Source organism: Micromonospora sp. NPDC047521, from assembly GCF_055587305.1.
On the sequence record NZ_JBVJGN010000006.1, the window covers coordinates 212,244 to 327,586 of the forward strand.

General features: G+C 72.1%; 95 protein-coding genes, 1 pseudogene and 2 riboswitches (1 of these 98 only partly in view). Of the genes and pseudogenes, 53 read left to right on the forward strand and 43 right to left on the reverse strand.

From position 1 onward, the window contains the following. The first annotated feature begins 497 nt into the window (after window positions 1-497). Both ACZ6N8_RS16075 and ACZ6N8_RS16080 read left to right on the forward strand, forming a co-directional pair. On the forward strand, window positions 498-1,073 hold the full coding sequence (locus ACZ6N8_RS16075; RefSeq protein WP_466010639.1) for a tetratricopeptide repeat protein: 576 nt from the start codon (window positions 498-500) through the stop codon (window positions 1,071-1,073). A 4-nt stretch (window positions 1,074-1,077) separates the two neighbouring features. Continuing rightward, complete coding sequence (locus ACZ6N8_RS16080) at window positions 1,078-2,343, forward strand: glycosyltransferase (RefSeq protein WP_466010641.1); 1,266 nt, start codon at window positions 1,078-1,080, stop codon at window positions 2,341-2,343. 37 nt (window positions 2,344-2,380) lie between these two features. Here ACZ6N8_RS16080 and ACZ6N8_RS16085 read toward each other — a convergent pair whose 3' ends face one another. Beyond that, window positions 2,381-2,914 carry a hypothetical protein gene (locus tag ACZ6N8_RS16085; RefSeq protein ID WP_466010642.1) on the reverse strand — a complete coding sequence of 178 codons (534 nt, stop codon included), beginning with the start codon at window positions 2,912-2,914 and terminating at the stop codon, window positions 2,381-2,383. 166 nt (window positions 2,915-3,080) lie between these two features. Between ACZ6N8_RS16085 and ACZ6N8_RS16090 the strand changes: the two genes are divergently transcribed. From ACZ6N8_RS16090 to ACZ6N8_RS16100, 3 genes are all read left to right on the forward strand, one after another. Continuing rightward, window positions 3,081-5,468, forward strand: a complete 2,388-nt coding sequence (locus ACZ6N8_RS16090) for a M4 family metallopeptidase (protein WP_466010643.1) — start codon at window positions 3,081-3,083, stop codon at window positions 5,466-5,468. Window positions 5,469-5,601: 133 nt separating this feature from the next. Continuing rightward, window positions 5,602-6,369 (forward strand): enoyl-CoA hydratase/isomerase family protein, encoded by a 768-nt coding sequence (locus ACZ6N8_RS16095; RefSeq protein ID WP_466010645.1) that lies wholly within the window; start codon window positions 5,602-5,604, stop codon window positions 6,367-6,369. A gap of 106 nt (window positions 6,370-6,475) precedes the next feature. After that, window positions 6,476-8,035 carry a serine/threonine-protein kinase gene (locus ACZ6N8_RS16100; RefSeq protein ID WP_466010647.1) on the forward strand — a complete coding sequence of 520 codons (1,560 nt, stop codon included), beginning with the start codon at window positions 6,476-6,478 and terminating at the stop codon, window positions 8,033-8,035. 72 nt (window positions 8,036-8,107) lie between these two features. Here the strand turns inward: ACZ6N8_RS16100 and ACZ6N8_RS16105 are convergent, their stop codons facing one another. The 4 genes from ACZ6N8_RS16105 to ACZ6N8_RS16120 all read right to left on the reverse strand — a co-directional run bounded on the left by ACZ6N8_RS16105 (window position 8,108) and on the right by ACZ6N8_RS16120 (window position 12,111). Continuing rightward, window positions 8,108-8,551, reverse strand: a complete 444-nt coding sequence (locus ACZ6N8_RS16105; RefSeq protein ID WP_466010649.1) for an HNH endonuclease — start codon at window positions 8,549-8,551, stop codon at window positions 8,108-8,110. A 212-nt stretch (window positions 8,552-8,763) separates the two neighbouring features. Then, on the reverse strand, window positions 8,764-9,978 hold the full coding sequence (locus tag ACZ6N8_RS16110; protein ID WP_466010650.1) for a hypothetical protein: 1,215 nt from the start codon (window positions 9,976-9,978) through the stop codon (window positions 8,764-8,766). Window positions 9,979-10,044: 66 nt separating this feature from the next. After that, on the reverse strand, window positions 10,045-11,598 hold the full coding sequence (locus ACZ6N8_RS16115) for an FAD-dependent oxidoreductase (RefSeq protein ID WP_466010652.1): 1,554 nt from the start codon (window positions 11,596-11,598) through the stop codon (window positions 10,045-10,047). 30 nt (window positions 11,599-11,628) lie between these two features. After that, window positions 11,629-12,111 (reverse strand): MSMEG_6728 family protein, encoded by a 483-nt coding sequence (locus ACZ6N8_RS16120; protein ID WP_357983017.1) that lies wholly within the window; start codon window positions 12,109-12,111, stop codon window positions 11,629-11,631. Between the two features lie 94 nt (window positions 12,112-12,205). Between ACZ6N8_RS16120 and ACZ6N8_RS16125 the strand changes: the two genes are divergently transcribed. From ACZ6N8_RS16125 to ACZ6N8_RS16160, 8 genes are all read left to right on the forward strand, one after another. After that, window positions 12,206-14,176, forward strand: a complete 1,971-nt coding sequence (locus ACZ6N8_RS16125) for a potassium channel family protein (protein ID WP_466010654.1) — start codon at window positions 12,206-12,208, stop codon at window positions 14,174-14,176. Between the two features lie 140 nt (window positions 14,177-14,316). Then, window positions 14,317-14,817: a hypothetical protein gene (locus ACZ6N8_RS16130; RefSeq protein ID WP_466010656.1), complete on the forward strand. Its 501-nt coding sequence runs from the start codon at window positions 14,317-14,319 to the stop codon at window positions 14,815-14,817. 151 nt (window positions 14,818-14,968) lie between these two features. Continuing rightward, window positions 14,969-26,527, forward strand: a complete 11,559-nt coding sequence (locus ACZ6N8_RS16135; RefSeq protein WP_466010657.1) for a LamG-like jellyroll fold domain-containing protein — start codon at window positions 14,969-14,971, stop codon at window positions 26,525-26,527. After that, window positions 26,496-26,750 (forward strand): hypothetical protein, encoded by a 255-nt coding sequence (locus ACZ6N8_RS16140; protein ID WP_466010658.1) that lies wholly within the window; start codon window positions 26,496-26,498, stop codon window positions 26,748-26,750. The genes ACZ6N8_RS16135 and ACZ6N8_RS16140 overlap by 32 nt, the downstream gene beginning before the upstream one ends. 60 nt (window positions 26,751-26,810) lie before the next feature. Beyond that, window positions 26,811-27,479, forward strand: coding sequence for a DUF416 family protein (locus tag ACZ6N8_RS16145; RefSeq protein WP_466010660.1), 669 nt, complete (start codon window positions 26,811-26,813; stop codon window positions 27,477-27,479). Window positions 27,480-27,498: 19 nt separating this feature from the next. Next, entirely contained in the window at window positions 27,499-30,348 is a 2,850-nt protein-coding gene (locus tag ACZ6N8_RS16150) for an AfsR/SARP family transcriptional regulator (RefSeq protein ID WP_466010662.1), read from the forward strand. Between the two features lie 30 nt (window positions 30,349-30,378). After that, a complete protein-coding gene (locus ACZ6N8_RS16155; protein WP_466010663.1) occupies window positions 30,379-31,368 on the forward strand; it encodes an ATP-binding cassette domain-containing protein in 990 nt (329 codons plus the stop codon). Then, window positions 31,365-32,150 carry an ABC transporter permease gene (locus ACZ6N8_RS16160; protein WP_466010664.1) on the forward strand — a complete coding sequence of 262 codons (786 nt, stop codon included), beginning with the start codon at window positions 31,365-31,367 and terminating at the stop codon, window positions 32,148-32,150. The genes ACZ6N8_RS16155 and ACZ6N8_RS16160 overlap by 4 nt, the downstream gene beginning before the upstream one ends. Here the strand turns inward: ACZ6N8_RS16160 and ACZ6N8_RS16165 are convergent. Beyond that, on the reverse strand, window positions 32,129-33,379 hold the full coding sequence (locus ACZ6N8_RS16165) for an APC family permease (protein ID WP_466010666.1): 1,251 nt from the start codon (window positions 33,377-33,379) through the stop codon (window positions 32,129-32,131). The two genes, ACZ6N8_RS16160 and ACZ6N8_RS16165, sit on opposite strands and share 22 nt — an antisense overlap. Before the next feature lie 9 nt (window positions 33,380-33,388). Then, window positions 33,389-34,126, reverse strand: coding sequence for a phosphatase PAP2 family protein (locus ACZ6N8_RS16170; RefSeq protein ID WP_466010908.1), 738 nt, complete (start codon window positions 34,124-34,126; stop codon window positions 33,389-33,391). Window positions 34,127-34,256: 130 nt separating this feature from the next. Between ACZ6N8_RS16170 and ACZ6N8_RS16175 the strand changes: the two are divergent. Beyond that, window positions 34,257-35,467 (forward strand): annotated as a pseudogene (locus ACZ6N8_RS16175) (DUF4032 domain-containing protein). Between the two features lie 410 nt (window positions 35,468-35,877). On the opposite strand, the gene nagA reads toward ACZ6N8_RS16175, so the two are convergent. Genes nagA through ACZ6N8_RS16190 form a run of 3 tightly spaced genes read right to left on the reverse strand, consistent with a single transcriptional unit; the run spans window position 35,878 to window position 38,940 of the window. After that, on the reverse strand, window positions 35,878-36,987 hold the full coding sequence (gene nagA, locus ACZ6N8_RS16180) for an N-acetylglucosamine-6-phosphate deacetylase (protein WP_466010667.1): 1,110 nt from the start codon (window positions 36,985-36,987) through the stop codon (window positions 35,878-35,880). Further along, on the reverse strand, window positions 36,984-37,955 hold the full coding sequence (locus ACZ6N8_RS16185) for an ROK family protein (RefSeq protein WP_466010669.1): 972 nt from the start codon (window positions 37,953-37,955) through the stop codon (window positions 36,984-36,986). The genes nagA and ACZ6N8_RS16185 overlap by 4 nt, the downstream gene beginning before the upstream one ends. Window positions 37,956-38,010: 55 nt before the next feature. Further along, a complete protein-coding gene (locus ACZ6N8_RS16190; protein WP_466010670.1) occupies window positions 38,011-38,940 on the reverse strand; it encodes an SIS domain-containing protein in 930 nt (309 codons plus the stop codon). A gap of 199 nt (window positions 38,941-39,139) precedes the next feature. On the opposite strand from ACZ6N8_RS16190, the gene ACZ6N8_RS16195 reads away from it, so the two are divergent. From ACZ6N8_RS16195 to ACZ6N8_RS16235, 9 genes are all read left to right on the forward strand, one after another. Next, entirely contained in the window at window positions 39,140-39,925 is a 786-nt protein-coding gene (locus ACZ6N8_RS16195) for a DeoR/GlpR family DNA-binding transcription regulator (protein WP_139587465.1), read from the forward strand. Window positions 39,926-40,045: 120 nt separating this feature from the next. Next, the gene (locus ACZ6N8_RS16200; RefSeq protein ID WP_466010673.1) at window positions 40,046-41,056 is read left to right on the forward strand and encodes an ABC transporter ATP-binding protein; all 1,011 of its coding nucleotides are present in this window, start codon (window positions 40,046-40,048) and stop codon (window positions 41,054-41,056) included. Then, window positions 41,053-42,069, forward strand: coding sequence for an ABC transporter permease subunit (locus ACZ6N8_RS16205; protein WP_466010674.1), 1,017 nt, complete (start codon window positions 41,053-41,055; stop codon window positions 42,067-42,069). Before ACZ6N8_RS16200 ends, ACZ6N8_RS16205 begins: the two co-directional genes overlap by 4 nt. A 107-nt stretch (window positions 42,070-42,176) precedes the next feature. Continuing rightward, window positions 42,177-42,587 carry a DUF3263 domain-containing protein gene (locus tag ACZ6N8_RS16210; RefSeq protein WP_466010676.1) on the forward strand — a complete coding sequence of 137 codons (411 nt, stop codon included), beginning with the start codon at window positions 42,177-42,179 and terminating at the stop codon, window positions 42,585-42,587. A gap of 141 nt (window positions 42,588-42,728) precedes the next feature. Beyond that, the gene (locus ACZ6N8_RS16215; RefSeq protein WP_466010677.1) at window positions 42,729-43,367 is read left to right on the forward strand and encodes a hypothetical protein; all 639 of its coding nucleotides are present in this window, start codon (window positions 42,729-42,731) and stop codon (window positions 43,365-43,367) included. Then, window positions 43,364-43,759 carry a phage holin family protein gene (locus tag ACZ6N8_RS16220; RefSeq protein WP_466010679.1) on the forward strand — a complete coding sequence of 132 codons (396 nt, stop codon included), beginning with the start codon at window positions 43,364-43,366 and terminating at the stop codon, window positions 43,757-43,759. Before ACZ6N8_RS16215 ends, ACZ6N8_RS16220 begins: the two co-directional genes overlap by 4 nt. 22 nt (window positions 43,760-43,781) lie before the next feature. Beyond that, the gene (locus tag ACZ6N8_RS16225; protein WP_466010681.1) at window positions 43,782-44,435 is read left to right on the forward strand and encodes a DUF3618 domain-containing protein; all 654 of its coding nucleotides are present in this window, start codon (window positions 43,782-43,784) and stop codon (window positions 44,433-44,435) included. Further along, window positions 44,404-45,288, forward strand: a complete 885-nt coding sequence (locus ACZ6N8_RS16230; RefSeq protein ID WP_466010682.1) for a hypothetical protein — start codon at window positions 44,404-44,406, stop codon at window positions 45,286-45,288. The genes ACZ6N8_RS16225 and ACZ6N8_RS16230 overlap by 32 nt, the downstream gene beginning before the upstream one ends. A gap of 141 nt (window positions 45,289-45,429) precedes the next feature. Then, complete coding sequence (locus ACZ6N8_RS16235) at window positions 45,430-45,939, forward strand: GNAT family N-acetyltransferase (protein WP_466010684.1); 510 nt, start codon at window positions 45,430-45,432, stop codon at window positions 45,937-45,939. Between the two features lie 10 nt (window positions 45,940-45,949). On the opposite strand, the gene ACZ6N8_RS16240 is transcribed toward ACZ6N8_RS16235, so the two are convergent. From ACZ6N8_RS16240 to ACZ6N8_RS16270, 7 genes are read right to left on the reverse strand one after another with little or no spacing between them, the layout of a single operon-like run. Further along, complete coding sequence (locus ACZ6N8_RS16240; RefSeq protein ID WP_466010686.1) at window positions 45,950-48,166, reverse strand: AAA family ATPase; 2,217 nt, start codon at window positions 48,164-48,166, stop codon at window positions 45,950-45,952. 40 nt (window positions 48,167-48,206) lie between these two features. Further along, window positions 48,207-48,722, reverse strand: coding sequence for a hypothetical protein (locus tag ACZ6N8_RS16245; RefSeq protein WP_364372764.1), 516 nt, complete (start codon window positions 48,720-48,722; stop codon window positions 48,207-48,209). 38 nt (window positions 48,723-48,760) lie between these two features. Beyond that, window positions 48,761-49,519, reverse strand: a complete 759-nt coding sequence (locus ACZ6N8_RS16250; protein WP_466010688.1) for a GTP-binding protein — start codon at window positions 49,517-49,519, stop codon at window positions 48,761-48,763. Then, window positions 49,497-49,973 carry a DUF742 domain-containing protein gene (locus ACZ6N8_RS16255; RefSeq protein ID WP_364372770.1) on the reverse strand — a complete coding sequence of 159 codons (477 nt, stop codon included), beginning with the start codon at window positions 49,971-49,973 and terminating at the stop codon, window positions 49,497-49,499. Before ACZ6N8_RS16255 ends, ACZ6N8_RS16250 begins: the two co-directional genes overlap by 23 nt. Beyond that, window positions 49,970-50,446, reverse strand: a complete 477-nt coding sequence (locus tag ACZ6N8_RS16260; RefSeq protein WP_357982942.1) for a roadblock/LC7 domain-containing protein — start codon at window positions 50,444-50,446, stop codon at window positions 49,970-49,972. Before ACZ6N8_RS16260 ends, ACZ6N8_RS16255 begins: the two co-directional genes overlap by 4 nt. Then, window positions 50,443-52,905 carry a sensor histidine kinase gene (locus ACZ6N8_RS16265; protein WP_466010691.1) on the reverse strand — a complete coding sequence of 821 codons (2,463 nt, stop codon included), beginning with the start codon at window positions 52,903-52,905 and terminating at the stop codon, window positions 50,443-50,445. Before ACZ6N8_RS16265 ends, ACZ6N8_RS16260 begins: the two co-directional genes overlap by 4 nt. Then, complete coding sequence (locus ACZ6N8_RS16270; RefSeq protein WP_466010692.1) at window positions 52,892-54,079, reverse strand: hypothetical protein; 1,188 nt, start codon at window positions 54,077-54,079, stop codon at window positions 52,892-52,894. The genes ACZ6N8_RS16265 and ACZ6N8_RS16270 overlap by 14 nt, the downstream gene beginning before the upstream one ends. A 372-nt stretch (window positions 54,080-54,451) precedes the next feature. Between ACZ6N8_RS16270 and ACZ6N8_RS16275 the strand changes: the two genes are divergently transcribed. Both ACZ6N8_RS16275 and ACZ6N8_RS16280 read left to right on the forward strand, forming a co-directional pair. Further along, window positions 54,452-57,316: an alpha/beta fold hydrolase gene (locus ACZ6N8_RS16275; protein ID WP_466010694.1), complete on the forward strand. Its 2,865-nt coding sequence runs from the start codon at window positions 54,452-54,454 to the stop codon at window positions 57,314-57,316. Further along, window positions 57,316-58,182: an ABC transporter permease gene (locus tag ACZ6N8_RS16280; RefSeq protein WP_364372786.1), complete on the forward strand. Its 867-nt coding sequence runs from the start codon at window positions 57,316-57,318 to the stop codon at window positions 58,180-58,182. Before ACZ6N8_RS16275 ends, ACZ6N8_RS16280 begins: the two co-directional genes overlap by 1 nt. On the opposite strand, the gene ACZ6N8_RS16285 is transcribed toward ACZ6N8_RS16280, so the two are convergent. Further along, a complete protein-coding gene (locus ACZ6N8_RS16285) occupies window positions 58,177-58,770 on the reverse strand; it encodes a DUF4232 domain-containing protein (RefSeq protein WP_466010696.1) in 594 nt (197 codons plus the stop codon). The genes ACZ6N8_RS16280 and ACZ6N8_RS16285 overlap by 6 nt on opposite strands. Window positions 58,771-59,429: 659 nt before the next feature. Here ACZ6N8_RS16285 and ACZ6N8_RS16290 point away from each other — a divergent pair. Continuing rightward, window positions 59,430-59,879, forward strand: coding sequence for a DoxX family protein (locus ACZ6N8_RS16290; protein WP_466010698.1), 450 nt, complete (start codon window positions 59,430-59,432; stop codon window positions 59,877-59,879). Between the two features lie 120 nt (window positions 59,880-59,999). Here the strand turns inward: ACZ6N8_RS16290 and ACZ6N8_RS16295 are convergent, their stop codons facing one another. Beyond that, window positions 60,000-60,305, reverse strand: coding sequence for an ArsR/SmtB family transcription factor (locus ACZ6N8_RS16295; RefSeq protein WP_387114988.1), 306 nt, complete (start codon window positions 60,303-60,305; stop codon window positions 60,000-60,002). Window positions 60,306-60,396: 91 nt separating this feature from the next. Here ACZ6N8_RS16295 and ACZ6N8_RS16300 point away from each other — a divergent pair, with 91 nt between their 5' ends. From ACZ6N8_RS16300 to paaN, 4 genes are all read left to right on the forward strand, one after another. Then, the gene (locus ACZ6N8_RS16300; protein WP_466010700.1) at window positions 60,397-61,365 is read left to right on the forward strand and encodes a DMT family transporter; all 969 of its coding nucleotides are present in this window, start codon (window positions 60,397-60,399) and stop codon (window positions 61,363-61,365) included. Window positions 61,366-61,432: 67 nt separating this feature from the next. Continuing rightward, a riboswitch (SAM riboswitch) is annotated at window positions 61,433-61,568 on the forward strand. Between the two features lie 10 nt (window positions 61,569-61,578). Next, a complete protein-coding gene (gene thrC, locus ACZ6N8_RS16305; protein WP_466010702.1) occupies window positions 61,579-62,865 on the forward strand; it encodes a threonine synthase in 1,287 nt (428 codons plus the stop codon). A 252-nt stretch (window positions 62,866-63,117) separates the two neighbouring features. Then, window positions 63,118-64,137 (forward strand): GNAT family N-acetyltransferase, encoded by a 1,020-nt coding sequence (locus ACZ6N8_RS16310; RefSeq protein WP_466010703.1) that lies wholly within the window; start codon window positions 63,118-63,120, stop codon window positions 64,135-64,137. Window positions 64,138-64,237: 100 nt separating this feature from the next. Continuing rightward, on the forward strand, window positions 64,238-65,911 hold the full coding sequence (gene paaN / locus ACZ6N8_RS16315; RefSeq protein WP_466010705.1) for a phenylacetic acid degradation protein PaaN: 1,674 nt from the start codon (window positions 64,238-64,240) through the stop codon (window positions 65,909-65,911). 154 nt (window positions 65,912-66,065) lie between these two features. Here paaN and ACZ6N8_RS16320 read toward each other — a convergent pair whose 3' ends face one another. Beyond that, on the reverse strand, window positions 66,066-66,596 hold the full coding sequence (locus ACZ6N8_RS16320; protein ID WP_466010707.1) for a GNAT family N-acetyltransferase: 531 nt from the start codon (window positions 66,594-66,596) through the stop codon (window positions 66,066-66,068). Between the two features lie 271 nt (window positions 66,597-66,867). On the opposite strand from ACZ6N8_RS16320, the gene ACZ6N8_RS16325 reads away from it, so the two are divergent. From ACZ6N8_RS16325 to groL, 3 genes are all read left to right on the forward strand, one after another. Beyond that, on the forward strand, window positions 66,868-67,068 hold the full coding sequence (locus ACZ6N8_RS16325; protein WP_091666677.1) for a cold-shock protein: 201 nt from the start codon (window positions 66,868-66,870) through the stop codon (window positions 67,066-67,068). An 81-nt stretch (window positions 67,069-67,149) separates the two neighbouring features. Next, window positions 67,150-68,247, forward strand: coding sequence for a YciC family protein (locus ACZ6N8_RS16330; RefSeq protein ID WP_466010709.1), 1,098 nt, complete (start codon window positions 67,150-67,152; stop codon window positions 68,245-68,247). A 272-nt stretch (window positions 68,248-68,519) separates the two neighbouring features. Beyond that, entirely contained in the window at window positions 68,520-70,142 is a 1,623-nt protein-coding gene (gene groL, locus ACZ6N8_RS16335; RefSeq protein WP_139584511.1) for a chaperonin GroEL, read from the forward strand. Between the two features lie 58 nt (window positions 70,143-70,200). On the opposite strand, the gene ACZ6N8_RS16340 is transcribed toward groL, so the two are convergent. The 3 genes from ACZ6N8_RS16340 to ACZ6N8_RS16350 form a co-directional block, all read right to left on the reverse strand. Continuing rightward, window positions 70,201-70,446 carry a hypothetical protein gene (locus ACZ6N8_RS16340; protein WP_466010711.1) on the reverse strand — a complete coding sequence of 82 codons (246 nt, stop codon included), beginning with the start codon at window positions 70,444-70,446 and terminating at the stop codon, window positions 70,201-70,203. A 78-nt stretch (window positions 70,447-70,524) separates the two neighbouring features. After that, window positions 70,525-71,460, reverse strand: coding sequence for a GNAT family N-acetyltransferase (locus ACZ6N8_RS16345; RefSeq protein WP_466010713.1), 936 nt, complete (start codon window positions 71,458-71,460; stop codon window positions 70,525-70,527). Between the two features lie 15 nt (window positions 71,461-71,475). Beyond that, on the reverse strand, window positions 71,476-74,037 hold the full coding sequence (locus ACZ6N8_RS16350) for a S8 family serine peptidase (RefSeq protein ID WP_466010715.1): 2,562 nt from the start codon (window positions 74,035-74,037) through the stop codon (window positions 71,476-71,478). Between the two features lie 80 nt (window positions 74,038-74,117). Between ACZ6N8_RS16350 and ACZ6N8_RS16355 the strand changes: the two genes are divergently transcribed. Next, window positions 74,118-75,935, forward strand: a complete 1,818-nt coding sequence (locus tag ACZ6N8_RS16355; RefSeq protein WP_466010910.1) for a glycerol-3-phosphate dehydrogenase/oxidase — start codon at window positions 74,118-74,120, stop codon at window positions 75,933-75,935. Window positions 75,936-76,024: 89 nt separating this feature from the next. Continuing rightward, a complete protein-coding gene (locus tag ACZ6N8_RS16360; RefSeq protein ID WP_387115022.1) occupies window positions 76,025-76,561 on the forward strand; it encodes a hypothetical protein in 537 nt (178 codons plus the stop codon). A gap of 10 nt (window positions 76,562-76,571) precedes the next feature. Here ACZ6N8_RS16360 and ACZ6N8_RS16365 read toward each other — a convergent pair whose 3' ends face one another. Continuing rightward, window positions 76,572-77,972, reverse strand: a complete 1,401-nt coding sequence (locus tag ACZ6N8_RS16365; protein WP_466010717.1) for an FAD-binding oxidoreductase — start codon at window positions 77,970-77,972, stop codon at window positions 76,572-76,574. A 68-nt stretch (window positions 77,973-78,040) separates the two neighbouring features. Between ACZ6N8_RS16365 and ACZ6N8_RS16370 the strand changes: the two genes are divergently transcribed. After that, the gene (locus ACZ6N8_RS16370) at window positions 78,041-78,325 is read left to right on the forward strand and encodes a DUF4031 domain-containing protein (RefSeq protein ID WP_354820127.1); all 285 of its coding nucleotides are present in this window, start codon (window positions 78,041-78,043) and stop codon (window positions 78,323-78,325) included. On the opposite strand, the gene ACZ6N8_RS16375 is transcribed toward ACZ6N8_RS16370, so the two are convergent. Further along, window positions 78,297-78,953, reverse strand: coding sequence for an HD domain-containing protein (locus ACZ6N8_RS16375; protein ID WP_466010719.1), 657 nt, complete (start codon window positions 78,951-78,953; stop codon window positions 78,297-78,299). The two genes, ACZ6N8_RS16370 and ACZ6N8_RS16375, sit on opposite strands and share 29 nt — an antisense overlap. A gap of 106 nt (window positions 78,954-79,059) precedes the next feature. Between ACZ6N8_RS16375 and ACZ6N8_RS16380 the strand changes: the two genes are divergently transcribed. Beyond that, window positions 79,060-80,295 carry an FUSC family protein gene (locus tag ACZ6N8_RS16380; protein ID WP_466010912.1) on the forward strand — a complete coding sequence of 412 codons (1,236 nt, stop codon included), beginning with the start codon at window positions 79,060-79,062 and terminating at the stop codon, window positions 80,293-80,295. Between the two features lie 15 nt (window positions 80,296-80,310). Here ACZ6N8_RS16380 and ACZ6N8_RS16385 read toward each other — a convergent pair whose 3' ends face one another. Further along, entirely contained in the window at window positions 80,311-81,570 is a 1,260-nt protein-coding gene (locus ACZ6N8_RS16385) for an aminotransferase class V-fold PLP-dependent enzyme (RefSeq protein ID WP_466010720.1), read from the reverse strand. Between the two features lie 46 nt (window positions 81,571-81,616). Then, window positions 81,617-81,737, reverse strand: a riboswitch (SAM riboswitch). Between the two features lie 23 nt (window positions 81,738-81,760). Here ACZ6N8_RS16385 and ACZ6N8_RS16390 point away from each other — a divergent pair. Then, window positions 81,761-83,248: a PrsW family intramembrane metalloprotease gene (locus ACZ6N8_RS16390; RefSeq protein ID WP_466010722.1), complete on the forward strand. Its 1,488-nt coding sequence runs from the start codon at window positions 81,761-81,763 to the stop codon at window positions 83,246-83,248. An 11-nt stretch (window positions 83,249-83,259) separates the two neighbouring features. On the opposite strand, the gene ACZ6N8_RS16395 is transcribed toward ACZ6N8_RS16390, so the two are convergent. Together ACZ6N8_RS16395 and ACZ6N8_RS16400 are read right to left on the reverse strand one after the other, a co-directional pair. Continuing rightward, window positions 83,260-83,427 (reverse strand): hypothetical protein, encoded by a 168-nt coding sequence (locus ACZ6N8_RS16395; protein ID WP_354820115.1) that lies wholly within the window; start codon window positions 83,425-83,427, stop codon window positions 83,260-83,262. Window positions 83,428-83,508: 81 nt separating this feature from the next. Then, window positions 83,509-83,847 carry a GroES family chaperonin gene (locus ACZ6N8_RS16400; protein WP_354820112.1) on the reverse strand — a complete coding sequence of 113 codons (339 nt, stop codon included), beginning with the start codon at window positions 83,845-83,847 and terminating at the stop codon, window positions 83,509-83,511. A 158-nt stretch (window positions 83,848-84,005) separates the two neighbouring features. Here ACZ6N8_RS16400 and ACZ6N8_RS16405 point away from each other — a divergent pair, with 158 nt between their 5' ends. Beyond that, a complete protein-coding gene (locus ACZ6N8_RS16405; protein WP_364372855.1) occupies window positions 84,006-85,292 on the forward strand; it encodes an AI-2E family transporter in 1,287 nt (428 codons plus the stop codon). Window positions 85,293-85,431: 139 nt separating this feature from the next. On the opposite strand, the gene ACZ6N8_RS16410 is transcribed toward ACZ6N8_RS16405, so the two are convergent. Beyond that, the gene (locus ACZ6N8_RS16410) at window positions 85,432-87,621 is read right to left on the reverse strand and encodes an ATP-dependent DNA helicase (protein ID WP_466010725.1); all 2,190 of its coding nucleotides are present in this window, start codon (window positions 87,619-87,621) and stop codon (window positions 85,432-85,434) included. Window positions 87,622-87,721: 100 nt separating this feature from the next. On the opposite strand from ACZ6N8_RS16410, the gene ACZ6N8_RS16415 reads away from it, so the two are divergent. Continuing rightward, window positions 87,722-88,228: a DUF402 domain-containing protein gene (locus tag ACZ6N8_RS16415; RefSeq protein ID WP_466010726.1), complete on the forward strand. Its 507-nt coding sequence runs from the start codon at window positions 87,722-87,724 to the stop codon at window positions 88,226-88,228. A gap of 13 nt (window positions 88,229-88,241) precedes the next feature. Here the strand turns inward: ACZ6N8_RS16415 and sigJ are convergent, their stop codons facing one another. Next, complete coding sequence (gene sigJ / locus ACZ6N8_RS16420) at window positions 88,242-89,207, reverse strand: RNA polymerase sigma factor SigJ (protein ID WP_466010728.1); 966 nt, start codon at window positions 89,205-89,207, stop codon at window positions 88,242-88,244. Window positions 89,208-89,340: 133 nt separating this feature from the next. Between sigJ and ACZ6N8_RS16425 the strand changes: the two genes are divergently transcribed. The 3 genes from ACZ6N8_RS16425 to ACZ6N8_RS16435 all read left to right on the forward strand — a co-directional run bounded on the left by ACZ6N8_RS16425 (window position 89,341) and on the right by ACZ6N8_RS16435 (window position 92,049). After that, on the forward strand, window positions 89,341-90,282 hold the full coding sequence (locus ACZ6N8_RS16425; RefSeq protein ID WP_466010730.1) for a PPK2 family polyphosphate kinase: 942 nt from the start codon (window positions 89,341-89,343) through the stop codon (window positions 90,280-90,282). Window positions 90,283-90,410: 128 nt separating this feature from the next. Further along, window positions 90,411-91,037 (forward strand): DUF47 domain-containing protein, encoded by a 627-nt coding sequence (locus ACZ6N8_RS16430; protein ID WP_145778717.1) that lies wholly within the window; start codon window positions 90,411-90,413, stop codon window positions 91,035-91,037. A 4-nt stretch (window positions 91,038-91,041) separates the two neighbouring features. Beyond that, the gene (locus ACZ6N8_RS16435) at window positions 91,042-92,049 is read left to right on the forward strand and encodes an inorganic phosphate transporter (protein WP_139587550.1); all 1,008 of its coding nucleotides are present in this window, start codon (window positions 91,042-91,044) and stop codon (window positions 92,047-92,049) included. Window positions 92,050-92,098: 49 nt separating this feature from the next. Here the strand turns inward: ACZ6N8_RS16435 and ACZ6N8_RS16440 are convergent, their stop codons facing one another. Beyond that, a complete protein-coding gene (locus tag ACZ6N8_RS16440) occupies window positions 92,099-93,067 on the reverse strand; it encodes a Gfo/Idh/MocA family protein (protein WP_466010732.1) in 969 nt (322 codons plus the stop codon). A gap of 262 nt (window positions 93,068-93,329) precedes the next feature. On the opposite strand from ACZ6N8_RS16440, the gene ACZ6N8_RS16445 reads away from it, so the two are divergent. Next, window positions 93,330-94,163 (forward strand): NUDIX hydrolase, encoded by an 834-nt coding sequence (locus ACZ6N8_RS16445; RefSeq protein ID WP_466010734.1) that lies wholly within the window; start codon window positions 93,330-93,332, stop codon window positions 94,161-94,163. A gap of 75 nt (window positions 94,164-94,238) precedes the next feature. Here the strand turns inward: ACZ6N8_RS16445 and pstB are convergent, their stop codons facing one another. The 7 genes from pstB to ACZ6N8_RS16480 all read right to left on the reverse strand — a co-directional run bounded on the left by pstB (window position 94,239) and on the right by ACZ6N8_RS16480 (window position 101,347). After that, window positions 94,239-95,015, reverse strand: coding sequence for a phosphate ABC transporter ATP-binding protein PstB (gene pstB / locus ACZ6N8_RS16450; protein WP_151488544.1), 777 nt, complete (start codon window positions 95,013-95,015; stop codon window positions 94,239-94,241). 20 nt (window positions 95,016-95,035) lie between these two features. Beyond that, a complete protein-coding gene (pstA, locus tag ACZ6N8_RS16455; RefSeq protein ID WP_466010736.1) occupies window positions 95,036-96,124 on the reverse strand; it encodes a phosphate ABC transporter permease PstA in 1,089 nt (362 codons plus the stop codon). Next, window positions 96,121-97,212, reverse strand: a complete 1,092-nt coding sequence (gene pstC / locus ACZ6N8_RS16460; protein ID WP_364372884.1) for a phosphate ABC transporter permease subunit PstC — start codon at window positions 97,210-97,212, stop codon at window positions 96,121-96,123. The genes pstA and pstC overlap by 4 nt, the downstream gene beginning before the upstream one ends. Window positions 97,213-97,251: 39 nt before the next feature. After that, complete coding sequence (pstS, locus tag ACZ6N8_RS16465; RefSeq protein ID WP_466010738.1) at window positions 97,252-98,358, reverse strand: phosphate ABC transporter substrate-binding protein PstS; 1,107 nt, start codon at window positions 98,356-98,358, stop codon at window positions 97,252-97,254. Window positions 98,359-98,571: 213 nt separating this feature from the next. Then, window positions 98,572-99,498 carry a mycothiol synthase gene (gene mshD / locus ACZ6N8_RS16470; protein WP_466010740.1) on the reverse strand — a complete coding sequence of 309 codons (927 nt, stop codon included), beginning with the start codon at window positions 99,496-99,498 and terminating at the stop codon, window positions 98,572-98,574. Window positions 99,499-99,591: 93 nt separating this feature from the next. After that, window positions 99,592-100,464, reverse strand: coding sequence for a polysaccharide deacetylase family protein (locus ACZ6N8_RS16475; protein WP_466010742.1), 873 nt, complete (start codon window positions 100,462-100,464; stop codon window positions 99,592-99,594). A gap of 163 nt (window positions 100,465-100,627) precedes the next feature. Beyond that, window positions 100,628-101,347: a winged helix-turn-helix transcriptional regulator gene (locus tag ACZ6N8_RS16480; RefSeq protein WP_208761169.1), complete on the reverse strand. Its 720-nt coding sequence runs from the start codon at window positions 101,345-101,347 to the stop codon at window positions 100,628-100,630. Between the two features lie 241 nt (window positions 101,348-101,588). Here ACZ6N8_RS16480 and ACZ6N8_RS16485 point away from each other — a divergent pair, with 241 nt between their 5' ends. The 5 genes from ACZ6N8_RS16485 (at window position 101,589) to ACZ6N8_RS16505 (ending at window position 105,093) form a co-directional block, all read left to right on the forward strand. After that, window positions 101,589-102,644: a hypothetical protein gene (locus ACZ6N8_RS16485; protein ID WP_466010744.1), complete on the forward strand. Its 1,056-nt coding sequence runs from the start codon at window positions 101,589-101,591 to the stop codon at window positions 102,642-102,644. A 104-nt stretch (window positions 102,645-102,748) separates the two neighbouring features. Further along, a complete protein-coding gene (locus tag ACZ6N8_RS16490; RefSeq protein ID WP_466010745.1) occupies window positions 102,749-103,537 on the forward strand; it encodes an LmeA family phospholipid-binding protein in 789 nt (262 codons plus the stop codon). 94 nt (window positions 103,538-103,631) lie between these two features. Next, window positions 103,632-103,709, forward strand: a complete 78-nt coding sequence (locus tag ACZ6N8_RS16495; RefSeq protein ID WP_310503780.1) for an Ms5788A family Cys-rich leader peptide — start codon at window positions 103,632-103,634, stop codon at window positions 103,707-103,709. A 209-nt stretch (window positions 103,710-103,918) separates the two neighbouring features. After that, entirely contained in the window at window positions 103,919-104,767 is an 849-nt protein-coding gene (locus tag ACZ6N8_RS16500; protein ID WP_364372900.1) for a sulfurtransferase, read from the forward strand. Between the two features lie 5 nt (window positions 104,768-104,772). Next, complete coding sequence (locus ACZ6N8_RS16505) at window positions 104,773-105,093, forward strand: DUF1416 domain-containing protein (RefSeq protein ID WP_139587946.1); 321 nt, start codon at window positions 104,773-104,775, stop codon at window positions 105,091-105,093. Between the two features lie 68 nt (window positions 105,094-105,161). Here ACZ6N8_RS16505 and ACZ6N8_RS16510 read toward each other — a convergent pair whose 3' ends face one another. After that, window positions 105,162-109,526, reverse strand: coding sequence for a S8 family serine peptidase (locus ACZ6N8_RS16510; protein ID WP_466010747.1), 4,365 nt, complete (start codon window positions 109,524-109,526; stop codon window positions 105,162-105,164). Between the two features lie 149 nt (window positions 109,527-109,675). On the opposite strand from ACZ6N8_RS16510, the gene ACZ6N8_RS16515 reads away from it, so the two are divergent. Continuing rightward, window positions 109,676-110,200, forward strand: a complete 525-nt coding sequence (locus tag ACZ6N8_RS16515) for a winged helix-turn-helix domain-containing protein (RefSeq protein ID WP_466010748.1) — start codon at window positions 109,676-109,678, stop codon at window positions 110,198-110,200. Between the two features lie 67 nt (window positions 110,201-110,267). After that, window positions 110,268-111,122, forward strand: a complete 855-nt coding sequence (locus tag ACZ6N8_RS16520) for a hypothetical protein (protein ID WP_466010749.1) — start codon at window positions 110,268-110,270, stop codon at window positions 111,120-111,122. 18 nt (window positions 111,123-111,140) lie between these two features. On the opposite strand, the gene ACZ6N8_RS16525 is transcribed toward ACZ6N8_RS16520, so the two are convergent. From ACZ6N8_RS16525 to ACZ6N8_RS16535, 3 genes are all read right to left on the reverse strand, one after another. Next, a complete protein-coding gene (locus tag ACZ6N8_RS16525) occupies window positions 111,141-113,192 on the reverse strand; it encodes an amylo-alpha-1,6-glucosidase (RefSeq protein ID WP_466010751.1) in 2,052 nt (683 codons plus the stop codon). Then, the gene (locus tag ACZ6N8_RS16530; protein ID WP_466010753.1) at window positions 113,189-113,569 is read right to left on the reverse strand and encodes an SCP2 sterol-binding domain-containing protein; all 381 of its coding nucleotides are present in this window, start codon (window positions 113,567-113,569) and stop codon (window positions 113,189-113,191) included. The genes ACZ6N8_RS16525 and ACZ6N8_RS16530 overlap by 4 nt, the downstream gene beginning before the upstream one ends. 81 nt (window positions 113,570-113,650) lie before the next feature. Next, entirely contained in the window at window positions 113,651-114,025 is a 375-nt protein-coding gene (locus ACZ6N8_RS16535; RefSeq protein ID WP_357982805.1) for a DsrE family protein, read from the reverse strand. 12 nt (window positions 114,026-114,037) lie between these two features. Between ACZ6N8_RS16535 and mtfM the strand changes: the two genes are divergently transcribed. Next, window positions 114,038-114,142, forward strand: a complete 105-nt coding sequence (mtfM, locus tag ACZ6N8_RS16540; RefSeq protein ID WP_030327764.1) for a small membrane protein MtfM — start codon at window positions 114,038-114,040, stop codon at window positions 114,140-114,142. 5 nt (window positions 114,143-114,147) lie between these two features. After that, window positions 114,148-114,738, forward strand: a complete 591-nt coding sequence (locus ACZ6N8_RS16545) for a heme-binding beta-barrel domain-containing protein (RefSeq protein WP_466010755.1) — start codon at window positions 114,148-114,150, stop codon at window positions 114,736-114,738. A gap of 3 nt (window positions 114,739-114,741) precedes the next feature. Here ACZ6N8_RS16545 and ACZ6N8_RS16550 read toward each other — a convergent pair whose 3' ends face one another. Continuing rightward, window positions 114,742-115,343: the 3' portion of an aminotransferase class IV gene (locus ACZ6N8_RS16550; protein WP_466010756.1), read on the reverse strand. 280 nt of this gene lie beyond the right edge of the window; the window shows 602 of its 882 coding nt (coding positions 281-882); its start codon lies beyond the right edge, outside the window — the gene reads right to left on this strand; it ends in the stop codon at window positions 114,742-114,744.

A 115,343-nucleotide genomic window follows, 5' to 3' on the forward strand; every position in this document is an offset into this window, starting at 1 on the left:
GCGCCCGGGGCTCAGGGTGCGACGGGTGCTCAGGGCGATGTCGGCGCGCAGGGCGCGGCCGGGGCTCAGGGGCCGCAGGGTTTCCAGGGCGCGACCGGTGCTCAGGGCGATGCCGGCGCTCAAGGTGCGCAGGGTTTCCAGGGTGAGCAGGGTCCGCAGGGTGTGACCGGCGCGCCGGGTCCGAGCGGCCCGCAGGGTCCACAGGGCGCCCAGGGTGTCCTATCGGGCGTTCATGCCGAAACCTCTGAGCCGGGTTCCGGCCGCGTGACCGTCCTCTGCCCCACCGGCGAAGTGGCGTTGGGCGGCGGCTACACCAGCAACGGGATCGTGAACGTCGATAGCCCGATTGTAGAAGGAGAGACTCCCGTCGGATGGCAGGCCAACATCCTAGGGGGCGAAATCGGCCAGGTCTACGTCGTCTGCGCGCCCGGAACGTCGTGATCAGCGAAGCACACCTTCAATGATCCAGAAAGAGGACGATAGTGAGAATGCGACAGGTGTTCGGCACACTTGCCTGCGGCTCCGTGCTATTGGCTGGAGCGGGTGCGTGCAGTGACGACAAGACGCCCATGGCGAAGGAATCCGGCGGGACCGTCGCTCCAGGGGCCGGGCAAGGGGACCCGGGGGTCCTGCTCCAGCAGGGTATCGAGCAAGGGCAGGCGGGTAAGACCGACGAGGCGAAGGCAACCTTTGAAAAGGTGGTCGCGCTTCAGGGGGACAACAAGTTCGCCTGGTTCAACCTCGGCTATCTCGCCCAGTCCCGTGGTCTGCCGTCCGAGGCGGTCGCCAGCTACGACAAGGTCCTGGAGATCGACGACTCGTACCGGCCGGCCATGTTCAACAAGGCCATTCTGCTGGAGGGGGAGAAGCCGGACGAGGCGCTCGCGCTGTACCGGAAGATCGTCGACCTCGACAAGGCTGCCTCCACGGCTTACCTGCGGCTCGGTCTGATGCTCGACAAGCGGAAGGACCAGCAAGGCGCCCAGACGGCGTTCACATCGGCGGTCGCCGCCGACGGGAGCCTGGCACCGGCGGTGCCGGCGAAATACCGGCCGCGCAAGCCGGCGAGGTGACCCGTTGGTTAAAGGGCCGCATGTAACTGTTTTCACGGGTAGCTACCGGACCCGTTTCCTGGACGAATGCCTGCGGTCGTTGCTGGCGCAGACCTACACGGACTGGGAATGGGTGGTCCTTCTCAATCAGGGCAACCGGTGGCGCCCCGAGGTCGACGATCCACGGATCCGTCTCGTGGTGCGCGACGGAGTGACAGGCGTCGGTGCCGTGAAGCGGCATGCCTGCGCCGAGGCGTACGGGGACATTCTCGTCGAGTTCGACGACGACGATGTGCTCAGCAGCGACTGCCTGGCGGAGATCGTCGCGGCCTTCGAGGCGTACCCGGAAGTGGGTTTCGTCTACAGCGACACCGCCCAGATCGGTGAGGACGGCGGCCGGGACGACTCGCGCTTCGCCGCCTCGCACGGCTGGCGCTACCGGGACGAGCGGGTCGACGGCCGCGAGGTGCAGGTGTGCCACGCGCTGGCGCCGACCCCGCACAACGTCAGCTACATCTGGTACGCGCCGAACCACGTCCGGGCGTTCCGCCGGGACGTGTACGAGAAGGTCGGCGGGTACGACGAGTCACTCGACGTGGCCGATGACCTCGACCTGATGTGCCGGCTGTACCAGGTGGCGGATTTCCACCACATCCCGAAGTGTCTCTACCTGCAACGGATGCACTCTCGGAACACGCAGCGCGATCCGGAGGTCAACGCGCGCATCCAACGCCGGTCGGTTGAGATCTACGACCGGAACATCCAGTTCAACGCGCTGGCCTGGGCCAAGCGGCGGGGCCTGCTGGCCCTGGACATGGGTGCGGCGCACAACAAGTCGGAGGGTTTCCTCGGGTTGGACCGCCGTGCCGGCGACGGTGTGGACATCGTCTGCGACGTCACCAAGGGGATCGACCTGCCGGACGACAGCGTCGGTGTGATCCGGGCTGTCGACTTCCTGGAGCACGTCCCGGACAAGATCGCCGTCTTCAACGAGTTGTACCGGGTCCTCGCCCCGAACGGCATGCTGCTCTCCCTGACGCCGAGCACCGACGGTCGGGGCGCGTTCCAGGATCCGACGCACGTCGCGTTCTACAACGAGAACTCCTTCTGGTACTTCACGGATCAGCAGTACGCGCGCTTCGTCCCGGAGATCGAGTGCCGTTTCCAGGTGTCCCGCCTCGGCACGTACTTCCCGACCGAATTGCACAGGACGCACAACATTCCGTACGTGGTGGCGAACCTGATCGCGATCAAGAACGACACCCGCAACGGGGGACTGTTGACGATCTGAGCCGAGGCGGAGGACGCGGAAGAACCTGACCTCGGCGTCAGTCGGTGGCGCGCAGGATCAGCTCGACCAGGGCGCGGGTGGCCGGTGGTGGGGTGGCCTCGCCGGGGCAGTCGACGTACCCGGTCTCGATGGCGCCGACGGTCAACCGGTAGCTGAACGCGTCCGCGCATCCGCTCGGGCTGGCCGTCAGGCGTGCCTCGGCGGCGAGGCGGGGGTCGGCGGCGAGCCCACCCAGCCGACCGAGGTCTGCGGTGTCGAGTTGGCCGGTACGCCGACTGCCGGCCCGGTCGACGGCCGTCCACCGGCCGTCCGGTTCGACGGTGACGGCGTCGCCGCGCCCGGCGAAACCGCCGGAGCGCCGCAGCGTCACCTGGGGGGCCGCGCCGCGGGCCGTGGGGGCGCCGCTGGGGGCGACGGTCGGTGGGGAGTCGGTGGCCGCGACGGTCGGGGACGGGCCGGTGGTGGCGGGCGGCTGGTCCGGGGGGTTGCCGCCCTGATCGGTGCTGGTGCAGCCGGCCAGGAGGGCGACCAGGAGCGCGACGGTGGCGCCGGTTGTCGAGGCGGATCTCATGTCCGTCGGACGCGTGGCGCCGATCCCCGGTTCCCTGTCACAACCCTCATCCGTTCGGCCATTGTCGATGTCTGGGAGCGGTCCAGGCCTTCTCTTTTCCTCAACACATAGCTATATCTACATGCGTGACTACCCCCGTCACACTCTTCTCCTTCCAGGAGGGCACGTGAAACGACCCCTTGCCGCCGTCAGTGCAGTGCTGCTAACCGGCGGCATGCTGACCTGTGTCGCCACCGCGGCACACGCGGCTCCGCCCACCGTTCCCGCGCCGGACGCCTCCGCCGCGGCCCGAGCGGCAACCGTCCTACGGACGAACCCCGGCGCTGTCCAGGGTTCGAGCGCCGAGTCCTACCAGGTGCACAGCACCAAGCTGGATGCCACAGGTGCCGCGCACACCCGCTACACCCGGACCTACCAGGGCCTGCGGGTGTACGGCGGTGACTTCGTCATCCACACCGCCCCGAACGGCACGTACGCCGGCAGTTCGGTCGGGTTGGCCGCGCCGCTGACCCTCGCCACCTCGGCCAGGATCCCGGCGGCCGCGGCGCAGAAGGCCGCCCGCGCCGGATTCGTCGGCAAGGCGGAGGCCGTCGGCACCCCTGAGCTGTTCGTCGACGCCACTTCCGGCACCGGTCGACTGGCCTGGGAGACGGTGGTGAGTGGCTGGCAGCCCGACGGGCAGACCCCGTCCCGGCTGCACGTGATCAGCGATGCCGTCACCGGCGCGGCCGTCGGGTCGTACGACGAGATCGAGTCGGTGGTCGGCAGCGGCCAGGGCATCTACACGGGCGCGGTCAGCATCGACACGACGCTCTCCGGCAGCACGTACCAGATGATCGATCCATCGCACGGCAACGGCCGTACCTGCGACATGAACAACGGCACGTCGACCTGCACCACCTTCACCGACGCGGACAACGCGTGGGGCACCGGGGCCAACTCCAACCGGCAGTCCGCCGGCGTGGACGCTCACTTCGGCGCGGCGAAGACGTTCGACTACTTCAAGAACACGCACGGCCGTAACGGCATCTTCGGCAACGGCACCGGCGTGCCGAGCCGGGTGCACTACGGCAACAACTACGTCAACGCCTTCTGGGACGGCGCCCAGATGACCTACGGTGACGGCTCCGGCAACTCCCGCCCCCTCGTCTCGTTGGACGTGGCCGGGCACGAGATGAGCCACGGTGTCACCGAAGCGCTTGCCGGCCTGGTTTACTCCGGCGAATCCGGCGGCCTCAACGAGGCCACCAGTGACATCTTCGGCAACATGGTGGAGTTCTACTCCGCCGCGCCGAGCGACCCGGGCGACTACCAGGTCGGTGAGAAGATCAACATCAATGGCAACGGTACGCCGCTGCGCTACATGTACAACCCGTCACTGGACGGCTCGTCCGACAGCTGCTGGTCCACCAGCACCAAGAGCAAGGACGTGCACTACTCCTCGGGCGTGGCCAACCACTTCTTCTTCAACCTCGCCGAGGGCACCGGCGCCACCTCGTACGGCACCTCCCCGGTCTGCGGTTCCGCCCCGGCGGTGACAGGCATCGGCCGGGCCAAGGCCGAGAAGATCTGGTACCGGGCGCTTGACGTCTACTTCACCTCCAACACGTCGTACGTCAACACCAGCAACCCGGCGAACACCGCGCGGGCGTACAGCCTGCGGGCGGCCACCGACCTGTACGGCAGCTGCTCCACCGAGTACAAGGCCGTGCAGGCCGCCTGGACCGCGGTGAACGTGGCCGGCAACGACACGCCCTGCTCGACCGGCAACGACTTCTCGGTGTCGCTGTCGCCGACCGCCGGCTCGGTCAACCCGGGCGGCTCGGCCTCCACCACGGTGGCCACCGCCACCACGAGTGGCTCGGCGCAGACCGTGACGCTCTCCGCGTCCGGCCTGCCCAGCGGGGCGAGCGCCTCGTTCAGCCCCGCCTCGGTGACCTCGGGCGGCTCGTCCACCCTCACCATCAGTACCTCGGCGGCCACCCCACCCGGCACGTACTCGGTGACTGTCAACGGCGCCGGCTCGGTCACCCGCAGCGCGACCTACCGGCTCACCGTGAACGGCACCGGGGGCGGCTGCACCGCGACCGGGCAGAAGCTGGCCAACCCGGGCTTCGAGTCCGGTGCGACCGGCTGGACGGCCAGCTCCGGCGTCATCACCAACTCCAGCGGCCAGGCCGCCCGCACCGGGTCGTACAAGGCCTGGCTCAACGGGTACGGCAGCACCCGCACCGAGACGCTCGCCCAGTCGGTGACCCTGCCGTCGGGCTGCTCGTCGTACGCGCTCAGCTTCTGGCTGCACATCGACTCGGCCGAGACCACCACGAGCGTCGCGTACGACAAGCTCAACGTGCAGGTGCTGAACTCGAGCGGAACCGTTCTGGCCACCCTGGCGACCTACTCGAACCTGAACAAGGCCACCGGCTACAGCCAGAAGTCCTTCTCCCTGGCGGCGTACGCCGGCCAGACCGTCAGCCTGAAGTTCACCGGCACCGAGGACGCCTCGCTCCAGACGTCCTTCGTGATCGACGACACGGCGCTCAACGTCTCCTGACCTGACCGTCGTACGGGCCCGGCGACCACCCCTCATCGGTGGTCGTCGGGTCCGCGCCGTTATGGTCGCCGCACCGCCGCACGTCGGCGGCTCGCGAGCGGCGTCGGACGGCTGACGCGGAGAGGGGGCGGACGTGTCGGACGCGGAGTTGACCGTCGAGGTGACCGGACCGGTGGCGACCGTGGTGATCCACAACCCGGTCCGCCGCAACGCGATGACGGCCGCCATGTGGCGGCAGCTCCCCGAACTGCTGGACCGGCTTGAGCCCGACCCCGGCGTACGGGCGGTGGTGCTGACCGGCGCGGGGGACGCCTTCTGCGCGGGCGCCGACCTGGGCGATCTGGCCGAGCTGCTGGACGCCGGTGACGCCAGCATCGCGGTGGCCGCCGAGGAGCGGCTCGCCAGCTTCGCCAAGCCCACGGTGGCCGCGATCCGGGGCGCCTGCGTCGGGGGTGGCGCCCAACTCGCGGTCGCCTGCGACCTGCGCGTGGCCGCCGACGACTCCCGCTTCGGCGTACCCCCGGCCCGCCTCGGGTTGGTCTATCCAGCGCCCACCACCCGCCGGCTGTCCCGGCTGGTCGGACCGTCCGCGGCCAAGCACCTGCTGTTCACCGCCGAACTGATCGACGCCGAGCGGGCCCTGCGGATCGGCCTGGTCGACGAGGTGCTGCCCGGCGACCGGCTCGCCGCGCGGGTGGACGAGCTGACCGCCACGATCGCCCAACGCTCACCGCTGAGTGTCGCCGCCGCCAAGGAGATCATCGACGACCGGGCCGGACCGGCGCGGATCGCCTGGTGGCACCGGAAGGTGACAACCACAGGCGAGGCCCGGGAAGGGGTGGCGGCGATCGTCGAGCGTCGACAGCCGCGCTTCGCCTGGCGCGCGCCGACCGACGGCTGATCACCGCCCGCCGGGTGGCCCGTCCGCGGGGACCTGACGCCTGTCCCATTGTGAAACCTCGATCCCGGGTGGTGTCGGGGCGGGTCGGTACGGCAGGCTGTCGGTCGTGCAGCGTGATGAGTTGCTTGCAGGCCGCTACCGTCTCCTGGAGCGTCTCGGCGGCGGCGGCATGTCCGCGGTGCACCGGGCGTACGACGAGGTGCTCGAACGGGACGTCGCGGTGAAGGTGCTCGTCGGCTCCGACGCCAACGCCCGGCAGCGCATCCGCGCCGAGGCCCTGGCGGCGGCCCGACTGTCGCATCCGCACGTCACAAGCGTCTACGACTACGGTGAGTCGCTTCTCGACGGTGTACGGGTCCCGTTCGTGGTGCTGGAACTTCTCAGTGGCACCACCCTCGAACAGCGGCTGGCCGCCGGACCGCTGCCGCCCCGCGCCGGGCTGCGGATGTGCGCGGAGGTCGCGTCGGCGCTCGCGGTCGCCCATGCCCAGGGGTTGGTGCACCGCGACATCAAACCGGGCAACGTGATGCTGACGCCCACCGGCGCCAAGGTGCTCGACTTCGGCATCGCGGCCGTCGCCGGCGAACCGGAGATCGACTTCGAGGGGCGGCTGCTCGGCACGCCGGCCTACCTCGCGCCGGAGCGGCTGGCGGGCGGCGAGGTGTTACCCGCCTGCGACGTGTACGCCCTCGGCCTGCTCCTGCACCGGGCGCTCACCGGCCGGCTGCCCCGGGGAGCCGAGGGGCGGAGCGGGACGGCGCACGCCCAGGTCCACGTCGAGCCGGACCCGCTGCCCGAGATGGACGGGGTGCCGGCCGAGGTTCACCGGCTCTACCGCTGGTGCCTGGCCCGGGATCCAAACGACCGGCCGCCGGCCGCCGCGGCGGCCCGCATCCTGCGCGTCGCCGCGGGCGAATCCGCCGCCCTGGGCGGGCCGGTCGCACTCGCGGCGGACATCGACACGACGCCGGCCCAGGTCGTGGCGGGCGTGGAGTCGGCGGCGGAGGCCGGGTCAGGTGCGATGCCGGAGTCTGCGCCGGGCGCGGTGGGGCCGTCGAGCGGCCCGGCTGCGCGGCCGCCGGGTAGGCCTCGGCGGCGGTCGTGGCGTCGGCGGCGGGCGGTGCTGGCGGTCGGCGGCGCGGTGGTCGCCGCGGTGGCGGTGGCCGGCGCGCTCGGTGACTCCAGCACGCACGACGCGGGCACCCCGCGAACCGCCATCGGGTCGGGTGGCACCACCACCGTGGGGCTACCGCGGACAGTGGTGCCGCCCGACCCGGCCGACACCCGGCCACCCGCCACGCCGCCGCCCGGGCGCACCTCGGCCGCCAACCGGACCGGCCCCCCGACCGGTCCGGGCGGTGCACCCCCTGTACGCCCACCCGCAGGCACCCCGGGACCAACCCCGTCCGGGGCCGCTCCCACGCCCACCGTGCCCCCGGGCGTTCCGGTGGGCGCGCGGGGCGGGACAGTCACCGTCCGCTGCCTCCACGGGTCGGTCGAGGTGCTCGGGGTGACGCCCGCGCCCGGCTTTCAGGCCGAGGCGTACGACCCGGGCCCGGCGAAGCGGGTCCAGATCGAGTTGACCTCGGCCGAGCACGACAGCGAGATCCGGGTGCACTGCGCCAACGGCCGCCCGAAGCCGATGGTCAGGGAGAACTCCGACTGACCGGGGGCCGGCGGGTGCCGCGCCCGGGGCGTACCCCCGGACGCGGCCCCCCGTTCCCGCCGGCCCGTTCCGTCACCGCCCGGCCAGCGCCGCCCAGCCCGGGTTCACCGGCTCCCGGCGCAGCGGCATGCCCGCCTCCGCCGGTGTCTGGTCGCCCTTGCGCTGGTTGCAGCCGTAGCAGGCGGCGGTGGTGTTACGCCAGGTGTTCCGGCCGCCCCGCGAGCGGGGCAGGATGTGGTCGATCGTCGACGCCGGGCCGCCGCAGTACGCGCAACACCGCTCGTCGCGGCGCAGCACCCCGGCGCGGGACCAGGCCGGTCCGGCGCTGAACCGCCACCTGGTGACGACGTAGCGGACCAGCCGCACCACCCGGGGCATCGGGAAGACTCCGATCACCCGGTCCGGCTCCGCCTCGTGGATCTCGGCCACCCGTCGGCAGAGCATCCGGACGGCGTGTTGGACGGTGACCCGGTGCAGCGGGCCGAGGTCGGCGTTGATGACGAGGACGGCGTCCACCGGGACTCCTTTCGACAGATGCGACGGACAGCGAAGAGCCGCCCGGTCCGGCTGGTGGACGGGGCGGCTCGCGCGTACGGGTACGCGTCAGTCGGGCCGGCCCGCCCGGGGACCTTCCGCTCGGCAACCGTCGGCAGGGAGCGTCGACGGCACGGCGTTGACGTGCGACATCGTCATGAGCTGCTCCCGCTGCGGTGGTTGACCTTGCGCGATCACGGTAGGTCCGGGCGGGACAGGGGGGCAACGTATTTCGATCGGCTCTCGGGCTCCTCGGGGCGGCGCTGGCGGCGGGCGGTGGTCCCCGCCGTACGCCGGATGGTGGTCAGGGGGCGATCCAGTCGCAGCGCCATCCGTGCGGTGAGTTCGCTGTCCAGCAGCGGCCGGTTGACCTCACCGGCGACCGACATCGCCGGTCCGGAGACGGATCGCCAGATGGCGGCGAGCCCGGCGCCGAGGCCGAGCAGGGCGACTGTGGCCCTGGCTGTCGGTGAGCCGGCCGCGGCGGCGGCGCTCGCCGCGACCACTGCGAAGAGCACCACAAGCAGCGGCACCAGCACCGGCCAGAAGATCCCCCGGGCGGCCTGCGCCACCAGCCGCCGGTCCCGGATGATCAGGTTCCTGGCGACAACCGCGTAGTCCTCCTCGTCGAGCAGGTCGCGCGGGTGCAGACCGCCGGTGAGCACGCCGCGCCACAGGTCACCCTGGTTGCGCAGCTCGCGGCTCAGTTCGGCGGGCTCGGGTTCGGTCGGGTCGCCCCGGCCGGCGCGTTCCACGGCGACTGCCCACTCGGCGAGCGAGCGGCGGACGACCGCAGCCGAGTACGGCGGCAGCACGGTGGCCAGTTCGTCCAGCCAGCGGCTGATCTGGACCTGCCGGCCGTTGAAGCGCCTGAGCAGTTCGGTGGCGTCGCCGGGCCGGACCGTGTCGGCGAGTGACCGCCCCAGCCGGTAGGCCAGCCCGACGCGCAGGTTGGTGGCCATCGTCCACCGGAGCACCTCCACGTTGAGGTCGTCGAGGGCCAGCAGCAGTGGTTCGGTGTCGGCGGTGTCGGGCGGTCGCAGGTCGGGCAGCCGGTCCAGGTCGGGCAGCCGGGCGCGGGCGCCTGCCGTGTCGGGGCGGGGTCCGGTGTGCCGGGTGAGCGCGGCGATCTGCGCCAACGCGACATCGACCCCGTCGAGGTACATCCGCATCCGCCGGGGCGGGGACATCTCGGTCAGGTTGGAGAGCTTCGCCGGTGGGCGGGGTGCGACGGCCGCAGCGGGCTGGGTGTTGCGAGCGTGGTGGTACGCGTCCGCCATCCACCAGCCCAGCCGCAGGGCGGTGACGACGCAGGCGCGCTCGTCACGGATCAGCGGGTACGCGTCGTCGCGGCCGGCCTCCTCGGTGAGCGGCCCGCTGTCCGCACCGGCACGGTGCAGTGGTGACATCTCCGCTGCCCTCCCGCCCGGTCGATCGAGAGATGATCAACCGAGCGTACGGCAGCGTACCGTCGCTTATAGAGCGTTTTGTCGGTTTCGCTTGTCCCGCCCGGCGAGCAGCCCCCGCGGCCGGATCGAGCGCACCGGCTCGGCCGCACCGCCCTCGGCGCGCAGGATGTGGTTCGCGGCCAGGATCCCCGTCGCCGCGGACCGCTCCATCAACGCGCTCGGGAAGTCCGTGCCGATGCCGTCCCCGGCGAGGTAGAGGCCTGGTGCGTCGGTGCGTACCCCCGGTCGCCAGGCGTGACTGCCAGGCGTGAACGCCGGCGCCTGCGCCTCCACCCGGGCCCGCAGCTCACGGACCCGCAGGTCGGCGACCTCCGGCCAGAGAGCGATCAGCTCGCGGCGCATCCGCTCGGCCAGCTCCTCGGCCGGCACGTCCGGCTCGCAGGCGTACGCGTGCAGCTCGATGACCGACCCACCGCTCTGCCGCGCCCAGCGCCGCGACTCGTTCTCCAACCGGTGGTAGAGCGTCACCGAGTCCAGGGTGGGCTGCCGGGACACCCCGTTGAAGACCGCGCGACCGGCGGCGACATCCCCGTCGCACCAGTACCGCGCCACCGCGTACGGCGGGCCGGGCGTGCCGAACGCGGGCATCCTCGCCACCAGTTCCGGCGCGTGCGTGGCCAGATCGGGGGAGGCCGCGACGAGCGCGGCGAGGGCGGGCGGGTCGACGGCCAGCACGACGTGGCCGGCCGGATGGTCACCGCCGTCGGTTGTCGTCACCCGCCAGCCGTCGGCGTCGCGGTGCACCCCGGTCGCGGCGGCGCCGGTGAGGACCCGACCACCGTGCTTCTCCACGTGCCGGGTCAGCGGCTCCCAGATCGCTGTCGCGTAATCCTCGTCGGGGCAGTCGAACGCCAGCCCCTCCGGGTTGCCGAGCAGGTAGAAGTGGAACTGCGCGACCATCTCGGCGGCCGACATCTCCGCCTCGTGGTTGAAGAACGAGTGCGAGAAGACCTCGAACAGCATGGCCCGTGCCCGGTCCGGCAGCCGCAGCGACGACAGCAGTTCGTCAGCCGTCCGGTTGTCCAGGTCGGCGTACGTGCGCACCGGGTCGTAGGTGAGCAGCGGCAGCGCGGCGTCCCGGTCCATCTGTCGCAGGTCGGCCAGGCGCAGGCTGGGACTGCGCAGCAGCAGGGCGAGCAGGTTCGCCGGCGGCGCGGGCGGCAACTTGCCGAACTCCTCCGTCGGCCACTGCTCACTGAGGATCGGATAACCGGGGATCGGCTTGAGGAACCCCAGGTCGGGGTCGATCCGGCGAAGGATGGACCGCCAGTTGTAGTACTGCCGGAAGAACGCGTGGAAGCCGTGCTCGTTCTGCTGGCTGCCGTCGGCCAGCGCCTCCGGCCAGGCGCCCAGCCGGCCACCGAGGGTGGGCGCGGCCTCCAGCACCGTCACCGCCACACCCCGTTCGGCGAGCACCACAGCCGCCGACATGCCGGCGATGCCGCCGCCCACCACCACCGCCGTGACCGGTCGCGGCACGCGGTCCGCGCCGCCACCGCCGGGGTCCACCTCATGCTGGCGTACGCCGATGAGCCGACCCACCACCTGCGACACCGCCACGAGCACCTCCGTCGTCGGGCCCAGTCTCCCCTACGGAAGGCAGCGGCGCGCGCGGTCGGAGCCGGGCCAGACGTACTCCAGGTCCTCCGGCACGTCGTCGCCGAAGATCGGCCGGTAGTGCGTGGGGTCCTTGCGGACCAGCGACGAGCGGTGGCTCAGGTGCAGGTCCTCGCGGCCCAGCCAGGGCGGCAGCTCGCCGGCCGAGGCCAGCTCCTGCTGGGTACGCACCACGCCGGGCCCGCACGCGGCGGCCAGGTCGACGGTCATCGTGGTGGCGCAGGTGTCGGCGCGCCCCGGTTCGGTCCAGACGGCACACATGTCCAGGCCGTACCGGGTGAGCGCCTCCTCGTACCCGGCCCACATCTTCACGGCCGGGTGGTTGCGCCAGCCGTACCCGGGTCGGGTGAGCCCGCGCAGCACCTGGATGGCCTCCACCCGCTGCTTGCCCAGCCGCCGCTGGTCCAGCGCACGGGCGCTGGCCAGGAAGTCCGGGTACGGCAGGAAGGTCTGCATGGCGCTGCTCTACCCGTCGTCGGGGCCGACATGCGTTCGCGGGGATGATCCGGACGGGGCCGCCCACCGTGATCGTGCTGACTACGATCCGGGCATGGCGGAGCCGTGGCGGGACCGGGCGCGTCGGGCGGTCGAGTGGAACTGGCGGCTGCGGCCCGTCGGTGATCCGCGACCGCACTACGTGATCTGCGGCAGGGACGCGCTCGCCTACTACGTGGCCCGGGCGTTGCTCGAATCCGAGCTGCCGGCCGGCGGCGCCCGGGTGACGGTCGTGGTGCCGGAGCGCTACCCGCGCAACGGGCCGGACGTGGCGGGGCTGCGTGGGGTGCGGGTGGTCCGTTCCGAGCGGCTGGACGTGGCCACGTTCGAGGCCGCCGGGCTGGCCGGGGCGACCGGGCTGGCCCTGCTGCACCAGGACGACGTGGGCAACCTGCACGCCGCCCTCTGCGCCCAGGCCGTGGACCAGCGGGTCCGCCAGGTGCTGCGGATGTTCAACGGCACCCTGGCCGACGGCGTCCGCAAGCTGCTCAAGGCGCCTGTCGAGGTGCTCTCCGACGCGGAGATGGCGGCGCCGGCGTTCGTGGCCGCCGCGCTCGGTGAGGTCGACCCGAGTTCGTTCCAACATCGGGACAAGACGTTCCGGGTTGCCCGCCGGGCCGACGTCCGTCCACAGGACGTGGTCTGCGCGTTGGCCCACGGCGGCGACGAGCAGGGAGTCGACCTGCTGCCCGCCGAGCAGGCGGGCGCCGACCTGGTGCTGGCCGAGGCGACCGGGCAGCCGCCGGGGACGGAGGTGGCGGCCCGCCGGCTGGTCCGGGCCCGGCGGCGACGCCGTCCGGTCACGATGGTGCTGGGGGCGGTACGCGGCTTCGCCACCCGCAAGATCGGCATCGCGGTGATGCTGGTGCTCGCGGTGATCGCGGTGCTCGGCGCGCTGATCTCCCGGGCCGAGGGTGTCTCCCCGGCCGAGGCGCTCTACCTGACGCTTGTCACGACCCTCAGCGGCGCCGACCCGGACACCGGGAAGACCGCAAGCGCGCAGGTCATGCAGGTGGTCCTCAATCTGGCCGGGCTGGCGCTGATCCCGCTGATCACCGCCGTCGTGGTGGACGGCATCGTCAACGCGCGGCTGGCCCTGCACACCGGGCGGTTGCAGCCCGCGCGGGTGGGCCACGTCGTGGTGATCGGCCTGGGCAACGTCGGCACCCGGGTGATGGCGCAACTGCGCGAGTACGACGTCGAGGTGGTGGCGATCGACAAGAATCCGGAGCCGCGTGGCGGCGCGCTGGCCCGGCAGTTGGAGGTGCCGCTCATCGTCGGTGACGCGGCGCTGCCGGAGACCCTGGCCGCCGCCTCGGTGGCCGACTGTCAGGCGCTGGTGGTGGCGTCCACCGACGACGTCGCCAACCTGGAAGCGGCGCTGGCCGCCCGAGATCTCCGCGACGACCTGCGGGTGGTGCTGCGGCTCTTCGACGGCGACTTCGCCGAGCGGGTCGAGGAGACCTTCGCCCTCGGCGTGTCCCGATCCGTCTCCTACCTGGCCGCTCCGGCGTTCACAGGCGCGCTCACGGAACGCGCGGTGATCACCACAATCCCGGTCGACAGGCACGCGCTGCCGGTCGCCGAGGTGCCGGTCGCCGCGGGCTCCGATCTCGACGGCCGGCCACTGGGCACGGTCAACCAGGACGGGCAGGTCCGGTTGATCGCCCGTACTCCGGCCGGCGGGGCGAGGACGATCTGGTGGAAGGACCTCGACTCCCGACAGGTGATCTTTGCGGGTGACCGGCTCACCGTGGTCGTCCGCCGCCGCGGCCTGGACTGGTTGACCAGGCACTGCGCGCCGCCCGCCGGTTCCGGCCCGGTTCCCCGGCCCGGCGGGGAGCCGCATCCGACACCCCGGTCGGTGCCGGGGTCGGCGGAGTGGCACGTCGCCGCCTCTCCGACCGGTCCGGCGCATCAGGTGCCGGTGCCACCCACGGCCGGCGCGGCACCTGTGACGAACGGCGGCTCGCCGGACGAGGTCGAGGTGATCCGCCAACCAGACGGGCCCGGCGAGGTGGGGTGAGCGGCCCGGCACGATGCCGACCGGTGGGGTCCTCATCGTCGGCGGCGGCCGAGTAGGGTGCGCCAGTGCTTGGTGGTGGGGTGGGCCGAGGAGCCCGGGACGCGCAACGGCGACGGCGCGCAGCAGCGGCCGTCAGCTGGATGCGGACCCGGCCGCTGTGGTGGCCGGTAGCCGCGTTCGGCCTGGTCGTGGCGGTGGTCGTGGGTTGGGCTCTGTGGCCCGAGGACGAGCCGGAGCCGCGCCAACGTGACTACCGGGCGGAGACCGCCTGTCTGCTCACCGGCTCGGGAGGAGTCGCCGCCCCCGAGGCCCGTCCCGTGTGGACAGGCATGCAGGAGGCGTCCCTCGCGACGCTCGTGAAGGTGCAGTTCCTCGAAGTGGACGGTCCGCAGACGGGCGAGAACGCCGAGACGTTCCTCGCGAGTCTGGTGCAGAGCCGCTGCGGCGTGATCCTGGCCGTCGGCGACGCGCCCGTGCGGGCGGTCCGTCCGACCGCCGCGCGGTTCCCCTCGGCGAGATTCGTCGCCTTCGGCGCCGCGACGCCCGGCCCCAATGTGCTCGTTGAGCAGGCCACCGACCCGGAATCCGTGCAGCGCAAGGCCGTTGAGGTGGTCTCGGCGCTGGCGTCCGGCAGGGACTGACGCTCCAAGGTTTCTCTCAGGATTGGCCGTTCGGCCATCTTGTGCCCATGATCGGCGAGCCCTCACACTCCGCGTTGGTAATTTCACTTCACGGGGGAGGGGACCGGCCATGCGCCGATCCGTTACCAGTGGCACACGCCGTGCCGCATTCATGGTGGCTGTTGTCTTCGGTCTGACCGTCGCCGTTCCGGCCGACGTGGTCCGGCCGGGCGGGGAGTTCCCGCTGACGTGGCTCACCTGGTTCGCGCAGCGTCCCGCCTGGTCGGCGACGGCGGCGTTCGTGGGGCTCCCCGTGCAGCAGAGGGGGAAGCCGGTCACTGTCGACCCGCACGTGCCGGCGTCGGCGACCGACGCCGGGCGAGGAGCCGGCCGGGCACCGGAGCCCGCTCCGGGGACCCTCGAGGCGTACCAGCCGCATCAGATCCCCACCACTCCCGAGGTGACGGGAGTGGCCGAGCAGGGCTTCGACGCCCGCACCAGCACGCGGGACGCCCGCAAGTCCAGTGCCCGCTCGGACATCTTCGCGAACGCCGACGGATCCTTCACCAAGCGCACGTACAACCGCCCGGTCAACTACCGCGCGGCGGACGGCAGCTGGCAGAAGATCAACTCGAACCTCGCCCGCCGCTCCGACGGTCGGTTGCACGTCACCGCGAACCGGCTCGGCGTGTCGGTCGCCGGCGGTGCCCCGGCCGCCCGCGCCGCGAACGCGAACGCGGCGGCCGACGCGACCACTGTGGACGCCGATCTCGCCAAACTCACCCTGCCCGGCGGTGAGAGCGTCGGTTACCGGCTCGAGGGCGGCACCATCACCGCCCCCGAGGTGACCGGGCCGACCGCCCGCTACCGGGACGTGCTCCCGCACACCGACCTGGAGCTGACCACCTTCGACGCCGGCGTCAAGGAGACCCTTGTGCTGCGCTCGCCGGAGGCGGCGTCGACCTGGGTGTTCCCGCTCCGCCTCACCGGCCTGACCCCCCGGCTCACCGCCGAGGGTTCGGTGGAGCTGCTCAACGCGGACGGCAAGGCCGTGGCCTGGTTCCCGCACGGCTCGATGCAGGACTCGAAGGTCGACCGGCGCTCGGGCGCCCCGGCCGAGTCCGACGCCGTCACGTTCGAGATCGTCACAGTCGACGGCGCTCCCGCGCTGCGGGTCGTGGCCGACCCGGCCTGGCTGCGGGACCCGGCCCGCCAGTACCCGGTGCGGGTGGACCCGACCGCCACCACGGGCACCACAGGCGACGTGTACGTCGACAACGACACCGAGACGACCAACCACAACGGCGACAACCTGCCCGTCGGCACGTACGACAGCGGCGGGACCAAGGCGCGCTCGTTCATCCACTTCGACGAGTTCGCGAGCGACGGGCTCGCCGGCAAGCGGTTCAGCGCCGCGAAGCTGCGCCTCTTCCACACCTGGTCGTTCGACTGCACCTCGCACAAGGCGTTCAACGTGCACCGGGTGACCCAGGCGTGGACGGTCGCCGGCCTGACCACCGGCGCGCACCCGGGGCCGGCCATCTCCTCCTCGATCGGCTCGCTGACCATCGCCGACAACTACCCGGCCTGCACCAACGACCCGCCCAACCGGAGCACCGGCAAGTGGGTGACCGTCCCGCTGGCCGTCGACACGTTCAACGACTGGTCGACAGGTGGCCTGAACGAGGGTCTGGCGCTTACCGCCTCGGAGACGGACTCGACGGCGTGGAAGCGGTTCACCGCCGCCAACTACTCCGACGGCAGCTACAAGCCGTACCTGGAGCTGACGTACACCAACAACGTCGCCCCGCAGGTGAACGTCCGCTACCCGACGAACAACGCGGTGGTGCAGACCCTCACGCCCGAGTTGCACTCGCGGGCCGTCGACCCGGACAACTGGCCGGCGAAGGGTTTCACCTACAACTACGTGGTCGCCGACGCCGGGACCGGCGCGGTGGTGGCCAACTCGGGTTGGGTGGCCACGGCGAGCTGGACCGTCCCGGCCGGCAAGCTCACCTGGAACAAGCGCTACCTCTACACGGTCCAGGTCAACGACAAGGCCGGCTCCAGCGCGGTCTACCCGGCGTACGCGTTCAGCACGGCGGTGCCGCAGCCGCTGCTGACCGGGAGTCTGACGCAGAACTCCGGCAAGGGGTACGACCCGGGCATCGGCAACTACACCACCTCGGCCACCGACGCGAGCGTCGCCACTGTCGGCCCGTCCCTGTCGATCACCCGCAGCTACAACAGCCTGGACACCCGCCGTGGCAACGCCTTCGGGGCCGGCTGGGCGAGCATGCTCGACACCCGGGCCACCCAGGTCCGCGACATCGCGGGGCAGGTCCAGTCGGTTCTCATCACCTATCCGACCGGTCAGGACGTGGCGCTGGGGCGCAACGCCGACGGAACGTTCACCCCGGCGTCCGGCCGGTTCTCCGTCCTGAAGGAGAACAAGGACGTCGGTGGCGCGGTCACCGGCTACACGCTCACCGACAAGGACGCCTCCCTCTACGTCTTCGCGCAGGCCGCCGGCAGCGACGTCTTCAAGATCACGAGCATCACCGACGCCAACGGTCGGGCGATGACGTTCACCTACGACGGCAGCTCGAACGCCACAAAGATCACCTCCGCCTCCGGCCGGTCCCTGTACGTCACCTGGTCCACCCCGGCCGGCTCGGCGTACGCCCACCCGGCGACGGTGTCCACCGACCCGGCGGTCCCCGGTGACGCGAACACCGCGACGACCTGGCAGTACAGCTACGGCACCAGCGACCAGCTCGCCAAGGTCTGCCCGCCGACCAGCTCCACGGCGTGCACCACCTACCAGCACGACAGCACCTCGCAGTACGCCAACGCGACCCTGAACGCCGGGCCGTACTCGTACTGGCGGTTGACCGAGGCGTCCGGCGCCACCACGGCGGCGAGTTCGGTGCTCGGCAACGCGGGCGTGGACAACGCGAGCTACACCAACGTCGCGCTGGGTCAGCCGGCGGCGCTGCCCGGGTCCACGGCGACGACGGCCGGCTTCAACGGCACCAGCTCGTTCGTGCAACTGCCGGGCAACCTGGTCAGCGACGGCCAGTACCAGTCGGTGAGCATGTGGTTCAAGACGACCACGCCGAACGGTGTGCTGTTCAGCTACCAGGCCGATGCGATCACGAAGGGCACCACGCCGGGCAACTACACCCCGTCGCTCTACATCGGCACGGACGGCAAGCTGCGCGGCTCGTTCTGGAACGGCAGCCCGTCCCCGATCAACACGAACGTGACCGTGACCGACGGCGCCTGGCACCACGTGGTGCTGGCCGGTGCGGGCGACACCCAGAAGCTCTACCTCGACGGCGTCGACAGGGGCACCCTCGCCGGCACCGTCGCCCAGATCGCCGGCGGTTCGGCGAACGTGCTCGTCGGTGCCGGTTTCGTGGGCGGCGGCTGGCCGAGCCACGTGAACAGTGGTGTCACTCCGGCGCGAGCCACCTACTTCACCGGCTCGATCGGTGAGGTGTCGTTCTTCAACCAGGCGCTGACCGGCACCACGGTGTCCGCCTTGCACGGCGCCGGCCGCACGGCCCACCCGGTGCTCAGCACGGTGGTCCGCCCCTCGGGCGGGATCACCGCCCAGGTCGGGTACGACAAGAAGACCGGTCGGGTGTCGACCGTCACCGACGAGAACGGCGGTGTCTGGACGATGGGCACTCCCACCGTCTCGGGCAGCAGTGACGTCTACGCCGCCTCGGTGCTGGGCGCCAAGCCGGCCGACTACTGGCGACTCGGTGACGTCGAGGCGACGGACGCCGCCAACGAGGTGCAGGGCGGTGTCGCCACCTACAGCTCCGCCACCCTCGGTGTCGCCGGGCCGTTCAGCGACAGCAAGGCCGCGTCGTTCAACGGAACGACCTCCTACCTGCAACTTCCGTCCGAGGATGCCCCGGTCACCGGGCCCAACTCGGTCGAGATGTGGTTCAAGATGCCGGCGGGCAACACCGCAGGTGGTGTTCTCTACGGCTACCAGGCCAGCCCGTTGTCGGACCCGACAGTGGTCGGTAACTGGACTCCGGCCCTGTACGTCGGGACGGACGGCAAACTGCGGGGTGGTTTCTGGACCGCCGACGCCACCCGGATGATCACCAGCACGGCCCTGGTCAACGACAACAAGTGGCACCATGTCGTGCTCTCCGCCGCCAGCAACACGCAGTCGCTCTACCTGGACGGCGTCGCGGTCGGCAAGATCGACGCCGCGCTCGTCGCCGCCGCCAGGGACAACGTCTACGTCGGCGCGGGCAAGTGGGCCGGCGCCTGGCCGATGCACGGCACCCGCGACCTGGGCTACTTCAACGGGTCGATCGCCGAGGTCGCCTTCTACCGGTCGCAGCTCTCCGCCGAACAGGTCGCCGGGCACTTCCAGGCGTCGAAGCAGACCGCGCCGGTCGCCGTCACCATGGTCAACGGCGCCGCCAGCGCGATCGCGATGCCGGTCTCCACAGTTTCGGTCACCGGGCCGACCGGTGAGAAGATCAGCTACAGCTACGACCTGGTCAACGGCAGCCGGATGGTCGCCCAGACCGACGGCCTGGGCAACACCACCAAGTTCGGGTACGACGTGGGCGGCTACGGCAACCTGACGTACGACCCGAGGGGCGTGTGGACTCAGGAACTCCAGGACGCCCGGGGCAACACGAAGCAGGTCATCACCTGTCAGGACCAGTCGGCCAACAAGTGCTCGTCGGTCTACTACACCTACTACGCCAACTCGGCCGACCCCCTGAACTGGGGGACCGCCTCGCTGCCGATGATGTTCGAGGACTTCAACGGCGACGGCGCACCTGACGTGGTCTACCGCGAGGCCGACAACACGATCCAGATGGTGCAGGGCAACGGCACGGGCGGCTGGCTCACCAGCCTGCCGGTGCAGATCGGCACCAGCATGGCCTCGGCCAACCTGGCGGTCGCCGCCAAGGACTTCACAGGCGACGGCAACCCGGACCTGATCTGGCGCAGCGCCTCCGACAGCAACCTCTACGTCCTGGCCGGCAACGGCAGGGGCGGCTGGTTGAGCAGCACCTCGACGAAGATCGGCCCGAGCGTCGGCGCCGCGGACCTGATGACCTTCTCGAAGGACTTCAGCGGCGACGGCAAGCCGGACGTCATCTTCCGCAGTTCGGTGGACAAGAACCTCTACCTGCTCAAGGGCAACGGCTCGGGCGGCTGGCTGAGCACCACCGCCACCCTGATCGGCCCGAACGTCAGCGCCGCGAACCTGCTCGTGTCTCCGGGCGACTTCGACGGCGACGGCAAGGCCGACGTGATCTACCGCAGCGGCGCGGACAACAACCTCTACATGCTGCGGGGCAACGGGTCGGGCGGCTGGTTGAGCACCACCGCCACCAAGGTCGGCACCGGTTGGGGCAGCGCCAAGGCGCTGCTGTCCGCAGGTGACTTCGACGGTGACAAGAAGCCCGACATCGTCTACCTCAAGTCGACCGACAACGAGATGTACCTGGTGTCGGGCAACGGCACCGGTGGCTGGGCGACCGGCAGTTCCGTCAAGATCGGTGGCACTCCGGACCCGCGTAACGACGTCATCCTCACCATGCGCGACGGCCGGTCGTCGTCGGCCACCGACAGCAGGTACCTGACCAGCTACGGCTACGACGGCAAGGGCAACCAGACCGCCATCACCGACCCGCTGGGCCGCGTCACCCGTACCACCTTCACCGACGGGACGACCGTGGCGGCGAAGGACGGCGGCTTCGCCCCGGCCGGCCTGCCGGCGGCCGTCACCACCTCCGGTGGGCAGACCCAGACGATCACCTACTACGCCAGTGGTGACGTCGCCGAGATGGTCGAGCCGAGTGGCAAGATCACCCGCTACACGTACGACGGGCTGGGCCGGCTGCTCACCGAGACCGAGGTGACCGACAGTTTCCCGGCGGGGCTCACCACCAGCCGTACGTACGACCGGTTGAGTCGTGAGATCACCGAGACCGAGCCGGGCGTCACGAACCGGGTCACCGGCGCGGTCCACACCGCCCGCACCTCCACCGTGTACGACGACGACGGCAACATCACCGAGGTGACGGTCAGCGACCTGACCGGCGGTGACGCGTCGCGCACCGAGCGGCACGCCTACAACTCCTACGGGCAGGAGTCGTCGACCACCAACGGCGTCAACCAGACCAGCAGCTTCGAGTACGACAGGTACGGCCACGTGGTCAAGGAGACCGAGGCCGACGGTGGGGTGACCACCAGCACCTACGACGTCGAGGGCAACCTGCTCACCTCGACGGTGAAGAACTTCACGGGCGACCCGAACAACCCGTCGGCCCCCCGCGACCTGGTGACGACCACGCGGGCGTACGACCCGGCGGGCCGGCTCGCCAGCGAGACCGACGCGATGGGCTGGACCACCAGCTGGACGTACACCGACAACGGTCTGGAAGCGAAGATCAGCCGGACCGACGGCACCCGGACGTTCGTCGTGGAGGAGAACGTCTACGACGCCGCCGGAAACGTGGTCAGCGAGATCAGCAACAACGGCCACACCGTCACCGCCACCGAGTACGACGCGGCGGGCCGGACGACCGCCTCGGTCGTCGACCCGAACGGGTTGAAGCGCCGGACCGCGCTCACCTACGACGCCGACGACAATGTCATCTCCACTGTGTCCTCTGGGCCGGACGGCACCGTCACCAGCGTCTCCGACGCGCTCTACGACAACGCCGGCCGGGCCATCGCCGAGACCGAGTACCCGTCGACGGCGTTGACCCCGGTCGCGCGCTGGAAGCTCAACGAGACCACCGGCACGAAGGCCGCCGACTCCACGGGCAACAGCCCGGCCACCGCCATCGGAAACGTCGCCTGGTCCACCGACCGGGGCGGTTCGGCAGTCCTCGACGGCACCAGCGGATACCTGAAGACCGGCCCGGTGGTGGACACCAAGCGGGCGTTCACTGTGTCGGCCTGGGCGAAGCTCGCCTCGAAGAATCCCGCCCTGGGCAACACCGAGCAGCTCGTCTTCAATGCTCCGGGCGCCATCGGGGCCTCTGCCCTGAAGGTCTTCTACGCACCAGGTGACGACAGGTGGTACGCCGGTGCGGCCGTTCGCAAGGCGGACGGGACCAACTCGTTCGTCCAGGGCGGCGGGGCTGCCGGTTCCGCGTCGCCGGTGGGTACCTGGACTCACCTGGCGCTCACCGTGGATCCGGTCAGCAAGACGATGAAGCTCTACGCCAACGGCGCGGTGCAGGCCACGGTGACCACGACGGAGACCTTCAACAACTCGGCCACGGCCTTCACCGTCGGCGGCGCGGACGGCTGGGGCTTCTTCCCCGGTGCGGTCAGCGACGTGCAGATCTACCAGAAGGCGCTGTCCGACGTGGAGGTCTCGCAGGTCAGGGCCGGTACCGTGCCGGCAGCCGACGGGTACGTCATCCGTACCTCGCAGGTCCTCGACTCCGACGACCTGCCCACCTCGGTCACCGACCCGAACGGCAACACCACCTACTACGGGTACGACGAGGAAGGTCGGGCGGTGAAGACCACCGCCCCGGCGGCCACCGTCGAGCAGCCCGGTCAGGTGCCCGCCCTCGCCAACGCGGTGAGCTGGGTCGGGTTCAACACCTTCGACGAGCCCACCGACACCCGCGACGCGAACGGCAACTGGTCGGTGGTGGAGTACGACGCGGTCGGCCGCGTCGTGTCGGAGAAGGCACCCGCGTACACCCCGCCGGGGTCGTCGACGCCGATCGTGCCGGAGACGCGCTACAGCTTCGACACGGCAGGTCAACTGAAGGCGGTCACCGACCCGCTCGGCAAGATCACCCGCTACGAGTACGACCAGCTGGGCCGCACGTCGAAGGAGATCGCGCCGAACGACGGCGCCACCACCTACACGTACGACGACGCGGGCAACGTGCTGTCGACGACCGACCCGACCGGCGCGGTGAGCACCGCGACCTACGACTACCTGGGTCGGACCGTCACCTCGACCGAGGTGGTGCGGCAGGAGGGTAAGAACCACACCACCAACTACACGTACAACGCGCAGGGGTGGCCGTCGCAGGTCACCTCGGCCGCCGGCGTGAACAACTCGACGACGTACAACGCCGTCGGCGATCCGTTGACGTCCACCGACGGCGCCAACAACGTGAGCCGGTTCGAGTACGACTCCGAGGGCCGGACCACGAAGACCATCCGCCCGGACGGCTCGTACGCCTCGGTCACCTACGACATGGCGGACCGGCCCACCCGCACCGCCGAGTACAGCCCGACCGGGACGCTGCTGTCCGAGCAGTCGGCCCGCTACGACCGGGCCGGCAACATGGTGGCCAGCACCGACGCGCGCAAGACGACTGTCACCTACGAGTACGACGCGACGGGTGTGGTCACCAAGGAGACCCAGCCGATCTCGGCGTCGGACTCCATCGTCACCACGTTCGGCTACGACCTGGAGGGCAACCGGACCCGGTTCACCGACGGTCGCGGCAACGCCTTCCTCACCAGGTACAACTCGTGGGGGTTGCCGGACGCGATGATCGAGCCGGCCACCGCGGCCCACCCGGACGTGGCGGACCGCACCTTCACCGTGGAGTACGACAGGTCCGGCCGGCCGGTGAAGCAGTCCATGCCCGGTGGGGTGACTGTCACCAACGAGTACGACGACCTGGGTCAGCTGGTGCGCCAGTCGGGCGCGGGCGCCGAGGTCGCCACCGAGGACCGGGCCTTCGGCTACGACGTGGCCGGCCGGATGACCTCGCTGTCCGGCTCGGGCGGCACCAACACCATCGCGTACGACGACCGGGGTCTGCCCCGGTCGGTGACCGGCCCGTCGGGCAACTCGACGTTCGGCTACGACCCGGACGGCCGGCTCGCCTCCCGGCAGGACGCGGCAGGCACGACCTCATACGGGTACGACGGCGCGGGTCGCCTGTCGTCGCTGGCGAACCCGTCGGCCGGCGTGCAGATGGCCTACACCTACAACACCCTCTCCCAGGTCTCGAAGATCACGTACGGGTCGAACGGCAACACCCGCAACTTCACGTTCGACCCGCTGCGGCGGCTCACCGGCGACGAGTTGAAGTCGTCCGCCGGGGCGTCCCTCGCGAAGATCACGTACGGGTGGGACGAGAACAGCAACATCACCTCGAAGTCGACGACCGGGTTCGCCGGTTCGGCCTCGAACACCTACACCTACGACCTGGCCGATCGGCTGACGTCGTGGAACAACGGCGCCGCCACCACTGTGTACGCGTACGACAAGTCCGGTAACCGGGTGCAGAACGGTTCCAAGCTGTTCAGCTACGACCAGCGGAACCGCCTGCTCACCGCCGACGGGGCGAGCTACACGTACACCGCCCGGGGCACCCTGGCCGACGCCGGCGGCAACATCACCCGCACCGACGCGTTCGGGCAGGTGGTGTCGCAGCAGTCGGCCGGCGGCACACAGACCTACACGTACGACGGACTGGGTCGGGCGATCCGGCCCGGCCACGCGTACACAGGTCTGGGTAACGACCTCGCGGCGGACTCCGGCGCGACCTACGTGCGGGGGCCGTCCGGCGAGGTGGTCGGGACCACCGGCGGCGGCAACCAGCGGATGGTCTGGACGGACCTGCACACCGACGTGGTCGGGCAGTTCACCCCGACCGGGACGGCGCTGGCCGGCTCGGTGACCTACGACCCGCTGGGCAAGGCGCTCACCACCAGTGGTCTGGTCGGCCAGCTCGGCTACCAGTCGGAGTGGACCGACGCGCTGACCAGCCGGGTCAACATGCACGCCCGCTGGTACAACACGGACACCGGACAGTTCGACACCCGGGACACGGCGAGCAACAGCCCGCTGCCGGACTCGATCAACGCCAACCGCTACCAGTACGGCGACGCGAACCCGCTCACCGTGACCGACCCGACCGGGCACTGGGGTCTGGGCAGCCTGAAGAAGTCCTTCAACCGCGCAGTCAGCTCGGTCACCTCGACCGTCCGCTCGTACGCGTCGTCCGCCTACTCGTACGCCTCGTCGTACGCGTCGTCGGCCTACTCGTACGCCTCGTCCGCCTACAGCGCCGCCAAGTCCACTGTGAAGAAGACCGCCTCACGGGCCAAGGCGGCGGTGAAGAAGAAGTACCACCAGGCCAAGAGGAAGTACCACCAGGTCAAGAAGCAGATCAAGAAGAAGTACAACCAGGCGAAACGCGCGGTCAAGAAGAAGTACAACCAGGTCAAGAAGCGCGTCGCCAAGAAGGTCGCGGCGGTCAAGAAACGCGCCAAGCAGGCGGCGGCGAAACTCAAGCAGGCAGGTAAGAAGGTCGCCGCCAAGGCGCAGCGGGTCGTCAAGAAGGCCACCACCGCCGTACGTGACGCCGCGAGCGCCACGACCAAGTGGGTCAAGGAACACAAGGACGTCCTGCTGGAGGTCGCCGCGATCGGCGGCGCGATCCTCGCCGGTATCGCCTGCACGGCGGTGACCGCCGGCGCGGGCGCTATCGCCTGCATGGTCGGTGCCGGGGCACTGATCAACCTGGCCAAGGACGCCGCGCAGGGCGACATCCACAGCATCGGTGACGCGTTGGGCTCCCTGGGCACGGGCGCGGTCACCGGGCTGATCGGCGGTGCCGGCGGTGCCATCGCCGCGCGCGTCGGTGCGGCGGTGGCTAAGAAGGTCGGCACCGGTCTCGTGGGCCGCCTGGCCACCGAGGCCGCCGAGAACGGCGTCGAGGACGCGGTCAGCCAGCTGGCCACGTCGGGCACCTACAACCCGCGGGCAGCCGCGGAGAACATGGTGCCGGGGCTCGGGGCGCTGAGCCGCAAGGGCGGCGGAGGCGCACGTTCCGGCGGTGGGGGTGGGTTCAACCCGCTCGGCCTCGCAGTCGGTGGCGGTGGTGGCGGTTGCAAGACCGGTCGTCGGCACAGCTTCGACCCGAAGACCCGGGTCCTGATGGCGGACGGCACCAGCCGGCCGATCGAGGACGTCAACGTCGGCGACAAGGTCATGGCGACCGACCCGGTGGCCGGAAAGTCGGAGCCGAAGCAGGTCACCCAACTGCACCGGAACACCGACAAGGACCTGACCGACCTCACCGTCCGTGACCAGGACGGCAAGGTGACGAAGGTCGAGACGACCTGGCACCACCCGTTCTGGAACGCCTCGAAGCGCAAGTGGGACGACGCCAAGGACCTGAAGCCGGGCACCAAGCTGCTGGTCAAGGGCAAGGGTGCGGTCACCGTCGTCGCGGTGCTCAACAAGCTCGGCGTCGAAGAGATGCGCGACCTCACCGTCGCCGACATCCACACGTACTATGTGATCCCCGGTGACGCGCCGGTACTCGTGCACAACTGCGATGGCGAGGTCAGCTACGTTTCGGAGAATGCGCATAAGACCGCGGCGGCCGGGGACTACGAAGCGGGTGCACAGGGGGCCCAGCCGGGACGGGCGCCCGCGCTGGACTACGTCAACGGCAACCTCGATATCGCGGAGGTCAGGTTCGACGGATTCGATGCTGCGGCTGGCGTTCTTATCGACCGGAAGCATGGCGTCGCGACCACCAAGAAGACAGTGAACGCGGCCGTTCGTCAGTCGATGGCGCTTGAACAGAACGGCTACACGGGACGTTGGGAAGTCCCGAACGAGAAGGCGAAGCGGAGGGCTGAGAAGGTCTTCGCGGACGCGGGCGTCACAAATATCGTCGCACAGGTGGTGAATCATGCAAGACCAAATTGTCGGTGCAATAGTTGACCTGCTTGTTTCAATTGAGCTCGCCACGGAAGAGGAAATCGACAGTGATTTCGCGTCATCCCTTCAAGGGGAGGTCGCGACACTGTTCGACTCGCTGGAGGAGAGCGAACGTCAAGACATTGTTCGAGTGGTCGAACAGAAGGCGCGAAGCGAAGAGGTGGATGCGCGCCGTGAGGTTCTGATCGAACTGCCTGACGCGTATGGGCTGCGAGAAGAGGACTGACGAGGGGACTCAGTCGGCGGATTTACACCCGGCTGAGTCCCCACGCCAAAGATGGCAGGGATGATGGGCTTCGAGTCCTCAAGATGCGCGGTGCATACCGGCGATGCCGCCGGCGAGCATGCCGACGCCCGCGGGGACGCTGCTCAGCGGCTTCGCGAGGTCCTTGCCGCACTCGCGCCGTGGCAACGCATTGCGTTCGCGGCCAGTTGCGTCGAGGTTCTGGTTCCGTCGTACATCAGGTTCAGTGAGCTTGAGCAGGTCGGCGACGCCGCCCTCGTGCGGGCCACCGTCGACGCTGTCTGGTCGGCGCTGGAGCGACATGAGCCGGTGGTGAACTCCTCTGAGCTGCCTTCGCCGGACAACATGAAGGAGCTGCTGCCCTCCGAGGACGATTGGAATGAGTGGGCTCCTCAGGCGGAGGACGCAGTCGCGTCGCTCGTCTACCTGCTCGAGTTGGTAGGTGGCGACGACGTCACCTATGCCGTCTACACCGCAGAGCGGGCGTACGCGGCCGTCGACGAATTCTCGGCCCGGGAGCAGGACCTCGGTGTGCTCGACGCCGATGAGCGTGCGGCTCTGCTCGGGTCGGTGCCTATCCGGGCTGAGCTGCGACGTCAGGCGGAGGCACTCAGGATTCTGGGTGACTCGGCGGCCCGCTTGTCAGTCGTCGCTGAGCTGCGCGCCGCTGCACGACGCACTCCGGTCGGTGGGAGCGCTGTAACCGACTGAGCTGAGCGACAATCCTGGCATGCGTTTCCGCATCCTGGGGCCGACCCAGGTCGTGCTGGCCGACGGGCGAGAGGTCCCCGTCGGCGGTCCGCGGTTGCGCGCGCTGTTGGCGCTCCTCCTGCTCGACGTGGGTCGGGTGGTGCCCGCCGAGCGGCTGATCGACGGCCTGTACGGCGAGCATCCACCTCGGGGCGCGGCCAACGCGCTCCAGTCCCAGGTGTCGCGGCTGCGTCAGGCTCTGCCCGCCGCGTACGACCCGGTCGAGTTCCACCCGGCCGGTTATCGCCTCACCGTGGATCCCGATGACGTCGACGCGTACCGGTTCGAGCGCCTTGCGGAATTGGGGCGCCGCGCGCTCGCCGACGGTGACCGGCCCCGCGCGGCCGCCGTGCTGCGCGAGGCGCTGGCGCTGTGGCGTGGTCCGGCCCTCGCCGATGTAGCCGGAGTGGCCGGCGTGGCCGCTCCCGCGGCCCGGTTGGACGAGCTGCGGCTGTCCGCCATCGAGGATCGGGTCGAGGCGGATCTGGCGTTGGGCGCACACGGCCCGCTGATCGCGGAGCTACGGGAGCTGGTCATCGCGCATCCGCTGCGGGAGCGGTCGCGGGGCCAGCTCATGCGCGCCCTGGCCGCGCTGGGTCGGCCGGCGGAGGCGCTGGCCGAGTTCGAGGACGCTCGGCAAACGTTGGCCGAGCAGCTCGGCGCCGACCCGTCGGCGGAGTTGGCCGCGATTCACCTGGCGGTGCTCCGTGGTGAGGAACGCGCGGCGTCCGAACCGGCGCTGCCGGGCCAGCTCACCACGTTCGTCGGGCGGGAGGATGAGCTCGAACGCGTCGGCGAGCTGCTCGGGGAGCGCAGGCTGGTCACCCTCACCGGCCCCGGGGGCGCGGGCAAGACGCGCCTGGCGATCGAGGCCGCGGGTCGTCTCGACGGTGAGGTCCGCTTCGTCGAGTTGGCCGGGCTGGCCGACGGGTCGGACGTTCCGCAGGCGGTGCTGAGCGCGCTCGGCCTGCGCGACGCGGGCCTGCGCGCCACGGCCGAGCCCGGCCGGCAGCAGGCCACCGACCGGCTGGTCGAAGCGCTCGCCGACAGGCGGCTGCTGCTCATGCTCGACAACTGCGAGCACGTCATCGCCGACGCGGCCCGGCTGGCCGCACGTTTGCTCGGCGCATGCCCCGCGCTGCGCGTCCTGGCCACGAGTCGCGAGCCGCTCGGCCTGGTCGGTGAGGCGTTGTGCCCGCTGTCCGGGCTCACCCTGCCACCGCCCGGCGTGTCGGCGCTGGACGCCGACGACTATCCGGCGGTCGGCCTGTTCGCCCAGCGGGCCGCCGACGTCGTACCCGACTTCACCGTCACGCCGGCCAACGTCGAGCTGGTGCTCCGGATCTGCCGCACCCTCGACGGCCTGCCGTTGGCGATCGAATTGGCCGCCGCGCGGCTGCGGGCGTTGCCCGTCGCCGAGGTGGCCGCCCAACTGGACGATCGGATGCTCTCCATGAGCAGTCGGGCCGCGGTGCCCCGACACCGCACCCTCCGGGCGGTTGTCGAATGGAGCTGGGACCTGCTCGACGACGCCGAACGGAGACTGGCCCGCCGGCTCACCGTCTTCGCCGGCGGGGCCACGCTGGATGCGGCTGGGCAGGTCTGCGGCCTGCCCAGAGTCGAGTTCGTCGACGCGCTCGCTGGCCTCGTCGACAAGTCCTTCGTGGAGATGACCGGCGGCCGTTACCGGATGCTCGAAACGGTGCGGGCCTTCTGCGCCGAACGTCTCGCCGAGGCCGGCGAGGCCGACCAGCTCCGTCACGCGCACACCGCGTACTTCCTGGAGTTTGCCTGGACGGGCAGTGACCACCTCCGGCGAGCCGAACAGCTGCACTGGCTGCGTCGCCTGGACGCCGAGCGGGACAACCTGCACGCGGCGCTGCGCCGTGCCACCGCCGCCGGTCACGGGCCCGAGGCGGCAGGCCTGGTCGCGGCCCTGTCGTTCTACTGGTGGCTGCGCGGCATGCGCGGAGAAGGAGCCCGGCTGGCCGCGAACGTCCTCGAACTGCTCGGCGCCGAAGCACCACCGGGGCTGAGCGAGGAGTTCGTCCTCTGCGTCTACAACGCCTCGCTCGCCGGTTCCGGTCACCTGCCTTCCCTCGGGACGCAGTCGTCCGTGATCCGCAGCCTCGACCGGGCGCCTCGACAGCCGTTCCTGCTGTACCTGTCCGGGATCTCGACCGGACCACCGTCCGGCGGCGCCGAGCATGTCGACGAGCTGATGGGGGAGCTGCGACGGCTGGTCGGCCCGGACGCCTGGATCAACGCGCTCGGCGCGATGGGCAGCGGCTCGGCGCTGATGTGGAGCGGCCAGTGGGACGGGGCCAGGGCGGCGCTGGCCACCGCGCTCGACGGCTTCCGGAGCACCGGGGACCGGTGGGGCACCATGATCACGCTCGGTGCGCTCGGTGAACTGGCCGCCTGGCAGGGAGATCCGGAGACGGCGGGCGCCCACATGGATCAGGCCATGGGGTTGGCCGAGGAGCTCGGCTCGATCGTCGACCAGGCCGACATGCTGCGTACCCAGGGCGAAATCAGGCTGCGCGCCGGTGACCTCACGGCCGCGTCTGACGACTTCGGCGGTGCCCTGCTCCTCGCGCAGCGCAGCGGCGCACCGGAGTTCGTCTCCGCCGCCCGGCTCGGCCTCGCCCAGGTGGCGCGCCTGCGCGGAGATTTCGGCGAGGCGAGGCGGCTCTGCGACGAGGCGTTGACCGGCGGGCTCACCGGCTGGTACGTCGGCGAGGCCACACGTTCCGAGATCATCCTCGTCCTCGATCAGATCACCGAGGCGGAGATGGCCGGTGCGCCGCCGTCAGCGGACGGTGCGTGATCCGTCAGCGCCCGACCGCATCGTGGGGGCATGACGACATTCGAGGTGGTCGCCGAGGGTCTGGGCAAGCGGTACGGCCCGGCCTGCGCGCTCGACACATTCGACCTGACCGTGCCGGCCGGCACGGTCCACGGACTGCTGGGACCGAACGGCGCGGGCAAGACGACGGCCGTGCGCATCCTCACCACGCTGCTGCGCTTCGACACGGGAAGGGCCACCGTCGCCGGGTACGACGTGCTGCGCCAGCCGGACGAGGTGCGCGCCCGGATCGGGCTGACCGGGCAGTACGCCGCGGTCGACGAGATCCTCAGCGGCCGGCAGAACCTGGAGCTGTTCGGCCGGCTGTTCCGGCTCGGCCGCCGGGAGGCCCGCCGACGCGCCGACGACCTGCTGGAGCGGTTCGGGCTCGCCGAGGCGGCGGGCAGGTCCGCCGGTGAGTATTCCGGTGGGATGCGCCGCCGGCTGGACCTCGCCGCCAGCCTGATCCGCACGCCGCGCGTGCTCTTCCTCGACGAGCCGACGACCGGCCTGGACCCGCGCAGCCGCAACCAGGTGTGGGACCTGGTCCGTGGTCTCGTCGCCGACGGGACCACTGTGCTGCTCACCACCCAGTACCTGGAGGAGGCCGATCAGCTCGCCAACCGGATCTCCGTGATCGACGCCGGTCGGGTGGTGGCCGAGGGCTCGCCGGCGGAGCTGAAGTCGATGACAGGCGGCGACCGGATCGAGGTGGTGGTCCGCGACGCGACCGACCTCGACGAGGCCGCCCGCATCGTTGCGCTGGTCTGCGGTGCGGAGCCCGACGTCGATCCGGAGGTCCGGCGGCTCAGCGTGCCGGTGGTCGACCGGGTCGCCGGCCTCGTCGACGTGGCACGTGCGCTGGACGACGCCGGGATCGCCGTCGAGGACATCGGCCTGCGGCGCGCGACGCTGGACGAGGCGTTTCTGCACCTGACCGGGCAACGTCCGGACGAGGCCCGCGAGCCCGTCGCCGCCGGACGACAGGCGGACGTGGCATGACCACTTCGATCGCCGACGGCTGGACGATGACCAGGCGGAACATGACCCACGTGATCCGCGCACCGGAGGAGCTGATCCTCTACTTCTCGCTGCCGATCATGTTCGTCCTGGTCTTCGGGTACGTGTTCGGCAGCGGCATGCAGGTGGCGGGCGGTGGCGACTACCGCGAGTTCCTGCTGCCGGGGGTCTTCGTGATGACGATGCTGTACGGGCTCGGGGCCACCGCGACAGGCGTGGCACTGGACCTCAGCCGGGGCGTCGTCGACCGGTTCCGGTCGATGCCGATGGCACGGTCCGCCCTGATGACCGGTCGCAGCGCCGCCGACCTACTGCGCGCCTTGCTGGAGATGTCCACCCTGCTGGCGTGTGGGCTGCTCGTCGGGTGGCAGTGGCGACAGGGCGTCGGCAAGGCGTTGCTCGCCGTCGGGCTCCTCCTGCTGCTGCGGGTCGCGATCACCTGGATGGGGATCTACCTGGCGCTTCTGGTCCGTAACCCGGACACGGTCGGCGTCATCGTCTTCCCGGCGGCGTTTCCGCTCACCGCGATCTCGAACGTCTTCGTGTCGCCCGAGCTGATGCCGTCGGTCATCGGAACGATCTCGGAGTGGAATCCGTTGTCGGCCACCGTCGCGGCGATCCGGGACCTGTTCGGCAACCCGGGCCTGGGTGGCGATTCCTGGCCGGCGGAGCACGCCATGCTGTTGGCGGTGCTGTGGCCGGTGCTGCTTATCGCGACGTTCGCCCCGCTGGCCGTGCGCCGCTACCGGCGGCTGAGCAGGTGACGTGACCGGATCGCGTACCAGGCGGCGCCGAGCGCGAGCACGCCGAAGCCGGCCAGGACGCTGCCCAGCGGCAGGTTGACCGCGAGCAGCAGGCACCCGACCAGACCGAGCACGGCGAGCACCCGGACCGGCAACCGCCGGTCCGGGTCGCGGCCCAGGGTCAGCGCCGCCGCGTTGGTGATCGCGTAGTAGACGAGCACAGTGCAGCTGGAGAAGCCGATCGCGTCGCGTACGTCGCCGAGCAGCACCACCACGATCACCACGGCGGCCACGGCCAGTTCGGCGCGGTGCGGCACCTGCCGCACTGGGTGCACGGCGGCCAGCGCGCCGGGCAGGTCGCGGCGGCGGGCCATCGCCAGGGTGGTCCGGCCGACCCCGGCGACGAGGGACAGCAGCACCCCGACGACCGCGATGGTGGCCCCGGCGCGGACCACCCACGCCAGGCCGGGCAGTCCGGCGGCGGTCACCACGTCGACCAGGGGGGCGGCGGAGTCGGCCAGCCGGTCGGCACCGAGCACGCCGAGCGTGACCACGGCCAGCACCAGGTAGATCGCGAGCACCGTACCGAGCGCCAGCGGCACCGCGCGGGGGATGGTGCGCTGCGGGTCGCGCACCTCCTCGCCGAGTGTGGCGATCCGCGCGTACCCGGCGAACGCGAAGAACAGCAGCCCGGCGGCGGTGAGCACTCCCCGCGCCGAGCCGCCGGCGTCGGTCAGTCGATCCAGGTGCACCGGCCCGCCCGCCACGCCGACGACCGCGACCAGGGCCAGCACCGCGAGCACCAACGCGACAAGCACCTTCGTGGCGGTGGCCGTCTTACCGATGCCGCGCAGGTTCACGGCTGTCACCGCGAGCACCGCGACGACGGCGACGAGTCGGGCCTGTCCCGGCCACAGGTACGCCCCGATCGTCAACGCCATCGCCGCGCAGCTCGCCGTCTTGCCGATCACGAACCCCCAGCCGGCCAGGAACCCGGCGAACGGTCCGAGGCGCTCCCGACCGTAGACGTAGGTGCCGCCGGACTCCGGGTAGCGCGCCGCCAGCCGCGCCGAGCTTGTCGCGTTGCAGAAGGCGATGAACCCGGCGAGCACCAGCGCCGGCAGCAGGCCGGCGCCGCCGGCCGCCGCCGCGGCGGGCCCGAAGACCACGAAGACGCCCGCACCGAGCATCGACCCCAACCCGATGACAACCGCGTCGGGTACGCCGAGCCGCCGCGCCAGTTGATCCACGAGTCGACCCTAGGGGTACGAGGTGAACGGCCGGTCCCAGTGGTGTAGCCGGCCGGGGAGCGGTAGATCGTCCCAGGGCACCCGGTGCAGCAGTCGGTCCAGGAGCAGGCCCAGCAGCAGCCCGGCCACCGAGTCGGTGAGCCAGTGCCAGCCCAGGTAGGTGGTGGTGGTGAGGACGACGAGCGGCGGCACGACCCGGATCACTGTGACCAGCCGGGCCGGGAGTTGCCGGCCGAAGCTGCGTGCGAGCGGGGCGAGCAGCAGCGCGATGACGCCGTACCAGACGATGGCGTTCGCGACGTGCCCCGACGGGTAGGACTGGGCGAATCGGACCGGCAGGTCGTCGTGGAACAGCGGCAGCGTCTGCTCGGGCGGCAGGAAGGGCTCCTTGACGCTTGCGCTCGGCGCTGTGCGGGCGGTCCACACCTTGAGCGGGCCGATCGTGAAGGTGGTCAGCACGAATCCGACCACCGGCAGCAGGATGGGCCGCACCGACCGGAGCCGAACGGCCAGCAGAACGCCCAGTCCGACGCCGATCAGGGTCAGCGGGGTGCCCTGGCCGAGGAAGTTCAGCACCCGGGCCACCCAGTACGCGGCGGTCGGCCGGTGCTCGTCGGCCCAGTCGGCTACCGCCCGGTCCAACCCGAAGAGCTGGTCGGCGGCGAGGGCGACGGTCAGCCCGACCAATCCGGCCAGCAGCAGCGCGTCGAACCACCAGCCGGCCGGTCGGACGGGACGCAACCGCAGCTCACGACGTACCCCAGTGGTTTTGAGCACGCGACCACGCTACCGGCCCCTGCGAGGCCGGGATGTTCGGCGCTGTGGGCCGAGCCACGATGTGAGGCGGAGGCGGGGGCGAGGCGTCATGCTTGTGCCCGTGCGGATCACGTCTGCTCTCGTGGACCCGGCGCTGCTCGACCTGCCCTGGTCGACACCGCTGGAGGAGTGGCCTGCCCAGCATCTGGTCGCGCTGCCGCAGGGCATCTCCCGGCACATCGTCCGGTTCGTCCGGTTGGGCGACTACGTGTACGCCTTCAAGGAGACCCGCGAGCGGATCGCCGAGCGGGAGTACGACCTGCTGCGGGCGCTGGAGCGGATCGACTTCCCGTCGGTGGAGGCGGTGGCGGTCGTCGCCGACCGGCAGACCGAGGACGGCGAACCCCTCGAATCGGTGCTGATCACCCGGCACCTCCAGTTCTCGCTGCCGTACCGGGCGCTCTTCTCGCACACCCTGCGTCCGGAGACGATGAGCCGGCTGCTCGACGCGCTCGCCGCCCTGATCGTGCGGATGCACCTCACCGGTTTCTTCTGGGGCGACTGTTCGCTGTCGAACACGCTGTTCCGCCGGGACGCGGGCGCCTTCGCCGCCTACCTGGTGGACGCGGAGACGGGTGCCCTGCACAACTCGCTCTCCAACGGGCAGCGCGGTGAGGACCTGGAGATCGCCCGGGTGAACATCTTCGGTGAGGCGTTGGACCTCCAGGCCGCCGGCCTGCTGCACGAGTCCATCGATCCGGAGGTGGTCTGCGAGGAGGTCGTGCAGCGCTACGAGCGGCTGTGGCACGAGATCACCTACGAGCAGGCGGTCGAGCGCGAGGCCCGGCACGACATCGAAGGCCGGATCCGTCGCCTCAACGAGCTGGGCTTCGACGTGGCCGAGGTGGCCATGTCGACGATCGAGGGCGGGCGCTACCTGGTCCGGCCGAAGGTCGTCGACGCCGGCTACCACACCAGGCGGCTCCTGCGGCTGACCGGCCTGGACGCCGAGGAGAACCAGGCCCGCAAGCTGCTCAACGACCTGGACGCCTACCGGGCGGAGAGTGACCTGACCGACGAGCAGCAGGCCGCGCACCGCTGGCTCACCGAGGTCTTCGAGCCGGTGGTCCGGGCGGTGCCCGCTCACCTGCGCCGCAAGCTGGAGCCGCAGGAGCTGTTCGCGCAGATCATCGAGCACAAGTGGCTGCTCTCCGAGCGCGCCGGCCGGGACGTGGGCATGCGCCACGCCGTCCAGTCTACCTGACCGACGTTCTCGTGCACCGTCCCGACGAGCAGGCCATCCTCGGCGTCGAGGTCCCCAGCCTGAGCTAAGCCCTGGCCTGGTTGCCCGGGCCTGGTTATTTGACGCTCGTTTGGTCATGTCGGTTGGCGGAGCACGCCGGTGACGAGACTGATGTCGTAATCGATTCAGCTCCAAAGGCTCTCTGGGCGCACTGTTGAGCTGCCCCACAGGTGGGGCAGGGATGCGCGGCCATGCACCCACACGGAGCGTGTGAAGTTGCGCCCGCCTCGCCCACCTGTCGGCTGCCCGTTCCTGCCCGCCGGCATGCGCCGCTGCCCGCTTGGTCCACTTTCGCCCGCCGGCATGCGCCGCTGCTCGCCCGTCTGTCTGCCCCGAATCTGGGGCAGCTCGACAGGCAGGGCAACAGGGCGCGGCGATGTTGACGGCAGCCGGCAGGTCGGCCACCTCACCGCCCCGGCACTCGTCGAAAGCTCTGGCGTCACTCCACCCAGGAGCCTCCGCGCAGCACGCGCACCACGTTCAGGTCGTCGTCCAGCACCACCAGGTCGGCGCGCAGGCCCACCTGGAGCGCCCCGACCCGGTCACCCAGGCCGATTGCCCGGGCCGGAGTGGTGGCCACCATCCGGGCGGCGTCGGAGATCGGGATCCCGGCGTCCACGGCGTGGCGCAGCGCGGCGTCCATGGTGAGGGTGCTGCCGGCGATCGCGCCGTCGCGGGCCAGCCGCGCCACCCCGTCGGCGACGGTGACGGCCTGGCCACCCAGTTCGTACTCGCCGTCGGCCATTCCGGCGGCGGCCATCGCGTCGGTGATCAGCGCGGCCCGGTCCGGGCCGGCGGTCGCGGTCACGAACGTCAACATCCCGTCGTGCAGGTGCACCCCGTCGGCGACGAGTTCGCAGATCACGGTGGGCGCGTCGAGCAGCGCCACCACCGGTCCCGGTTCGCGGTGGTGCACCGGCCGCATGCCGTTGAACAGGTGGGTGGCGACGCTGGCGCCCGCGGCGACGGCGGCCCGGGTCTGCTCGTACGTTGCGTCGGTGTGCCCGACGGCGGCCACCACCTGCTGGGCGGTGAGCAGCTTGATCGCCTCCAGCGCACCGTCGCGCTCGGGGGCGAGGGTGACCATCCGGACGGCGCCCCGGCCCAGCTCGATCAGCTCGGCCAACTCGTCGGTGGACGGGTCGCGCAGAAACTCCGGGTTCTGTGCCCCGCAGCGGGCGGCCGACAGGTACGGCCCCTCGAAGTGGACTCCCGCCAGCACACCCTCGTCGACAAGTGGGGCGAACGCCTCGGTGGCCGCGCGCATCAGCGAGAAGGGCGCACTCACCAGGCTGGCCAGCAGCGTGGTGGTGCCGTGCGCCAGGTGGAAGTCGGCAGCCGCCCGGGCCTCGTCGGCGTCCCCCGTGGTGAAGGTGTGCCCGCCGCCGCCGTGCGTGTGCATGTCGACGAAGCCGGGCACGATCCAGTGCCCGTCCCGCACCGACGGGTACTCGGCCACAGCGGTGATCCGGTCACCGTCCCACTCGACGCAGCCCTGCCTGATGACACCCGTCGGGGTCACCACTCGGCCGTTCACCCGTACGGTCATCGTCTCTCCTGATGGTCACGGACACCCATGGCGTCCAGGGCGAGCAGGGCGGCACCGAGGCAACCGGCCTCGTCGCCGAGGGCCGCCGCGACCAGGCGCGGCTCCCGGTGGAAGGTCATCCGTTCGTGCAGCGCCGTCCGCAGGGGGTCGAGCAGACCGTCCCCGGCCTGGGCCAGGCCACCGCCGAGCACGATCGTCGCCACGTCGAACAACGCCTGCCCGGTGGCCAGGCCGTCGGCGAGCGCCTCGACGGCCTCCTGCCAGACCCGACCGGCGAGCGGTTCGCCGGCCGCGGCACGCTCGGCAACCTGGGCCGCGGTCACCGCCCCGCCGGTGGACCCACCGGCCAGTTCGGCGTAGCGGCGGCCCACGGCGGAGGCCGAGGCCACCGCCTCCAGGCAGCCCGGCCGGCCGCAGCCGCACCGTGGGCCGTCCGGTCGGACCATGATGTGGCCGATCTCCCCGGCCGCGCCGTGCGCACCCACGGCGGCGACACCGTCGACAACGTGCGCGGCGGCGATGCCGGTGCCGATGGCCACGAACAGCACATGTCCGGTGCCGCGCCCGGCGCCGAGCCGCGCTTCGGCGAGACCACCGACGCGCACGTCGTGGCCGAGCGCCGTGGGCAGGCCGAGCCGCGCCGCCGCCAGGTCCCGCAGCGGTACGTCCCGGAAGCCCACGTTCGCCGACCAGACCGCGACCCCGCGCGCCTCGTCCACCACCCCGGGTACGGCGATGCCCACCGCGACCGGGGTCAACCCGCCGGCGCGGGCCTTGTCGGCCAGCCCCTCCGCGACATCCAGCATGGTCCCGATCACGGCGGCCGGGCCGCGCGCCGCGTCGGTGGGATGCCGTTCGGTGTGTATCGCCACGCCGTCCGGGCGGACCAGGGCGCACTTCATCCCCGTGCCGCCGACGTCCAGCGCGACGACCACCCGGTCGACGCCCGTGGCGTCGCCGTCGCTCACGGCGCGATCCCGGTGCGCGACTGCGGGGCCCGCAAACCCGGCTCGGTCCTCACGCTCACGCCAGCACCACCGAGCGGGACAGGTGCCGGGGCGCGTCCGGGTCGAGGCCCCGGCTGGTCGCGAGCGCGACCGCGAAGCGCTGGGCGAGGATCAGGTCTGCCATCGGGTCGACAGGAGTCCGACCGGCGGACCAGCTGCCCAGCACCGTGCGCCAGCCGTGCGTACGGCTGTGCACGAAGGCCGCGCCGGTGGCGGCAACGTCTTCGGGCAGCCCGTCGGGCAGTTCGCCGAACGCCCAGACGAGCCGGCCGGGCGCGCCGATCGAGATGGGGCCGTGCCGGTAGTCCATCGCCGGGTATGCCTCGGCCCAGAACGTGGCCGCCTCGCGGCACTTGAGAGCGGCCTCCTGCGCCAGGCCGATCGTCCACCCCCGACCGAGGAAGGTCGCCTGCCCGATGGTGGCCGGGTCGATCGGCAGCGGCGAGCGCACGGCCACCTCGGCGTCGGCGGCGAGCGCCGTCACCGGGTCGCCGAGGTGTGCCCGCAGCAGCGCCAACGCGGTGGTGGCGAAGCGGGTCTGCACCACCGACCGCTCGTCGGCGAAGGGCATGGTCACCGCTGCGGCGGCCAGGTCGACGGCAGGGGACGCCGGGTCGCCGACGATGACGGTGGTGGGCGTACGCCCGCGCAGCGCTGCCAGCAGCTCCAGCACCTCGGTGGTGGTGCCCGAGCGGGTGATGGCGATCAGTCGGTCGTAGTGGCGGCCGGCCGGGAACTCGGACGCCTGGAACGCGTCGGTCTCACCCTGGCCGGCCTGTTCGCGGCGGGCCGCGTACGCCATCGCCATGAACCACGAGGTGCCGCAACCGACGACGGCGACCCGCTCGCCGGGGCGCGGCAGGTCACCGCGCACCACGCCGGCCAGTTCGGCGGCCTCCCGCCAGCAGTCGGGTTGGCTCGCGATCTCCGCGTCCACGTACGCCATGGGAAACTCCTCGCAGGGCCGATCGATGCGCAATACGGCTCGTAACACCCGCATTTCGCGCGTTATTCTGCGCGAAAGCGGGTGGCCGTGGCAACCGACCAGCCGATCGCGCAGACCGGTCTTTTGCGCCAGCCCAGTTTCGCGCACTAGTGTGCACGCAATCAATCACCGTCCGTGCAGTCTCTGGAGGGCCCCCGCGGTGGACCGGTACGCCAGATGGAACGCCCTGCTCGAGATGCTCACCGACAACGGCCGGGTCAGCGTCGAGGCGGCAGCCGAGCGGCTGGACGTCTCCCAGGCCACCATCCGGCGCGACTTCGACCAGCTCGCCCAGCAGCAGATGATCACGCGGACCCGGGGCGGCGCGGTCGCGAACGGCGTCTCCTACGACCTGCCGCTGCGCTACAAGACAGCCAAGCACTCGGCCGAGAAGCAGCGGATCGGTGCCGCCGCCGCCTCGCTCGTCACGCCGGGCACGGTGGTCGGCCTGAACGGCGGCACCACGAGCACGGAGGTGGCCCGCGCGCTGGCCGTCCGCCCGGACCTCAACACCAGCGCCGAAGGTGCCCAGCTCACCGTGGTGACCAACGCGCTGAACATCGCCAACGAGCTGCTGGTCCGTTCGCGGATGAAGGTGGTGGTGGCCGGCGGGGTGGTGCGCCCGAAGTCGTTCGAGCTGGTCGGCCCGCTGGGCGGGGCACTGCTGCGCGAGGTCACCCTGGACATCGCGCTGCTCGGCGTGGACGCGATCGACCCGCAGCTCGGCGCCGCAGCCCACCACGAGGGGGAGGCGGCGATGAACAACCTGATGGTGGCCCGCGCCAAACGGGTCGTGATCATCGCGGACTCGTCGAAGCTGGGGGGTCACGCCTTCGCCCGGATCTGCCCGGTCGAGCGGGTGGAGACGCTGGTGACCGACAACGGTGCCGCGCCCGAGGTGGTGGAGGCGTTCCGGGCCGCCGGCGTGCAGGTCATCTGCGCCTGAACGATCACTCTCCGTCTATCTGACAACCCGTACGGCGCGTCGATGCATACCCGGTATTGCGCGCGCCTGCATACCGCGTATGGTGTCGGCTGTCACGCCCACCATCGGGGGAGGTGCAGCTTGCCAGCTGTCCTGGAGATCGAAGGTCTACGTAAGACGTACAAGAGTCGTCGACGCGGCACCCGCAACGCGCTCGACGGCTTCGACATGCGGGTCGACGCAGGGCAGGTGCACGGCTTCCTGGGCCCCAACGGGTCCGGTAAGACCACCACGCTGCGTACGCTGCTCGGCCTCATCCGGCCCGACGGCGGCCGGATGACGCTGCTCGGCCACGAGGTGCCCAGCGCGCTACCCACTGTCGCCGGGCAGGTCGGCGCGATCGTGGAGAGCCCGCAGTTCTTCCCGCACTTCTCGGCACGGGACACGCTGTCCCTGCTGGCCGGCGCGGGCGAGGTGCCCGCCACCCGGGTCGACGAGGTGCTGGAACTCGTCGGGCTGCGCGACCGGGCCGGCGAGCGGGTCAAGACGTACTCGCTGGGCATGAAGCAGCGGCTCGCCGTCGCCTCCGCCCTGCTGAAGAACCCGAAGCTGCTCATCCTCGACGAGCCGGCCAACGGCCTCGACCCGGGCGGCATCCGGGAGATGCGCACGCTGATGCGGACCCTCGCCGAATCGGGGATGACAGTGGTGCTGTCCAGCCACATCCTCGGCGAGATCCAGCTGATCTGCGACTCGGTCACCATCATCTCGCTGGGCCGCCGGGTCGCCTTCGGCCCGGTCGACGAGGTGCTCGCCCAGCACTCCTCCGGCGCGGTACGCGTCCGGCTGGAGGCCGTCAGCGACCTGCCGGCGGCCACCGAGGCGCTCACCCGGGCGGGGATCCGGGTCACCGGTCACCCCGACCACCTGATGCTGGCCGGCGTCGACAAGCCGGCCTCGGTGACGCGACTGCTCGCCGAGCAGAACCTCTACGTCAGCGAGCTCGCTCCGATCGCCGTCGACCTGGAGAGCGTCTTCCTCGAGCTGACCGCCACCGCACCGGTACCCGGCCAGCACCGGCAGGTCGACGAGTCCACGAAGGTCGGTGGGACGGGTCAGCCCGGTGCCACCGCGGGAGGGTGGGGCGCGTGAGCCTCTTTCGTACCGAGCTGCGCCGGCTCACCAAGCGGCGCTTCACCCGCTACATGACGCTGCTCGGCCTGCTGGTGCTTGCCGCGGTGGTGGTCGGGGTCTTCTTCACCAACCAGAAGATCGGCGCCGACCAGCTCGCCAAGGCCGAACGTCAGGCCGAGCAGCAGTACCAGGAGCAGGTGCGCTGGAGCGAGCAGGAACGCTCGGCGTGCGAGCAGGCCAAGAAGGCCGGCACGGCGAGCGACGGCCGCTACCCCGACGACTGCTCGGTGATCACGGCACCGCCGCGGGAGCAGATTGAGGCGGAGTGGTTCCTGCCGTCGACGTTCGATTTCCGGAAGACGTTCGACGAGACGCTTGTCCCGTTCGCCGCGATCCTCGCGCTTGTCGGGTTCGTGGTCGGCGCGTCCTTCGTGGGCGCCGAGTGGAGCACCGGCGGCATGATGAACCTGCTGCTCTGGCGGCCCAAGCGGCTCACCGTGCTGCTCACCAAGCTGGCCGCGCTGCTCACCGGCATCCTGGCGGTGACGCTGCCCGCCGCGGTGCTCTGGTTCGCGGGGTTCTGGGGGGTCGCCACCTTCCGGGGCAGCACCGAGAAGATGACCTCGGGCGCCTGGCAGTCGTTCGTCCTGACCGGGCTGCGCGGCGTGGCACTCGTGCTCGTGCTCACCACCATCGGGTTCGCGCTTGCCTCACTGGGCCGGCACACCGCGATGGCCCTGGGTGGTGTCGTGGCCCTGATGGTGGTCGGCCAGTTCGGTCTGGGCATCCTGCTGTCGATGGCGAGCGTGAAGTTCGCCGAGGCGTGGCTGCTGCCCACGTACGCGCTGGCCTGGATGACGAAGACGGTCACCCTCCAGAACTGGGACTCCTGCAACGCGACGTACTACGGCGAGTGCAAACCGGAGACGATGGACATCACCTGGCAGCAGTCGTCAGTGCTGTTCTCGATAGGTGTGGTGGTGATCCTCGGCGCCGCCCTCTGGGCGATGCGTCGGCGCGACATCTCCTGACCGATCGGCTACGAAGGCCCCCGGCTCCCCCCGGGGGCCTTCGTCGTGCGTCAGTGGACGCCGCGCCGGCTGCTGCGACCCGGGTCCTCCCTGGCTAGGCTGAGCGAATGTCCGCCGACGCCACCGCCCCCGAGCCGTCCACCGACGCTCGTCCGGCAGACGTCGTCGGCACCGGGCCGACCGTTCCGACACCCCGACCGGCGCCGCCCATCGAGACCTCCGACGAGCAGGCGCGGCCGGTCGACGCCACCGACGAGCCGGCCCCCGCCGAGCCCGTCGAGCCGGCACCGGGGCTGACCGAGCGGGAACTGGCGATCCTCGCCTTCGAGCAGCAGTGGTGGCGGCACGCCGGCGCGAAGGAGCAGGCCGTGCGGGACACCTTCGGGGTCTCCTCGACCCGCTACTACCAGCTGCTCAACGGACTGCTCGACAACCCGGCGGCGCTCGCCGCCGACCCCGTGCTGATCGGCCGGCTCCGCCGGCTGCGCTCGTCGCGCGCCCGCAACCGCCGCCGCTGACGCCCGTTCCGCCGTTCGTCCCGTTACGACTCCCGTGCCGGTCTTCGCCGCCGGTCCGGCCGCATGACGACCAGCCAGGCGGGTAGGCGGGAGGCGTTCCGGGGTCGCCAGGCGACCGAGCACCCAGGAGGGGAGCGGAGCATGACGACAACCAATCAGAGCGGACGCGCGCAGCAGGCCCGACAGGAGGCCTCCCGAGTCGGCCACCAGGCCACGCAGGCCGGCGGTCAGGTCGCCCAGACCGCCGCCGCGCAGGGCGGAGAAGTGGCCGCCGAGGCGCGGCGACAGGCCCGGCAGCTGACCGGTCAGGCCACCGGACAACTGCGGGAACAGGCACAGACACAGCAGAAACGGGCCGCCGAAGGCCTGCGGGGTATCGGCCGTGAGCTGGGGTCGATGGCAGACCGGGACGGCGATTCCGGGCTTGCCGGCCACGCGGTACGCCGGGTCGGCGACGCCGCCCAGCAGGCCGCCGGCTGGCTGGACGAACGCGAACCCGGCGAGGTTCTCGACGAGGTACGCACGTACGCGCGCCGCCATCCGGGGACGTTCCTGGTGGGTGCGGCCGTTGCCGGACTGCTGGTCGGGCGGCTCACCCGTGGTCTGACCGGGTCGACCTCCGGCAACGGTGCGAGCGCGAGCGCGGGCGGTGCTCCGCCGGCACCGCATGGCGCTCCGGTAGACACCGGTCAGCAGCCGTACGTCGGGACGGCGCGGGCGCAGAACGTCTCGCCCGCCGGCCGGCCCCAGTCGGATCTGCCCGGCGGGGTGGCGCCGTGAGTGCCCCGGAGAAGGAACGGACCCAGGCCTCGGTAGGCGAACTGCTGGGCGACGTGACCCGGGACATGTCCACTCTGGTGCGCAAGGAGGTCGAGCTGGCCAAGGCCGAGCTCCGTGAGGAGGTCAGCCAGGCCGGCAAGGCCGGCGGTATGTTCGGCGGTGCGGGGCTGGCTGGTTTCCTGGCCGTGCTCTTCGTGTCGTACGCCGTGTGGTGGGGGCTGTCCAACACGATGGACCAGGGGTGGGCGGCGCTGATCGTCGCGATCATCTGGGCCGTCGTCGCCGGAGGGCTCTTCGTCAACGCCCGTACCCAGCTCAAGCGGGCACGTGCCGTTCTGCCCCGGACGAAACAGAGCGCCCGGGAGCTGCCGGACGCCCTGCGGGGACGCTGAACGAGTCGGGAGGGAACAGGTCATGTCCAGTGATCCGGATCGGATCCGGCGGGAGATCGAAACCACCCGCAACGAGTTGAGCAGTGACGTCGACGCGCTGGCCGACAAGGTCAACCCGCGTCGGATCGCCGGTGACAGCGTCGGGCAGGCTCGTGGCGCGTTCACCCGAGCGAAGGAGAAGGTGATGGGCAGCTCGAGTCACATGGGGCACGAGGCCAGCCAGCGGATGTCGCACACCGCCGGCTCGGTTCGCGACGAGACCCGATCGCTCGGGCACCAGTCTCGGGAGGCGATGGGCTCGGTGCGGCATGAGGCGCGCTCGCTCGGGCATCAGTCCCTCGAGCAGGCCCAGGGCAACCCGCTCGCCGCAGGACTTGTCGCCTTCGGCGTCGGCCTGCTGGCCGCCTCGCTGATTCCGCCGAGCGGGCGGGAGCGGCAGCTCGCCGGCCGGGCCCGCACCATGGTCAGTGAGCACTCCGACGAGCTTCGCCACCAGGCGAGCCAGGTCGGCCACCAGGTCCAGGACAATCTGCGGGAGCCGGCGCAGCAGGCGGCCCAGTCGGTGCGGTCCACCGCCCAGCAGGGGGTGTCCGCGGTACGCGACCAGGGCCGCTCGGCCGCCGGCCAGGTGCAGGGGGAGGCACATGCGGCCGCCGACGAACTCCGGCAGCGCTGACCCGAGCGGCGCGACGGGGCCGGCGACGGTGATGCGGGTACGCTCCGCGTCCGCGCCGGCCCCGGGCCGGGCGGTCAATGAGGACCTGGTCTTCCGGTTCGGGCCGCTTGTGGGTGTGCTTGACGGCGCGACGGTGCCGGACAGGTTCGACACCGGATGCGTGCACGGGCCCGAGTGGTACGTCCGGCAGCTGGCCGCCCGGATCGGTGTGGCCGAGGCGGCCCGGCCGGCCGCCCGGCTGACCAGCAATCTGGCCGCGGCCATCCTCGCCGTGCGGGCCGACCACGGCGGCCAGTGCGACCTTGATCATCCCGGCACTCCGTCGAGCACCGTGTGCCTGCTTCGGGACTGCGGCGACCAGGTCGACTACCTGGTGCTCTGCGACAGTCCGCTGGTGCTGGACGCCGGCGGGCGGGTGAGCGTGGTGACCGACGACCGGCTGGAGACGGCGATGGCGGAGCTGCGCCGTACGGTCGCGACGGTGCCGGCCGGCCCCGTCGACCCGGTCACCCGGTTCCGGCACGCGGTGGGGGTCCAGCGGGAACGGATGAACCGTACGCACGGCTACTGGGTGGCGGCGGCCGACCCCGACGCGGCGTTCCACGCGGTGACCGGCTCGGTGCCCCGGCACGGTCCGGGGGCGGTGCGCCGGGCGGCGCTGCTCAGCGACGGCGCGTCGAGCGCCGTCGAGCAGTTCGGCCTGACCGACTGGACGGGTCTGCTCGACCTGCTGAGCGCCGACGGTCCGGGCGCGCTGCTCGACCGGGTCCGCGCCGCGGAACGCGACCACCCCGACCGGCTGCGGCGGCACAAGGCCACCGACGACGCCTCGGTGGTGTTCTGCGAGTTCTGAGCAGGCCGTCACTCCGACGGGTGACAGCGGAGCGTGAGGAGAAACACCCACGCCGCCCGACCGGCCGGTACCGCTGACCGGACCGCCAGTGGATGTCCAATGGGGTGGACTTCGGCCGATGAGGCCGGCAGACTGCGGCACGTGGCGGGTGCGGTCCGGCTGGAGCCGGTGGACGAGCGGAACCTGGAGCCGTTGCTCTCCGTAGCGGCTGCCGAGGCCGAGCCGGATGACGTGATGCCTCCGGTGGAGGCTCCCGCCGGTTGGTCGCTGGCCCGTCGGGAGGCGTTCCGGGAGTTCCACAGGGCGAGTTTCGGTGGACTGGACGGCCCGACCGGCTCCCAGATGTACGCGATCCTCGTCGGTGGTGAGGTCGTCGGCATGATCCGGATGACGCGCTGTGACGAGCCGGGCACTGTGGAGGCCGGGATGTGGCTCGGACGCTCGGCTCGGGGTCAGGGGATCGGTCCCGCCGCCCTGCGCGAGTTGTTGAACGCCGCCGCCGGGGCCGGGATGCGGGCCGTGGTGGCCGAGACGACCCCGGACAACGTCGGCGCGGTCTCCGTACTCGAAAAATGCGGTGCGAAACTGCGCCAGGCCGACGGCAGGGTCCACGCCGAAATCTGCCTCGATTCGACCCCACCCGCCTTCTGAGCCGGTCCGGTCAACCGCGGTCGGCGGCGTACGCGGCCAGCCAGGCGACCTGGGCCGGGTCCAGCGACGGGCGTACCCGTTGCCGGGCCGTCGCCACGTGCGCGGCGGTGACGGTCGCGGCGGTCAACGACTCCCGCATCGCGGCCAGCGCCGCCTCCCGGACCAGCGCCGCGCAGTCCGCCGCCGAGAAGCCGACCAGTTCGTCGCCGAGGGCCGCCAGGTCGACGTCCGGTGCCAGCGGCACGTGCCGGGAGGCGGCCCGCAGGATGTCCGCCCGCGCGCCCGGATCCGGTGGCGGCACGTAGACCAGCCGTTCCATGCGCCCCGGCCGCAGCAGCGCCGGGTCGATCAGGTCCGGCCGGTTCGTCGCCCCGACCACCACGACGTTGCGCAGGGTCTCCACCCCGTCCAGCTCGGTGAGCAGCGCGGCGACGACCCGGTCCGTGGTGCCGCCATCGGTGGACTGGCCGCGTACCGGCGCGAGCGCGTCCATCTCGTCCAGGAAGATCAACGTCGGGGCCGCCTCCCTGGCCCGACGGAACAGCTCGCGGACGGCGCGTTCGCTCTCGCCCACCCACTTGGAGAGCAGTTCGGCCCCCTTCACCGAGAGGACGTTCGCCCGTCCCGACCCGGCGAGCGCGGTCACCAGGTACGTCTTTCCGCAGCCCGGCGGCCCGTACAGCAGCACGCCGCGCGGCGGTTGCACACCGAGCCGGGCGAACGTGTCCGGGTAGGTGAGCGGCCACAGCACGGATTCGGTGAGCGTCTGCTTGACCTCGCCCAGACCGCCGACGTCGTCAAGGGTCACCGAGGCCACCTCCAGGGTGGACGCGGCCATCGTGGTCGGCCTGACCACCTCCAGGGCGGCGGCGAAGTCACCCATCGACACAGTCGGCGTCTCGGCCGCCTTCTGCCGCAGCGCGGCCCGTACCCCGGCCTCGCGGACCAGCGCGGCCAGGTCCGCCGCGACGAACCCTGGGGTACGCGCGGCCACCTCGTCCAGCCGTACGTCGTCGGCGAGCGGCACCTGGCGGGTCAGCACGGTGAGTTGTTCGCGCCGCAGCGCCGGGTCGGGTAGCGGGATGCTGATCCGCAGCGACAGCAGGTCCGGTGCGCGCAGGGCCGGGTCGACAGCCTCCGGTCGGCTGGTGGTGCACACCACCGCGGCACCGGCCCCTATGGTCTCCGTGAGCACCTGCCGGAACACGGCCGCCACCGGGCCGGGCTCGTCGGCCGGGGCGAGCGCCTCCACGTCGGTGATCAGCAGCACCGCCGGTCCGCCGGCGCGTACCGCCGTCGCCGCGGCCCGCAGCCGGTCCGCCGCGGCCTGGTTGGTCAGCGCGGCCACCTCGGGCGCCCACAGCGGGTGTACGCGGGCACCGACGCGGGCCGCCACCGCCCGGACCAGCGCCGACTTGCCGGAGCCGGCCGGCCCGCCGAGCAGCACGCCGAGCGAGATGGTGGTGCCCAGCCGTCCCAGCACCTCCCGATGGTGGAAGCCGAGGTCGAGCAGTTCGGTCAGCTCCTCGGCCTGGGGTCGCAGGCCGGGCAGCTCGTCGACGTCCGGGGCGTCGTCGACCGGGGCGGCCGGCGGGGCCGCGCCTGTCGCCCGGAGCGGCGCGGCGGCGGCCGGGCCGGGCGTGTCGTACGTGGCCGGCCCGTGCTCCCACCCCACAAGCGTGTCCATGGTGACGAGCGCGCCGGCGGCCGGTTCCACAGCGACCACTGTGAGAAGCGTGCTCGTCCAGGCCAAGCCGACCGTGTTGGCGAGGCTGCGACGGGCCGCCTCGACCAGGCTGCGTACCGAGGCGTCCGGCAGCACGTCCTGCGGCAACAGCGACACGTCGTCGCCGACGGTGACCACCTTGCCGAGCAGGGCGAGCCGCAGCATCTCCGGGCTGACCGCCGCCACCAACCCCACCGGGCCACGCAGGACGACCCGACCCGCCGCCGTCAGCGGCATCGGGCTCACCCGTACCTGACCACCGTCGCGCAGGCCGAGGTTGCCAAGCGTCAGGTCGTCGGCGTACAGCATCGCGGCGCTCGCGCCCGGGTCGGCGGCCGCGACGATCCCGGCCGTCTCCCGGCGACCGCTCAGCCGCACCGGATCGCCGGGACGCAGGCCCAGCGCGGTGAGCGCCTCCGGGTGCAGCCGCACGACGCCACGTCGAGCGTCGAGGGCTGCCGGCCGTAGGCTCGCCAGCAGGGTCAGGTCGGGTTGCGCCACCGCCCGACCGTAGCCGGCCGCGGCGAATCCCGCGTCGGGGTCAGCGCCGCGGGTCCAACTCGTCGAGCAGCGACGGGTCCCGCCGGATCAACTCGGCCAGGCGGGCCGCCGGGTCCGGGGACAACCCGTCCGGGCCGGGGGCCCACGCCGGCACCGTCCGCCCCGACAACGGCCAGGCCGGCGGGGGTTCCACGGGCGCCGCCGGCAGCTCCGGGCCGACCGTGACGTCCGGGCCGTCCCAGGACACGCGCAGCGGGTACGTCCGCCCGGCGTGCTCCACCCGGACGGTCACCGCCAGACCGGGGTTGGCGCCGACGATCTGGCGGACCGCCTCGGCAACCTCCTCGACCGGACCCCAGCCGGCCGGCTCGTCGGGGACGTCCCGTCCGTGCCGGCCCGGCCCGGAGTCGCGGGGGTTGGCGGGGCCGCTCGGGTGGTTGACCGGGCCGCCGACCGGCCCCGGTGGTGGTGTGTTGTCGCGGTCGTTGGCCCGCCGGCGCAGCGCCTCCTCGCGCCGAGCCAGTCGGGCCAGCGTCTCGTCCAGGTCGCCCCTCACCAGATCACCCCTTCCCGCCACGGCCGGAGCCGGTCGGCTCAGGCCCTCCTGTCCCGGGTGGCCCGGTCCAGCGCACGGTCCAGGACGACCAGCAGGGCGTCCCGCACCGAGAGCCGGTCCCGGGCGTCGAACTGCACCAGAGGTACATGATCACCGATGGCGAGCGCCCACCGGATCTCGTCGAGTTGCAGGGCCAGCCGCCCGTCGAAGGCGTTGACCCCGACCACGAACGGCAGCCCGGCCTGTTCGAAGAAGTCGACAGCCGGGAAGCAGTCGTCCAACCGGGCGCTGTCCACGACCACCAGCGCGCCGAGCGCGCCACGGGCCAGGTCGTCCCACATGAAGCCGAACCTGGTCTGCCCGGGCGTGCCGAACAGGTACAGCTTCAGGCTGCGGTCGATGGTCACGCAACCGAAGTCCATCGCCACAGTGGTGGTGGTCTTGGTCGACCGGGTGCCCGGGTCGTCGACGCCGATCCCGGCGGTGGTCATCTCGGCCTCGGTGGTGAGCGGCGCGATCTCGGAGATCGCCCCGACCGTTGTGGTCTTGCCGACCCCGAACCCACCGGCGACCAGGATCTTGACCGGGACCGGCGGTGCGGCCGGCCGGTCGGCGGGCTGCGGGGTGGCCCCGCTGACGGCCGGCGGCCGGTACGGCGGCGGTGCGGCAGCCGGCGGGCCGGTGCGTCCGAGCAGGGGGCCGGTGCCCGGCTGCATGCCGTAGCGGGCGGTGGCGCTGTTGCCGGCGGGACCCCCCAGCGGGGCGACCGGCCATTCAGGAGATCGCACGGAGTCCATCAATCACTCGCAGGATGAGATCGGGGTCGTACGCTTCGTCGGAGTCGCTGACGTGCACGTCCAGGTGCCCGGCGGCGCGCAGGTCGCCGACCAGGACCCGGGTCACACCGAAGTGCAGCCGGGTCCGGGCCGACAACTCCGCCACCGAGATCGGCTCGGCGCAGAGCGCGATGATCGCGTGGTGTTCCGGTGCCAACAGCGTGTCCTGCGCGCCGGTCCACCAGCCGCTCTCGGAGCGCACTGTCACCTGCGTCTCGAGGCCGATCGCCGGATCGGCGCCGGTGACCCGCCCCGAGGTGAGCACGAACGGCCGGGGAGCCGCCGGCCGAGCACCGCCCGGCTCGGACTGCGTCGCCGCCGGCGCGGCGTCCCCGCCCGGGGGCGTACGCAGGTAGGGGCGGATCCGTACCCCGGGTTCCGGGTCCGGTTCCTCGGCAGCGACGTCGGGGGTCATTGCTGGACGGCGTTCTTCAGTTCGACGATCAGCCGTGGGGTGAGGGCGTTCCCGGCCCGCCCGGCGAAGAGGGTCATCTCGTACGCGACGGTGCCCAGGTTGGCCGACCGGTCGGCGACCACACCGAGCACGGAGCCGCTGCTGATCGCGCTGATCAGCAGATAGCCGTCGGCCATGTCGACGATGACCCGGTTCAGGCCGCCGAGGGCGTACCAGCTGGCCGCGCCGCCGGCGAGGCTGGTCATGCCGGAGACCACGGCGGCCAGTCGCTCCGCGTTGGACCGGTCCTTGATCGCCGACATGGCCATCAGCAGCCCGTCCGAGGAGACCGCGATCGCCTCCAGCACACCGGCCGTGCTGGAGGTGAAGGAGTCCAGCAGCCAGTTGAAGGTACGCGCCTCCGGGCTGAGGTCACCGGCGGCGCCGGTCGGGTTCTGGTGGTCGACGTTGTCGTGCACAAAGGGGCTGGTCACCGTGATGATCCTTCTTCGTTCCGGCGGTCTGGGCTGACTTCGCGGAGAGCACGGGCGACGCCCGCCTCGAACTCGGTGATGAGCTGGCGCACTTCGGCGGGGTCGCCGAGGTGCGTGCTGGCCGGCGGGCAGGGCGGGGTGACCGTCAGGTTCGCCCCGGGGACCCGTCGACTCAGCAGGGGCCGGTCGGGAGCCGCCGGCCCGCTCCGCTCGGCCCGACGTACGCCGGACTGGAAGGCCTCGACGAGCGCGCGGGCCGCCGCCGGGTCGGCGGTTGTGGCGTCCACCGGCTTCGACGGGGCGGTGGTGGCGGTCAGGCTGGCCCCGGGGACCCGCTGTCGGATCCGGGGGTTGGCCGGCGCACCCGAGGGCTCCGGACGCGGCGACGCGGGCGTCTCCGGTTCCGACTGGTCGGCGCCGGCGCCGAAGGCGTCCCAGGACGGGCCGGACTCCAGGCTGCGGGTCGCCCGGCTGAGCAGGTCCGCGTCGACGTGGACGGTGGCGGTGGCGGTGGCCGCCGCCGCGAGAGCCGGCGCACCGCGATCCGGATCGACCGTCCGATCGGGCACCGCGACCCGGGCCACGACGGCGCCGACCGGGTCCGCGCGGCGTAGCACAAGCGACTGCGACGGGATGTCGACCTGGGCGGTCACCCCGCCGCCGGGGGTGGCGGCGAGGCTCACGTCCCAGCCGTGACGGCGGGCCAGCCGGCCCACCACGAAGAGGCCGAGCACCTCGGTCGGCGCCAGGTCGAGCCGTTCCCGGCGGGTGAGCCGGGCGTTCTCCTCGGCCAGCCGCTGCTCGGACATGCCGATGCCGTGGTCCACGACAGTGATCCGGGCGCCGAGCCCGGACGTCTCGCCTGTCACCAGCACCCGGGTGTGCGGCGGGGAGAAGACAGTGGCGTTCTCCATCAGCTCGGCCAGTGCCAGGACGAGGTCGCCGACCACCGCCGGCGCGGCCGACATGCCCGCCGGGACCCGCACCTCCACCCGGGTGTAGTCCTCGATCTCGCCAAGCGCCAACCGGACGACGTCGGCCAGCGGCACCGGCGCGGTGTGCGCGTCCGCCCCGGCCGACCCGGAGAGCACCACGAGGCTGCCGGCGTTTCGCCGCAGCCGGCTGGAGATGTGGTCGAGCCGGTACAGGTGTTCCAGCCGGCCCGGGTCTGCCTCCTGCTGCTCCAGCCGGTCGATCAGCGCGATCTGCCGGCCCACCAGGTTCTGGGTACGCCGCCCGACGTGGCCGAACATCTGCGCCACGTTGCGCCTGCCGACGACCTGCCGTTCGACGAGCTGGGCGGCGGTGCTCTGCACCCGGTCGAAGGCCCGGGCCAGGTCGCCGATCTCGTCGTTGGCCCTGATGTCCACCGGCTCCAACCGGACCGACTGGGAACTCTCGGTCTCGTCGTCGATGACCCGCACCAGCTCCGCCTCGGCGACCCGGGCGACCCGGTCGGCGGAGCGGGTGAGCTGGGTCAACGGCCGCGCCACCGTACGCGCGACCGCCGCGCTGAGCAGGACCACGAGCGCCAGGATCAGCGCCGCCGCGGAACCGACCAGGTACGCGGCGGTGAGCGCCCGTCGCTGCTCGGCCGTGACCTCGGCGAGTACGTCGGCGACGAGCTTCTTCTCGACGAACTGGCCGAGCCGGATCATCGTGCGGACGGCCGGGAAGAGCGCGTCCATCGGCACGTCGCGGACGGCACGGGCCGGGTCCCGGGCGCTGGTGACCAGGAAGTCGGGGCTGGTACGCGCGGCCACCGCCGCGTCGTTGAGCTGGGACACCTTGAGCTGCTCGGGGGTGATCAGGCCGCGGAAGCGCTGGTTGTCGACCTGGAGGGCGGCGATGCACGCCACGTAGGCGGCGGTGGTGTCAGGCGTGCCGATCGCCTTGACCAACAGGCTCAGGGTGGCGCAGGCGGCCAAGCCCTCGTCGGCGCGCAGCAGCCCGTCGAGGGCGAGCACCTGGCGGCCGGGCAACGTGTCGGTGTCCACGCCCACCACCAGCCGCAGCGACGCGATCATCCCCATGTTGACCGGGCCGAACGCGTCCATCACCTGGCCGGGGTTGACGGCCCGGGCCAGCACTGCCGTACGCAGGTCGACGAGGCTGGACACCCGGCCCAGGGCAGTGTCGACCTGATCGGTCAACGCGTCACCGCCCGCGGCCCGCAGGTCGGCCACCCGGTCGTCCACGTCGGCGGACTTGCGGATCACCTCGGCGCGTTCGACGCGGCCGAGCAGGAAGCCGACGGAGAGGATGCGTTCCTGCTGGAGGTCCTGGACCAGGCTGCCGACGCGGCTGGAGAGGCGTACCCGGTCGGTCATGTCGTCGGCGCGCTGGGCCGCGGCGACCCGTTCGAGCACCACGGGCACGGCGAGGCCGACCATGCTGAGCAGTGGGATCACCACGAGCAGCGCGAGCTTGCCGCGGATCCGGAGCCTAGCGAGCAGCATCGAACGGCCCCCACGGGGTGACTTCCGCCTCGCGGGCCGCGCCTACCGGTTGCAGTGCCCGCTTGTCGCTCGGCCGTCCCGTGCCGATCGGTGGCTGCCAGGCGTCCGCCGCCGCTGGTTCGTCGGGGGCGTCCGTCTCGGGCATGCCGGCGCGGTGGCGGGCCCGGCGCTCGGCGGCGATCAGCAGCGCGGCCAGCCAGCCGGCCAGCAGCACGAAGACCACCACAGCGCCCGCGATGATCCAGCGGTCCCGGTCCAGGTCGTCGACCCGGTCGGCAAGCAGGGCGTCCAGCTCGGCGAGGATGACCGGCTGGAGCTGCCGGGCCGCCGTGTGCGTGTTGATCCCGGCGGCGCCGAGCCGGCCCGCGTCCACCTCTGTGGTTCCGCCGGCCGGCAGTGAGTACGCGGCCAGCGCCTCCACCGAACGCTGGTAGTTGTCAAGCGGGGTCAGCACGTTGGCGCCCAGGTCGGTGCTCTCCGACCCGTCCACCGCGGACCTGAGGTTGTCGACCAGGTCGTTGGCGGGGGCCAGGGCGGACACCCGCAGCGCGGTCAGTTCCAGCAGGCCGCGGGACTGCTCGGCGGCCGGTCGGCTGGCGAGGAGGGTGCCGAGGTCGGCGAGCCGGCCGGCGCCGACCACCGCCTCGGGCAGTTCCTGGCCGGCGCTGTCCTGCAGGAAGAACGAGTCGGCGGCGGGGTCGCGGACCAGCCCGGAACTCTCCCGGACCTTGCGGTGCAGGGCCAGCAGCAGGTCGGTCGCCTCGCCGTACGCGGTGAAGGCGGCGGCCGGGTCGGCGGGGCCCCGGGCACGCAGTGCCTCCAGTTTGGCCCGCAGCCCTGCCCAGCGTTCCTGGCTGCGCAGTTCGACGCCGATCCGGGCGTCCACCGTGGCGGCCTTCTCGACCGCCCGGGCCAGTGCCTCACCGGAGGCGGGGCGGCCGCTGACCGCGGCGGACTGGGCCTCCACCAGCGCGTCGGTGACCGGGGCGAGGGCGCGCAGGTACTGCACGCCGAGCCGTTCCCGGGCGGCCAGGTCCCGGTCGTCGCCTGTGTGCTGCCAGGTCTGCGCGAGGAGCAGGCCCATCGGTGCCAGCAGCGCCACGACGAGCAGCAGCGGAAGCAGCCGGCCCAGTGTGGAGTGCCGTCGACGGGCCCGTGGTGCGGGGACTGCCATGGTGTGTCTCCTCCGGCGTCGGGCTGGGGGCGGCACGGTGGGCTTCGCCGATGGGGTCCCGTGCACCGGACCGGAAAACTAATCGAACCTCGGTGGTCCGGACCGTTGTCGACGAGTCGGCTTTGCGTCAGTACGGGCGACGTCACGGTTCGTCCTGGTGGACAGCACGCTGCGTTCTGTCGATGGGTGTGACATGGAAGCATCGAGGGGGATATCTGAGGAAGATCGGAATTCACGGGATCCGAACTCAACTCGCTGGGCCGCGTCCGACGATGCGCGGTCGCACCGGTCCGGATCACCGATCGGGGCAACCGGACAGACGTACGGCGGATCTCAGCCAACGCTCAGGCTGCGGGCCGTACCGTGTGCCGCATGAGATCGCCGTCGCCGGCCGCGTGGATCCGGCGTGCACTGCCCACCCGCCGCCGCGCGATCGCCGCAACAGTCGTCGTCGTCCTGCTGGCGGCCGCCGTGACCTGGGCGGTGTGGCCGCAGGGGTCGGGCGTACGCACCGAGAGCGCGATGCTCACCGTCCGCTCCGGACCGGCCGGCGACCAGCCGGTGGACCTGGACACCACCTTCTACCTGCCGGCCGACGCGTCGCCGGGGCGGAAGGTGCCGGCGGTCCTGCTGGCGCACGGGTTCGGCGGCACCAAGGAGTCGGTGCGCTCGGACGCGGAGGAGTTCGCCGGGCGCGGTTACGCCGTACTGACCTGGACCGCGCGGGGCTTCGGCCGCAGCGGCGGCGAGATCCACCTGGACAACCCGGACTACGAGGTGCGCGACGCCGAGCGGCTGCTGGACTGGCTTGCTGCCCGCCCGGAGGTGCGTACCGACGCGGCCGGTGATCCGAAGGTCGGCGTGGTCGGCGGCTCGTACGGCGGCGGGTTGGCGTTGCTGCTGGCCGCCCAGGACCGTCGGGTCGACGCGATCGTCCCCATGATCACCTGGAACGACCTGTCCCGGGCGTTCCTGCCGGAGAGCACCGGCGGGGCGCCTACCGAGGGCGTGTTCAAGAAGGGCTGGGCCGGTCTCTTCTTCGGCGGGGGCGGCAACGTGGGCAGCGGCCCGGCCGGACTGTCAGGTGCGACGGCCGCCCAGCCGGAGGGCGCGCCGGCGTCGGCCGGACCGCCCAGCCCCGGCCCCGGTGCCGGCCCGGGCACCGGCCCCGGTGGCGCTCCCACCGGTGCCGCCGACCCGTCCTGCGGACGGTTCGCCGCCGACGTGTGCGCCGCGTACCTGCGGATCGCCACCACCGGCCAGGCCGACCAGGCCGCCGTGGACCTGCTGCGCCGCTCCAGCCCGGCGGGCGTACTGGACAAGATCAAGGCGCCGACCCTGCTGGTTCAGGGCGAGGCGGACACGCTCTTCCCCCTCGGCGAGGCGGACGCGAACGCGAAGGGCATCGCCGCCGCCGGCACTCCGGTGCGGGTCGCCTGGTTCACCGGCGGGCACGACGGCGGCGCCGGCCCCCGCTCGGACTCGGACCGGGTGAAGTTCCTGACCGTCCAGTGGCTCGACCACTACGTCAAGGGCGAGGGCGACGCGCCGGGCGACGACTTCACCTGGTCGCGGATCGCCGGCTTCGACGCGCTCGACCGGGGGCTTGTCGCCACCGGTTTCCGCCGCGCCGACTATCCGGGCCTCGCCGGCACCGCCCGCCGGGAGGTGGCGGTCGCCGGTCCGGCGCAGCCGATCGCGAACCCCCCGAACGGCAACCCGGCAGCCATCTCCTCGATCCCGTTCGCGGGCGGGCTCGCCTCGCTGCTGGACGGGGTGGCCGGTGACGTCCCCGGCCAGCACGCCCGCTTCGAGTCGACGCCGCTGACCGAGGCGGTGGACGTGGCCGGCTCGCCCACCGTCACCCTGCGGGCCGCGTCGCCGACCGGCGAAGCGGTGCTGTTCGTCAAGCTCTACGACGTCGACAAGGACGGCGCGGCCACCCTGCCGAACGGGCTGGTCGCCCCGATCCGGCTCACCGGCCTGCCGCAGCGGGTGCAGGACGCCCGCCCGGTCACCGTGACGCTGCCCGGGATCGTCCGCCGGGTGGAGGCCGGGCACCGGCTGCGGCTGGTCGTGGCCAGCTCCGACCAGGCGTACACCACGCCTGCCGCGCCCACCGTCTACACGGTGGCGGCGGACGGCGCCGTCAGCCTGCCCACTGTCGACGGCGAGCCCATCCCCACCACGGCGACGGTCTGGCGCTGGGTGCTCGCCGGCCTGCTGGCGGCGATCGCGGTCGGGCTCGTCGTGGTCGTGGCAGTGGTCCGCCGCCGGCACCGCCGCCAGGACCGTTCGGTGCATCCGCAGTACGCGGACACCCCGCTGGCCGTGCGCGCACTGCGCAAGGAGTACGCGGACGGCTTCGTGGCGGTGTCGAACGTGGACTTCGAGGTGCATCCGGGTCAGGTGGTGGGTCTGCTCGGGCCGAACGGAGCCGGCAAGACCACCACTTTGCGGGTGCTGATGGGGCTGACCCAGCCGACCGCCGGGGAGATCTACGTCTTCGGCCGGCGGCTGGTGCCCGGTTCACCGGTGCTGTCCCGGATCGGCGCGCTGGTGGAGGGGCCAGGCTTCCTGCCGCACCTGTCGGGGCTGGACAACCTGAGGGCGTACTGGAAGGCCACCGGGCGGCCGTGGGAGGACGCGCACTTCGACGAGGCGCTGGAGATCGCCGGGCTGGGCGACTCCGTGCACCGGAAGATCAAGAACTACAGCCACGGGATGCGCCAGCGACTGGCCATCGCCCAGGCCATGCTGGGCCTTCCCGAGCTGCTGGTGTTGGACGAGCCGACCGACGGGCTCGACCCGCCGCAGATCGCCGAGATGCGCCGGGTGCTCCAGCGGTACGCCACCGACGGCCGGGCGGTGCTGGTCTCCAGCCACCTGCTGGCCGAGGTGGAGCAGACCTGCACGCACGCGGTGGTGGTGAACAAGGGCCGCATCGTGGCGTCCGGGCCGGTGGAGGAGATCGTGGGTGAGTCGCCGAGTGTGCTGTTCGACGTCACCGACCCGGTGGCGGCGCGGGCGGTGCTGGACCGGCTGCACGGGGTGACGGTGCTGCCGGAGAGCGACGGTCAGCTGGTTGTCGACACCAACGGCACGGCCCGCAGCGAGGTGGTGGCCGAGCTGGTACGCGCCGGCATCGGGGTGGACCGGGTGGTGCCGCGGCGGCGCCTGGAGGACGCGTTCCTCGCCCTGGTGGGCGAGAACTCTCGGGGAAGCGGTGACCGCTGATGGTTGTCTCTGGCGCGGGTGAGGCACGCGGCTACCGGCCGTCGGCCACCATGCCGTTCGCGGCGGAGTTCCGCAGGCAGGCGTCGCGGCGGCGGACCCAGCTGGCGCTCGGTTTCATGGTGCTGCTGCCGCTGATCATCCTGATCGCGTTCCAGTTCAACTCCGGTGGCGACGACGACAACGGCAACAACGAGTTCGCCAGCCTGGTCGACCTGGCCACCTCGGGCGGCCTCAACTTCACCCTGTTCTCGATCTTCGTGTCGGCGTCGTTCCTGCTGGTGGTGGTAGTCGCGCTGTTCTGCGGCGACACGGTGGCGAGCGAGGCGAGCTGGGGGAGCCTGCGGTACCTGCTTGCGATCCCGGTGCCCCGGGCCCGGCTGTTGACGGTGAAGCTGGTGGTCGCGCTCGCGTACTCGGGTCTGGCCCTGCTGCTGCTTGCCGGCACGGCACTTGTCGCCGGCACCCTGCGCTACGGCTGGTCGCCGCTGCGCAGCACTGTCGCGGCCGAGCTGGAGCCGACCGAGGGGCTGCTCCGGTTGCTGGCCGTGCTGGGCTACCTGGCGGTCGTACTCCTGGTGGTGGCCGGGTTGGCCTTCCTGCTGTCGGTGACGACGGACGCCGCGCTCGGCGCCGTCGGTGGTGCCGTGCTGCTGTGGATCCTGTCGAGCATCCTCGACCAGATCACCGCCCTGGGCGCGCTGCGGGACTTCCTGCCCACCCACTTCAGCACCGCCTGGCTGGGGCTGCTCTCGACGCCCGTGCAGACCGACGACGTGGTACGCGGCTGCATCTCCGCGATCAGCTACGCGACGCTGTTCTGGGGGTTGGCGTTCTGGCGTTTCACCCGCAAGGACATCACCTCATAGCGGGGCCGTTCGCCAGGCGCTGACGCCGATCCGGCCCGTGTTGCCCACGTCGATCGGCCCGTCCGGGTCGACGTCCTGGGCCGGCTGCCCGGCGGAGGGCGCGACCCGCAGGTACGCCCCTGCGGTGGCCCGCACGGTCGCGTCGGTGACCAGGTTGCGCCACAGCACCACGGCGGTGGCTCGCTCACCGGCTGTCAGCGTGATCTGCTGCGGCGGCTGGTCGAAGCCCGACGTGATCTCCTTCGCGCCGTTGACGACCCGCAGAATGATCGGCTTGCTCCGCTCGTTGAGGACCCACACCACCGGGTACCCGTTGAGCTGGTAGGGGCGGTCACCGCAGTTGACCAGCTCCAGGCCGAGGGCGCGCAACCCCATCGCCGCGTCCCCTCCGGTGGACCGGATCCGAACGCCGGACTCCGGGCACTCGGCCACCGCCTCGGCGCTGGCCGACGGGGTGGGGCTCGGCGGGTTCGGCGGCCGGCCCGTGGGGTCCCCGCCCGCGTCCCGATGTTCGTCGGTGGTGCAGGCGGCGAGCAGGAGAGCCGCCGCGGCCGCTGCGCTGGCCCGTCGCAGTGCTGCCGTGATCATTTGCCGATCTTCGCCCACGGAGGCGTTCCACCGCTGCCCGGCCCCTCGCAGGTCGCCCGGGTGCCGACCCGCTGTCCGCTGTGCGGGCCCTGTAGAGCTGCCCCAGATCCGGGGCGGCGCTGCCCCCGGCCGGCGGGCGGGACTCCTGGTGCGCCTGTGGAGCTGAATCGTTTGCGACATCGCTCGCCCTTGTTCACGTGTCGCGGTCGGATGATCCTCCGCCGGGTCGGTCAAGACGTTCGTCGCCCACTGCCGGAACTGCACTGCGGGGCGAGGTTGTAGACCTTGACCTCACGCCGCACCTGCCGACCGTCTTCCGCGCGAACTACTGATTCAGAATTAGTAGTTGCCTCGGTCACCTCCTCGTCGGCCAGCACTCGGCGCATGATCTGCAGCCGCGGCATCTCTTTCGCGGCTCGACCAGCTGCCCCACCTCCGGGGCAGCTCGACAGGCTGTACGGGCCGCGTGACAGGCTGTACCGTCACTCCGGGAGCGCTCCCATGGCCCGCGTGGCGCGCCACCGAGGCCGCTCGTCGCCCAGGGGTCTGACCCTGGCATGTTTCGACCGGGGATTTTCCCACCAGCAAAGAAGTTGTGACCGCTGCCGACTCCATGCCCCATCATAGGTAAACATCGATGTTCATCTATGGAGGTCTCCATGAACGTCTCTCGGCTCGGCGGGCCGACCCTGTCCCTGTTCCGCATCGTGATCGGGCTGCTGTTCGCGTTGCACGGCGTGTCCTCGGTCTTCGGGTTGTTCGGCGGCAACCCGATGACCGGCAAGGCGGTACCGCTCGGCACCTGGCCGGGCTGGTGGGCCGCCCTCATCCAGCTCGTCTGCGGCGCGCTGGTGCTGGTCGGGCTCTTCACCCGACCCGCCGCGCTTCTCGCCTCCGGCTCGATGGCGTACGCCTACTTCGTCGTGCACCAGCCCGACGGCCTGCTGCCGCTGCGCAACGGCGGTGAACAGGCAGCGCTCTTCTGCTGGTCGTTCCTGCTGGTCGCCGCACTCGGCTCGGGCCCGTGGGCGCTCGACGCGCTGCTCTTCCGTCGTCGCGGCGAAGCGCCGTCGCCGTCGGTGGCCGAACCCAGCCCCGTGTCCGTCTGACCGCACCCGTGTCCGCGCGGCGTCGGAGCCTCGACGAGGCGGCTCCGACGCCGCGCCCGGGCGGTGGCACCGTCGACGTGCGGCCGTCGACGACCCAGCCCCGGAGCCGAGGATGCGACGTCAGGCCGGCGGGCGTGGGGTGAGGACAGCGTCCAGCAGGCCTGGGTAGAGCTGGTCCAGCTCGTCGCGGCGCAGCCGCACGTAGCGGCTGGTGCCGGCGGCGCGCGTGCGGGTCAGGCCCGCCTCGCGCAGCACCTTGAGGTGGTGGCTGCGGGTCGCCTTGGAGACGCCGAAGTCGAGGGTGCCGCAGGCTGCCTCGCCGTCCTCGGCGAGTGCCCGCACCATCTGCAACCGCACGTCGTCCGCGAGGGCGGCGAGGACGGCGGTGACCGGTACGTCGGTCAGGTCGGGTTCGTGCGGCTCCATGTGACCAGTGTAACCGTTGTTCGACAATTGTCGAACAAGCTCCTACTGTCAGTTCCGTTGGTTCGACGATACTCGAACATTGGAGCTGACGATGCGATCCCGCGCCGCCGCCTACCCGCTGCTCGCCGTGGTCGGCTGGGGAGTGATGTTCCCCGTCCTGGCCAGCGCGCTGACCCGGGTCGACCCGCTCAACCTCACCACCGCCCGATACCTGCTGGCCGCCGCCGTCCTGGTCGGCCTCCTGCTGCTCCGCGAGGGTGCCGGCGCGCTGCGCCACGGCGGCCGGGCGGTCGAGGTGGTGGTGCTCGGAGTCGTCGGGTTCGCCGGGTTCAACCTGCTCACCAACCTGGCCCTCGAGCACGCCGCCCCACAGCAGATCTCCCTCTTCGTGGCCACCACCCCGGTGATCACCCAGCTCGTCCGGTGGGTCCGCGACGGCGTACGCCCCAAGCCCCTCCTGCTGGCCCTCTCCCTGGTGGCGCTTCTCGGCGTCGGCCTGGTGATCACCCGCGGCAGCCTGGCCGGTCTCGGTCAGTTCGGCCTCGGCGGCCTGATGATGATCGGCGCGGTGCTCGGCTGGGGCGTCTACACCCACGGCGCCAGCCGGTTCGGTGACTGGTCCCCGCTGCGCTTCACGACGCTTACCGCGCTCTCCGGCACCGCCGCCATGCTCGCCGCGAGCATCGGCGCCGACGCCGTCGGCTGGCAGCACGCGCCGGCCGCCGCCGACGTCGTGGCGGTCGCCCCGCAGTTGGCGTACGCAGTGGTAGTGGGCGCCGTGATCGCCGTCCTGGCCTGGAACACAGGTGTGCAGCGGCTCGGCGCCGCGAACGCCGCGCTGTTCATGAATCTGGTCCCGGTCACCACGTTCGCGGTGCAGATCGCCCGTGGCTACCGGCCCGACCCGGTCGAGCTGGTCGGCGCCGCGATCACCATCGCCGCCCTGGTCGCCGCGAACCTGGCCAACAGGGCACGGACCCGGACGTCGTCCCTGCCGCAGCCGACCGCCGTCACGGACCCGACAGCTGTGGTCGACCCGGTCGCGGTGGCCGCCCGCTGACCCACTCCCTGGGATGCCCGGTGGAGGCCACGGGCAACGTTGCCTAGACTCGACCGCACAACTGCATACCTCATCCAGAGGGGCTGAGGGATACGGCCCGACGACGCCCCGGCAACCACCCCGCGCGCTCACCGCTGAGCGACAGGCGGGGCAGGTGCCAATTCCGTCCCCGCCGCACCGTGCGATGCGGGGAAAGATGAGAGGACTCTCGACATGACGTCGACGATCGTCGCCCCAGGTATCGACACCTCCGCCAGCCCCGCCCGCGCCCTGGTCTGCCGCGCCTGTTCGGCCCGCTACCCGCTCGCCGCCCAGCACGCCTGCTACGAGTGTTTCGGCCCGCTGGAGGTCGACTACGACACCGCCGCCCTGGCCACTGTCACCCGCGAGCAGATCGAGGCCGGCCCGGACAACATCTGGCGGTACGCCGCGCTGCTGCCCGCCGGTCAGGACCCGGCCACCCGGGTCACCCTCAACCCGGGCCTGACCCCGCTGGTGGCGGCCCCGAACCTCGCCGCCGAGCTGGGGATCACCGCGCCGCTCTGGGTCAAGGACGACAGCGCCAACCCGACCCACTCGTTCAAGGACCGGGTCGTCTCGGTGGCGCTCACCGCCGCGAAGGCGCTCGGCTTCACCAGGTTCGCCTGCGCGTCGACGGGCAACCTGGCCAACTCGGTGGCCGCGCACGGCGCCCGCGCCGGGGTGCCGTCGGTGGTCTTCATCCCCAGTGACCTGGAGCAGGGCAAGGTCATCACCACCGCCGTCTACGGCGGCGAGCTGGTCGCCATCGACGGCTCGTACGACGACGTCAACAGGCTCTGCGGTGAGCTGGTGGAGACCGACGAGTTCGAGGACACGGCGTTCGTCAACGTCAACGTCCGTCCGTACTACGCGGAGGGCTCCAAGACCCTCGGCTACGAGGTGGCCGAGCAGCTCGGCTGGCGGATCCCGGCGCAGGTGGTCATCCCGATGGCCAGCGGCGAACTGCTCACCAAGATTGACAAGGCGTTCTCCGAGCTTGTCGAGATCGGCCTGGTCGAGGCGCCTGCCGGCGGCTGGAAGGTCTTCGGCGCCCAGTCGGCCGGCTGCAACCCCATCGCCACCGCCCTGCACGCCGGCACCGACACGATCACCCCGGTCAAGCCGACAGGCATCGCCAAGTCGCTGAACATCGGCGACCCGGCCGCCGGCCTCTACGCCCTGGAGGCGGTCCGCCGCACCGGCGGATGGATGGAGTACGTGGACGACGACGAGATCCGTGCCGGCATCCGTGACCTGGCCCGCACCACTGGTGTCTTCGCCGAGACCGCCGGTGGGGTCACCGTGGCGGTGCTGCGCAAGCTCGTCGAGTCCGGCCGGCTGGACCCGGCGGCGGAGACCGTCGTCTTCAACACGGGCGAGGGCCTCAAGACCATCGACGCGGTGGCCGGGCAGGTCGGGCCGACCCACCACATCAAGCCCTCCCTGCGCGCCGCCCGGGACGCCGGCCTGCTCGGCTGACCGCCCCGCCTGGGCGATCCGCCGGGTAACTGGGTTTTCGCTGTGAGTGTGGAAAACCCGTCGCTCTGGACTTGACGGCAGGAACCGGACGGCGCAAGATGCTCCGTGCGGGAGGGCATTTCGCCGGAGACTTTTGAAGTTCTTGCGACCCAACGCCGGAGGCGTTGTGCGAGTGTCCCTCCCGACCACGTCCGATCGGGCCAGCGGGTAAATCGCTGGCCCGATCGCTTTTCCGGTGCCAGTCTCGCCCGCATGAGCATCACGATCGCGTCCTTCGACGGCACCGACCGGGCCGCGGTCGACGAGGCGTACCGGATCGGCGCGGCGGCAAACGACGTGGACCTGCCGGACTTTCCGCCGTTCTGCCGGCGTCGCTTCGACGCGATGTTCCACACGCCGATGCCCGGCACCGAGTCGCTCTGGGCGCTGGCCCGCCTGGACGGCGTACCGGCCGGCTACCTCCAGCTGGACCTGCCCTACCTCGACAACACCGAGAACGCCACAGCCGATCTGACGGTGCATCCGGAGCTGCGGCGCCGGGGCGTCGGCCGGGCCCTGCACGAGTACGGGGTACGCCTGCTGCGCGAGCGCGGACGTAAGCGGGTCGTCGCGATGGCCGTCTCCGCGCTGCCCGACGGGCCGGCCCGAAGCGTCGCGGGCGACGCGTTCGCCGCCACCACGGGTGCCCGGCCCGCGCTTGCCGAGGTGCGTCGGCGTCTCGCGGTCGCCGACATCGACCGGATCGCGTTGCGGGCGGCGCTCGCCGAGGCCACGCCGCGGGCCGAGGGCTACCGGTCGGTCTGCTGGCGGGGCTCCACCCCGCAGGAGTACGTCGCGGACATCGCCTACCTCGACGGCCGGTTGCTGACTGACGCGCCAATGGGCGACGTGCAGTGGGAGCCGGAGCAGGTGGACGCCGAACGCATCAGGGGAAACGAACGGTCGCTTGACGCCCGTGGCCGGCGGCGCTACCACCTCGGGATGCGGCACGAGGAGTCCGGGCGGCTTGTCGCGTGGACCCTGCTCGACGTCGGTGCCAACGCCGACTGGCACGCCTACCAGCAGATCACCATCGTCGACCCCGCCCACCGCGGGCATCGGCTCGGCCTCATCGCCAAGGCGGAGAACCTGCACCACCTGCTCACCCACGAGCCGGCGGTACGCGTCATCGACACCTTCAACGCCGCGAGCAACAGTTACATGGTGGCGATCAACGAGCAGCTCGGCTTCCGCCCGGTGGACGCCTGGACCGACTGGCAGCTGACCCTCTGACGGAGATCGGTGCTACTGCTCGCGGACCTGACTCAGGCATGCGCCGCTGTCGGGCATTCGCGCTACTGCTCGCGGACCTGACTCAGGCATGATGGCGAGCATGACGGAGACCCCGCATCCCCTGTACGACAGGCACGCCGACACCCTCAACCGTGCGCTGACCGCGATCACGGAGCGGGGCTACTGGTCCGCCTATCCCGAATCCCCAAGCCCCCGGGTGTACGGCGAGAACGCCGCCGCCGACGGCAGGGCCGCCTTCGAGGCGTACCTCGGTGGTGACTTTCCCCTCGACCAGCCGGGCACCGGCGCGCGGGTCGCCACCGAGGCCAGCCCGTTCGGGGTGGAGCTGGCGGTGCGCTACCCGCACGCCGGCGTCGACGAGCTGATCCGCGCCGCCTCCGCCGCGCTGCCCGCGTGGCGTGACGCCGGCCCGCAGGCCCGGGTGGGTGTCTGCCTGGAGATCCTCGACCGGCTGCACAAGCACATCTTCGAGCTGGCCAACGCGGTGCAGTTCACCAGCGGGCAGGCGTTCGTGATGGCCTTCCAGGCCGGCGGCGCGCACGCCCTGGACCGGGCGTTGGAGTCGCTGGCGTACGCGTACGCCGAGATGACCAGGCACCCGGGGACGGCCGGCTGGGAGAAGGCCGCCGGCAAGGGCGACCCGCTGCGGATGACCAAGACGTTCCACGTGGTGCCGCGCGGGGTGGCGCTGGTGATCGGCTGCAACACCTTCCCGACCTGGAACTCGTACCCCGGGCTGTTCGCTTCGCTGGTCACCGGCAACCCGGTGATCGTCAAGCCGCACCCGCGCGCGGTGCTGCCGCTTGCCATCACGGTGAAGTACGCCCGGGAGGTGCTCGCCGAGGCCGGGTTCGACCCGAACCTGATCCTGCTGGCGGCCGAGGCGCCAGGTGAGAAGCTCGCCAGCGACCTCGCCCTGCACCGGTCCGTCAAGATCGTCGACTTCACGGGCTCCACCGAGTACGGCGACTGGCTGGAGACGCACGCCCGGCAGGCGTCTGTCTACACCGAGAAGGCCGGCCTGAACACCGTCGTCATCGACTCCACCGACGACTTCGCCGGCATGTGCCGCAACCTCGGCTTCACCCTGACCCTCTACAGCGGTCAGATGTGCACCACCTCGCAGAACATTCTCATCCCCGCCGGCGGCATCGAGACGGACCAGGGGCACAAGAGCTTCGACGAGGTGGCCGGCGGGATCGCCGCTGCGGTAGGCAAGCTGACCGCTGACCCCGCCCGGGGCGTCGAGCTGACCGGCGCCATCGTCAACGACGGGGTGCTGGAACGGCTCTCCGACGTGACCAAGGTGGGCGAGCCGGTGCTGGAGTCGCGCGCCGTGGCCCACCCGTCGTACGCCGACGCGGTGGTGCGTACCCCGACGATCGTGAAGTTGACCGCCGACGACGCGGAGACGTACGGCCGGGAGTGGTTCGGGCCGATCTCCTTCGCCATCGCCACCGACTCCACAGCCCACAGCCTGGAGCTGCTGCGCCGGACCGTCGGCGAGAAGGGTGCGCTCACCGCTGGTGTCTACTCCACCGACGAGTCGGTGCTGGACGCGACCGAGGCGATCGCCGTCGAGGTCGGGGTGCACCTGTCCTGCAACCTGACCGGCGGGGTGTTCGTGAACCAGTCGGCGGCGTTCTCCGACTTCCACGGCAGTGGCGCCAACGCGGCAGCCAACTCGGCGCTGACCGACGGGGCTTACGTGGCCAACCGGTTCCGGATCGTGCAGTCTCGGCGGCACGTTTAGTCGCGGTTCGGGGTTTCCGGGGCAGCCCGACCCGCTCCGGGCGGTCAGGCTTGATCCCTGCGCGGGTCGGGCTGCCCCGGAAACCCTTTGTCGGCACGGTGGTCGCGACGGTGCCGGCCTTTGTGGGGGCATCACCGGGGTTCTGCCCTGGGAATTAGGCGGGGCGGCGCATCTGTAGTTCGGTCAGGGCGGGGATCGTGGGGTGGGGGACCCGTACGCCGGTGTCCTCGAAGCCCAGCCGCTGGTAGGCGCGGTAGGCGCGGTTGTTGCCGACCACCACCTCCAGCAGCAGCTCTGGTCGACCGCACGCCCTCGACCAGGCGGCCACCTCGTCGATCAGCTCACCGAGCAGGCCGCTGCCGCGCCACGGCGGCGTGACGTAGACCGCGTAGATGACTGTCAGCCCGGCCTCGCGGGGCGCCGCCGTTCCTCCGGCGTGCCCGACGAACCGGCCACCCGGATCCGCCACGAACTGTGCCGTCTCCGCGCCCCGCGAGGTGTACGCGACCCGCGCCGCGTACTCGGCGTGCGAGCGGGCGGCCGCGTCGGCGATCGTCTCCAGGAAGGCCAGCGGCGCGTCGGCGAGCATCTCCAGGCGCAGCGCCCGCATCCGGGCGGCGTCCTGCGGCCGGACCCGGCGGATCTGCGCCTGCCGCAGGGCGGGCGAGCCCGTGTCGGTGGTCATGCCGCATGCCTATCACAGGGCCGGAAGCGGTTTTCGGCGACAACCACGGACATGGATGCTCTGCCCCGGAAAACCGGGGCTCGGCGACGCCGTCGGCGCGCCCTGGACCATGCCCGATTTGTGGTCGTGCGCGGCCGTCACTCCTCGTGTAGCGTGCGATTTCGGTCACCCGTTTCAGCGGCCGTCATCGATCGCCGAGCGGTGGTCCACAGGCGCCCGGTCACGCCGCGCGCCGGGGCAGGTAACGCCGCGCAGAGTGAGGAAGTGCACCGTGGCACAGGGCACCGTGAAATGGTTCAACGCCGAGAAGGGCTACGGCTTCATCGCCGTCGACGGCGGTCAGGACGTGTTCGTCCACTTCTCCGCGATCGAGATGGACGGCTACAAGGCGTTGGACGACGGTCAGCGGGTGGAGTTCGAGATCGCACAGGGCCAGAAGGGCCCACAGGCCGAGCACGTACGCGTCGTCTGATTTCCCGCGCGTCGCGGGCTGCGGTGCGGGCACGTACCCGGGAAGATCGTGAACCGTTCCAGCCGATGCTGAGGAGGGTTCATGACCGACCAGCCGCCCCCGACCACCCCGCCTCCCGGGCCGGGGGAGCCGGGCCCGTCCGACCCGGGCGCAACCGGCGGCCAGGCCGGCCCGCCGCCGGGCTGGGACCCCGCGCAGGGCGGCTGGGGTACGCCCGCAGCGCCCGCCCAGTGGGTGTTCCCGCCCACCGGCGGCTTCCCGCCGGGCGCCGGCCCCTACCCGGGGCAGTCCTGGTATCCCGGGTCGCCCGTCGGGTGGTACCCGCCGGGTCACGGGTTCGACCCGAACGACGCCCTGGTCACCCCGCCCGGCGCCGGTCTCGGCGGCTGGTCCGCCAGGTGCGGGGCGGCGCTGCGTCGGGGGTGGCGGCTGCTGGTGCCCATCATGCTGCTCACCCAGGTGGCGCCTGCCGCCGTACTCTCGGTGCTCTCCCTCGGTGTGGACCCGTCGGCGCGCTGGGAGGCACAGGCTGAGTCACCGTCCAGCCTGCCGGAGACGTTCGTCACGGACCTGGTGACCCTCCTGGCCGTGCTGATCGGCGGCAGCCTGCTGATCGGGCTGGTGCAGGCCATCGGGTGGGCCGCCGGGACCTGGGTGATCACCCGCCAGGCGGCGGGGGAGTCCGCCGAGTTGGGGCCGGCGCTGCGGTACGGCGCACGGCGGGCGCTCGGGCTCTGGGGCTGGACGCTGTTGATCAGTCTGCTGATCGGGGTGGGGTTCTGCTTCTGCGTGCTGCCGGGCATCTACCTGGCGTTCGCGTTGAGCATGGCCGGCCCGATCTACCTGTTCGAGCGGCAGAACCCGATCGGCAGGTCGTTCCGGATGTTCCACGACCGGCTCGGTCTGCTGCTCGGTCGGGTGGCGCTCGTCGTCGCGGTGGTGATCGTGGCCACGGTGGTCCCGTCGGTGCTGGAGTCGATCCTGTCCGTCCCGCTGGGTACGGACCCGCTCTCGTCGCCCGGCACCGCTGTCGGCATCGTCGTGGTCCTCGCCGTCTCGGCCGTGCTGGCCCTGCCGGCGCACCTCGCCCAGTTGATCGGTCTGCTCGTCACGTACGCCGAGCAGCGGGCGCATGAGGCGCCGGTGAACAGCACCGGACTGGCCGCGGAACTCGGCTGAGCCGCACCATCGTGCTTGCACTCGGCAGGGGAGAGTGCTAAACAAGTCATTGGCACTCGCATACCGTGAGTGCCAATGGTCGGGACGGTGGGGCCAGGTTGCACCGGCGTGGAGACGCCGGGGCGGCACATGGCCGGTCGTCGCGGGCTATCCGGCCCGGCCGAAGGACGTCGTCGTCGCCAGGTGGCGACGTCCCAAGGTGCGTACACCAGGCGGCCCATCCGGGGCACACATCTCGGGTGGCCCGTGAGTGTCCAGGAGGACAACGCCGTATGGCCAAGATGATCGCGTTCGACGAAGAGGCGCGCCGCGGCCTCGAGCGGGGCATGAACCAGCTCGCTGACGCCGTAAAGGTGACCCTCGGCCCCAAGGGCCGCAACGTCGTGCTCGAGAAGAAGTGGGGTGCCCCCACCATCACCAACGATGGTGTGAGCATCGCCAAGGAGATCGAGCTCGAGGACCCGTACGAGAAGATCGGCGCCGAGCTGGTCAAGGAGGTCGCGAAGAAGACCGACGACGTTGCCGGTGACGGCACGACGACGGCGACCGTCCTGGCCCAGGCCCTGGTTCGCGAGGGCCTGCGCAACGTGGCTGCCGGCGCCAACCCGATGGCCCTGAAGCGGGGCATCGAGGCCGCGGTCGCGAGCGTCTCGGAGGAGCTGTCCAAGCTCGCCAAGGACGTCGAGACCAAGGAGCAGATCGCCTCCACCGCCTCCATCTCCGCTGGCGACAGCACCGTCGGCGAGATCATCGCCGAGGCGATGGACAAGGTCGGCAAGGAAGGCGTCATCACCGTCGAGGAGAGCAACACCTTCGGGCTGGAGCTGGAGCTCACCGAGGGTATGCGCTTCGACAAGGGCTACATCTCGGCCTACTTCATGACCGACCCGGAGCGCATGGAGGCCGTCTTCGACGACCCCTACCTCCTGATCGTCAACAGCAAGATCTCGTCGGTCAAGGACCTGCTCCCGATCCTGGAGAAGGTCATGCAGTCGGGCAAGCCGCTGCTGATCATCGCCGAGGACATCGAGGGCGAGGCCCTGGCCACCCTGGTTGTCAACAAGGTCCGGGGCACCTTCAAGTCGGTCGCCGTCAAGGCGCCGGGCTTCGGTGACCGCCGCAAGGCCATGCTCGCCGACATCGCCATCCTCACCGGTGGCCAGGTCATCAGCGAGGAGGTCGGCCTCAAGCTGGACGCCGTCGGCCTCGACATGCTGGGCCGCGCCCGCAAGGTCGTGGTGACCAAGGACGAGACCACCATCGTCGACGGTGCCGGCGACGCCGACCAGATCCAGGGCCGGGTCAACCAGATCCGGGCCGAGATCGACAAGAGCGACTCCGACTACGACCGCGAGAAGCTGCAGGAGCGGCTGGCCAAGCTGGCCGGCGGCGTTGCGGTCATCAAGGTCGGCGCGGCCACCGAGGTCGAGCTCAAGGAGCGCAAGCACCGCATCGAGGACGCCGTTCGCAACGCGAAGGCCGCCGTCGAGGAGGGCATCGTCCCGGGTGGTGGCGTCGCGCTGGTGCAGGCCGGCAAGACCGCCTTCGACAAGCTCGACCTGGTCGGCGACGAGGCCACCGGTGCCAACATCGTCAAGGTCGCGCTCGACGCCCCGCTGCGGCAGATCGCCGTCAACGCCGGCCTCGAGGGCGGCGTCGTGGTGGAGAAGGTCCGTAACCTCGAAGCGGGTCACGGCCTCAACGCCGCCAACGGCGAGTACGTCGACCTGCTGGCCGCGGGCATCATCGACCCGGCCAAGGTGACCCGGTCGGCGCTGCAGAACGCCGCTTCCATCGCGGCGCTCTTCCTCACCACCGAGGCCGTCGTCGCGGACAAGCCGGAGAAGACCCCGGCTGCCCCGGCTGGCCCGGGTGGCGGGGACATGGACTTCTGAGTCCAGTTCCGACACACCGAACGGGGCGGGCCGCTGACGCGGTCCGCCCCGTTCGTCGTCAGGTGGGCAGTGGGCGCTGGTTACGCCTCTTCTGCGCCCGGTCGTACGGCGGAAGAAGTTGGATCGGGGCGTCCACCATCTCCTGCGGCTCCTCGATTGCCGGCTCGGCGTCGGTGGTCATCTCGGCCAGTTGTTCGGCGTCGCCGTAGTCGAGCCTGTCGAACGACAGTTGGCCTGGCAGTTCGCCTACCGGTTTCCAGGTGATCGGCGGGCCGTCCTCGGTCTGGTCGTCATCCGTGGTCATGGCTGCCTCCTCTACCGAAACGGTAGGGGGCGGTCGATGGGCGATGCGGGCGAATGAATCTATGTCCCATTTGCCCGCTTATGCCGCTGGTAGGGTCCGCCGGTACAGAAAGAAGACCCGCTCGATCCGCGCGCCCGCGCTGCCCGAGTAGAACGGCACCGGCCCCACCCAGCCGATCTGCGCACGGTCCAGCCCTTGCGCCCGCTGGTCGCGCAGGCAGCGACGCAGCAGCACCCCGCCGATCCCGGAACCCTCGGCGGCCGGAGCGGTGCCCATCGGCCCGAACCAGCTCGGCCGCGACGACCCGTACGCGGCGAAACCCAGCAGCTCGCCGTCCTTCTCCGCCAGGTGACACCCGGCCCCCGCACGGCCCACCGAACCGGCCACCTCGCCGTCCCACGCCCCACCGAAGGTGGACCGGGCGAATGCGGTCAACGCCGGCAGGTCCGCCGGCTCCGCCCGCCGTACCGTGATGCCCCGCTCGGCCAACCGCCGCTCCGCCGCCTCCGTGGACCGCAGTGCCGGCGACGCGTCGTACGACAGGTCGGCGGTCATGTTCCAGGCCGTCCGGTCCTGCCGGTAGCCCGACGCCAGGGCGGCGCAGACCGCGGGCGTGTACCGCACGTCGATACCCGGCCACGCGTAGTACGGCGGGTTCCCGGCGAGCAGCACCTCGGTCACCCCGCGCTCGGCGAGCACCGCTTCGGCCCGCGCCAGCAGCGCCCGCCCGACTCCCCGGCGCCGCTGGTCCGGCAACACCGCGACCAGGTCCACGTGCCCGACTCCCGGGTCGGTGGCCGACACCGAGCAGAGCAGCACACCGACCAGATCGGCCCCCCGCTGGACGCCCAGTGCGACCACCTGTCGGTCGGCGCCGGCGCGGGGCCAGAGCACGTCGACGATGGAGGCCGCCTCGGTGGCGTCCTCGGGCAGGTCGAGAGCCCGCTCGCAGAGCCGCACCACGGCGGGGGTCAGGTCGGGGGTCAGCTCGGTGATGGTGATCTCGGCGTCCATGGTCGCGACCCTAGATCACCCCTGGGCGGCGCGGACGGCGGCGAGAGCGTCGACCTCCCCGGCGCCCGTGACGTTCGCCGGGCCGCCGCAGGCGTCCGCCTGGTTACGCGAGCGGTACGTCGGCACGGCCGGCGTCGCGGTGTCCCGCAGGATCTGCCGCGTACGCGCCAGGTCGCCGACGAGCGCCGGATTCGCCGACCACATCAGCGCCACCACGCCGGCCACCTGGGGAGACGCCATCGACGTTCCGTCCAGGACGCCGTACCCGCCGCCCGGCATCGCCGACACCACCTCCACGCCCGGCGCCAGCACGTCCGGCTTGACCACACCACCGGCCACCGGCCCACGCGAGGAGAACTCCGCCACCCGCCGCTGCGCGTCCACAGCGCCGACGGTCAGCACGTCCGGGTACTGCGCGGGCGGGTCCTCGATCGACCCGCACCACGGACCGGTGTTGCCGGCGGCGGCGACCACGAAGATCCCTGCGGCGTCCAGTGCGGCGGTGGCCGGTCGCAGGACCCTCTGGTCACAGCCCTCGATCGGCGGGCAGCCCCACGAGTTCGTCAGCACCTCGGGAGCGCGGTCCGGTCGGCCGTCGGTGAAGGGGTCAGCGCCGGGCGGGAAGGGCGCCAGCATGAACTGGAGACAGTCCAGGTAGTGCCCGGGGCTGCCCAGGTTGCGGTCCAGGTTGACGCAACCCACCCACTGCGCGTCCGGCGCCACACCGATGCCGTCCCGCCCGACCGCGCTGCCCACCGTGTGGGTGCCGTGGCCACCCTTGTCGGTCGGGGACCGGGTGCCGTTCCACGGGTCGTACCAGGAGTCGTCGCCGCCGCGGAACCCGGCCCGCAGCGCCGGGTGGGCGCCGTCCACGCCGGAGTCCGAGCTGCCCACGACGACGCCCCTGCCGGTCACCCCGAGCTGCGACCACACCCGGTCGGCGCCGAGCTGGCGGATGTTCCACTCCGGACCGGTGGGCGCGGGTGCGGTGCCCCGGGTCTGCCCGGCCGGCGCGGGCAGGGGCCGCAGACGCTGGCTGACCAGCACCCGGTCCACCTCCGGCCGTCGCGCGAGCCACGCCCGCGCCAATGGACCGCCGTCCACCTCCACCGCGTTGACCAGGTAGTACGACACCGGATCGAGCCCCAGCCGGCGCAGGTCGCGGCGCAGGTTGCTCTGGCTGCGTTCGGCCGTGTCCACCAGCCGCCGGTAGACCTCGGTGGCCCTGGCGTCCCGGCCCGCCCGGCCCGGTACGCCGGCCGGCAGACCGGTCAGGTCGGCCTGTTCGCGCAGCACCACAAGCAGCCGCTCGCCGTGCAGGCCGGGCTGCCCCGGCCCGACGTCCACCAGGGCGAACGTCACAAGCAGCACCAGCGCGCTGATCGCGGCCACCCGCCGGCTCGGGGTACGCGCCGACTGCCGTGCCAGCCACACCGCGTACCCGATGGCGACGACTGCCGCGGCGGCGAGCCCGGCCCCGGCGGCGGCCGCCACCCAGAACGGCACGTCCCGGGTGCCCACCAGCAGCAGGCTGATCTCCTCCGGGTCGGTGAACGCCAGCGGTCCGAGTACGCCGAGCCCCACCAGCCAGCCGGTCGCCGTCCGCCCGGCCCGCGCCGCGCCCGCCGGGCCGGCGGCGGATCGCCAGGCAGCGGCCCAGAGGGCGGCCAGTGTGAAACCCGCGGGCGGCAGGGTCAGCAGCGCGGGTAGCTGGGCGCCGGACTGGCCGGTGCCGGCCGCGAGCAGCAGCAGCGCCACCCCGGCGACCAGGCCGCCGACCAGCACCAGGCGGGCCGGCCGGGGTGGCCTGCCTACCGCGAAGCGGGACCAGAAAGTCGCGTCGAGCAGCGTCGCGGCGAGTCTGCCGATCGCGGCGGCGGCCAGCAGCGCCAGCACAGTCTCCAGCAGGCCGCCGAGCGCGCCCAGCCAGGCCCAGGGCAGCAGCAGCGCCAGGCCGGCGGCGACGGCGAGCAGCGGCACCGCACCGGGCCGGCGGAACCGTCCTCCGGCCGGCGCGGGTCCGCCGTCGGCGTCCGCCGCGCCGGCGTGCGGTGCGGGGCCGTCCGGTGCGGGGCCGTCCAGCGCGGGGCCGTCGGGTGCGGGGCCGTCGGGCGCGGCGGCGTCGCCGGTGACGGCCGGGCGGCCCGCCCACCGGGTCGCGGCGAGCGCGCCGAGCGCCGCCACGGCGGCCAGCGCGGCGAGGTACGCCTCGTGGTGCACAAGCGGCACGATCCGCAGCAGGGTGAACACCCCGAGCGCGAGAACGGCGGCCAGCCACACCCGTCCGGTGGCCCGCACCGGGGCCGACCGGGGCAGCACGGCCAGCAGCAGCGCGGGTGTGCCCACCAGGACCACTGCGGCGAGGCCCAGCACCGGCCAGAGCCAGCCGGCCCGGTCCCGTCCGAAGCCCAGCAGCACCTGGTCGGTGACCCAGCCACCGGTCTGGGTGCCAACGGTGACCACGACGGTCCAGCCGCCCACCAGCGCTGCCGCGACCACCGGCCACGGGCTGGCCGGGCGCGGAGGCGGCCGGTACGGCAGCGGTTGACCAGCGGGTGACGGAGGGCCGGCCTGCATGACTCGCACAGTACGGGGCGGACGGCGCATGTCGGCACGCTGCCCACGGCGGATACGGTGGACAGGTGCGAGATCCCAACATCTCCCGATCCGTCGCCGGGCAGCTCTCGCCGGTGCGCCGTGCCGCCGACCTGCGCCGACTGCGCGCCGAGCGCTTCGACGTGCTGGTCATCGGGGGCGGGGTGACCGGTGCCGGCGCCGCAGTGGACGCGGCGTCCCGAGGGCTGAAGGTGGCGCTGGTGGAGGCGCGTGACCTGGCAGCCGGCACGTCGAGCCGTTCCAGCAAGCTCATCCACGGCGGCCTGCGCTACCTGGAGCAGTTGGAGTTCCACCTGGTCCACGAGGCGCTCACCGAACGCGGCCTGCTGGCCACCCGGCTCGCGCCGCACCTGGTCCGCCCGGTGCCGTTCCTGGTGCCGCTGCCCGCCGGTCGGGGCGTGCGGGATCTGCCCGCCCGGCTCTTGCGCCGCTCCTACTACGGCGCCGGTGTGGCCGCCTACGACGCCTTCGCCGGGGTCCTCGGCGGGGGCCGGGGAATGCCACTGCACCGGCACCTGACCCGTGAGGGTGCCCGGCGGATCTTCCCGAGCCTGCGGGCCGACGCGCTTGCCGGCGCGATCCGCTACTACGACGGTCAGGTCGACGACGCCCGGCTGGTGGTCACCCTGGCCCGTACGGCGGCCAGCCTCGGCGCCACCGTGGTGAGCAGTGCCCGGGCCGTCGGGTTGATCCGGCAGGCGCGGGAGGTGACGGGCGTCCGGGTCCGCGACCTGGAGGCGCCGGCCGGCTCACCGGACGCCGAGTTCGAGGTGCAGGCCCGTACCGTCATCGCCGCCACGGGTGTGTGGAGCGACGACATGTCGCGGATGCTCAACGACGTGGGCCTGCGGCCGGGCGTCCGGGTACGCGCGTCCAAGGGCGTGCACCTGGTGGTTCCCCGCTCGGCGATCACCGGCGAGACCGGGCTGATCCTGCGTACGGCCAGTTCGGTGCTCTTCGTCATTCCCTGGGGCGGGCACTGGATCATCGGTACGACTGACACCGACTGGCGGCTTGACCGGTCCCACCCGTCCGCCTCGGCCCGCGACATCGACTACCTGTTGCAGCAGGTCAACACGGTGCTGGAGCGGCCGTTGACCACCGCCGACATCGAGGGCGTCTACGCCGGCCTGCGGCCGCTGCTGGCCGGCGAGGCGGACTCCACCTCGAAGCTGTCGCGCGAGCACGCCGTCTTCGAGCCGATGCTCGGGTTGCTGCTGGTCGCCGGCGGCAAGTACACGACGTACCGGGTGATGGCCTCGGACGTGGTCGACCGGGCCGCCCGGCGGCTGGGTGGCGCCCGGCCGTCGCGTACCGCCGACCTGCCGTTGCTGGGTGCCGACGGGTACCCGGCCATGTGGCGGGACCGGGCCGATCTGGCGCGTCGGCACGGCGTGCCGGTGGGTGTGGTGGAGCACCTGCTGGAGCGGTACGGCACCTTGACGCTGGACCTGCTGGCGCTGGTCGACGCGGATCCGCTGCTCGCCTCCCCGCTGGCCGGTGCGCCTGAGTACCTGGCGGCGGAGGTCGCGTACGCGGCGCGGGCCGAGGGCGCGTTGCATCTGGAGGACGTGCTGACCCGGCGTACCCGGATCTCCTTCGAGACCTCCCACCGGGGCCTGGAGTCGGCGGAGCACGCCGCCGAGCTGATGGGTGCGGTGCTCGGCTGGGACGCGGGCACCCGGGTCCGCGAGGTGGAGCACTACCGCGCCCGGGTGGAGGCCGAGCGGCAGTCCCAGTTGATGCCTGACGACGCGACGGCGGACGCGGCCCGTCTCGGTGCTCCGGATGTCAGGGGTTACGCGGCCGACCGTGGCGGCGACGACGATCAGGCGACCCTGCCATCATCGGCGCGATGACCGAATAGTGACGTTACCGAAGGGTAACCATCGATAGCGGCCCGGATGGTGGTTTCGCACGCTACCTACGGTGGGGTAGGTTTCCGCGCGTGCTGTACCGCGCCCGCCCCCGTCTGCTCGGGCCCCTTCTCGCTGCGGCTCTCGCCATGGCCCTGACCGGCTGCTCGCTGTTCGAACGGGACGCCGGTGCGACACCGCAGGCGGCGCCCCCGGTGGGCTCTGCGGCCGGCGGACCGCTGCCCGAGATCCCCACCACCGTCGCGGCGGGGCAGGTCAGCCTGCTTCAGCGGCTCGGTACCGACGGCCCGCTGCGCACCCTGAGCGTCGAGCGCAACGGCGCGTGGCAGTGCCTGGACTGCGCGGGCGACGGGGTCAACTCCCGTGGCACGCTCGCGCCCGAGCAGACCGAACGGCTCCAGGTGCTGCTCGCCGACCCGAAGCTGGCCGAGGAGACCGACCAGGTCCGGCGGTACCGGGCGACCTGCATCGACGCGCTGACCTCCAGCCTGCTCACGTCCGCAGGGCTGATCACCTCACAGGACTGCCCGGGCGAGGAACGACCTGTCGTCGCCGGGGAGATCCTGCTGCTGCTCACCCAGGCGACCCCGGCCGAGGTCATCGGCTGAGCCGCCGGGCTCAGAGCACCTTGCCGGGGTTGAGCATGCCGGTCGGGTCGAGCGCCGACTTGATCGCCTGGTGCACCCGGACGCCCACCGGCCCGATCTCCCGGGCCAGCCAGTCCCGCTTGAGCAGCCCCACCCCGTGCTCGCCGGTGCAGGTGCCTCCCAGGTCCAGGCCGAGCCGCATGATCTCGTCGAACGCCCGCCGACCCCGCTCCACGCTCGCCGGGTCGGCCCGGTCCACCACGATGTTCGGGTGCATGTTGCCGTCCCCGGCATGCCCCACCACGCCGATCGGCACCTCGCACTCCGCCGCGATCCGGGACACCCCGTCGAGCAGGGCGGCGAGCGAACCACGCGGCACCGCCACGTCGTCGATCACCAGACCACCGTTGCCCCCCGGGTAGGCGTCGGCGGCGAACTTCTCCATCGCCGGGTGTGCCAGCCGGCGGGCCTGCAACAACGCCGCCGCCTCCACCGCGTCGGTGGCCGCGTACACCTCGTCGGCGCCGGCCGCCTCGCACACCTCGGCCAGGCCGGCCAGGTCGTCCGCCGCCCGGGTGCCGGTGTCCGCGGCGGCCAGCAGCAGGGCCTGCGCGTCCGTCCGCAACCCCATCGGTTGGTACGCCTCGATCGCCCGCAGGTGGGTCTGGTCCAGCAGTTCCAGCAGGCTGGGCGTCAGCCCCCGGGCGGCGATCTCGGCCACCGCCGCGCCGGCGGCGGCCGTGGACGGAAAGACCGCCACCATGGTCAGCGACTCGGCCGGGGCGGGCCGCAGCGCCACTGTCACCTCGGTGATCACCCCGAGGGTGCCCTCCGAGCCGACGAAGAGCCGGGTCAGGTCGTAGCCGGCCACGCCCTTGGCGGTACGCCGGCCGGTGCGCAGCACCTCACCGGAGGCGAGCACCACCTCCAGGCCGAGCACGTACTCGGTGGTCACGCCGTACTTGACGCAGCACATGCCGCCGGCGTTCGTGGACACGTTGCCGCCGATCGTGGACGACTCCCACGAGCCGGGGTCCGGCGGATACCACAGCCCCTGCTTGGCCACCGCCCCCGCCAGGGTCGCGTTGACCACCCCGGGCTGGACCACGGCGATCCTGCTCACCGGGTCGATCTCGCGGATCTCGTCCATCGCGACGGTGCTGAGGACCACCGCGCCGTCCACCGCGTTCGCCGCTCCGGCGAGGCCGGTCCGCGCGCCCTGCGGCACCACCGGTACGCCGTGTCGAGCCGCCGCCCGGACGACCGCGACCACCTGCTCGGTGGTGCGGGGGCGGGTCACCACCAGCGGGGTGCCGGCGGCGCAGAGGTCCGCCTCGTCCCGCATGTGCATCAGCAGCAGGTCCGGGTCGGTGAGGACGGCGTTCTCGCCGAGCGCGGCGCGCAGGTCGTCGAGGAGTCCGGTGGGGGCCATGCAGCCGAGGCTAGGTCCCCGGCCGCCGATCATCAACATGATCCACTGCGCGGGATAGCGTGGATGCCATGCTCTACCTGGACCGGCCTGCCTGGCCGTGGCGCGGTCGGCTCTGGTCACACCTGATCAGCGACGTCTCGTACGCCGAGCTGCACGCCTTCGCCGAGGCGTTGGGCGCGCCCCGGCGTGGCTTCGACAGGGACCACTACGACATTCCCGCCGACCGGTTCGCGGCGGCGGTGTGGCTCGGTGCCCGGGTGGTGCCGAGCCGGGAGCTGGTCCGGTTGCTCCGCGACGCCGGTCTGCGCCGCCCGAAGCACCTGGTCAGCCGGCCCGCACCGGTGGGTCGGTGAGCGCGGCCAGCTCGCGGCGCAGGTTGTCCCGGGCCGGGCGCTCCCAGCGGGCGGCCAGCGGCGGCAGCCGGAACAGCGCGGGCAGTTCCAGCAGACCGGTCAGCACCGCCGCCCGTCCGGCCCGGAAGGCCGGCTCCGGTACGTGCGCGTACTCCCGCCGGATGGCCGCCGCGTAGCTGTCGTACGCCTCAGGCGGTGTGGCCAGCACGGCGAGATCCGCGTCGCAGAGCAGAGCGCCGTCGCGGTCCTGCGGTGTCACCGCGTGCCCGGCGGTGAGCAGCACCAGGCGGTGTACCTCGGCCACGGCGGACGCGGGCACCCCGAGCCCGGTGAGCACGCCTGTGGCCAGCGCGGCGCTGTCCCGTTCGTTGGCGTCGCCGGAGGCTCGGGGGTCGTAGACCGCGTCGTGGTACCAGGCGGCGAGCCGCACCAGGTCGACCCGGCCGGCCAGGTCGGCGTGCCGGTCCACCACGTCCAGGACGGCGGCCAGGTGGGTGAGCGTGTGGTAGTGCCGCTGCGGCTCCCGCCAGCGGTCGAGCAGGTGCTCCCCGGCCCGCGTCACCGCCGGCCCGGGCCGCGCGCCGGCACCCTGGGCCGCCACCCGCCACCGGTCCAGCAGATCAGCCACCGCCCGATTCTGTCGCATCCGCCCGCGACGCGCGGGACCTGAGGATTCAGCGGGCCCGCCACGGGTAGTCGCGCCCATGGCCGTGGCCCGGGACAAGCGACCACCGATGGTGCGGCGTACCGCGCTGCGCGATGGGCTGGTGGACATCGACGGCGCCCGGATCGCCGAGGCCACCGAGGAGCTGCGCCACCGCAGCCGGGCCACCCTGCACGACCGCCTGCACCGGGTGCGGATGGCAGGTGGACTGGCCGTGCAGGCCGGGCTCGCGGCCGGCCTTGCGTACTTCGTCTCGCACCGGCTGCTCGGCAACCCGCAGCCGGTCTTCGCGCCGATCTCGGCGGTCGGCACCCTCGCCGCGTCGGTCGGCCAGCGGTTCCGCCGGACCGTGGAGCTGATCGTCGGGGTGGGCGTCGGGGTGTTCGTCGGTGACCTGCTGATCTACTTCCTCGGCACCGGCGCGTGGCAGCTCGGCCTGGTGGTCACCGTGGCGATCCTGCTCACGATCTTCGCCGGGGCGAGCGTCGCCATCGTCATCCAGGCGGCGGCCACGGCGGTGCTTATCGTGACGCTGAGCCCGTCGACCCAGAACCTGGAGATCCCCCGCTTCGTCGACGCGTTCCTCGGCGGTGGGATCGCCTTGCTGGTGACGGCGGTGCTGCTGCCACTGAACCCGCTACGGGTGATCAACCGGGCTGCCCGGCCGGCGCTGGACCTGCTCGCCGTCCAGCTCGACGCCACCGCGGACGGGCTGCGCAACCGGGACCGGGCGGCCGTCCAGCGGGCACTGGACCGGCTGCGCGACAACAAGGAGGAACTGGCCACCCTGGCCGAGGCCATCGAGGGGGCGAAGGAGACCGCCACGCTGTCCCCGGCCCGCTGGCACCGCCGCGACGAGCTGACCCACTACGCGGAGGCGGCCGACCCCATCGACCGGGCGATGCGCAACAGCGGCACGCTGATCCGCAGATCGGTCACCCTGATCGAGGACGACGAGCCGATACCCGACCCGATGGCGGACGCGATCGGTCACCTCGCCGAGTCGGTGCGGCTGCTCAAGCACGAGTTCGCCGCGGGCGAGACGCCGGAGAAGGCCCGGGAGCGGTCCCTGCGCGCCGTCAGCGAGGCCGGCCGGGCGTACGGCGCGGGGGTCGGTTTCTCCGGCAGCGTCGTCATCGCCCAGATCCGCACCACGGCCAGTGACCTGCTGGTGGCCTCCGGAATCGAGCAGGAGGAGGCGAACCGGTGGATCCGAAGCGCCTTCGGCGAGCAGGAACGGCCCATCGGCGAACCGGCCGAGCCGGGCGGCGCACCGAAACCGCCTACCGCCCCGCCCGTCGGCTGAGCGGGGCCGCGCGCCTCACCCCAGCTCGGCGAGCGCCGCGAGGAGCCGGTCCACCTGGTCGACGGTGCTGCCCAGGCCGATGCTGGCGCGCAGCGCGGTGGCCGGCAGGTCCCGTCGACCGCTGCGCCCGGCCGCCTCGGCGAGCAGCCGCCGGGCCAGCGGGTGGGCACAGAACAACCCGTCGCGTACGCCGATCCGGTGCTGGGCGGCCAACCGGGCCGCCACCTCGGCGGAGTCCCACCCGGCGACCACGAACGAGACGATCCCGACCCGGGGAGCGTCCGGGCCGAAGGTGCGCAGCTCCACCACGTGCGGCAGGGCGGCGACCCCGGTGCGCAGCCGAGCCAGCAGCGCCTGCTCACGGGCCGCCAGCGCGGACCGGTCCGCCCCGGCGAGCGCCGTACACACCGCGGCCAGCGCCACCGCGCCGAGCAGGTTCGGGGTGCCGCCCTCATGCCGCGCCGGGCCGGTCGCCCAGGTCACGTCGTGGGTGGCCGGGCCGACCCGGCTGGTGGCGCCACCACCGGCCAGGTACGGCGGGGCGGCGTCCAGCCAGTCGGCCCGGCCGATCAGCACACCCGCGCCGAACGGGGCGTACAGCTTGTGGCCCGACACGGCCAGGTAGTCCACGTCGAGCGCGAGCCTGTCGACCGGCTCGTGCGGGGCGAGCTGCGCGGCGTCGAGTGCGATCCGGGCCCCGTGCCGGTGGGCCACCCGGGCCAGCTCCGCGACCGGCCACCGTTCCCCAGTCACGTTGCTGGCCCCGGTCACCGAGACCAGCACCGGCAGCGCCGGACTGCTGTCCCGGCGCAGCTCGGCCAGGGCGGCGGCGAGGGCGCGTACCGCCCCGGCGGGATCGGCGGGCACCGGCAGTCGTACCGAGCCGCGCGGCCAGGGCAGCAGGTTCGCGTGGTGCTCGCCGGCGAACGTGACCACCGTGGTGCCGGCGGGCAACGCCCGGCCCAGCAGGTTGAGCGCGTCTGTGGTGTTCCTGGTGAAGATCACGTGGTCGTCGGCGCGGGCTCCGAAGAAGTCGCCGACCGTCTGCCGAGCCTGCTCGTAGGCCAGCGTGCAGCGCCGCGACAGCGCTCCCGCGCCCCGGTGCACACTCGCGTACCAGGGCAGCAGCTCGGTGACCGCGTCGGCCGCGGCCCGCGCGCACGGCGCGCTTGCCGCGTAGTCCAGGTTGATCTCGCCGGGCACGCCGAGCACGTCGAGCGGCGCGGACGTCGCCGTGGGCAGGGCGGGCAGCGAGGGTACGAGAGTGACGGACACGCCGGAACCTCCGGGGTCAGGGACCCCGGGTGCGGCATCGGGACGGGGTCCGCGCTTGCCCAGCACACCGATCGGGCTGGGCCCGGTCATCACCCGGGGCACCCCACCGCGAACTCGACGAGGGTTGCCGGCCAGCAAGCCGGGGCTTGACGCTGGCGCTCGTGACCTGCCCGCAGCATAGCGGCTGCCGATGCGACCGGACCAGCCGGCGACGGATGGCTACGCTGACCGCATGGCCGACACCCCGCCCGGTTCACCCCTGCCGTCGACGCCGCCCGCGCCCGCGGCTCCGCCCGCCGGCGAGGCACCCCGGATGCCACTGCGCCGGCTCGGCTGGCGGCGGTTCCTGGTGCTGGCCGGGGTGGTGCTGTTGATCGCCGCGTGCGCGGTGTTCATGGTGTTCACGCTCGGCCAGTCGCTCGGCGCGCGGGCCCTGCTGGTCGGGGTGGTCGCCGCCATCCTGCCGGTGCCGGTGCTTGTCGCCTGCTTCCTCTGGCTGGACCGGTACGAGCCGGAACCCCTCAAGTACCTGATCTTCTGTTTCGCCTGGGGTGCGTTCGTCTCCACGGCCGCCTCGCTCACCGTGAACGAGTTCGCCGCCGGCCGCTTCGCCGACTGGGGCCTGCCGGCCGCGCTCACCGGAGTGCTCGTGGCACCGTTCATCGAGGAGCTGACCAAGGCGCTCGGCCCAATCCTGCTGCTGGTGTTCCGCCGCCGGGAGTGGTCCGGGATCACCGACGGGCTCGTCTACTGCGGGCTCTCCGCGGTCGGCTTCGCCATGGTGGAGAACATCCTCTACCTGGGCGGGTACGGCTACGCGGCAGGCGCCGACCGCTACGGTCCCGCGACCGGCACCCAGCAGGTGATCGCCATCTTCATCGTGCGGATCCTGCTGTTCGGGTTCGCCCACCCGCTTTTCACCTCGATGACCGGTGTGGGGCTGGGTGTCGCGGCCCGGACGGCGGACCGGCGGGTCCGCGTGCTGGCGCCGGTCGCCGGTCTGCTGCTGGCGATGATGCTGCACGGCACCTGGAACCTGCTGCCCACGCTGACGCAGGCCACCGGCGAGGCGATCATCATGCTGTACGGCTTCCTGGGCCTCATGGTGCCTGTCTTCTTCGGCATGGTGGGGCTCGCGGTGTGGCTGCGCGCCTGGGAGGGGCGGCTCACCGAGCGGACGCTGCCGGACTACGTACGCGCCGGCTGGTTGACCCCGCCCGAGGTGGCCGCGCTGAGCAGTCTCGGGCGTCGGCACGCGGCCCGCAGTTGGGCCCGCCGGGTCGGCGGGGACGCCGGCCTGCGGGCGATGCGTGGGTACCAGTTCGCGGCGACCCGGCTGGCGCTGCTGCGCGACGGGACACTGCGTGGCCTGGACCGCAAGCCCGCCGACCAGGAACGGTCGGCCCGGGAGGAGCGGGAGTTGCTGGAGGCGATCGGGGCGTACCGGTCGTTCTTCGTGGGTCGGGACCCGCAGGCTCCGGTGGGGGTCTGGGACGGCAGCCGCTACCACCTGCGTTTCCCGGACGGCACGCAGCGCCCGGTGGACGCGCCGGACGAGCCTGTGGTGCCGATCCCTGTGGTGCTGGCTCCCGCGCCGCCCACGCCCCCGGTCGGGTACGCGCCTCCCGGCTGGCCCGGCATGCGGCAGGCCGCGCCGTGGACGCCCGGCCAGCACTGACAGCGGGCGGGTCAGGTCATCAGGGTGGTGAGGAAGTCACCGAGGCCCTGGGCCATCGCGACAAGCGCGGCGCCGATCGCCTTGAACATCTGCGCGGCCCCGTCCGGCCGGAACGCCATGAAATAGATCAGGAACGCGACGCCGCCCCAGGTCAGCAGCTTCTTCACGAATACCGGCATCGTCCCTCCCCAGGGCCACGGTCGCCGGATGGCTTCCCGTCGTGCCGCGCGGCAAACGGTGCGCGGCGGGGAGGAGGAGCGTCAGAGGTACAGGCCTGTGGAGTCGTTCTCGATCCGCTCGGCGGCCACGGCGTGCACGTCCCGTTCGCGCAGCAGCACGTAGCCACGGCCGTGCAACTCGACCTCGGAGCGGTCGTCCGGGTCGAAGAGCACCCGGTCGCCGGAGACGATGGCGCGGACGTTCGGCCCCACCCCGACGGCGGTGGCCCACGCGAGCCGTTTGCCCACGGCGGCGGTCGCCGGGATGACGATGCCCGCGGTGGAGCGGCGCTCGCCCTCGCCGCCCTCCATCCGTACCAGCACACGGTCGTGCAGGAGGCGGATCGGCAGGCCGGCGTCGAGATCCTGGTCGGCGGTCACGACGCAGACGCTACCGTGTCGCCGACGGCCGGCCTCCGGTGGTTACGCCGGGAGGCCAGGGGGCAATGTGTGGCGGAACTGCCCTACGGTGTCGGGAACGGACGTATGCTGTCCGACCTGTCGCCGTGGGCGGACCGTTCTTCTGCCAGGAGGTGCGCTTGAGCCGCTTCGAGCGGGTACGCGGGCGGCTCCGCCGCGCCTACCAGTCGAGCCGGGAGCCGGTCCCCGCCGACCAGGATGCTCCGGAGCCGGCCCGGGTGGCCTCGCCGTCCGTGCCGGGGCCGAGCGCGCCGCCGAGCGCCACTGTCGTCGGCGCGGAACCCCAGGTGGACCTGCACACCTCCACGTCCAGCCGGGATGACGCCGACGTGCCGCACGGGCTGCGGATCGCCGCCGCCTGGTGCTGGCGGTTGATCGTGATCGGGGTGGTCGCCTGGGCCCTGCTGCGGATCGTCGGCACGATCAAGATCGTGATCATCCCGCTGGCTGTCGCGCTGCTGCTCTCGGCGCTGCTCGCGCCGGCCGTCGGCTGGCTGCTGCGGGCCCGGCTGCCCCGGTCGCTGGCCACAGCGGTGGTGCTTGTGGGCGGCCTGGCGGCGGTGATCGGCACGCTTACGCTTGTGGTAAACGAGTTCATCCGGGGCGTGCCGGAGCTGAGCGAGAAGTCCTCCGAGGGTGTCCGGCAGATCCAGAACTGGCTGAAGACCGGCCCGCTGCACCTCTCCGACACCCAGCTCGACCGCTACATCGACGAGGCGCAGGCCTGGATCAACGACAACACCTCGAAGTTCACAAGCGGCGCGCTGAGCACCGCCGCGACGCTCGCCGAGGTGCTGACCGGCACCATCCTGGTGCTCTTCGCGACGTTCTTCTTCCTGCGCGACGGCAACCGGATCTGGCGCTTCCTGGTCCGACTGCTGCCGGTGGCCGCCAGGTGGAAGGTCGACGACGCGGGCCGCGCCTCCTGGCAGACGCTCGGAGCGTACGTCCGGGCGACAGTGCTCGTCGCCTTCATCGACGCGGTGGGCATCGGCATCTTCCTTGTCGTCTTCGACATCCCGTTCGCGTTCCCGCTGGCCGCGCTCGTCTTCCTCGGCGCGTTCATCCCGATCGTCGGCGCGACGCTCTCCGGCGGCGTGGCGGTGCTGGTGGCGCTTGTCGACAGCGGCCCGGTCACCGCGCTGATCATCCTGGGTGCGGTGATCGGTGTGCAGCAGGTCGAGGGGCACGTGCTCCAGCCGCTGATCATGGGTCGGGCGGTGGCTCTGCACCCGCTCGCGGTGATCATCGGGATCGCCGCCGGTGTGGTGCTCGCCGGCATCACTGGCGCGCTGGTCTCCGTTCCCCTGATCGCCGTGCTGAACACGGCGGTGCGGCGGCTGGCCGCGCGGACCGTGCCGGACACCCCGCCCGACGCCGTGGTGGTCGCCGCCCAGGCCCCCTAGGGAGCGGCGCCGCGCCGCACCCCGGTCAAGATCGTGCTCGATCCTCGAAGTAGTGGCTTCCTCCCCGGAGGAGGCCACTACTTCGTTGTTGGTGCGCGATCTCGACCGTCGGGGCGCTGGTCGCGCGGGCACGGGCGCGTCAGGTCGTCGCCAGGCGTTTCAGGGCGCCACGGGCCACCTCCGGGCGGGTGGTGTACCAGAACGGCGGCAACGAGCGACGCAGGAACGGCCCGTAGCCCCGCGCCGTCTCCAGCCGGGAGTCGAGCACCGCGACGACGCCCTTGTCGCCCGTCGCCCGGATCAGCCGGCCCACACCCTGGGCCAGCCGCACCGCGGCGATCGGCACGCTCACCGCGGCGAAACCCGACCCGCCACCCGCGTCCACGGCCGCCGCCCGCGCCGCCGCGAGAGGCTCGTCCGGTCGCGGGAAGGGCAGCCGGTCGATGACCACGAGCTGGCAGGCGTCGCCCGGCACGTCCACCCCCTGCCAGAGCGACATCACCCCGAACAGGCAGCTGGACCGCTCCTCCCGGAACCTGCGCACCAGCAGCGGCAGCGCCTCCTCGCCCTGCAACAGCACAGGCAGGTCGGTCCGCGCGCGCAGCAGCTCCGCCGCCTGCTGCGCGGCCCGCCGCGAGGAGAACAACCCGAGGGTACGACCACCGAGAGCCTCGACCAGCCCGAGCAGTTCCTCCCCGGCCGCCTCGGGCAGGCCGGAGACACTGGGCCGGGGCAGGTGCGCGGCGACGTACAGGATGCCCTGCCGCGCGTAGTCGAACGGCGAGCCCACGTCCAGCGACCGCCACCCCGGGCCCTCGGTCGCCGGGATGGTGGTGGGGTCGGCCAACCGGCGGCCCGGTGTCTCGGCGGCCGGGCGACCCGCCCCGGTGCGGGCGGCCAGCGAGGCGGCCGCCGGGGACGCCGGGACCGGCGGCGCGTCCAGCCCGAGGGCACGGGCCACCGTGTCGAACCGGCCGCCCAGCGCCAGGGTCGCCGAGGTGGCGACGACTGTGCGTTCGTCGTACAGGTGGGTGGCGAGGGTGCCGGCCACCGACAGCGGCGCGACCACGAGTGCCCGACGGCTGCCGCTGTCGTTCTTCTCCACCCAGGCCACGTCGTGCTCGGCCTCCTCCAGCAACCGCTGTGCCGTCGTGGAGAGGTCGTCGAGCGCTGCCTTCGCCTGCTGCTTGCGGACCGGGTCCGGATCGTCGGACTTGATGTCGCCTATCGCGTCCAACGCGCTGCGGGTGGCCGCGTCGAGCAGCGTGCACGCCTCCCGAAGGGGCGTCGGCAGCCCGGCGGTGAGTCGCCCGGCCGGCGCCTCGGCCAGCCCGACCGCGAGGGCGTCACCGGCGGCGGTGAGCGCCTCGGCGGTCTCCGGCCGCAGCAGCGTACGGGCCCGCCGGGTGGTCCGGTCGATCAGCTCGGGCACCAGCTCCGCCTGCGCCGCCGAGGAGACCCGGTCGGCCAGCTCGTGCGCCTCGTCCACGATGAGCAGCTTGTGCGGCGGCACGATGTGCCGGTCCGCGAGCATGTCGACAGCGAGCAGGCTGTGGTTTGTCACCACGATGTCGGCCTCCCGGGCCCGGGCCCGGGACGCCTCGGCGAAGCACTCCTGCCCGAACGGGCAGCGGGTCGCGCCCACGCACTCCCGGGCCGGCATCGACACCAGCCGCCAGGCCTGGTCGTCGACGCCCGGGTCCAGCTCGTCCCGGTCGCCGGTGGCGGTCTTCTCGGCCCAGTCGCGTACCCGTTCGATCTGCTTACCCAGCCGGCCCGCCTCGCCGAGCCACTTCGTGCCGCCGCCGGGGCGGGCGGCCGGAGCGTCGAAGAGCGTGTCCTCCGGCTCCTCCTCGGTGGAGTTGTCCAACCGGGCCAGGCAGAGGTAGTGGTGACGACCCTTGAGCACCGCGAAGGTGGGCCGGCGACCCAGCAGCGGCTCGACCGCGTCGGCCAGCCGGGGCAGGTCGTGGTCGACGAGCTGAGACTGCAACGCCAGGGTGGCGGTGGACACCACCACCGGGCCGTCCACGGTGAGCGCGGGCGCGAGGTAGGCCAGCGACTTGCCGGTGCCGGTGCCCGCCTGGACGAGCAGGTGCTCGCCGCTCGTCACGCACTCCTCGATCGCCGTGGTCATCTGCTGCTGGCCGGGGCGTGCCGCGCCACCGGGGACCGCGCCCACGGCCGCCGCCAGCAGCTCCGTGCCGCTGGGTCGGGCGCCCCGCCGCCGGCTCCCGGCACGGGCCGACGGGGAGGCGGAACCGGTGGCGGTGCGGGGCGGAGTCACCGTGCGACGGTACCCGCCGCCGCCGACACCGGCCGCGCCCATCCGCCCGCGTGGCGCGGACCCACCCGTACGCCCCGATGGCCGTGCCGTCCCGTTACGACCGCGCTACGACGCGTGGGCAGTATCGGTTAGGGTGCGAATCATGCCGAGCGACGTGGTCCGAGTGATCTACCGCAAGTACGACGGCAGCGCCCACCGTGACTACCCGGCCCGCCGGCTCGCCGAGGACGACCTGGGCATCTGGCTGGGCGTCCCGTTCGGCACCGAGTCGGTCTACCACGGCCGGCCCTCGGTGGAGAGGATTCCCTTCGTCCTCCTGGTGCCGCACCACGCCTGGTGGACGTGCATGTTCAACCCGCCGCCGCGCACCAGCGAGGTCTACTGCGACATCGCCACCCCGGCCCGCTGGGAGTCCGACGACACCGTCCACCTCATCGACCTCGACCTGGACGTGGTGCGCCGCCGCGCCACAGGTCTCGTGGAGCTGCTCGACGAGGACGAGTTCGCCGAGCACCGGGCCCGCTTCGGCTACCCCGAGGACGTGGTGGTGGAGGCCGAGGCGGCCGCCAGGTGGCTGTACGGCGCGCTGGGCGACGGCACCGAGCCGTTCGCCACCTCGTACCGCAAGTGGCTGGCGTTGGTGGTCTGAGCCGGCGCCCGGGTCACCAGCGCGGCGGCCAGGTGTCGTCGTCGCCCAGCGGTGGCAGGTCGGCCAGTTTCTCCGGGTTGAGCTGGTTGAAGATGCCTGTTATCCGGCCCTGGTCCACGGCGAACGCGGTGATCAGGCGGATCGGCCGCCCGTCGCTGTGCACCGTCTCCATCTGAAGACCCGGCACGCCGTCGACGAGCACCGGCCGGGACAGCACACGGTGGGTGTACCTGCCGGCACGGCCGAACAGGCCGAGCGTGAAGCGGCCCACCTGGGCTGCGCCGACCACCGGCCGACGGGCCGACGGGAAGTGCCCGCCGGAGTCGCCGAGCAGGACCACGTCCGGCGCGAGCACCCGCACCAGCGCGTCCAGTTCGCCGGACTCGGTGGCCGCGACGAACGCCTCGATCACGCGCCGCTGCTCGGCCGGGTCGGCGCTGTGCCGGGGCGCGTCCGGCGCGGTCACCGCCCGTCGGGCGCGGGAGGCGAGCTGCCGGGCAGCCCCCTCGGTGGTGCCGAGCACGCCGGCGACGCCCGCGAACGGCACCGCGAACACGTCGTGCAGCACGAGGGCGACCCGTTGCTCCGGCGCGAGTCGCTCCAGCACCACCAGCAGCGCCGTACCTACCTGGTCGGCACGCACCGCCCGCTCCGCCGGGTCGGGGGCGTACCCGTCCGGTGCCGGACGGCTGTCCAGTGGGCGTACCTCCGGCTCCGGTAGCCACTGCCCCGGGTACGCCTCCCGTCGGACGCGGGCCGAGCGGAGCACGTCGAGGCAGATCCGGGCGCACGTGGTGGTCAGCCAAGCGGGCAGGTCGCGGATCTCCGCACGGGCCGCCGGGTCGGCGAGCGCCCCGGCGTAGCGCAGCCAGGTCTCCTGCACCGCGTCCTCGGCCTCGCTGCGGCTGCCCAGCATCCGGCGGGCCACCGCGAGCAGGCGGCCCCGCTCGGACTCGAACTCCGTCGCCAGGTCCCGCACGGACCCACCACCTCCCGACCGGTTGCCTCCTGGACGTCCATCCTCCCGCCGAATCCGGGCGCGGGCAGCCCCGGATGCCGGCCGCGACCGCTCTCGGCGGGCGGACCGCCGGGGGGTGGGCGATGATCCGTGCATGAGCACATCCCAGGAACCGCGGATCGTGGCGCCGGACGGCGGCGGAGTACGAGAGCTGCTGCGGGTCACCGCGCCTGTGGATCTCGGCGCGATCGATCCCCGGTCCACGCCCGGCCTGCCGGTGGCGGAGATGGACGGCGGCCGCCGCAAGACCTGGGCGCGGGAGCAGGTGGAGCTGGTCGGCGAGGAGCTTGGCCGGCAGCAGGAGATGCTCTTCGCGATGGCCCAGGCCGGGTCGGAGCGGCCGGCGCACCGGGTGCTGCTGGTGCTCCAGGCCATGGACTGCGGTGGCAAGGACGGCACGATCAAGCGGGTGGCGGGCGCCATGAACCCGCTGGGCCTGCACATCCGCTCGTTCGGTCCGCCGACCCCGCAGGAGCTGCGACACGACTTCCTGTGGCGCATCCGCCGGGCGCTTCCCCCACCCGGGTACGTCGGGATGTTCAACAGGTCGCACTACGAGGACGTGTTGATCGCCCGGGTCGCCTCGCTGGTACCGGACGCCACCTGGAGGGCCCGGTACGACGAGATCAACTCCTTCGAGCGGGAGCTGACCGACGACGGCGTGACTCTGGTCAAGGTGATGTTGCACATCTCGTACGCCGAGCAGGGCGAGCGCCTGCTGCAACGACTCACCGACCCGCGCAAGCACTGGAAGTACAACCCCTCGGATGTCGACGCCCGGGCCCGCTGGGACGACTACCAGGCCGCGTACGCCGAGGCTCTGAGCCGGTGTGCCACGGACGCCGCCCCCTGGTTCGTGGTGCCGGCGGACCGCAAGTGGTACCGGGACTGGGCGGTGGCCCACCTGCTGAGGGAGACGTTCGACACGCTTGATCTGGGGTATCCGCCTGCCGATTTCGATGTGGCGCACGAACGGGAGCGGCTGCGTACTGGGGGAGCGGGGGCGGATGGGGCGCCCGAGATGAACGGCAGGTGAACGACCGGTGAATGTGGCTTGGCCAGGGGTGGGCCGACGAATTCGCGGTCCAGCCGTTTTCTAGCATTCACCGGGCGGGTGCCCAACGGGTGCCGCCACCCTTCCACCGACGCGACGAGGTCTGTGCTGTGAAGTTTTCCTTCCGCCCCACCGAGGGCGCCTTCTACGAGCTCTTCACCAGGGCCGCGCAGAACCTGGTCCGGGGCACCGCGCTGCTGAACGAGCTGGCCCTGCCCGGCGTCGACGTGCAGTCGGTCAGCGAGCGGCTGACCGAGGTCGAGCACGACAGCGACCAGATCACGCACGACCTGTACAAGAAGATCAACTCGACGTTCATCACGCCGTTCGACAGGGAGGACATCTACCGGCTCGGCTCGCTGCTGGACGACGTGATGGACCACCTGGAGGCGGTCGGCGACCTCCTCTACCTGTACGGGCTGACCGAGCTGCCCGCGTTGCCCCGCGAGCTGCACGAAATGGTCAACGTGCTCGACCAGCAGGCCAAGCTGACCGCCGAGGCCATGCCCCGGCTGAAGTCGATGAAGGACCTCGAGGACTACTGGATCGAGTGCAACCGGCTGGAGAACGAGGGCGACCGGATCAACAGGCAGCTGCTCGTACGCCTCTTCTCCGGTGAGTACGACGCGTTGACGGTGCTGAAGATGAAGGAGGTCGCCGACGAGCTGGAGGCCGCCTGCGACGCCTTCGAGCACGTGGCCAACACCGTCGAGACCATCGCCGTCAAGGAGTCCTGAGCCGGTGTCCCCTGAACTCATCGCCGTACTGGCGGTGATCGCGGTGGCCCTGGCGTTCGACTACACCAACGGCTTCCACGACGCCGCCAACGCGATCGCCACAAGCGTCTCCACCCGGGCGCTGACCCCGCGGATCGCCCTCGGGCTCGCCGCGGTCGGCAACTTCGTCGGCGCCCACTTCGGCGCCGGCGTCGCCAAGACCGTCGGCGATGGCCTGGTCACCCTCCCGACCGGGGTGAGCAGCCTCGGGGTGGTCTTCGCCGGAGTGCTCGGTGCGATCGCCTGGAACCTGATCACCTGGTACTTCGGTCTGCCCTCGTCGTCGTCGCACGCGCTCTTCGGCGGCCTGGTCGGCGCGACCCTGCTGTCCACAGGCGGTCTCGTGCAGTGGGGCAACATCGGCGAGAAGGTGCTGCTGCCGATGGTGCTCTCGCCCATCGTCGGTCTCACCCTCGGCTACCTGCTGATGCTCGCCATCCTCTGGCTGTTCCGCAAGGGGCAGCCGGGCAAGCTCAACAGGGGCTTCCGGTGGGCGCAGACCGCCTCGGCGGCCGCCATGTCCGTCGGCCACGGCATGCAGGACGCCGCCAAGACCATGGGCATCGTGGTGCTGGCGCTGTACACGGGCGGTTTCCAGGAGAGCAAGACGCACATCCCGGGCTGGGTGTTCTGGACGTCCGCGACGATGCTGGCCCTCGGCACGTACGCCGGTGGTTGGCGGATCATCCGGACCCTCGGACGCAAGATCATCGACCTCGGGCCGCCGGAGGGCTTCGCCGCCGAGACGGTGGCCAGCGCGGTGCTCTACTTCAACGCCCTGGTGCTCAAGGCGCCGATCTCCACCACCCACACGATCACCTCGGCGATCATGGGTGTGGGCGCGACCAAGCGGCTCTCCGCGGTGCGCTGGAACGTCGCCGGCAACATCGTGATCGCCTGGATCATCACGTTCCCGGCCGCGGCGCTGATCGCCTGCGTCACGTACCTGCTGGTCCGGCCGCTCTTCGGCTGACCGGGTCCCGCACGCGAAAAGGCCCCCCGACCGGGGGGCCTTTTCGCGTTCAGACGTACCGCACGCCGATCTGCCCGCGGATCGTGTCCAGCAGCGCCATCACCTCGAGTGTGGTGGTGTGCGGCACGAGCGGGCTCTCGGTCAGCCCGGCGGCCAGGCAACGCTGCACCTCGATCGCCTCGTACTGGTAGCCGTTGCCGGCCTCCTCCGCGACTATCGTCTCCGGCTCGGCGCCGGCCCGGTGCACTGTCAGCGACGCCGGCCGGAAGAACGGCTCCGGCAGGTCGATCCGGCCGGTGGTGCCGGTGATCGAGGCGGACAACTCGCTGGCCCCCACCATGCCGCAGCTCAGCGTGGCCAGCGCCCCGGTGTCGTAGCCGAACAGGATGCCCGTGTTCTCGTCCGTCCCCTCCGGCCCGAGCTGCGCCCAGGACCGGATGTGCTGCGGCACCCCGAGCAGCAGATGGGCCAGGCTGATCGGGTAGATCCCCAGGTCGAGCAACGCACCCCCGCCCAGCACCGGGTTGCGCATCCGGTGCTCCGGCGGGAACGGCCCGGCCACCCCGAAGTCGGCCCGGACGCCGCTCACCGTGCCGATCGCCCCCTCCCCGATCAGCTCGACCACCCGCTGGATGAGCGGGTTGGTCCGCATCCACATGGCCTCCATGAGCAAGACCCCTGCGGCGCGGGCGGTGTCCACCAGCTCGGTGCTCGTCGCCAGGTCCAGCGTGAACGGCTTCTCCAGCAGCACCGCCCGTCCGGCGGTCAGGCAGGTCATCGCCGCCTCGTGGTGCGCGGCGTGCGGCGTGGCCACGTAGATGACGTCGACCTCCGGGTCGGCCGCCAACTCCACCCAGGAGCCGTACGCCCGCTTCGCGCCGTGCTTGTCGGCGAACCGCTGCGCGCTGTCGGCGGCCCGGGAGCCGACCGCGACGAGCTCGGCGTCCGGCACCAGCCGGAGGTCTTCAGCGAAACGGCTGGCGATGTGGCCGGTGGCCAGGATGCCCCAACGAGTCATGCCGGAACGCTAGCCGAGCCGGGTGAACCGCCCGCTGCCCGGCCCGCCGGCCGATGGCTCATCCGCCGAACCCTTGCGCCGATCGGCGGTCCGCCCACCCCTGTGCACGCCCTTTGCTCTGCTTAAGCGGACGCAACAGTCACCGGACATTACCGTCGCGTCCGCTTAAGCAGAGCAAAGGAGCGGTGGGGGTGGTCGGCGGCTGCGCCGAGGTGCCTGGCACACCAACCAGCCCCGCCGGTCGGGGAACTAGGCTCGCGGCATGACGATCGACAGCGACGGCTTCGCCGCCCCGGCCGCCCTGGTCGAGCACGCCCGCCGGTTCCAGGCCGAGGGCGGCACCCCGGCGGTGCCCCGGGTCGCGGCCACGGTGCTGCTGCTGCGCCCGACCGACACCGACTTCGAGGTGTACGTCATCCGCCGGGTCGCCGCCATGACCTTCGGCGGGATGTACGCCTTCCCCGGCGGCGGGGTGGACCGCTCCGACTCGGAGGCGCACCTGGACTGGGCCGGCCCGACGCCAACCGAGTGGGCGGGACGCCTCGGGGTCGCCCCGGACGCCGCCCAGGCGGTGGTCTGCGCCGCCGCCCGGGAGGTCTTCGAGGAGGCGGGCGTGCTGCTCGCCGGCCCGGACGAGGCGACGGTGGTGGGCGACGTCAGCGGCGACGACTGGGAGACCGCCCGGCAGGACCTGGAGGGGCGTCGGCTGGGCTTCGCGGCGCTGCTCGCCGACCGGCGTCTCACCCTGCGGTCGGACCTGCTGCTGCCATGGAGCCGGTGGATCACCCCCGAGTTCGAGCCGCGCCGCTTCGACACGTACTTCTTCGTGGCCCTGCTGCCGGCGGGGCAGCGGACCCGCGACGTCTCCGGCGAGGCCGACCACACCCTGTGGATCCGGCCGGCCGACGCCCTGGCCCGGGCGCGGGCCGGCGAGCTGACCATGCTGCCACCGACCCTCGTCACACTCGCCCAGGTGGCGGCGGCCGGCGACCCGGCCGGGGTGGCCCGCGCGGCGGCCGACCGGGACGCGGCCACCCCGGTCACCCCCCGCCTCGACCTGCCACCGGACGGCGAACCGCGCTTCGTGCTCGGCTGACCGCCGCGCCTCGGGGTACACGAAGGGGCGCCGGTCAGGTCGACCGACGCCCCTCGCGGCGCGGGACGCGGCGGTTCAGCCGAAGCGGCCGGTGATGTAGTCCTCGGTCTTCTTCACGCTCGGGTTGCTGAAGATCTTCTGGGTGTTGTCGTACTCGATGAGCCGGCCGGGGTCGCCTGTCTTCTCGATGGAGAAGAAGGCGGTCCGGTCCGACACCCGCGCGGCCTGCTGCATGTTGTGCGTCACGATGATGATCGTGAACTTGTCCTTGAGCTGGAACATCAGGTCCTCGATCGCCAGCGTGGAGATCGGGTCCAGGGCGGAGCACGGCTCGTCCATCAGCACGACCTGCGGCTCGACAGCGATGGTCCGGGCGATGCAGAGCCGCTGCTGCTGACCGCCGGAGAGGCCCGCGCCGGGCTTGCCCAGCCGGTCCTTGACCTCGTCCCACAGGTTCGCCGAGCGCAGCGCCTTCTCGGCGGCCTCGTCCAGGATCGACTTCTTCCGGACGCCGTTGAGCTTCAGCCCGGCCACCACGTTCTCGAAGATGCTCATGGTGGGGAACGGGTTCGGCCGCTGGAAGACCATGCCGATCATGCGCCGGACCGCTGTGACGTCCACGTCCCGGTCGTAGATGTCCTGGTCGTCGATGGTCAGGCTGCCCTCGACCCGAGCACCGGGCAACACCTCGTGCATCCGGTTGATCGACCGCAGGAACGTGGACTTGCCGCAACCGGACGGGCCGATCAGGGCGGTGACGGTCTTCGGCTCGACCGTCAGGTTGATGTTCTCGATCGCCTTGAAGCCGCCGTAGTAGGCGGTGACGTTCGAGGCTTCGACACGCTTGGCCATGGTGGTGGTACCTCCGGGGTTCATCGGCTGAGCCGGTTGCGACGGGCCAGCAGCTTCGCCGCGATCGTCAGGATGAGCACGAGGGCGACCAGGGTGAGAGCCGCGGTCCACGCCCGTGCCGGCGCGTACCTCGACGCGTCACCGGCCTGCTGGTAGACGAAGAGGGACAGCGACGACTGGCTGTTCTCGAAGGGGTTGGTGTTGATGGCGGCGCCGCCGCCCGCGACGAGCAGCACCGGCGCGGTCTCGCCGGCCGCGCGGGCGATGGCGAGCATGACGCCCGTGACGATGCCGGGCAGCGCCGTCGGCAGGACCACCCGCAGGATGGTCTTCCACTTGGGTACACCGAGGGCGTACGCGCCCTCGCGCAGCGGCGCGGGGACGAGGCGGAGCATCTCCTCGGTGGACCTGACGATTGTGGGCAGCATGAGCACGCTCAGCGCGAGCGCGGCGGCGAAGCCGGAGAAGCTGGGCCGGCCGTCGTTGAACCACGGCGACACGATCAGCACCCAGAACGCCAGCACGAAGAGGCCGGAGACGATCGACGGGATGCCTGTCATCACGTCCACGAAGAACCGGATCGCGAAGGCGAACCTGCCGCGCCCGTACTCGACGATGTAGATGGCGCACAGGACGCCGAGCGGGACGGTGATCAGGGTGGCGATGCCTACCTGCTCAAGCGTGCCGACGATCGCGTGGTACGCGCCGCCGTTGGCGTCCCGGGCCCCGATGTTGTTCATCGAGGTCTGGAAGAAGTTGACGTCCAGCCGCTCCGTGCCCTTGCTGACAAGCGTCCAGACCACCGAGACGAGCGGGAGCACCGCCAGCACGAACGCGGAGTGGATCAGCGCGCTCCAGGTGCGGTTGCGGGCCGACCGGCGCCCCTCGACCGTGTTGGCCGCGGCGAAGAGCCCGACCAGGTAGAGGACCGCGCCGAGGGCGACCACGAGGACCGGGCCGCCGATGCCGGCGCCGTAGACGACCGCCGCGGCGAGCGCCAGGGCCGCGACGGCGATGGCAGGTGCGGCGTACCAGGGAAGTCGCCGACCCCGCAGTGACGCGGGCTGGGCCGGCGGGCGGGTGCGGTGGGAGGTGACGGTTGTGGTCATGCGGCCGACTCCGTGAACTCCCGGCGGCGGTAGATGATCGCCCGCGCCGTGATGTTGACGATCAGCGTGATGGTGAACAGCACCAGGCCGGAGGCGATGAGCGCGCCCCGTCCGGTCTCGTTCGCCTCGCCGAACGCGTTGGCGATGTTGGCGGCGATGGTGTTGCCGCCGTTCTGGATGAGGTTGAACGAGATGCCGAAGGTGATGCCGAGGGTCAGCGCCAGGGCGATGGTCTCGCCGAGGGCGCGGCCCAGGCCGAGCATCACCGCGGCGATGATGCCGGGGCGGCCGTAGGGGAGAACCGCGGTACGCAGCATCTCCCAGCGGGTGGCGCCCAGCGCGAGGGCGGCCTCCTCGTTCGCGGTAGGCGTCTGGAGGAACACCTCACGGGAGAGCGAGGTGATGATCGGCAGCACCATGATGGCGAGCACCAGGGCGCCCAACATGATCGACTTACCGAACGGGCCGTCGCCGCCGAAGATCGGGATCCAGCCGAAGTACTCGTTGAGCCAGACCGAGAAGTCCCGCACCGGGTTGATGAAGATGTCCCGACCCCAGAGGCCGAAGACCACGCTCGGCACGGCGGCCAGCAGGTCGACCAGGAAGCCGAGCGCGGTGCCCAGCCGGCGGGGCGCGTAGTGCGAGAGGTAGAGCGCGATGCCCAGCGCCACCGGCACCGCCATCAGCAGCGCGAGAGCCGAGCTGAGCACGGTGCCGAAGGCGAGCGTGCCGATGCCGAACTTGGGCTCTGTCTCGTTGGGGGACCAGCCCTCGTAGGACCAGAAGTTTTCGGTGTTGGCGCGCAGGGCCGGTACCGCCTTGGCGACCAGGAAGATCGCGATGGCGGCGATGATGACCAGAACGGCGGTGCCGGCGGCAAGTGTGAGACCGCGGAAGGCCCGCTCGGCGCCGAACTTGCGGCTGCGCGGCAGCGCGCCGCCGCCGCCCAGCCCGGCGCCGCCCGGGGAACGGGTGCTGACTGGTGCCTCGGCCACACGCGCCGAGGCACCGGCGGGCCACTCGTGACTCTGGGTCACGCGCGTCCCGCCGGTGCCGGCGTCGGCCGAGCGGTGAGGGGTTTCACCCATCTGCTCGCTCGATTCGGTTGCGGAGGTGGTGGGGTCGGGTCAGGAGAGGTTCGTGACCGCGGTCTCGACCTTGGTGCGGACCGTCTCCGGCAGCGGGGCGTAGCCCAGGTCGGTAAGCGAGTTCTGGCCCTCGGCGCTGGCGGCGTAGCCCAGCAGGCCCTTGACCAGCTTGAGCTTGTCGGCGGCGAGGCCCTTGCTGCAGACGATCTCGTACGTCGCCAGGACGATCGGGTAGGCCCCGGCCTCCTTGGTGTTGTAGTCGATCGACAGCTTGAGGTCGTCGCCCTGGCCCTCGATCTTGGCCCCGGCGATGGTCTTGCCGGCGGCCTCGGCGGTCAACGCGGCAAACTCGCCGTTGCCGTTACCGATCTTGGCCATCTTCAGGCCGGCGTTCTCGGCGAACGACCACTCCATGTAGCCGATGGAGCCGTCGGCGCCCTTGACGGAGCTGGCCACGCCGTCCGAGCCCTTGGCGCCGGTGCCGCCCGGGGCCTTCCAGGCCTTGGCGTTGCCCAGCGTCCAGTCCGCCTCGGAGGTCTTCGAGAGGAACTTGGTGAAGTTGTCGGTGGTGCCCGACTCGTCCGAGCGGTGGACGGTCTGGATGGTGGTCGCCGGGAGCTTGGCGTCCGGGTTGTCGGCCTTGATCGCCGCGTCGTCCCACTTGGTCACCTTGCCGGCGAAGATCTTCGCCAGGGTGGCCGGCTTGAGCTGGAGGTTGTCCACGCCGCTGACGTTGTAGGCGACGGCCACCGGGCCGATCACCATCGGCAGGTGGATGGCCTTGCCGCCGACGCACTTGGCGTCGGCCTTCGGCTGCTCCTCCGGCTTGAGCGCGGAGTCGGAGCCGGCGAAGTCGGCGGTGCCGGCGATGAACGCCTGGATGCCGGCGCCCGAGCCGGAGGCCTCGTAGTTGATCGTGGTGCCCTGGCACTTCTGCTGGTACGCCTTGATCCACTCGGCCATGGCGTTCTTCTGCGCCGACGAGCCCTGGGCGTTCAGCGTTCCGGTAGCGCAGTCGACCGCGGCGGCCGAGCCCGAAGCAGTTGCGCCGGAGGCGGGCTCGTTGTTGTCCGAGCCGCATGCACTGAGGCCGAGCGTCGCGGCAAGAGCGAGGCAGGCAATAGTGCCGTACCGCTGGAGCTTCACCTGAGGGGTTTCCCTTCGCGTCTGACTTGGCGCCCCGATCCCGGGGCCCTAGGACCGGCAGTGACCGGCTGACACGAAAGTTAGAAGTGCCAGGTAGCCGGTTCGCCGGTCGCAAATGAACGCGAGGTGAACACGTACGGCCCGTCAGGTGACCGCTCGCTGAGGGTGAGTTGTCCGTTAAGTGAACCGGGGCATCTCAGCGCCCGTTCCCGCTCAGCCGAGGTGGTAGTTGATGTGCGCGGACCAGCGGGCGAAGCCCATCCGCTCGTACAGCGCGACGGCCCCGGTGTTCGAGTCGTCCACGTAGAGCATCACCCGGTCCAGGCCCCGCTTGTCCCGCAGGTACGCCAGACCCGCGGTGGTCAACGACCGACCCAGTCCGCCGCCGTGCGCGGTCGGCTCCACGCCCAGCACGTACACCTCGCCGATGCGGGCCGATCCCGGCCGCTCGTGCACCTTGGTCCAGTGGAACCCGAGCAGCCGACCCGTGGCGGTCTCCTCGGCGAGCAGGAAGCCCGCCGGGTCGAACCACGGCTCGGCCAGGCGGACCCGCAGGTCGTCCGAGGTCCACCGGCCCTGCTCGGGGTGCTCGGCGAAGGCCCGCGAGTTGAGGGTCAGCCAGGCCGCGTCGTCCGCCCCGGGCCGGTACGCGCGCAGCGTGACCCCGTCGGGCAGTCGCGGCTCACCAAGCGGGGCGGCCAGTGGCCGGCGCAACTGCCAGAGCACCCGGGCGCGGGTGAACCCGAGGTCGACGGCGAGCGCGGCGGCCGAGGGGTGGTCGCCGTGCGCCCACGCCCGCAGTGGCCCGGTCGCCGAGGCGAGGACGCCCCGGGCGAGTGCCCGACCGGTGCCCCGACGCCGGTACGCGGGGTGCACCACCAGTTCCACCCCGATGCCGCCCACCGGGTCGGTGGTGTCGAGGTGCGCGTACCCGGTGAGGGTGCCGTCGTCGGCGCGGGCGACCAGGTGCACGGCGGGGGCGTCGGGGTCGCGCAGCCGGAGCAGGACGTGTTCGTCGAGGGGGTCGGCGCCGTCGGTGTCGCCGGCCGTACGTGCCAGGGCCAGCACATCGGTGATCTCCGCCGGGGCCAGTCGGTCCCTCCGGGTCACCTGGTCGCTGGTCGGCTCCGCGCTGCTCATCCCGTCACCGTATCCGTTGCGCCACTGGACACCCGGAGGGTCGCCGAGGAAAGGCGCCGGTGCCCAGGCGACGCCTCGCGGCCCGCCCGGGTCTCAGGTGGGGTCGGTGGGCAGAGCCTCCAACTCGAACCGCGCGGTCAGGTCGGGCAGGATCCGCCGCAGCGCGTCCATGGTGCCCTGCCGGTCGCCACCGGCGTCGTGCAGCAGCACCACCGACCCCGGTTCGGCCTGACTGGTCACGGTCGCGGCGATCCGGCTCGCGCCGGGGAGTTCCCAGTCCTGTGGGTCCACCGACCAGTGCAGCGGGGTCATGCCGAGCTGCTGCGCCACCGACACCACGGGATAGGTCCAGGCGCCGCCGGGCTGGCGGTACCAGACGATCGGCGCGTCAGGCACCGCAGCGCGGATCGCCTCGTTGGTACGCAGCAGGTCGGCGCGGATCATGTCCGCCGAACGGTTGCCGAGGGTGACGTCGTGGTGCCAGGAGTGGTTGCACAGGGTGTGCCCGCCGTCCACGATCGCCTGGATCAGGTCGGGGTGGTTCTGCGCGTTCTCGCCCACCACGCAGAAGGTCGCCTTGACGTCGAACTCGCGCAGCATGGCGAGCACCTGCGGGGTGTAGCGCGGATCCGGCCCGTCGTCGAAGGTCAACGCGAGGCGGGGCGTACCGGTGCTGGTGTGCGCCCCGAACAGTTGGCCGCCGCCGGAGTCCCGTCCCGACCCGTCCTGGCCTGCCTCGGTGGGCCCGGCGCCGCGACTGGGGCTGGGTGCTCCGCTCGGCTCGGCCTCGGTCGGCTGGTCGGCGTAGTACGGCCCGTCGGCGTTGGTGGTGACACCTGTGGTCTTGCGCGCCTGCGGCTGGTCGGGGATGAGGCTGCGGCCCAGCACGTAGGCCGAGCCGAGCAGCGCCGTCACCACGAGTGCCACGATTCCGGCCGCCCGGACGGTCGGGTTGCCCCGCGTCACGGCCTGCACCCCGCCGACCGGTCACGCCGGCCCGTCGCCCCCGTGGTCTCTGCGCGCACCGTCGACTCCCCTCTGCTGACAAACCCGGCAGTCAGAATAGAACCGACGAGATGCGCAAAAAGGGCATATGGGGAATCCTCCCGGGCGGGAGGCTGGCAACCGATCAGACGGGCAGTGGGGCGTGCTCCGCCTCGGGCAGCGACCGCGACGGCGGGACGACGAACTTGTAACCCACCTGGCGGACCGTGCCGATCATCGACTCGTACTCCGAGCCGAGCTTGGCGCGCAACCGCCGGACGTGCACGTCCACCGTGCGGGTGCCGCCGAAGTAGTCGTAGCCCCAGACCTCACGCAGCAGCTGGTCCCGGGTGAACACCCGGCCCGGGTGCTGCGCCAGGAACTTCAACAGCTCGAACTCCTTGTAGGTGAGGTCGAGCGGACGTCCCTTGAGCTTGGCGGCGTACGTGTCCGGGTCGATGCTCAGTTCACCCGCGCGGATCGAACCGCCCGCGCCGGCGGTCGCGTTGCTCAGCCGGCCCACGGCCAGCCGCAGCCGCGCCTCCACCTCGGCGGGGCCGGCCGAGGCGAGGATGACGTCGTCGACGCCCCAGTCGGCGTTCAGCGCGATCAGCCCGGCCTCGGTCACCACCGCCACGAGCGGCACCCCGAGCCCTGTGGCGTGCAGCATCCGGCAGGTCGCCCGGGCCTCGCTCAACTCCGACCGCGCGTCCACCAGCACCGCGTCGGGGCTGGGCCCGGCGACCAGGGTGCGGACGTCGCGTGGTGCGGTACGGACCGAGTGCGGCAACAGGTCGAGTGCCGGCAGCACAGCGGACGGTTCCCCTGCGCGTGCGGTCACCAGCAACAGGATCTCCACGATCACCTCCGTCCCGGCGGCGCGTGGCCGCACGCGACCAGACACACTCGTGAGGGAGTGCGCTGAGAAATTGCGTGGTCCCGGCGTCGCTGACGGGCGGGTAACGCGTTGAGCGTAACCGATCGCCTCGGCGGCGCCGTCAGGCGATTTCCCGTTTGTCTAGCTTGCCCCTGATCGTGGCGCAGGTTTTAACGTTGCTGAAACCCTTGACCACCGCACCGGCCGGCCGGTCTGGCACGATCGGGGCGTGTTTCCCTCCACCTCGCCGGACGCCGGCCGCGAAACGTGGCCCGACGGGCCACGTCCGGGCCCGGCCGCACCGACCCGTGGCCAACCGCCCGCGCCGCGCACCGGTCCGGCCGTCGCCGACGGCGACCGCCGCGAACGGGGTGGTCCCCGCCGTGCCCGTCGCGCTGGGGAGCCCGCCCGCCGCTCCGAGGACGACGTCGACGAGCCGGAGGAGGAGGTCGTACCCCCGGTCGAGGTGCACCGCCCGCTGGCGCTGACCATCGCCGGATTCGCGGCGCTGCTCGGCGTCGGCCTGGTGCTCGGCGCGCAGACGTCGGGCCCCGGTCACCGGTTGCCGTTCGCCTTCATCGTCTTCGGCGTCCAGCTGCTGTTCGTGCTCGCCTGGGCGATGGCCATGCGCCCGCCCGCCCTGCTGCTTGTCGCAGGTGTCAGTGCGGTGGTCGCCGCACTCGCCGACGTCGCCGCGGTGCAGACAGACGTCGCCGGCCTGGCGCCGCTGGGCTACCTGGCCGCCGGTGGCTTCCTCGCCGCCGTGCTCGGTCAGCTGGTCCGCCGGGTCGACCGGGTCCGGGTCACCGACTCACTCGGCGCCACGCTGCTCATCGTCGTCGGGGTGGTGGCCTTCGGCACCCTGATCGTGCTCAGCCGCATCCCGGCCGGCACCCAGGCGATCACGGTCTGCCTTACCGCGAGCGGAGTCGCGCTCACCGTCGCCCGGCTCACCGACGCCGTGCTGCCCTGGCCCCGGCTGGCCCCGCAGGTGCCCCGGGGCGCCGCCGGCGTGGTGGCGGGCGCCATGGTCGGCACGCTGATCAGCGCGCTGCTCGGCGGTTACCTGGTGGCGCCCTTCACGCCCACCCGGGCCGCGGTGATCGGCCTGGTCGCGGCGGTCACCGCAGTCCTCACCGACCTCGCCGTCGGGTACGCGGAGGCGGGGCGGCTGATGGCCGGCGAGCCGCCCACCATGTGGGTCGCCCGGCACATGCAGGGTCCGCTCGGTGGCTTCGCCCTTGCCGCACCTGCCGCGTACGCCATGTGCATGCTCTTCCTCTGAGCCACGGTTGAGCCCGGAGCCGGTCGGGTACCTACGGGTGCGCCGCCCTGCGGCACCGGTACGAGCGCCCCGTCGCACCGCGGCGGGCGGAGACAGGAGGCGGCGTGGCCCAGGACTATCCGGCGGACGAGGTCCGGCCCCGACGGCGCGGTCGCAAGCTGCTCATCGGCCTGGTCGTCCTGCTCCTGGTGGTGGCCGGCCTGCTGGTGGTGGCCGACCGGGTCGCGGTCGGCGTGGCCGAGAGGGAGATCGCCAAGCGGGTCAGCCAGGAGGTCACCAAGCAGGGCGCGCAGTCGGCCGCACCAGAGGTGCAGGTCGGCGGTACGCCGTTCCTGACGCAGGTGCTCGACGGCCGTTACGAGCGGATCACCATCAAGCTGCGGGACGTGCAGGCGTCGGTCGAGGGCGATGCCGTACGGCTGCCGGTGCTTGACGTCGACGCGCGTAACGTGCGGGCCTCCCTGGACACGCTCCGGACCGGTCAGGGCGATGTCGTGGCGGACACCGTGAACGGCACCGGCACGATCAGCTACGACAGCCTCGCCGCGTTGCTGGACCGGCCGGGGCTCACCCTCGGGGAGCAGGGCGGCAAGCTCGCCGTCACCGCTCCGGTCGACGTCCTCGGCCAGAAGTTCACAGTGGCCGGCACCGCCGACGTCACAGTTGCCAAGAACGGCGCCGTCGCCCTGCGCTTCAACAACCTGGACGCCGAGGGTCTGCCGAACCTGCCGCTGGCCCGCACCGTGCTGAACAACTACGCCAAGGGCATCTCGATCGACGTGCCGCTGCCCGACCTGCCGTTCCAGTTGGCGCTTCGGGAGGTCCGGCCGTTGCCCGAGGGGTTGGCGGTCACGGCCGACGCGAAAGATGTGCCGATCAACTCCGTCAGCTGACCGGTGGGACAGGGAACAGCCGGTGGCCCTGGCGATTCCCGGATGGTGGTCGGCTCAGTGGCAGCCAGGTCACTGGCTGGTAGGCTCCCTGACCATGGGGACTCACCTCACCAAACGGCGCGCGGTCGACCTGTGCCGCGTGGCCACCTGCCTGTGTCGCCCCGTCATCTGACGGCGGGGCTGTCTCCGGCCGCCTGATCGGCGGCCTCCGGCACGCAGGGTTCTCGTACCCTCCGGTGATCCCATCGAACGCCCGGCAGCGGCGCCGTCGCACGAACCCGTGATCCCGTCCTTCAGCTGGGTCCCGCGCGTGGTGCGACAGTTACACCCATCGATACTCACGCGCTGGCTCACCATCCATCCTCACCAGGGAGTGATTCGATGAGTCGCGACACCGCACTCGTCTCGGCCGAGTGGGCCGAGAAGAACCTCGACGCCCCGGGCGTCGTCTTCGTCGAGGTCGACGAGGACACCTCGGCCTACGAGACCGGCCACATCGCCGGCGCCATCAAGATCGACTGGAAGACCGACCTCCAGGACCAGGTCCGTCGGGACTTCGTCAACAAGTCCCAGTTCGAGGCGCTGCTCTCCGAGCGGGGCATCAGCAACGACGACACCGTCATCCTGTACGGCGGCAACAACAACTGGTTCGCCGCGTACGCGTACTGGTACTTCAAGCTCTACGGCCACCGCGACGTCAAGCTGCTCGACGGCGGCCGCAAGAAGTGGGAGCTGGACGCCCGCCCGCTGGTCACCGACACGGTGACCCGCCCGGCCACGCAGTACGTCGCGCAGGAGCCCGACACGTCCATCCGTGCCTTCCGCGACGAGGTCGTGGCCGCGATCGGCACCAAGAACCTGGTCGACGTGCGCAGCCCCGACGAGTTCGCCGGTCGGCTGCTCGCCCCCGCCCACCTGCCGCAGGAGCAGGCGCAGCGGGCCGGCCACATCCCCACCGCGATCAGCGTCCCGTGGTCCAAGGCCGCGAACGAGGACGGCACCTTCCGGTCCGACGACGAGCTGCGCAAGATCTACGGCGACGCGGGGCTCGACGACGGCAAGGAGACCATCGCGTACTGCCGGATCGGTGAGCGCTCCTCGCACACCTGGTTCGTGCTCCAGGAGCTGCTCGGTCACCGCAACGTCAAGAACTACGACGGTTCCTGGACCGAGTACGGCTCGCTCGTCGGCGTGCCTGTCGCGCTCGGCGACGAACCCGGGGAGGCCTGATCGCCATGACCGCACCCACCGCTGCGGGTTGCGCCGCACCCGACCAGGCCGCCCCGCTGCCGGCCAGCCTGGACCTGGAGAAGGAAACCGTGATCACCGGCATCGTGCGCTCGGCGTCGGACGAGGCCGTGGCTGGCGCGTACGTCCGGCTGCTCGACTCGACAGGTGAGTTCACCGCCGAGGTGGTCACCTCGGCCGCCGGCCAGTTCCGCTTCTTCGCCGCGCCGGGTTCCTGGACCCTGCGGGCGCTGTCCCGGCACGGCAACGGCGACACCGCCGTCACCGCCGGCCGGGGCATCAACGAGGTAACCGTCACCGTCGCCTGACCCACTGCTCTGATCGACCGGGCCGGTCACCCCACGAAGGGGTGACCGGCCCGGTCGTGTCCGAAGGGTCAGAGACCGGTGGCCCGGCAGGACGAGGCGGGGTCGAGGGTGAAGTCGACAGTGTTCACGACGCCCGCCTCGATCCGGATGCGTTGCACCTGCGGCACCCAGCTGTCCTTGCCCACGATCACGTCGTAGCGGCCCTTCGGCAGCCACCAGACGTACCTGCCCCGGGCGTCCGCCGTGAGCGTGTGCCCGGTGCTCGTGCCCGCCCGGTTGACGCGTACCGTCGCGGGAACCCCGACGGTCGCTCCGCCGCAGGTCACCCCGGTGACGGTGCCCTGGACGCGGCCCCAACTGGCAGGTGGTGACACGTTCGTCGTCACCGCGACGGCGGGCACCCGGTACGGGGTGTCGGACGCGATGCCCAGCTCACCGGAGTAGGCGCCCGGTTGGACGACCCCGGCCGCCTCGGTGGCGCTCAGCGTGATGGTCACCGCCCGGGCCGTGCCCGGTTCCAGGGTGAAGGCGTTCGGCGCGGTGGACAGCCAGGCAAGGTCCGCCTCCCCGGCGCAGAGGCCCAGGCCGTCCAGCCGCTCGCTGTCCGTCGACCCCACGAACGGCGAGGGCGAACCGCCGATCTTGTACGCGCCGCAGGCGGCGGCGCCCCGGTACCGGCCGAGTCCGACGTTGGGCAGGTCCCGCCAACTGCCGGCCACCGGGTCGTACGCGATGGTCCGGTTGGTCACCGTCGTCGACGCCGCGGTGACTCCGCCGGCCAGCACCAGCAGGCCACCGGCGGCCGCGTACTGGGAGCCCCACAGGTCCAGCGGCAGGTTCGGCAGCGGGCTCCACGCGTCCGCCGCCGGGTCGTACCGGTAGGCGTCGGTGTGCTCGGTGCTGCCGGTGCCACCGGCGCAGTACACGGCAGCGCCGATCCCGCCGCAGGAGAGCCAGGAGACCGGGTGCGGGTAGGCCGCGCCGGTGCTGAAGGCGCCCGTCGCCGGGTCGAACACGACCAGCCGGTCGGAGTCGGTGCAGTCGCTGTCGAGGCATCCGCCGACCAGGTAGATCCTGCCTCCGGCCACCGCCTGCCCGGCCGCCGCCGCCGGGAACGGGTTTGTCGCCCCGGCCACCGTGGTCCAGGTGCCCGCCCCCGGGTCGTACACGTCCACCGAGGCGACCGTGACGTCGTCCGCGCCCCAGCCGCCGAGGACGTACAGCTTGCCGCCGACCGCCGCCGCGACCGGCTTGGACCGGGCGGTCGGCAGGTCGGGGAGCGCGGACCACACGCCGACGGTGGGGTCGTACCGCCAGGTCTTGCGTTCCAGACCCGAGCCGCCGCCACCGCCCACCGAGTAGATGTCGCCGTCCAGGTTGGCCGCCGCGTTGTCGAAGACCGCCGCCGGCAGGTCGGGGATCCCCGTCCAGGCGTCCTCCGCCCGTGGCGCGTCACCGGTGCCGCCGTACGTCGCGCCGGTGCGGGCCCTGCTGATCCCCTTCATCCTCTGCTCCCGCAGTGGCGCTCCGGCGCGGGACAGCACGTCGAACCGGCCGTCGCGCTCCACCAGGTTCACCGCGGCCGGCGCGGTGCCGGTGTTGCGCACCGTCACAGTCGTGGTCCGGGTGCTGCCGTACGGCTGGTAGGCCTCGACGTCGGTGGTCGTGACGCTGAGCCGGCCGGCGGACAGCGCGAGGTCCGTCCGGCGGGCGTCGTCCGGCGCGACAGTCGCCATGATCGTCATCGTTCGGTACGGGTGTCGCGTGGCGCTGAACCGGTGCGGCCCGGTCGACGCGGAGAAGAGCCAGTAGAAGCCGTCCGGAAGGTTCGGGTCGTCGGGTGTCGCCGCCGACACTCCCCGGTCCTGCGTCCGGTCGGCGCCGGCGACTGTGACTCCGTTGAGCGGTGCGCCTGTGTTGCGGTCGGTGGTCACGCCGAGCAGCAGCCCACCGGGTGCCGGCACGCAGTCGCGGTTGACCACCTGCACGTCGTCCACCTGCCACCACCAGGCGAACGTGCCGTGGAAGCGGAACCGGACCCGGACGGTGGCGGCTCCGGCCGCCGCGTCCAGCGGCACCTCCTCGATCCGTGGCCCGCGCCGGCTGCCGGTCTGGTGCCAGACGGTGGTCCAGGTGCCGCCGCCGTCGGTGGAGACGTCCACGTCGGCCGCGTCGGTGACGCCCACCGCCCGCCAGTCGCTGCGGAATCGCAGCACAGGTGCCGGTGCCGCGCTCAGGTCGAGCGGCGGGGTGACCAGGTCGGTGTCCTGGGTCCGGTCGGAGCCCAGCCGGTCGCTGTCGACGATCGCGAAGGCGCCGCCGCCACCTGTGAGGTTGCCCCGCTGCCCCGGGTCGGTGAAGCTCCAGCCGCCGTCCCCGGTGCGGTTGCGCACGGCCCAGCCGGGCGGCGTGTCGGTCCCGTCGAAGCCCTCGTTCAGCACGGGCGTGGCGAAGCTGCCTGTGTAGCCGGCCGCCGTGCAGGCGGGCTCGACAGGCACCGCGATGTCGGCCGTCACCGGCTCGGCGCCGGTCACCACGTCCCGGCTGACCGTGCGGTAGCCGGGGTAACGGACGGTCACGGCGAGGCGGTAGGTGGCGTTGCCCGCCACTGTGAACGAGTACCGCCCGGTGGCCGGGTCGGTGTGGACCGGCGCGCCGGGTCGTCCGGCGACCTCGATGCGGGCGTAGAGCGGCCAACCGTGCCCGGAACCGTCGGTGACCCGGCCGCTGACGGTGACCGACGGGCTCGCCACCAGGGCGAAGTCACGGGTGACAGCGCCGCCCTCGGCGACGGTGACGGTGCTCGACTGCCCCGCGTAGCCGTACGCGCTGACGCTGACCGTGGTCTCGCCTGCCGGCACGGTGAGCGCGTACCTGCCGTCCGCACCTGTGGTGACGCTGCGGGTGCCGTCGCCGACTGTCGCGCCCGCGATGGGGGATCCGGCAGCGGTCACCGTGCCGGCGACCCGTCCGACAGCGCCGCGCGGAGCGTCCCGCACCGCCGCGTACGCGTCGAGCCGGCCCTCGCCGAAGACGTTGTTGTCGGCGGCGGTGCCCCCGCAGGTGGTGGCATCGACGTCGCGGGCGGTGCGGTCGAGCAGTTCCTCGGTGGCGGCGACGTCGCCCTTCAGGCCGGGTGCCGCAGACCACACGAGCGCCACGGTGCCGGAGACGTGCGGTGCGGCCATGGAGGTGCCGTCGAAGGCGGCGTAGCCGTTGCCGGGGACGCTGGAACGCACGTCGCTGCCGGGGGCGGAGATGTTGGGTTTGACGGACCGCGGGTCGGTGCCGTCGCCCCGGCCGGAGAAGTCGGAGATGGCGTTCCGCGCGTCGTACGAGCCGACGGCGTACGCGTTGGTGTTGTCGCCGGGTGAGCCGGCGCTGCCGCAGGCCGGGCCGTCGTTGCCGGCGGAGAAGACGGGGAACATGCCGGCCGCCCGCCAGGCCGCGATGGTCTGCTGGAACCACGGGTCGCCGCCGGCGCCTCCCCAGGAGTTGTTCACCACGTCGGGGCGCAGGTCCGGGCGGGGGTTCCGCCCGTTGAGGTCGGTGGGGGCCAGCACCCACTGGCCGGCGGCGAGCAGGGAGGCGTCCGAGCAGGAGGTGGCCTCGCAGCCCTTCGCGGCTATCCATGTCGCGCGGGGGGCTACGCCGACCTGGTTGCCGGCGCCGTCGTCGCCGACCATCGTGCCCATCGTGTGGGTGCCGTGGTCGTTGTTGTCGCAGGGCGCGGCGCTGGGGCAGATGCCGGCCGGGTCGTACCAGTTGTGGTCGTGGTCGAAGGTGCCGCCGCCCAGGTTCCCCCGGTACGTGCCGACGAGCGCCGGGTGGTCGTACTGGACGCCGCTGTCGATGTTGGCGACCACCATGCCCTCGCCGCGGTCGCCGAACTCGCTCCACACCTGGTGGGCGTTGATGTTGGTGAGCCCCCATTCGGCGCCGTCGGTGCGGGCGCGGGTGGCGGTCGTGGGTTTCGGCCGCACCAGCGGGTAGCTGCGGGTGGGTTCGATCCGGGCGACCTCGGGCCGTTTGGCGATCTCCTCGGCCAGCGCCCGGTCGCCTGTCACCCGTACGGCGTTGGCGATCCAGTAGGTGGTGTGCGGCGCCCGGCGGGCCGTCAGCAGTGCGCGTAGGCCCTTCTGGGTGCGCGCGGCGGTGGTGGTGAGCAGCCGGTGCACCTCCCGGGCCCGGTCGTCCGGGTCGCGCAGCCGCGTGGTCCGGGCCATCGGCGCGGTGTCGCGCAGGTAGACCAGGAAGGTCCCGCTGCCCGTCGTACCGAGCTGTCTGAGCAGACGGTGGTCCACGCTTGCCCGGGCCGGCGCGGGCTGGGGTGGGGCGGCGACCGCGGGTTGGGCGGTGAGGCCCAACCCGACAGCGGCGCACGCCAGGGCCGCCCGCCGGAGGGCGGCCTGTGTGGTTGATGGTCGGAACATTCTTCCTCCCCACGTCAGGGGTCCCGAGTGATTCGGGGCCCGTGCGCGCACCGTGCGTCCGCCCGGTGCCGAATGGATAACGCCTGTCAGTGCCTGGTCAGTGACGACAGGTGATCCCGGGCGGGGTCGAACCGACGAAATCCATCGGCATGCGTCACTATCAACCGGTGGAATTCACTGGTGGAGGCGGCGTCGCCGGCGCAGGGGTCCCGATCGTCGTCTGCGTCGGCGCGGACGTCTCGGTGCGGGAGCGGGTGGTCCGCCAACTCGACGGCGTCGGCCCGGTGGTGAGCTGCGCCGACCTCACCGAGCTGCGCACGATGCTGTTCCCGGCACCGTCCGGAGCAACGGCTGTGCCGCCGGGGCCGGTCAGCTGGGGTGGGCTGGTCGTCGACCGCGCCGGTCAGCGGGTCACCTGGCGGGGTGACCTGCTTCCGCTCACCCCCACCGAACGCGAGCTGCTCGCCCGACTGATCGGCCCGCCGCTCGTGGTGTGGAGCCACGAACAGCTCTTCGCCTCGGTGTGGAGCGACGCGTACCCGGGTGACAGCGCGGTCCTGCACTCCGCGATCAGGCGGCTGCGGCACAAGCTGCGGAGCTTGCCGGGCGGGCCCCGCGTGCACACCGTGCGGGGCGTCGGCTACCGGCTCGACCCGCCGCCGGGGCCCGCCTGACCACTGGCCGCGCCGGACCCTCCCGACCGCCGCCGGAGGGGAGGACCGCCCGTGACACCATTGCCGGGTGAGCGGTGCTGTGCGGACGGGGAGCGTTTCGTCGACCGGCCCCGCCGCCCCGGCGCCCGCCCGGCGGCGGCGCTGGCTGCTGGCCGTGACCGTCCTGTGGGCCGTGCTGCTGGCCGCGCTCACCTGGACGTCGGTCCGCGACGATCCACCCACCGTCCGGGAGCAGCGCACGCTCGATCAGGCCGGCCCGGTGGTGGACCGGGCGGTCGGCGAACTGGCACGGGCGGCAGGCGCGTCCACGCTGCTGGAACTCGGCCCCGCGCGTATCGCCGCGGGCTGCCGGGTCACCCCGTTCGCCGACGGCGCCCGGCTGCGGCGCGAGGTCGGCGTCCTCGCGCCCGACGGCACCGAACGGTCAGTGCTCGACGGGCTCGCCGAGCGACTGCCGGCGAGCTGGCGCGCGGGCGTCGCCTCCGGTCCGGACGGCCCGGAGCTGTACGCCGACGCCGGGGAGTTCGTCGCCGTAGCGGGTCGCCCGACCGGGGACGGCCGGGTCCGGTTGACAGTCGACACCGGCTGCCGGCCGGTCGGCTCCGGTTACACAGCGCCGCCGGCCACCGGCGACGGCGGGGAGGCCGCCGCCCTTACCGCCGCGCTGCGGGCGCTCGACCAGCCGGCCGACGCCGCGCCGGAGCTGGTCACCGCGCCCTGCCCGGGTGGCGCGACGGCCCGTACCGCGCGCTCCACCGCCGGCCCGACCAACTCGGCGGCCGCGCTCGCCCCGCTGGCCGGCGGCACCCCGCTGCTGGACAACCCGCCGGTGTACGCGTACCGCGCCGGGACCGTCACCGTGCTGGCCGACCTCACCCCGGACGCCTCCCGGCTGACCGCCACCGTCGGCTGCCCGGGCTGAGCGGGGGCACCTCCCCGGTCACCTGCCCTGCCGGTCCTGCGTCTCACGGCTACGACCCAGCGCGTCGACCCGCCCCCAGCGGCCCGGGATGTCCAGCAGCTCCACCCGGCCCATGCCCGGCGGCACCGCCGGATCGATGATCAGGTGCTCGCCCTGCGGCTCCAACCCGAGCATCACCCGCAGCAGCAGCAGGGGGGTGCCCGTCGACCAGGCCTGCGGGCTGCACGCCGTCGGATACTGCACCGGATAGTCGGTGAGGTCGCGGGCGTACCCGGCGAACGCCTCAGGCAGCCGCCCGTCGAAGTAGCGGGACGCGCTGAGCATCGTGTCGCAGATCAGCCCTGCCTCGTCCCGGAAGCCGTACCGCCACAGGCCCCAGGCGATTATCGAGTTGTCGAACGGCCACACGGTGCCCACGTGGTAACCGATCGGGTTGTACCGGCCCTGGTCCTCGGCGAGGGTCCGTACCCCCCACCCGGAGAACAGGCGCGGCCCGAGCAGGTGCTCGACCACCCTGCCGGCCCGCGACTCGTCGACGATGCCGCTCCACAGCAGGTGCCCGATGTTCGACGTCAGCGCGTCCACCTGCCGGCCGTCGGCGTCCAGGGCGAGCGCGTAGTAGCCCCGGTCGGCGATCCAGAAGTCGTGGTTGAACCGCTGCTTCAGCTCGGCGGCCTCCCGCTCCAGCCGGTTGGCGTACTCCGGGTCGTTCCAGAACGTCCGGGCCAGCCGGGCGGCCCGGATCTTCGCGTCGTACGCGTAGCCCTGAAGCTCACAGGTGGCCCGGGGGAAGCCGGGCATCCGGCCGTCGGCGTACGAGATGGCGTCCCAGGAGTCCTTCCAGCACTGGTTCTGCAGGCCGGTTTCCGGGTTGCGGGTCTGGTACCACACGTAGCCGGTGCCGAGCAGGTCGCCGTACGTGTCGATCCACTCCAGGCCCGCCCGGACGTGTGGCTCCAGCCGCTTCACAAGCGCGGAGTCGCCGGTCCAGCGCTCGTACTCGTCGAGCAGGATGATGAACAGCGGCGTCGAGTCGGCCGACCCGTAGTACGGCGAGTGTGGCTGCTCCTCGAAGCCGGCGGTCTCGCCGTACCGGAGCTCGTGCAGGATCTTGCCCGGCTCCTCGTCCCGGAAGTCGTCCACGCGGTGCCCCTGGAGACCGGCGAGCATCAGGATGGTCGGCGGGATCAGCTCCGGCAGGAACGGCAGCACCTGCAACGAGGTGATGATGCTGTCCCGGCCGAAGAGGGTCATGAACCAGGGCAGTCCGGCGGCGATCAGCCGTACGCCCAGGGCGATCGACTCGTAGCGCAGCGCGGCCAGGTCGTTGAGGCTGCGCCGGTACGCCCCGGCCAACGGCTCGCAGTCGCAGCCGAGTTTCGGCGCCCGGTCGATCAGCTCCTGCTGTTCGGCGCGGATGGCGTCGGCGCTGCGGCTGCCGGCGTACGGCAGGGTGGCCCGGATGTCCTCGCCGCGCGCCCCGTAGACGATGGTGGACGCGTGCAGGCGGGTGGTCCACTCGCTGTTGCTGTCGATCCGGATCCGGAAGGTCATGCCGGCGGCGTCGACCTGCGCCGGCGCGCTGGAGCGGATCACCGTCTCCCGGTGGAACGCCTCCCGCCGGTAGACCAGCCGCAACTCGTTCTCGCCGACCGTGACGGTCGTCCGGCCCTTCTTCTGCCGCGCGTGCTTGATCTCGAACAGGTCGGCGAAGTCGGCCGCCATCTCGATCCGGACGGTGAACTCCACCTCCCCGCCGGAGTGGTTGAGCACGGTCAGCTCCTCCTCGAAGCTGCCCACGATCGCCCGGTTGCGGATCACCGACGCCTTGGCGTCCAGGTAGTGCGTGGGTTGACCGGGGGCCAGGAAGAACCTGGTCCGGTACGACTCGCCGGCGTCGATGGAGAGCGAGTGCAGCCGTTCGCCGTCGAGGGTGAGCACCCATTTGGACAGGAAGCGGGTGTCGAAGGAGAACAAGCCGGTGGGGAAGTCGTACGACGGCTCGATGTCCCCCCGCCGGTCGCTGACCATGAAGGTGTTGCCGTCCAGGATGCTGACGAGGTCCTTCACCCCAGCCGCCCGGCTGCCCTACGGGCGACCTCGCGCGGGTCGCGGGTGCCCGGCGGGTCCGGGAAGAACCGCCGGAAGGCCAGGAAGAGCACCACGTTTCCGCTGAACGTGCTCTCGTTGCGCAGTACCGCCGCGATCCCCTGCGCCTCGCCGGCGATCAGCCTGTCGAACAACTCGACGCTGCTGTACCAGATGGCGTCGGCAGGTCCCCGGTTCCGGCTGACCTCCACCGCACCCGGTCGCATCCGGACCAGCCAGTGCTCGGTCTGGTTGCCGGTGCCAAGGTCGATCTGGAGGGTGCCGTCGGCCAGGCCGCGCAGGACGGCGGGGGCGCGAGCCGGCAGTGATTCGAAGAACCTCTCCGTCGCCTCGGTCACAACCGAATCGTAGGCAGCTGTCCGAGTTGTCGGGTCGGTATCCGCACTCCGCCCGCCCGTCGGGCCGACTCGTCGCGGAGGTCAGTAGACGAGCGCCTGCGCGCCCTCGGCCAGCGCCTCCTCGACGAAGGCCGCGGCGCCCGCGATCCGTACACCGGGCAGGACGTCGTCGGGCCCGATCTCCCGTCGGGCCGCGCACTGGGTGCAGGCGGTCACCCGGCCACTGGTCAGGATGACGTGCAGCAGCTCGGCCAGCGGCGCGGAGTGCGGCAACTCGAACTCCTGCGCCCGGCCGGGCACCGCGAACCAGGTCGACTCCCCGGTCAGCCAGAGCGACACGTCGGCACCAGCCGCGACTGCGGTCGCGGCGACCGTGAACGCCTGCGCGCACCGCTCCGGGGCGTCCGCCCCAGCGGTGGCCTTGACGACGAGAGTGCGGGCCATGGGGCCCAGCATAGGATGGTCGGGATGGTTACCGAGATCGGGTTCGTCAGCCTGCTGGTGGCCGGCCTGGGCGGGCTCGCCGGTGGTCTGGTCTACCTGGCCGTACGCATATCGAGAGGACGTTGGTGACGCTGGTGAGCGACGAGAACCCGCTACAGCCGCCGTGGTTGAACGCGCCTCCGGTCGAGGAGTACCCGTACGAGGAGAGCTACGACCTGCGGGTCGGGCCGAAGCTGCATCCGGCGCTTGACGGCCTGCTGCCCTACATCGGTCTCTGGCGGGGCCGGGGCAAGGGCGGATTCCCAACCATCGAGGACTTCGACTACGCGCAGGAGATCCGGATCAGCCACGACGGCCGGCCGTTCCTGCACTACGAGTCCCGTGCCTGGCTCCTCGACGAGCAGAGCCGACCGGTCCGCCCCGCCGGGCGTGAGGTCGGCTGGTGGCGGCCGGTCATGGTGGACGGCCGGGCCACCGACGAGCTGGAGGCCCTGATCACGACCCCCACCGGTGTGATGGAGCTGCACCTCGGCAAGCGCACCGGCACCCAGGTCGAGTTCGCCACCGACGCGGTGGTGCGGTCGCCGACCGCCAAGGAGGTCACCGGCGGGCACCGGCTCTTCGGCATCGTCGAGGGCGCGCTGCTCTACGCGCAGGAGATGGCGGCGATGGGGCACCCGCTCAGCCCACACCTGTCCGCCCGGCTCATCCGGGCCGGCGGCTGACGCTCAGTCGACGGGAAAGCCCAGCAGGGCGTGCAGGGCCGGGGTGCGCGGGCAGGGGTCCCGACGCACCCCGTCGAGCATCCGGACCTCGGTGAGCCCGCGTACCGACGAGCTGAACCAGACCCCGTCGGCGTCGTGCAGCTCCGCTGGCGTGACCATCCGTTCGGCGGCGTCCAGGCCCAGTTCGCCGGCGTGGGCGAGCAGCCAGGCCACTGTCGTGCCGGGCAGGATGCCCGTGGTGGCGGCCGGCACCGTGCACAGCGTGCCGCCGGTGAGCCACACCACGTTGGCGATCGGCCCCTCCAGGGCGTACCCGTCGGAGGAGACCCAGAGCACGTCGTCCACCCCGGCCCGGCGCGCCCAGCGGCGGGCGGCGCTGTTCACCGCGTACGAGGTGGACTTGATGCCCGCCGGCAGCCAGTCCAGTCCGGTACGCGCGTCGGCGGGCACCCCCAGCGGCAGGACGGCAACGGTGATCCCGTGCCGCCGGGCCGCCTGCGAGGACGCCGGCACCTCGGTGAGCGTGGCGTAGACGGTAGGTGGGCCGCCGGCCTCCGAGCCCCGGGTGCAGACCAGCCGGAGCGCTCCCTCCACCGCGGCGGGCC

Coding starts and splice junctions, on each gene's coding strand:
- ACZ6N8_RS16310 (WP_466010703.1), top strand. CDS start 63,118: ATGAGCATCACGATCGCGTCCTTCGACGGCACCGACCGGGCCGCGGTC.
- ACZ6N8_RS16285 (WP_466010696.1), bottom strand. CDS start 58,770: ATGATCACGGCAGCACTGCGACGGGCCAGCGCAGCGGCCGCGGCGGCT.
- ACZ6N8_RS16410 (WP_466010725.1), bottom strand. CDS start 87,621: ATGGGCGCGGCCGGTGTCGGCGGCGGCGGGTACCGTCGCACGGTGACT.
- pstC (WP_364372884.1), bottom strand. CDS start 97,212: ATGGGTGAAACCCCTCACCGCTCGGCCGACGCCGGCACCGGCGGGACG.
- pstB (WP_151488544.1), bottom strand. CDS start 95,015: ATGGCCAAGCGTGTCGAAGCCTCGAACGTCACCGCCTACTACGGCGGC.
- ACZ6N8_RS16215 (WP_466010677.1), top strand. CDS start 42,729: ATGACGACAACCAATCAGAGCGGACGCGCGCAGCAGGCCCGACAGGAG.
- ACZ6N8_RS16265 (WP_466010691.1), bottom strand. CDS start 52,905: ATGCTGCTCGCTAGGCTCCGGATCCGCGGCAAGCTCGCGCTGCTCGTG.
- ACZ6N8_RS16190 (WP_466010670.1), bottom strand. CDS start 38,940: ATGGCGTACGTGGACGCGGAGATCGCGAGCCAACCCGACTGCTGGCGG.
- ACZ6N8_RS16340 (WP_466010711.1), bottom strand. CDS start 70,446: ATGACCACGGATGACGACCAGACCGAGGACGGCCCGCCGATCACCTGG.
- ACZ6N8_RS16210 (WP_466010676.1), top strand. CDS start 42,177: ATGTCCGCCGACGCCACCGCCCCCGAGCCGTCCACCGACGCTCGTCCG.
- ACZ6N8_RS16160 (WP_466010664.1), top strand. CDS start 31,365: ATGACCACTTCGATCGCCGACGGCTGGACGATGACCAGGCGGAACATG.
- ACZ6N8_RS16515 (WP_466010748.1), top strand. CDS start 109,676: ATGCGTCACTATCAACCGGTGGAATTCACTGGTGGAGGCGGCGTCGCC.
- ACZ6N8_RS16085 (WP_466010642.1), bottom strand. CDS start 2,914: ATGAGATCCGCCTCGACAACCGGCGCCACCGTCGCGCTCCTGGTCGCC.
- nagA (WP_466010667.1), bottom strand. CDS start 36,987: ATGACCGTACGGGTGAACGGCCGAGTGGTGACCCCGACGGGTGTCATC.
- ACZ6N8_RS16365 (WP_466010717.1), bottom strand. CDS start 77,972: ATGGCCCCCACCGGACTCCTCGACGACCTGCGCGCCGCGCTCGGCGAG.
- ACZ6N8_RS16125 (WP_466010654.1), top strand. CDS start 12,206: ATGGCGGAGCCGTGGCGGGACCGGGCGCGTCGGGCGGTCGAGTGGAAC.
- ACZ6N8_RS16500 (WP_364372900.1), top strand. CDS start 103,919: ATGAGTCGCGACACCGCACTCGTCTCGGCCGAGTGGGCCGAGAAGAAC.
- mtfM (WP_030327764.1), top strand. CDS start 114,038: ATGGTTACCGAGATCGGGTTCGTCAGCCTGCTGGTGGCCGGCCTGGGC.
- ACZ6N8_RS16300 (WP_466010700.1), top strand. CDS start 60,397: ATGCGATCCCGCGCCGCCGCCTACCCGCTGCTCGCCGTGGTCGGCTGG.
- ACZ6N8_RS16535 (WP_357982805.1), bottom strand. CDS start 114,025: ATGCTGGGCCCCATGGCCCGCACTCTCGTCGTCAAGGCCACCGCTGGG.
- mshD (WP_466010740.1), bottom strand. CDS start 99,498: ATGAGCAGCGCGGAGCCGACCAGCGACCAGGTGACCCGGAGGGACCGA.
- groL (WP_139584511.1), top strand. CDS start 68,520: ATGGCCAAGATGATCGCGTTCGACGAAGAGGCGCGCCGCGGCCTCGAG.
- ACZ6N8_RS16140 (WP_466010658.1), top strand. CDS start 26,496: ATGCAAGACCAAATTGTCGGTGCAATAGTTGACCTGCTTGTTTCAATT.
- ACZ6N8_RS16445 (WP_466010734.1), top strand. CDS start 93,330: ATGACGATCGACAGCGACGGCTTCGCCGCCCCGGCCGCCCTGGTCGAG.
- ACZ6N8_RS16395 (WP_354820115.1), bottom strand. CDS start 83,427: ATGCCGGTATTCGTGAAGAAGCTGCTGACCTGGGGCGGCGTCGCGTTC.
- pstA (WP_466010736.1), bottom strand. CDS start 96,124: ATGACCACAACCGTCACCTCCCACCGCACCCGCCCGCCGGCCCAGCCC.
- ACZ6N8_RS16510 (WP_466010747.1), bottom strand. CDS start 109,526: ATGTTCCGACCATCAACCACACAGGCCGCCCTCCGGCGGGCGGCCCTG.
- ACZ6N8_RS16290 (WP_466010698.1), top strand. CDS start 59,430: ATGAACGTCTCTCGGCTCGGCGGGCCGACCCTGTCCCTGTTCCGCATC.
- ACZ6N8_RS16145 (WP_466010660.1), top strand. CDS start 26,811: ATGATGGGCTTCGAGTCCTCAAGATGCGCGGTGCATACCGGCGATGCC.
- ACZ6N8_RS16350 (WP_466010715.1), bottom strand. CDS start 74,037: ATGCAGGCCGGCCCTCCGTCACCCGCTGGTCAACCGCTGCCGTACCGG.
- ACZ6N8_RS16155 (WP_466010663.1), top strand. CDS start 30,379: ATGACGACATTCGAGGTGGTCGCCGAGGGTCTGGGCAAGCGGTACGGC.
- ACZ6N8_RS16250 (WP_466010688.1), bottom strand. CDS start 49,519: ATGGACTCCGTGCGATCTCCTGAATGGCCGGTCGCCCCGCTGGGGGGT.
- ACZ6N8_RS16505 (WP_139587946.1), top strand. CDS start 104,773: ATGACCGCACCCACCGCTGCGGGTTGCGCCGCACCCGACCAGGCCGCC.
- ACZ6N8_RS16135 (WP_466010657.1), top strand. CDS start 14,969: ATGGTGGCTGTTGTCTTCGGTCTGACCGTCGCCGTTCCGGCCGACGTG.
- ACZ6N8_RS16120 (WP_357983017.1), bottom strand. CDS start 12,111: ATGCAGACCTTCCTGCCGTACCCGGACTTCCTGGCCAGCGCCCGTGCG.
- ACZ6N8_RS16330 (WP_466010709.1), top strand. CDS start 67,150: ATGACCGACCAGCCGCCCCCGACCACCCCGCCTCCCGGGCCGGGGGAG.
- ACZ6N8_RS16110 (WP_466010650.1), bottom strand. CDS start 9,978: ATGTCACCACTGCACCGTGCCGGTGCGGACAGCGGGCCGCTCACCGAG.
- ACZ6N8_RS16225 (WP_466010681.1), top strand. CDS start 43,782: ATGTCCAGTGATCCGGATCGGATCCGGCGGGAGATCGAAACCACCCGC.
- paaN (WP_466010705.1), top strand. CDS start 64,238: ATGACGGAGACCCCGCATCCCCTGTACGACAGGCACGCCGACACCCTC.
- ACZ6N8_RS16440 (WP_466010732.1), bottom strand. CDS start 93,067: ATGACTCGTTGGGGCATCCTGGCCACCGGCCACATCGCCAGCCGTTTC.
- ACZ6N8_RS16295 (WP_387114988.1), bottom strand. CDS start 60,305: ATGGAGCCGCACGAACCCGACCTGACCGACGTACCGGTCACCGCCGTC.
- ACZ6N8_RS16230 (WP_466010682.1), top strand. CDS start 44,404: ATGCGGCCGCCGACGAACTCCGGCAGCGCTGACCCGAGCGGCGCGACG.
- ACZ6N8_RS16425 (WP_466010730.1), top strand. CDS start 89,341: ATGAGCACATCCCAGGAACCGCGGATCGTGGCGCCGGACGGCGGCGGA.
- ACZ6N8_RS16345 (WP_466010713.1), bottom strand. CDS start 71,460: ATGGACGCCGAGATCACCATCACCGAGCTGACCCCCGACCTGACCCCC.
- thrC (WP_466010702.1), top strand. CDS start 61,579: ATGACGTCGACGATCGTCGCCCCAGGTATCGACACCTCCGCCAGCCCC.
- ACZ6N8_RS16130 (WP_466010656.1), top strand. CDS start 14,317: ATGCGGACCCGGCCGCTGTGGTGGCCGGTAGCCGCGTTCGGCCTGGTC.
- ACZ6N8_RS16370 (WP_354820127.1), top strand. CDS start 78,041: ATGCTCTACCTGGACCGGCCTGCCTGGCCGTGGCGCGGTCGGCTCTGG.
- ACZ6N8_RS16150 (WP_466010662.1), top strand. CDS start 27,499: ATGCGTTTCCGCATCCTGGGGCCGACCCAGGTCGTGCTGGCCGACGGG.
- ACZ6N8_RS16320 (WP_466010707.1), bottom strand. CDS start 66,596: ATGACCACCGACACGGGCTCGCCCGCCCTGCGGCAGGCGCAGATCCGC.
- ACZ6N8_RS16495 (WP_310503780.1), top strand. CDS start 103,632: ATGGGGACTCACCTCACCAAACGGCGCGCGGTCGACCTGTGCCGCGTG.
- ACZ6N8_RS16275 (WP_466010694.1), top strand. CDS start 54,452: ATGAGATCGCCGTCGCCGGCCGCGTGGATCCGGCGTGCACTGCCCACC.
- ACZ6N8_RS16390 (WP_466010722.1), top strand. CDS start 81,761: ATGCGACCGGACCAGCCGGCGACGGATGGCTACGCTGACCGCATGGCC.
- ACZ6N8_RS16270 (WP_466010692.1), bottom strand. CDS start 54,079: ATGGCAGTCCCCGCACCACGGGCCCGTCGACGGCACTCCACACTGGGC.
- ACZ6N8_RS16415 (WP_466010726.1), top strand. CDS start 87,722: ATGCCGAGCGACGTGGTCCGAGTGATCTACCGCAAGTACGACGGCAGC.
- ACZ6N8_RS16280 (WP_364372786.1), top strand. CDS start 57,316: ATGGTTGTCTCTGGCGCGGGTGAGGCACGCGGCTACCGGCCGTCGGCC.
- ACZ6N8_RS16255 (WP_364372770.1), bottom strand. CDS start 49,973: ATGACCCCCGACGTCGCTGCCGAGGAACCGGACCCGGAACCCGGGGTA.
- ACZ6N8_RS16380 (WP_466010912.1), top strand. CDS start 79,060: ATGGTGCGGCGTACCGCGCTGCGCGATGGGCTGGTGGACATCGACGGC.